Raw genomic sequence first — 110,979 nt, forward strand, 5'->3', positions numbered from 1 at the left:
TCCTTGAAGCGTGGGTCAGGGATAAGGTTATTGGCGTCGCCCATGACTGCCAGGCTTCGAGCAGTTACAGCGCCTACGGCAAGTTTCTCAGCCGTGATTGCCCCTGCGGACAACGCTGCCGTGAGGATCGATTCGGTCGCGATCAGACGGCCGTTGACGACCACACCATTCTCGACCCAGGCGGAGCCGGTCCAGCGCTTCTCCATGACGAAAGTGCCGCCACTGATCGTCACTACATCACCGATGACCTTGGTGGTCGGCACCGTGATATTTGCCAGGGCGTCGGTCCAGGCCGTGCCCGAGCCGTAGTAGTGGCCGGCGCCGCGCGCGCCAGGTGTGCCGCTACCGGACGCACCGTCGCGCAGCACTGGGATGATCAGCGCGCGCTGGAACTCGTCGCCGTTGCTCACCACCTTCGCTGTGACGATGGCGGTTTGGCCGTCATAGGTGACGTCGACGCTGCGGCCGACGGCGTTTGACAGCGTGCCGCCGACGGCAGTGAAGGACACCGTATCGTCCAGGCCAACCAGATCCGCCGTGACGGTCACCTTGGCCAGGTCGACCTGACCTGCTGCATTCAGGTGGAATCCTGGAGCGCTGGCCGTCAGGTTGATCCAGGCGTTCTTCGGATTGACGATGCGCACTGTCGCGGCCTGCAGGATGGCGTCACGGTCGTTCAGTACTGTGCTCATACGAGGAAGCCCACTTTGATGCGCCCAGTGTTCCAGTCGGGCGCCAATGAAATAACGATGCCGGAGACACCGGCGGCCATGCCGAAGCGCGAGCTGAAGACGGTCACCGCCTGGCCCAGCTCGAGCTGCAGCAGTTCGGGCACGCCGTCGAACTCGTAGGTCGTGCGCGGCACCTTCCACAGGTCAAGGCGGCGCTGCGCTTCGACATCGGCGTCAGCCCGGGTCAGCAGCATCGTGTCGACCTGGACCGGCTCCGCGTTCAGGCGGTAGGTGGCCAGCGTCGCGGCGTCGGTCTTGGTCGTAGTCAGCCACTCTTCGGTAAAGAGTCCCTTGTGCACCTCGGGCAGGTTGGCCAGCGTGCCGGCGTCCTGCACGGTCCAGTTCTTGGCGAAACCCAGCTTTACGGCGCCGACGGGATCGGTACGGACGGTAGGCTGCAGCGTGCTGGCACCCTGCGTCTCAAGCATGTGCTCCGGCCTGATCACGAACGGCGTGCCGGTACCGGGAAGCGCGACCTGGATCAAGCGCATCAGGCCCAGGCGCGACATCACCAGCTGCGCGCCGATACTGCCGAGCAGCATCTGGCACGCGACCAGCACGTTGAGCCGGTCGGTGGAGTACAGCCCCATCGGCTGCGGGTGCGCCACGTCAAACGCAGCGAGGTTTGCCAGGTCGAGATCCGCATCGGTGAAGCGGTCGGGGACCTTCCCATAGCCGGTTGCCAGGCGCCTGCACATCGTGGCCGCGGTGTCGCAGTAGCCCGCGGCGTTGTCGCCCTTGATGGACAACGTTACGGCGCCGGCGGGCGTGGACTCCAGCGTCACGGTACCGGCGGCCGGATTAGATGTCATCGCCACCGGGGCGCCGTTGTCGCGCGCCTCGTTGGCGATCACGCCCTCTGCCGACGCGCAGTGGTAGCCATAGGTCAGCGTCGCCGGGTTGATCGGCAGCGGCGTGATGTTCGACACCTGCCCGATCGCGAACGGCAGCAGCGAATCCTTCTGCTCGGTCTCGCCGCCCAGCTTCACCTCGGTGATCGCCGTGTTCAGGCGCTGCAGCTTGTCGCGCAGCTTCAGGGCCAGCTTGTTACGGCCGCGTGGGGCGATGTCCGCCACGATGCCGTTGAAGATCATCCGGAAGTCGGCGCGTGGCCAGCGAAGGTCGCCGATGTACGCCTTGATCTCCCGGTTCGTCCACACGTATCCGGCGCCGGCCCAGGCGTCGCGCACGCCGGCGGTGTTGTCGATCTCCAGGTCGCCGGCGGAGAGCGCACCATCGCCTTCGAGCGACAGGCGCTCGGTGAACAGTGTGCCGACGGTTGCAATCGGGAGGTATTGCGTGTTGGCCGGACTGTCGGCCGGCGACGTGGTGTAAGACCTGGTAGCCATGTAGACCGTGGTCTCGACGCCGTTCACCTGGGCTATCGCCTCAATCAGGACACAGCGATACGCGGCCGAGCTCGTCAGCCAGGCCAGGAATTGAGCATCGGTCATTGCGGGGCCACCCTGTCTTCGAACCTGCTGATTGAAGTAATCGCCGACGCTGCGATTCGCCCCATGGCTTCGGCCGAGTCGCGCGACGCCAAGGCTCCGCCGCGGATGATGTCGCCAGTCTGGCGATTCGCATCCGCGCGCAAGCCCGACACCTCCGTGCGCAGCGCCTTCACCTCGGCCACCAGTGCTTCGGTGTTGGATGTGCCGTAGGAGCTATACGGAATCGGCGTATTAACAGGCGGCGCTACTCCAACTAGTGGCGCGATGTTCTTGGCCATTGCCGCATTCAGCTGCTGGATCGCGTCACGAACCGACAGCACGGACTTATTCACCTCGATCAGCCCCGAGACGGAAGCCTTGAGCGATTCAAGTTGGGCCTGGCCAACGTCTACTTGGGCCTCTGCCCACGTCGCTGCCTCTTCTGTTGCCGCCTGGGCGTACTCGAAGTCTTGAGTGAAACCGATGCCGCTGGCGTACATGACGCGCGACGCCTCTAAGAATGCGGTGTATGCATCCTGGTATCGCCCCTGCGCCGCTTCATCACCTCCGCGTGCAGCGGCGAGCACCGCCTCGTATTGCGTTTTTGCTTCCGCATACTTTTGCGATGGTGAAAGGGGCGACAAGCTGCCAAGCAGCGCGCTGTCCTTCAGGTTGCGCAAGCTGCTTGCGAACGACCCCATCTTAGTGATCGTGGCCTGCAAGGCCTGGGTCTCAGCGTTATAGGCGTCAGCGAGCGCTGATCGCTGTTCGGCAAGATCGACAGTAGCCGGGTGAACAGCCGCGAAAGCGTCTGCCAATTTCATCAGCGCAGCATACTGCTGAGCGCCTGCTACGGTGCTGACATCCAGACCATCAATTACCTGTTTGAACTGGGTTCTCGTCACAACAGCCGATAGGCCCAGCTTGCCCATCTCGACTGCCAGTGCATCTGCCACAGGCTTCATCCGCTCAGCTTCCGTCAGGAAATTCTGCGCGTAGGATGCGGTCTGCTGTGACAGCGCATCAAGTCCGCCGAACAACTCCACCAACCGCTCACGCGCGGCTACCGACTGAAGCCCGACTTGGTTGAACTGTTTTCCGATTGACGACAGGGCCGCATCGACGCCCGCGTAGTTCGTCGCGATGCGTTGCAGAGTTACAGCTGCGGTCTCCCCCGCTTTGCCCAAGGATGCGATTGAAGGAATCAGCCGCAAAGCCAGCTCGTCGCCCACCTCGCCGAACATTTTGGCAATCAGCTCCTGATTCTTCGCTTCGTCATCGGTAAGCTGCAGCTTGATCGCCTTGCTGTAACCGTTGATGGCGGAACTCTCAAGGCCCATGGCAGCGCCGAAACCTTTAACGGCCAGGATCATCGCTTGGATGGTCGTGTCCAGACCGGCGTCTTGACCAGCAGTCAGATCAGCATTAATCGTGTCCCATTTATCACTACGGAACACACCACCCTTAGCAAGCGTATATGCATATTTGCGGCCCGAGAATCCCGATTCATTGATCGTGCCTTCGAGGCCATGCTCTTTGATAACAGGCGCCTTTCGCCCGAACAAGGCTGCGAACGTCGCCTGGCCCGAGAAGATGTTGGCAGCCGTGTTGCTGAGGCCGATTCCGCGCAATACGTTATCGAATATTCGAATGCCTCCGCCGAGCTGAAGCGGGTCTTTAAGCGTGCCGTTGTGCGTGTCCCAGCCCTGCTTATACAGAGAGTTCGAGAGGGCCATGCCTGCTGCGATCCAGCCGGCAATCGGAACGGCGTACGCACCAGCGCTCGCACCGGCGCCTGCGCTCGCACCAGCCGCAGCACCGTTCGTCGCACCTGCGACGCCGCTCGACAGTTCGCCAATGACTGCGGCCGCGCCAGGCGTGCTCATACCGGTACCGAAGGCCGTCGCAGCTGTCGAGCCGAACATGCTACCGAACTGCGTGATGTATCCGCCAAGGCTTCCAGCCAAGCCAGTTGAAAATCCAGAGTAGATAGTCTTGCCGATATTAAGCAGGTTGGTGATATTGCCAAGCGCTCCACCGCTCTGCCCGCCGAGCGCACTTGCGACACCTGCAACTCCCACCTGCCCGTTAGTCTGACCGGTGATATTGATGATCCACTTCTTGACCGTCATCTGGTACAGCAGCTCATACAGCCCATTTTTCAAGGTGTCCTTCAAGCGATCGAACGCAGATTTGCCGCTGTCGAAGATGCTGATAAAGGTGTCGTGCGCAGTACGCTCGATCGACTCCCACATCTGCCGCTGCCCAGTCATCTCATCCATTTTTCGCATAGCGGCCACTGAACGCTTCTTCGCAGCAATAAGTTTTTCGAGGGTCTCGATTTCATCAAGCGTCAACCCAAGCGAACTACTCTGCGCCAGCTGCTCCTCGAGGCGCGCCAGCTCCAAGTTCTCGATCTCCGTTCGGGTCAGGCCAAACGTACGCTGCAGGTTTTCCTGCTGCTCGGCCTCCTCCTTGGCCACGGTGACCTGCAGATCCAGCAGGTCCATCACTTTGGAACGCGCGACCAAATAGCGCTCCTCGAATTCTGCCGCTTCTTTGCGGGCTTTGGCCTCAGCCTCGACGGCGGCCTTTACGCCAGGTTGCTTGCTGATCAGTTCAGTGACAAGCTCGACATATCGCTCTTCGGTAACCAGCCCTTTCTGACGCATCCCATCGAGACGCGAAAGGTCTTCCATATAAGTTGCGGTCACCCCTGACAGCTCGGCCAGGATCTTTGCCTGTGCCGCCTGCTCCTTGTTTGCAGCAGCGGCCTGCTTGGCCACCTCGGCCGCACTGGCGCCGACAGTCGTCGAGGCGCGTTTGATCCCGGCCACGGTTTCGACCATCTTGTTGCCGCCGTCGGTCCACACGTTGACAACGTTGTCCCAGGCCCCGGTCCAGCCTTTTCCAATGTCGGTGCCGACGTCGATTACCATGGCCGAGGTCGAGGCCGAGGTCCGCTTGATGGTGTCCCACGCCCCCGTGAAGTCGCCACCGGCGACTTTCTTAAGCACGTCGATCGTGCCAGTGAGATTGGTCATGGCCATCGCTGCGAACCCACCGATCACTTTACCGATCGTCGAGAACATTTCGACCACGGGCACGCCTAAGGTGTAGATGGTCTTGAACACTGCGGCGATTGACTGGCCGACGATCTTGAGGCGATCACCCTCGGTCATCGCCGTGAGGAAGGAGCCGGCCAGGCTGCTAAGCGTAGGCAGCAACTCGGCCGCGATACCGCGCGCCACGCCCTGGCCGCCAAGGATCAGCAAATCGAGCGTGTCATTGAACTTACCCGCATTCTCAACAGCCTCTTCGTCCAACGTAAGGCCAAGCTTCTTGGCCATGTCGTCGAGCTCGCGCAATCCCTCCGACCCGCCATTGAGCATGGGGATCATGTCCTTCCCGGATTTGCCAAAGATCGACATGGCCAAGGCCGTTTTTTGCACACCGTCTTCCATGCCGGCGAAGCGGTCGGCCAGCTCGTACATCACCTGCTTGTTGCTCTTGAACGAGCCGTCCAGGTTCTTGGAATTGATATGCAGTTTCTCCAGCCCTTCGTTACCATTGACGATGGCCAGGGAAAGCTTGGCTTGGCTGCCGGCCAAGGCGTCTGCCTCCATGCCGCCCATCTGGTACGCGAGCTCCAGACCAGCAAGATCCTTAATGGCGATGCCTGTCTGTTGCGAGAGGTCGCTGGCGGCGTCTGTTGCATCGATCGCACCCTTGATCCATGAACCAAAGGCGACAACCCCAGCAAGCACAGCAAGTGCCCCGACGGACTTCGCGAGAGCGCCAATCTTAGCGCCCATGCCACTCATCGAGTCGCCCACACTTTCGATATCCCGGCGCGCTTCACGCGTTCCGTTCACATCGATAATCACTTCAGCACGCGATCCGCCTACCAATGACATTTGCTTTCCTGTTCTAAGAATTCCGCCGCTGCGCCCACTCGTCGAGTGCCGCCCGTTCCATGGCCTGCATCAGCTTGAATATGCGATTCCTGTCTCGCGGCTGGATATCGCCACGTCGAAGACAAACGTCGACCCCTGCATAGTTCAGCCCCACGGGGCCTGCATTACCGACTGTCCACTGTGTCTGCACTTCGAGCCAGAACAGAAACGCATCTTCGTTCTCAGGCCAAAGCCAAACCTCGTCAGCCTCAAGGTCCAGAGTGCCTTCAATGTATAAGCCCAATAAAGCGAGCCCGTTCTCGACTTCGGATTTGGGTTCGTCCGGGGATAGACCCAGGAACTCTTTAAGGCACAGGTCGCCGCGCGCGTAGAAGCGCGCGGCCTCGATTAGTTTTTTGCGACGGCGCCGATATTGCTGAGGTATGCCTTGGAGCAAACGGCAGCCAGCCCGGGCTGTTCGAGAACGTCAGCGAGGTTCTCGGCGGTGAAGTCGATTGGGTTGCCCTGGTCGTCCAGGACACCTTCCCAGCCAGTCGAAACGCGTTGCACAAACGCCGTCACGGACTCTTCCTTGTCCTCCAGGACAGCTTGCACTTGCGCTTGACTGAGGCGAATGCAGTGCAAGGTGAAGTCGAATGGAACCGGCCGGCCATCCTCGCCCTTGATATGACCCTTGACTTGGACCGGGAGTTTTTCGCGTTTTACGAGTTTGAATGCCATGAGAGAGGTAGCTTTCTTTTTTATGGGTAGATTACAGGGTGACGATCTTCCACTCGTCGTTGCCGGCGGCCGTAGGCACGTAGCGCACGTCGAAGCCAATCAGGCGCTTGCCGTTGCGGTCGACCTTCTTCGGGTTCACCAGCTGTACGTTCGGGGCGAAGACAATTGCTTTGTTGCCCGCCGCGGTACCGATGACGATCCCCAAGCTGCGCGTGACATTGGCCACGACGTCGGCCATCAGCGCGACCTCCTGGGTGGCATCGAGTTCGAGCTCGATGGAACCGGACGAGTCGCGGTCGGTGATGTCAACGGTCTCGCTGCTCAGCATGGCGTCGAAGTTCACCGCGTTGCCGAAGTTCAGCTCCAGGCCGGTGCTCGAGTACTGCGTACCGCCAGACAGCACGCCGGCGTTGTAGGTGCAGCCCAGGGCGATATCGATGACGTTGGCCTTGGTCATCGGTACTGGCTTTTTCCACGGGGCATAAGTGACGCCGGATGGGCTGCCGGTGACGATGCCGCCGTTCACACCCGTCCATTCGAACGCGAGCGTCGGGATCTCGCCGACCTTTGCCGACAGGGTGCAGTTGCCCATGCAGTCGAGCAGCTTATGCAGGACGCCGTCGTCGTAGTAATACTGGGTCAGCGCCTTCAGACCGATCGACACCGGGCTGTATTCGACGCGCGCTGGCGTGGTGAGGGCACCTTCACCAGCTGCGCACCCCTGGAGCAGAACGCCCCAGGCTGGCGGCGTAGCAGCGGTACCGGAGCCGGCCAGCTCGACCGAGTAGCTCAGCTTCACGCTGGCCGGGCCGACGAGCTGCTCGCTGCCGCCGAACGAGCCGCGGATTACGTCGCGCGAAATGTTCTGGGCGTCGAGCGCGGTAATCGAAACGTCCTTGATCAGGATCGCATTGGCCGCGCCAGTCGGGGCGGCATCGACGCCTGGGGTGGTCTGGACCTTGGCCGTGACGACCGAGTTTTTGATTTTGCGTGGCATCGTTACTCCTGCGGTTCGGATGGGGTTTCAGCAGCCTGCTCGGCAGGCGCCACGTCGTTTGAGATCCAGTCCCAGGTGGCGTCGTCGAAGCGCCAGGAACCGCCGCCGGGCAGCGGTGGGATCGGCCGGCTTTCCGGCTTGGTGATGTCGGTCATGTCAATCCAGGGTTGAGTTGTTGGTGCGATGGTCGGCCACGTACGTGATCCGCACCCATCCGGTTTTCTTTCCTTCGAGCGCGTTCTGGGCCTCGACCCCGACAACGGTCAGGTCGCCGATCAGGCCGCCCAGCGTCGGGTCTTGCGCCAGGCGCTCGAACACTGCGAACAGCAGCGGGTCGACCGCCAGGTCGCCGCTTTCGGTCAAGCTGCGCGCAAAGCATTCGACGCTGATGGTCGAGCTCCAGTCAGTTGGAGCACCGGCGATGGTGGCCAGCTGCGGAAGCGCGCGGTTGAACTCGACGTTGATCGCCCGGTCTACCTGGTCGGGGACCACGCTGCTGGATGACCGATAGATCTTGTCGCACACCGCCGGCGCCGCCGACAGCTGGGCGATGACGGCGCTGACGATGGTGGCGAACGCGGTCCTCATTGCGTGCGCCCTACGGTCAGTACGGTCATGCCGGTACCGTCCGGGCTTGCCGTGATCACGACGTACGGCACGCCGTTGATGGTGATCTCCTGCTCGACCGGATCAGCAGGAAGCTCCGAGCTGGCAACCTTCACGGTTGGGCTTACGTCCGCCGCCCCCATGCCGAGATCCACAACACTGGACGGGCAATCGAAAATGCCTGGCACGGTCGCACCGGCGACGCCAACCTGAGCATTGGCCAGGTGGCGCAGCACGGCGACGTTCGCGGCGGCTTCGAGAGCGGCGAAGTTCATGGCAGCTGGTTAACGCACCACGCCGTCCAGCAGCACGCGAGCGGTGCTGGCGGACGCGGTCTTGTCTGCGGTGAAGCAGCCGACCAGGGTGTTATTGGTCGCCGTGGTGGTGATGCGCTTGGCGGTGTTATCCCAATACGCTTTCGCGCCCTGGGCAGCGGTGTCGGCGCCGTTGGCCACGAGATCGAACACACCTTCGCGGGCGATCTCGACCGACGTGCCCTGCAGCGCATCGCCGGCCGCGACGCCGAACAGCGCGCCGACCAACACGCCCTGGCCGCTGAGGACCAGAGCAGGAGCGATAACGCTGACGACGTTACCGGATTGGACTTTGTTACGCATGTGCTTTCCTTGATGAGGTGGTTGAGGAACAGGCGCTTACGCGCCCGCGCCCTTCTGCAGGCCGCGGAAGTCGATGGCCGCAGCAGCGAAATCGAGGCGGCACTTCCAGGTGACGCCATCGATTTCGAAGCCAGCCTGGCTTTCGATGACGGGGCCTTCGGCACCGTCCAGGTAGCAGTACTCGACGGTGTCGACCTGGCTGTTGTTGCTGGCCAGGTACCAGGCGGTTTCGCTCGCGCTGTCCAGGATCGGCTCGACGATCGGCTCGACCGCGGTACGGCCGCCGGCACGGAACTCGTTCACGTCCGATTGCTTGGCCGGGACGTAGTTCGCACTGGTCAGCTGGTAGGCTTCCTGCTCGAGCGAGGCGGGCACGATCAAGAAGTTCGGCGCCAGGTTCAGCTCTTCGTCCGCCAGACCTTTCTGCCGGCGCATCGCCGTGCGCGCGGTTTTCAGGGACGACAGCTGCAAAGCGGAGCTGCCACCGGTAGCCAGATTCTTATGGTCAGCATGGAACAGTTCCTTGCTGTCACCCATCAGCGGATTGCCAGTCAGTTGGCTGTAGACCAGGCGATTTTCCAGCCGGCTGGAGCTTGCGCCGAAGGCGCTCACCAGGCGCTCGAACGCGCGCAGGTCGTCGTTGATGATGGCCTGGCGGGTCAGCGAGATCATGCGGCCGTAGGTCACCAGCGCGTAGTTCATTGCGGCGTCCTTCATCGTGCCGTACTTGAACTCGCCGTGTTCGTTGGTGCGCAGCAGCTCAGGTGCGCCCGACAGCTGGACGATGTTGATGTTCTTGAAGTCCGGTGCATTCGGCGCGCGGCGTGCCCACTGGGTGTAGGTACCCTGGTTTTCTTCGTAGGCGCCGCGCATGCGCTTGTTCGCCACGTTGGCAAAGATCGCGGCGAAGTCGCTGGTGCCATGCATGCCCGAGCGGTAGTGCAGGATCTCGGTCGCCAGGCGCATCTTGTCCATGCCGCGAGTCTGGACGCCACGCGCTTCCAGGAAGTCGCGGCCGATCTCGATCAGGCTCATGCCACGGTACTGGCGGCCGTTGTCGGTCAGGTTCGTGCCGACGTGGATGCGATGCATCATCGCTTCCTCGATGCCGGCCATGCGCACCTGGTGCTCGTCGGTGATGGTCTGGATGCGGGTGTTCTGGTGGCCACCGGCAGCGGCATCGTTACGGGCCAGTTCTTCCAGCACGGCAGCACGGGCCTGGTCGACCGAACCACCGCTGCGGATCAGGCCGGCGGCCAGGTGGCCGACAGCGTGACGGGTGCACAACTCGGTGATGTCGGCAGCGCGGGTTGCTGCTTCTGTTGCTGCGCGGGTCGCGGCATCGTCGCCAGCTGGCGGATTCGATGGTGCAGCCCCCGTCGGCGCCGGTGCTGGGGCAGCTGGAGCGGCGGTACGGGTTGCATCGGTAGGCGCTGGGTTCGGTGCGCCCGACTGGGGAGTGGTCATAGGGTTTTCCTGTGATGGTGGAACAGACGAAAGGGCGGGCGCCCGGGTGGTGAATTCGCAAGGTGCGCCGTTGGTAGGGGCGCTGCGCGTACTGGCTTCAGCGTCGAATGGAATGCCGACAAAGCTGAGCTCATGCGGTTGCCACGACACGGCACGGTACAGTGGCAAGGTGCCGCCGTCCGTGCGATCAATAGCGCGCGTGATCTCGTATTTATTGACGACGTAGCCAACCGAGATCGAGCGAATGATCCCGGCCTTAATGTCGTTGACGATGTCAGCGATGTCCGCACGTTTGGACAAACGGAGGGTGGCCGTGCCCACACCGTTTTCGATGGCTCCGCGGATTGCCACACCGAGGATCGCGCCGACGCCGCCGTAGGTGCGATGGCTGTCGAAGACCTGGATCGTGCCAGCCTCGAAGCGCGTCATATCGACCGCTTCCGGCGTAACAGCCAGCTCCTCCTCATACTGCGTCTCGGTCCACCAGTCGTAGCGGCGGCCGCGAGCGCCGGTAGTCCAGACCACTTCAACGGTATTGTCTTGCTCGTTGAAAGTACTGGGGACCAACTCGGCCGAGCGGGTGAGCATCGGCATGTTTCGCGGATCAGTGGCGGACCGGGTAGCGTTCTGCGGGTGGGTGGTTGGCGTCGTCATGCCCACCATTCTGCGGATTGCACTGTCTCAATTCTCGGAAAACTGAGACAACTTTTCCAGCCGTCAACCAGGGCGCGCTTTGAAGTAGATCTTCCTGAAATCGCGGCTCTTGCCGTCGGCGCATTCGAATGCGAACGTCACCGAGTTCTCGGCACCCGCTTGCGTGTCCAGCCCGTCCACCCAAGCGCACACGCAGGTTCCATCGATGAAGGCCTCGCCGTCGATCGTCACGCCGCGGGCCTCGCCGGTTACCGCCTCCAGGCTCGTGCCGGCCCGAGTGAGCCAGGCCGCCAGGTCAATCCCGTACAGGAGGCGAGCGCCTGGCGTCTTGTAGATGGTGAGCTGGCCGTCAATGACAAAGTAGGTTTCAGTACGCATGTGGTGTTCGTTCTTTCAATGAAGGGTCAGGATGCGCTGCTCACCGGCGGCAGTCCAAATGCGGCACTCGCCTACGGCAGCATAGATACGCAGCTCACCAGGATCGGTATAGATGATTGCCAGGCCGATCCGTACCAGCGCGCCGACCGTGCCCGTGTTGTGCTGGGCTCCATCGGCGCCGGCCAGCACAGCCGACTGCGTAATCGCGCAGGTGTCACCGACGTTCGCCTGCTGCCCTTCTGCGCCTTCCAGCGACTCAGGCGGAGCAATCGTGATCGCGCCCACGCTGCCGTCATTGAACTGGTCGCCGTGATTAGCGATCAGGTTCTGCACTTGGCCGACAGCGCCCGCAGCACCAGCGTTATGCTGCCCTCCATCTGCGCCCGCAAGTACCTGCACCTGCCCGATCGCGCCGACGCTACCGGAATTCAGCTGGTTGCCCTCTACGCCTACGAGCAGACCCGGTGCTTCACTTGTAATCTCGCCACTTCCTGCAGCGTTCTGCTGTACGCCGTCGGCACCAGCGAGGGTCAGCACTTGGCCGATCTGGCCAACGTCGGTGACGTTCAGTTGCGTAGCGTCTGCACCGCCAAGGTTCTGCACCTGGCCAAGCATGCCGACGCTGCCGGCATTCTGCTGCGCGCCGCCAGCGCCTGCGGTTTCTTGTGTTTGGGTTATCGAACCGGCGGAGCCTACATTGGCCTGGCTACCATCCCGCCCGGCAAGCTGGAGCGGGACGGCGGCAGGCGCTGCGCCAACCAGACGCCGTGGCGCTCGCAACATCTGCCATGGCGCAGTGCGCTGAGCCTCCATCTCTACAGGGTCGAGCAGGCGCTCCCACGTGTTGAAGAGGGAAATACTGCCGTCCCAACACCGCGCGTTATCGGAGCCCCGGTTGCCTATGACCAGCGGGGCTGATGAGTCGCGTAGTACGCCTGGGTAAACAGCCCGGTCCAGCACGAGCGCCCCGTCTGCCCAAGCGCTGATGTAACTGTTTTCGCCGTCGTAAGCGTGCTGGACCCATAGCTCGACGTCGCGGCCGGTAGCCGCCGAGACGTTTGTTGCAGGGATGTTGACATTACGTTCAGCACCTGTCCCAGCGTAGAAGCCGTACATCATCCGGTTCGTGCTGGCGTACCAGCATAGGAACTGGCCGGTGGAGCTGGTCGTCTTATCGAACACGCGGCCTAGACCACCACCTCCGGAGCCGTTTCTCCGTAGGACGACTTGGTAGGTGCGGCCACTTAATCCGATCGGGCTGGAGAAGCCGGTCGTGATTTTGTCGCTGTTGGAGACGCCAGTGGCGGCGCCGAAGCTTGCTGCGAGCCCGCCGGCAATCGCCGCGACCTTGGTGCCGGTCACCGTTGGGTGCTGCTGCGCTACAAGGTCGAACGCCCGGTGCAGGCCAGGCACCACGGACATGGCCAGCGCTCGCGTGATCGGGTTGCTCCAGTCGACCGGCAGGACATGCTGGGGCTGCTGCGTGAGGCGAGCCGGCTGGATCATTGCACCCATCGATTACGGCGCCAGCTTCTCAGTGCGCGGCGTTATCTTGAGCGTCCAGCCAGCGGCCAAACTCTGGCCGGTGCCGCTGTTGTAAACATAATAGTCAGCCTTGCGAGGCAGGCCGTAGGCGGTCAGCAGCATGGCCTGCTCGGTGGTCGCGTTGTTGACGACGAATGAACCGACGAACAACGTCGGGCGCGAGGCTTCGGGGACTTCGGTATCCTTGGTCCCGTCGATATCGAGCGGGCGGGCATAAAGCAGCAGCGCGGCGCTCTCCACCGGTGCAACGCCGAACGTCCCGACCAAAGCGAAATCCGCGTCGGGATAGCCTTGCCCATCGAGCTCGACGGAGTACGTCGCTGCGCTCGCCTGCACGACGGCCGCGTTCGCGATCATGGCGCCGCTGGATTCGAGCACCTTGACCGTTCCCCACGCTGCGATGCGTTCGCCACTCATAGGGTCACCCGCCCTTCCGCTCTATTCAAGGCAGCGCTCACCTCACTGAAGTGCACCGGCGCCGCGGCATAGCCGAGCGCCTTGATGCGATCGAGCTCTACCTTGTATTCCGGCATAGCGGCGATCAGCTTGTCGAGATACATCTGTGCGTCCGGTAAGCCCGGGTCGAAGGCGCCGCGGCGGATCGGGTCCATTCCCCAGTAGAGCTCGCGGTCCTCGTCGCCATGCGCTTCGACTGCATCCAGGAAGTGGCCACCTCGCGGCGACATCACGGCCAGGATCGTGCCAGTGCCTACGCGCTCGGTCACGCGTTGTAACACCTGGCGCCCGACCGAAAGATGCGCGGCGATCGCCACATCGTTACGGATGGCCACCATGGCGTCCAGCTGGGCCAGGTCCTCAGCCGTCAGATCGCGTCCAGCCAGTTCGGCCAGCGCTTCGCGTTGGGGTTGCGAGAGCATCGGCTTAGACTGGCTGGTTGCTGGTGTAGCTGAGCGGCGGGAAGTTGATCCCGTTGCCGGAAGTGACCGGCATGTCGCTGCTTTCGTCCGTGACGTACAGCACGCGCTGGGTGGCTGTATCAACCCATGCGAAGCCGAGGTCAGCGCCGACGATCGTCGCGGTGGCCGTGCTGCTCTTGGCCGCGCTGGTCACGCGGCGGTTGCCGTCGCCAACGGTCGACAGGGCGAAGTCCGCCGGCGCCATGACGGCCTCGGCCAACTTGTTGCCCATGACGGTCGCATAGCTGTCGCCCTTCGCATAGGCCGAGATCAGGACGATGCGGTTGACGTTTGCCTTCAGGGAGGCCGGGCCGCCGTCGAGGGTATCTTGGTGCGCCCATTTTTGAATGGTCATGCGTTATTCCTTTGTAGCGTTGGTATTTTGTTCTGCGGTGGGGGTGGGCATGTTGCCGCGCTGCAGGAAGAGCATCGTGTCGAGGATGCCTCGCTCCTTCAGCTTCTTGAGGTCGGATGCCCATTCGTCGAACACGACGTCGGGGTCATAGCCGCGCTGGCGGAGCTTTTCGCTCAGGGTCGATAGGCCGGCCGCGATCTCGGCCTGGTCCGCCTTCACGTCCTGCTCGGGGTTCACGTAGTCCCATTTCGGCGGACTGAAGTCGACCGCCATATCACGCCCGCGGATCTTGCCGGCCAGGTAGGCGGCTTCGATGAACGCTTCGTGGATCGGGCGCGCCAGTTTCGGGATCAGGACCAGCCACTGTATCTGCTGTACTTCGCGCCGGAAGTCGAGACCACGCACGCGTGCGCTGCTGAAGTTCACTCCGCTCATGTCGCCGGTCACCATCTCATATGGGACGCCCAGGCCCGTGGCGATGATGTGCACCTGGTACTTCACATACTCGACATGACCCGGCACTGCCTTCGGCTCGACAACGGTGAAGTTCATCCCGGCAGGCATACCCACGATGCCTCCGCCGCCCAGCTCGCCCAGGTCGCGCACGCCACCGCCCTGCTCCGGCGCCGCTCCGCCAAGCGATGCAGGATTTTCCATGCCGGACATGTCGCCGCTGGCCAGCACGCTCAGACGTGTCTCCAAGTTCTTGCGTGCCAGCTCGGCGTCCTCGTACAGCTGCAGGTCCCGCACGCGCGCGATCACCGGCGCAAAGCGCGTGAAGCCGCGGCCCTGTCCGGGGCGCTCAGGGTTGTACAGGTGAATGATGAACTGGGCCGAGACGCGGGTGCTTTGCATCTTGCGACCGCGAATCGTGTTCGCATCGCCTGGGTGCTGGTCCCACAGGTAGTAGGCAGCGACCGCCCCCAGCGCGTCGTACTCGATGCCGTTGATGATCTGGTTGTTCCCGTTCGTGCCAGTACGGGTATCGTCCAGCCAGTCGATCTCGAGTAGTTGCAGCTGCAGCGGCACCGGCAGGCCATCGGTCGGTCGGCGCGGGCGCAGCCGCACCAGCACCTCGCCGTCCTGCTCCATCGCGGCATACGCCGCCTTCACCATTCCGAAGTAATCGTAGCGACCGTCCGCATCGCAGACCTTGCTCCATTCGGCGAACAGCTTGTTGATCGTGTCCTTTTCCTGGCCGGTTGCGCGCGGCACGATGCCGGTACCGACGGTGGCCGTGGCCAGGCCTTTCAGTGCCGCACAGCAGTAGGGAACGTTCTGCACCAAAGCGCGTGCTTTGACGCGCAAGGTCTTCGCATCGGCCTGGTGGTCCGCGTTTGCGCTCGCGCCGGCGCGGCGTGGGCGCCAGGTGTCGCGTGGGCTTGCAGCCTCGTACGCCCGCTCCAGCTGCTTGCGAGCGAAATGCCGTGCGATGCCGGCGTGGGGGTTGACCCAGCCGATAACCCGGTCGATCAGGTTCGGCATCAGTCGCCCCTCGAGGTGGTGAAGCCGAAGCGGAAGACGCTCGGGCCGCGGTTGCGACCGGTGGCGTTCACGACCGTGGCGACGTGATTGCGCGCCTCGATCAGCGAGGCGGTGGATTGGTAGGTAACTTTGCGCCCGCCGAACTCCACCGACAGCGTGCCGGAAGCGATTGCGGTGTCGAGCGCGTCGAGGTCAGATTGAGTGAGGGCCATGCCGCCAAGGGTAGCGGCCGGGCTGTCTCACTTCTCGGAAAACTGAGATTATTTCTTTTCGCCATCTTGCTTAATGATGCGGTACACCGTAGCGCGGCCGATCCCCAGGCGCCGTGCGACCTCGGCGGCATTGCGCCCGTTGAACGCACTCAGTACCTCCCGCGCCAGCTGCTCGCGTGCGGCTTGAGAGCGCTGGGGAATGTAGATTTCGATCCCGCTGAATTCGCGCCGCACCTCCGCCTTCAGCTCAGCAGCCCGTCCTGCGAAGTCCGGGAACTCAGCCTGGATGAACGCGAAGATCGCATCGACCAGGTCGGGGTTACCGAGAATCTCATCCGCTACCATTGTCTGCCTACCAGCCGGCGCGGCATGCTCTGGGTCGACGTGGGTTTGGTGGGTGGCGTCCATGGTTCGGGTCTCGTTTGCTCTACTGGGGTGAGTGCTGCTGATAAGGTCGGCGCCGGCGCCGGGATGGGTTCGCCGCTGGACACTGGCGGCTGTTCAAACAGGTCAGGGGTATCGGGATCGACGAAGTCTCGCAACGCCTTCCACTGTGCTGGCGTCTTCTTGTGCAGCCCGAGGTACTGGGCGCACGCCAGGCCGTACACCATCAAGTCGCCAGCCTCGTTGCGGTCTGCCTTCTTCTTCTCCCAGATGCGCACCTTGCGCCCGCGCTTGAACGCGGTGACGCAGTATTCGGCGGTCAGCTGTTGGTAGTACTCGGCTGGCAAGTCGCTCGGGAAGTGGACGGCGCCAGGGCCTGCGGTCAGGTGGTAGCGCGCGGCCAGGTAGTCCTTCGCCGTGTCGGTACCGATCAGCCACAGCTTGACGCCGTGGGGCATGACCTTGCCCTGCCAGTTCACATCGACCAGCGAGGGCTTCGTACCGAGGATCGGTTTGTTCGGCGTCGAGTGGCCCTTGATGGCGTAGATGTGCCGGTGCTGACGGGTGCGCGTGAAGTTGTAGACGTCATGCGTATTGGCACCACCCGAGTCGATGAACGTTGCGGCGATCGACAGCATGCGGCCGCCGACGTGACGGTACCGGCCGAGCAGCGCCTGGTCGAGTTTGTCCTGGGTGGCCTGCTCGGATGGCGAGCCCTCGATCACCTGGTAATCGACCACCCACTTTTCCATTCCCTCGCCCCAGGCCAGCACCTTCAGCTCGAAGCGGTCCGGCTGCGTGTCGACGCTGCCAGTTAGCACCAAGCCGCCCTTCGGCACCGTCCCCATCTTGTAGGCCTCGGCGCGGGCCTGCAGTTCGCCTGCCTTGGTCTGTTCTTTCTTGCGTTCCCAGCAACGCGCCAGGCGCGTGTTGTAGAACGTGATCATCAGCTCCTCGCTGCCCTCATCCAGCTTGGCCCGGGCGGCGCGGTACTCTCGCAGCAGCGCGATCCAGGGAAGCCAGCCGTACGGCGCAAACATCGCGTTGATCGTGAAGCTGACGGTCTCGCCATCACCGGGCACGCCGTCCGACCAGAGGCCGTTCGCGAACATGCGGTTCTTGTCGGTTTCGACCATGAAGGCGCCGCAGTCGATGCAGGGGTAGATGGCATGGCCGTCGTCGTCCTGCTGCAAGCGCTCGAACACCAGGGGCTGGGCGTGGCCGCAATGCACACACTCGGCCAGTGCCTCCTGCTGCGTCCCCTGCAGGTACAGCGACTCGATAATGGACTGGCCAGTGATCGTCGGCGAACTGGGGAAGTAGCTCTTGCGGTTGCGCTCGAACGTGGTCTGGCGGGCCTTGGCCAACGCGACCGGATCGCCCTCGCCGTTGACGTTGGCCTCGGCGCGATCGACCTCGTCGAACAGCACCCGCCGTGCAGGGATCTCTGAAAGGTTGGCGGCGGCGCCGGCGGTGACGATGTGCAGCGAACCGCCGATGTATTCCTTCGTGTCGAGCGTGTTGACCGAGTCACGCGACCGTGGCGCCGCCACGCGCTCACGCACCTCGGGTACCGCAGCGATGGTCTTGCTCACGCGCGCGCTGGTACGCTTGGCCAGCTTGCCGGTCGGCAGGATCCAGAGGAAGTTGGCCGGCGACTGGTGCACCGTCGAGCAGAACCAGTTCAGGCCGACCTGGGTCTTGAGCATCTGCGACGCACCCATCAGCGCGACCGTCTTGCACGGGTGCGTGTCCGACAGGGCCACCATCACCTCGCGCGCGTGTGGCGTGCGGCTGGTGCGGTACTTGCCCGCCTCATTCGCGCCGGACTCTTTCGGGATGATCATGTAGCGGTCGGCCCAGGCGTCGACCATCATGTTCGGATCAGGCATCAGGCCGCGCGCGAACGCCGACCTGACGGTGCCAGCTGCAGGGGCGAGACCTATCATTTGATTGCGTCCTCGACCTGAACCGTCAGCTTCTCTTCGAACATATGAACCAGGCTTTCGAGCAGCGCCCGGTGCTCGCGATCGATGATGGCCTCGCATGCATCGGCACTGGCCAGCGGCGCCACGTCGGCGGCAATACGCCGAGCGCAGTTCATCAGGCCGTCGCGCAGCGCACGCGCCGCCTCGAACACGGCCGAGTCGACATCGCTCTTGACCAGGTACAGGCCGGCCAGCTCGGCCAGCTTGATCTCGGCGGTTGCCGCCTCCGCCGCCTCCCGCCGCGCACGGCTCGTATCGTAGCCCGGTGTCTTCGCTGGCGGTTCCGCACCTCCTGCACCTCCCGCACCCGCCGGGGTCTTGGGCTGCGCCCCATTTGCCAAGGGGTCAGGGCGGTTGCCGTTCGCACGCTGGCGGGTGTTGCGGCGGTAGAGGTGGGTCGCGTATTCCTCGTCGACCTTGCCATCGGTGACCGGAATCTCGCAACGCTTCACGGCGTCGTACGCAGACTGGCGGGATATCCCCACGGTCGTGGCCCACTCGGCAATGGTTGTCAGGTTCGGCATGTGTTTCGGTACGTTGTCAGGATGTTTGTCAGGAAATGTTTTCGGGTTCCGCTAGTGCGTCGACGGGGCCTGAATTACCCTTGATGCTTGCATCTGGGAAAGAACCTCGACCCCGGGGGGGGGTACCCCTAGCGCAGGCCCACCTCCGCTTGCACCTGGGCCAACCCTTCCGCGAAGTGCACTGGGAAACGCCGGGTGACCGTGTTCGTCGTCACCTCGAAGAACTCCAACAGCTTCTGGTACTGGACCTGGTCGACGAACACCAGCACCGGGCGGACGGCCGTGCCGTGGCCGAAGCGGCGCTTGAGGTAGATGCCCGGCGGCAGGCCGCGGTTACCCTCAGGCAGCGCGAAGTAGGTCACGCCCTGACGCGCGATGGTGCGGTTCGACCTGGTGCTGCCGCTCGCGCGCGACTCGTGGCCGGCGCCGCGCTGTACCTTCAGCTGCGAAAGCATCTGGCGGATCTGCCCGCGCTTCATGTTGCCGTTGCCGTCCAGCTGGGCGCCGGCGGCGGGCACCGCATACCAGCCTTGCGGCATCATCCCTGCACCCTGGAGCATCCGCTCCATACCCTTGTGGCCACGGCCACCGCCGAACACGTGCGGCAGCAGGAAGCGATCCGCCGGCGTGCCTTTGCCGAACGGGTTGTCCTTGACCCACAGGCGTCCCTCCAAGTTGTTCTTGTTCGCGCCTTTGACGAACGTCCCGTTGAGCGCGTACGACGTCGGCCGGTCGAGCTTGGTCTCCATCTCGCCCTTGAACGCGCCCTGGCCATCTTTCAACGAGAGCGTCAGCGCTCTGGCAGCAACGTACGGCCCCTGACGGCCTAGCTCAGTGATACGGGCCCCGACATCTGCGAAGTTGGAACGGATGCTCATTCTCATTACCATTTCTTTTCCTTTACATGGGTTATCAGGCAAAGCCTCAGCCCTTGTTATGTCGAAACCGGCATGGATACTGGCTCTTAACAGGGTTAACAGGGTTAACGTGGTATTGACTACACACACAAGAATCAATGAATCCTTGGCGCTTTTGAATTGAATTCGATACGTGCGCGCGCTCGACCCCTGTTAACCCTGTTAACCCTGTAGAACCCCCATGGATACTGGCTTTCAGCGTTACAGACGAGGCCGCTTGTACGTTAGCCCCTGTTACCGAACGGGCGAGCTTCATGCGGCACCCTTGATGTCGGCCAGCTTGTAGAAGCGTTCGCACTGCTGGCTCAGGGTCTCGGGCGGCTTCTCGGAGTCCTCGGCCTGGGGAATATGGAAGACGGTCAGCAGCCGCTTGGTGGCGCCGCCGATCGTCACCCACTGCCGGTCCTTCTTTACACGTTGGGCGATCAGCTCGGCGAACTTCGTGATGGTGAGCGCGCGGAACCCGAACTTGTTGCAGTAGCGGCCGTAGATCGTGTACAGGTGCTCAGATAGGCAGGAGCAGTACGGCACGCTTAAGTCGCCGGCCTGCCAGGCCAGGTAGAACGCCTCCCAGTCCGGCCGCCCGAAGTTGATCATGCGTTCCTTCGACGACGTCATGATCGGCTTGGTGTGTGGTGTGAAACCATCGAGTGGATAGTCGAGCAGGAAGGCATAGAACGCCTCGCTGAGCCCATCCGTGAGCGCGACCTGAATCTGTGCCAACAACGAGGGGTCGAGGGGATTGCGTGCCTCGACCACCTGGAAGCGCCGATCCTCGGGCTCGATTGGCACGGCCTGGAACTCGTTCGACAGCATCACCACGTTCATATGGTTCGCCTCGGTGCGGTCGTCCTTGAACTTTTGGCTAATGGGCATATCGCGGCCGGTGATCATGTGCTTGATCAGGCCGAAGTGGCTGTACTTGTCCTGGCGCGACAGGATCTCCTCGAACAGCACGAACAGCTTCTGCGACCGCCAGTGCGTGTACTGGGCTTCCAGCTGATGCTGGCCACCGGTAGCGCCGTGCGCACCATATATCGGCTTGACGATGCCCTCGAAGAACAGGCTCTTGCCGGTGCCCTGCTTCTCGCCGAAGAACAGCAACGCCGTTTGCATTTTGGCGCCCGGGTTCTGGAGTGGGTACGCCAGCCAGCACAGCACCCAGTGCAGGATGTCGTCGCAGTTCGCCTCGCTGCTGCACAGGCTCTCCAGCAAGGCCACGGCCAGACCGGCCTTCGCCGCGTCCTTCTTCGGCTTGATCGGGAAGCCCTCGAACATGTTGATGTGCGTGTCGAGGTCGACGCGCTGCGTCGGGTCGAATACCAGCTTGTCCAAGTCGATCTCGCGGTGCATCGGGTGGCCGATCCAGCGGGACGCCAGGTCCGAGCCGCGGGCCAGGGCCATGGCATCGTACGCGATGACGGTGCGCTTCTCGGCGTCCCAAACCGTCTTGGTCCCATACAGCAGCGTGTACCGGTCGAGCATCATCACGATGTTGTCGGCGCCGGCGCCCGTATCGTCGACTGCGACGCCCCGGATAGTCTTCGGCAGGTTGCGCGGGCTGATAGTGCGGCGATCAGCATGCGAAGACCAGGCCGCAGCGCCTTCCTTGCCGACCATATCGACAAAGGCGGCGCGCTTCATGCGCAGCTTATTGAGCGAATCCCAGACGTCAGTCGAGCCCTGAACCAGGGCGCAGTGAGCCAATGCCCACTCAAGCTTGAAGATGCCCGTCATTACTGGCGCCTCGGGCAGCGAGGGGGCCGGGGGAGAGCCGAGCACAGCAGCTGGTGGCGGCAAGGCTGCTGGGGCCTGGTCCGGCTCATTTGCTGGTGCTGCGTCATCGAAATAGCTTGGCACCTCGTCGTCGCCTACTGCCGCCGGCGCCTCGACCATGAGGGCGCGGGAGCGCGCAGCCAGCACCTGGTCGCGCACGACGGTCAGCGATTCGGCCAGGTACAGGTCGTTGAAGTCCGACCACTTGTCGTCGGCGCGCTCGACGAATACAGGCGACACCACCGATGCATTACCGACCACGCGCGCAGCGGCGCGAGAGCGCGAGAGACCGGCATTCTCGAACTTGCGAATCGATATCTGACGACCGGCGCGAATATCGGCCTCGATGTAATCGGTACCCGTGCTGTCCTTGCGCCAGGTGGCGCGCACGCGCACGATGTCGCCGCCCTTCGATTCTATCTCGTGGTCGGCGCCGTCGATGACGGGCACCCACTCCGCGTCGAAGTCTGCCAGCAACGCCTCGGCCAGGCGCGGTACAAGACGCATGTCATCGTCGGCCAGGAACAGCAGATGCGCGGCCGGGAAATCGCTGCGCAGCTGCTGCGCTACCGCCAGCAGGTTGCCGGCATTGAAGGCGACCATCGTTGGCGTGTCGAACTCGGTGGCCATGCGCACGGTTTCGCACGTGGCATAGCCCTCGCCGATTTCGATGAGGGGCGTGAGATCGTTGGCGGTACCGAGCAGGCAGCAGGCACCGACCATATCGGCACCCATGCTAAAGCGCTTCGACCCGTCGGGCTCGATTCGTTGCAGTGCTGCCAGCGTGGCGCCGGCGCGGGTGTACTTCCGTGCCGGCACCAGCAGCTGGCCGCTGGCCATGACGCGCGTGCCCTCTGTGCCAACGCGCTTGCGTTCGAGGTAGCCGTGCGCGGCCTCGGCGGCGGAGCGCCAGTCGATGCGCGCGCGGCTCGCGGCCAGCTCGGCAGCACGTGCCTTTCGCTCGTCCGAAAGGCGCTGCTGCTCGGCCTGCTTGCGCTCGGCCTCGGCACGCTCAGCAGGTGTGACGCCTTCCCAATCGATCGTAACCGGCACCGCATTCTGGTCCTGGCCCTGCCAGACCCCGTAAGCGCCGGTGACGACCTGGCGCCCGCTGTTGAGCCGGAGCTCGCGCAGCACGTACCATGCTTTTTTGCCGCGGCCGAAGCGGTGGATCTTCCCGTCAAGCAGAGGATGGCCGACCGGCAGCGATGGCAGGCCCGAGCCGGTCATCTGGTCGATGACTTGTTCAAGCGTTGCCATTGCCTACCTTTTCGTTCAGCAGTTCGATCAGCAGGCCTTGGTAATGAGCCACGGCGCGAAGGCGCTCCAGCTCAGTATTGATGGGCGCGCGGTCGCGATGACGACGATCAAGCGATTTCCTGATCGTATCGTGTGGACGGTCGACTTCGGTTGAAATAATCTGTAGCGGGGCGTTATTTGGCATGTTGCTCTGGACCGGCGGTTGCTGGGGCTGGGTGCTTTGTGCCGACATCAGTTGTCTGCCATTCCTTCGAAGCGTGCGACGATGCCTTCCAGGGCGCGTTCTGCTCGCTTTACTGCATTACGTACGCGGATTACTTCGGCACGGTCGACTTTTCCATCGGCGAGCGCCTGGTTGATCTCGGCGCCCACCTCGCCGTTCGTTTGCCATACCTTGGCCACCATTTCCAACAGGGCCATGTCGCTCGCCTCGGCGCCGTCCTCGATACGCACGCAGACGTAGCCATGGTTCTGCGCAAAGGCATGCACCATGCGGTGGTCGCCGGTGATGCCGCAGATACGGTCCGCTTCCTCGAACGTAGGTTTATTCGTCGTGCTGTGCACATTCGCTTTGTTGCGCAGGACCTGGGCGGACATCCCCAAGCGAACAGCAAGGGCCTCGCAACCGCCCACAGCGCCATGCACGGTCTGGTAAAAAGCGTCGAGGAGGTTCATGTGAAAAGCCCTTCAAAAAATGGTTCAAAAATTAACTTTTGGACATAGACTTCTGGAAACAAAACAGAGGCCACTATCCATGCGTACCCGAATGACTAATCTCGAAAACGCTCACCGCGCGCTTGCCGCTCAGCACACTGCTCTGCTGGAGGTGTGCCGCGTGCTGCTACCGCTGATCCCGACTCCGCCCGAGTTGGTCGGTCAAGCCCTGGACAATGCCCGCGACCACTGCAATGCGCATATGGACGAGTGCCAGATGGACGACGAATACCAAGCCAGGCTGCGAAAGTGGCTAGACATCCTGTCGAGCGAGGTGCTGGCGGGATGTAAGTCTCGGTGAAGCCTGGCGGAGTGCGCTCAGTCATGGGCAACCTGACTAGGGCCGCTTTGCTCGACAAGCGGATCGTCACGACGGCGCTTATAAGGCTGCTCCACAAGCTCCGGCCAAATTCGTTGCCAGTCGTCAGGACGCAGCGCCTCCCTCGTAACAACGCCACCGGTCTCTCGCCAAATATCAACACAGCGCTCTGGAGAAATAGGCGACTTACCGTTGGCCATCTGCGAGAGATACGAAGGAGAGACGCCGAGGCGGCCCGCTAGGGCCACAGCCCGTCCACGTTCGGTGGCAATGTAAGTTTTGAGGTCCATTCGTTCAGTTTAGTGAATACTAAACCGAACGTCAAGTGAATACTAATTTAGAAAACGCTAAACTTGACCCATGGATATAGTTGAAACGAGACGCGAGAATCTCCGCCGCTGGGTGGCAGCGAACGGCACGCCTGCAAAGGAAAGAAGTTTCTTTTCGCAGCTACAAAAAGATGCGTCGTTTGGCGAGCGAGTCGCTCGCCGTCTTGAACAGCAGTACAAGATGGGAGTCGGCTACCTCGACACACCTATAGGCGTTGGCCTACCCCCAAAGGCCCCTTTTGATGAGAACGTGGTACCGGCGCAGCTGGGACTGCGCCCGATTCCGGTCATCTCATCCGTGCAGGCGGGGGCCTTACGCGATATGGAAACACCTTACCCCACTGGTGCCGGGTATGCCTACGAGTACACTGACCAAGACCTATCGCCGTGGGCCTTCGCTCTCGATGTCGAAGGGCTGTCGATGAGCCCGGAATTTAAGCCAGGTGATCGAATTATCGTCGACCCCGAAATATCGCCGAATCCCGGTGATTTTGTTGTTGCCAGGAATGGGAGTGAACAAGCTACTTTCAAGAAATACCGCCCTAGGGGAATTGATGGGGCGGGTAATATGGTCTTCGAGTTGGTCCCTTTAAACGATGACTACCCTACGCTGCGCAGCGATACCGAACACTTATCGATTATTGGTGTAGTAACTGAGCACCGTAAAAAACTGCGCCGGTCATAATGGTGCCGGAAAGTGAGTTACAACAAGTACGCGTTGCGCGTATTCCAAGGGTCACGCTTCAACTTCGTGCCGGGACATCGAACTATGAGACCGTTCCTGATCTGACTTTTTTGGAGCCACTCTTGGTGTTACAGCACGAGCTCGACACCCTTCGGCTCAATGCAAGGCAACTATTAGCAATGCGCGTGCGCGACCGTGGTATGGAGCCATTGCTGTTCGAAGACGATTGGGTTGTTATCGATACCAGCGACAAGGCTCGACGCAATGGGGACGTCTACGCATTGAATTGGAACGGCGAGGCTTGTGTCCAGCAACTGGTGGAGCGTGGCGGCCAGTGGTACCTCGGTAGTGTGAACCCTGACGTTAAACCGATCAACGTACGCAGCGGGCAGATCAGCATAGTGGGCCGCGTTGTCTACCAGCCAGGCCGGCCGCTGAGCGGAAGACTTTAAGGCGCAGCGGCACGCCCAGATGCCGACGAGAGAAAGAGACCATGAAGAGGTTACTATTCAGTATAGCCCTTGCGGCCTTGGTAAGCCCAGCAGTTTCCGGACCAGCAAAATCTGTGAAGCAACCTACAGTTACCCAGCAGTTTGACCCGGTTAAATCCTTTCAGCAGTTGGTGGCAGCGGCATCGGCGACTAAGACATGGAGCCGATCTTTTCAGCTCCCTACCACGCAAAAATGGGTCAGACAGAACGCAGTTGCAGGGGATGTCCGATATGACGTAAAAAAAACTGACTCACTCGTAAATCCTCTAATTGGCATTGTTTCCTTTCCAGTGGTCATCTCCGTTTCGCCTGTTGCTGACACGGAACAGGAGGCATTAGAGTCTACCGCTCCGCCTCAACGAAACAGCACTTACGACGTGGATATCACCTATCAAATTGTGAGCGATCGATGGGTTATGCATGAGATCAAGTATAAAGGAACCGATCGAGAAAACCCTTTGCGAGGAACCGTCTTCACTATGGACGCTGAAAAATTTGCCAAGGACAAGAATTCAACCCTAGCCTTGGCACTTAAACCTTGGGTAGCAGATTTGTAATTTACTTCATTCAGTCGCTCAAGCCCGCCTAGTGCGGGCTTTTTCACGCCCCGCGTAACTGCAATCGCACAGCAGCCCAGCGAGGTCGATGTGGCGGCCAGTTCGCGAAACCGTCTAACTGTTTAGTATTCACTTGACCAACGGTTTAGTATTCGCTAAAGTACTCTCAACGAGCTCGGCATCCGCAGAGCGAAATTGGAGAGCACATGCGCACCTTCCACGTCACCGTCCGCACTGGCGGCGATCCCACCGAATACACTGCCATCGCGCGCTCCAGCACGGAGGCGTTTGACCATGCGGCCGAGCTGTTCGCCGACCAGCCTTGCGGCATTACCGTGATCGCCGGGAGCCGCTGATGGACGGCCAGATCCGCCTCCGTCAGTTGCAGGAGATGCGCGCGCTGCCAGCCCGCCCGGCCCGCACAACACTGACCCTGCCCCAGCAACCCAGCAAGACCGGCATCGACTCGCTGCGCAAGGCGATCCTCGACTGCGCCCTCCAGGCAACCCGCGCCGAGCCGCACGACTCCGACCGCCGCCTGCACAGCTTCATCGCGAAGCTGTCCGGGACGATGGAAGGCCTGGGCGAGCGGGAACTGGACGCTGTGCTTTGGAACCTGATGGCTACCCAGCCATTGCCGCAAGCGGCAGCTACATCGCTGGCACGTCAACCCACAGCTGACGAGCAGATGGGCATGGACTGGTGGAACGGCCTGACGGAACAGCATCGCGCGTACTGGCTGGCCGAAGCCAATTCGGCCGAGCCTGCTGCCGCTTGGCATGCGTCCCAAAACGCTGTGAAGTTCTGGGCCGCCGGCGGCGCCGGCAAGCCTGCCACGGAAGGCTGACATGGGCTTCCGCTCCCTCTACCGCTATTACCGCTTCATCGGCATGCCGCGCCTGGAGGCGCTGGCCCGGGCCTACCGTAACCGGATGCGCTGACGTGCCTCGCATTTCGCCCGATCGCGCCGCGCTCGAAATAGCGCACACCAGGTTGCGCAGCAGCTGGCCGCTGGACGAGATGCTCAAGAACCCCAGCCTCAAGATCATCCTCGAGGTGGTCGCCCGCCGGCATATGCAGCGCCGAGCGTGCGTCGATGTGAAGAAGCTGCAAGCCAACGACCAAGACTAGAAAGGATTTCCAACCCATGAGCAAGAAGGCATTCGCCGTCTTTCTGCAGGAGCTGTGCGACGGCCGCACCCACGCGGAACTCAGCGACCAGCTGGCCACCCTCCTCGAAAAGGTGAAAGAAACCGGCAAGGGCGGCGAGCTGATCCTGAAGCTGAAGGTGAAGCCCGCCGGCCGCGGCGCCGACGTCGACAAGATCGTGATCGGCGAGAGCGTCACCCTCAAATTGCCGAACCCCGAGCGCGGCGAGGACTTCTTCTGGCTTACCGAAGACCACGACCTGTCCCGCAACCATCCGCGCCAGGGCAACCTGGAGCTGCGTGAAGCAACCCCACCTCAACCCATCACCCTGAAGGAAGCAGCGAAGTGAACGACAACAATAACGGCCTGGCAAAGGCCATCGAAGAGATCGGCGCCATGGCACTGGCAGCAGCAGCCCCGCATGAGGTCGAGAACACCTTCCACGTCGTGGTGCCCGATGGCCACAAGCTCATCGACCTGACGACGGCCATCGAAAAGGCCGGCTACGCGCCGCACCGCAAGACCGGCACCGTGCACCTGAGCGAGATCGCCAGCTTCAACGTGTTCGTCGCAGATCAGGGCAAAGCCGGCAAGGTCTACATCTACGCAGACCCGGATGCGCGCACCCTGACCGCCGTGCTGAACGACCATGTGCACGGCAGCGAAGAAGCCGGCTGGCGCGACCACCGCGCCATCTTCCAGGCCGAGCTGAGCCGCGAGTTCAACACCTGGATGCGCTACAACAAAGTGCCGATGGAACAGGAAGCGTTTGCCATCTTCCTCGAAGACAACATCGCCGACGTGGTTGCGCCATCCGGCGAAACCCTGCTGCAGGTTGCGCTGACGCTGCAGGCCAAGACCGAAGTCAACTTCAGCAGCCAACGCCGCCTGGACAACGGCCAGGTCCAGCTCGCCTACAGCGAGACCATCGACGCGCGCGCTGCCGCCGGCACTATCGAAATCCCGCGCGAGTTCGCCATCGGCGCCCGCCTCTTCAAGAACGGCGAAGGCTACAAGGTGCGTGCCCGCCTGAAGTACCGCCTGGGCGCCGGCAAGGTCAAGTTCTGGTACGAGCTCGACCGCCCTGAAACCGTCATCGAGGACGCCTTCCAGGCCTACATCGACTCGGCCCGCGAGAACGGCTTCACCGTCCTCCTCGGCAAACCATAAAAGAAAGATCCTGCCATGCACAAACGAGCATTCCAACAGGGCGCGCGCATCCCCATGACGACCGAGACCTACCAGCGTTTGGCGCTCCAGCTGCGCATGGCAGGCGAAGCACTGATCACGTACCCGACGCCGGACACCTATAACCAGCTGTCCAAGCTCTTCGCCACGCTGGGCCGCGCCGGCCTGGCCGGCGATGAGCTCGACCTGGGCAACGATGCACTGTCCGACATCTGCGACCGCTTCGAGGAAGAGGGCCGCATCCGCATCACCGACGTCGAGGCCGAGCACATCCGCACCGCAATCGCCAACATGGACCGGCGCCTGCCGGCCGTGGCCGTGAACCACCTGCGTCAGGCCCAGTGCGAAGTCGAAGTCTACTGCGCCAGTGTCGGCGCCTGAAAGGACCACCGTGAGCACCACTACCCTCACCGCTTCCTACCTGCACAGCCTGCGCGACCTGATCGCCGACGACGGCCGGGCCGCTGCCTACCAGTCGCTGGCCCAGTACCGCACCGCCCTGCTGACGCACATCTGCGAGCAGCTGGTCGCGCTCGACGAAGTGGTCGACCAAGACCTGATCCCGCTGGAGCCGGCAGGCTGGCGCGCCTTCATGACCGAGGTGGCGTCGTTCGCCAGCTGCCTGGTGCACGGCGATACGCTGGCCGCGAAGGCGCGAGCGCTGCTGCGGCGCCGGGCTGCATTCCGGTCGACGCCGCCGGCCGTTGACGTGCCGAAGATACAGGAGGCAGCGTGATCCGCATCGTTTGCCAGTTCTCCTGTGGTGCAGCCTCGGCGGTGGCCACTAAGCTTGCACTAGCCCAGTACGGCGCCACGTACGACGTGCAGATCATCAACGCATTCGTCAGAGAGGAACACGAGGACAACCGCCGCTTCCTGTCCGACTGCGAGCGCTGGTTCGGGCGCGAGATTACGGTGCTGAGCGATGAAAAATACAACGCATCGACCATCGAGATATTCCGCCGCAAGCAATTCATCAAGAGTCGGTACGGCGCGGCCTGCACTACAGAGTTGAAACGCAGGCTACTCGACAAGTGGAAGCAGCCTGGGGACGTAATGGTGTTCGGGTACACAGCGGAAGAAGTCGAGCGCCTTGACGACTTCCGCGAGCGCAACCCAGACCGGCGTGTAGTTGCACCATTAATCGACGCAGGCCTGGGCAAAGAGGATTGCAAGGCCATGATCCAGCGTGCTGGGATCGAGCTACCGCTGATGTATCGAATGGGCTACGAGAACGCTAATTGCATCGGTTGCGTCAAGGGTGGCGAAGGCTATTTTCGTGCGATTCAGCAGGATTTCCCCGAGCAATTTAACGAGCTTGCCGACTTGCAGGAAGCGATCGGGCCAAACGCCTACCTGTTCCGTAACCGCGAAACAGGGAAACGCTATTCGCTACGGGACATACCGCCAGGACCGGCACGGCGTAACGAAAAATTGCCATCCTGCTCGTTCTTCTGCGAGCTGGCAGAACAGGAATACACAGCATGACCCGCCTCGGCATAACGCTGTGGCTGCTGGCGATCTGCGCCCTGATTGGCTTCGCTACCCACGCCCAGCGTCAGTCCCTGCAGCCTCGCAAGTGCCCACCCGAGTGCGCCGACTGCGGCCACTCCTGGGGACCGAGCAATAAGCCGTGGTGCAAATTGAAGAAGACGCAACAGGAGAGTTGAATTGAGCCATGACGTAACTGAACAAGATCTCCGAGCACCAGAATTCCGAGACGGAAGCCCAGCGGACTACGAGCGCCGTGGTGATGGAAAGATCGTCCGAAAAGACCGCTTCAAGCGCGGAATGCAAGACATCGCTGCCATCGTCTTTGGCGCCAGCTACGACTACGAGATTCGTGATGTTGTCGCTGGAGTGCATAAGCTCAAGGGCATCGTGCTCCGCGACGCAATCGCCAACGCCCGGGACGTTTATGAGGGCGACGCTAAAGCCCAGGAAGTACTGGATTACGTGCAGGCTGTTCTCGACAATCCAAGGGAGGCCGTGTGAGCCGCCGCATCAGCAGCTGGGACCATCGTCGCCTCGCAGCCGCCTGCCTCAACCCGGGAGCGACGATGGGCCGGCACGCTGGCATCCAACGCGAGAGCTCAGTAGGCGCCTACTCGCCGATGCGTAACTGCCAAGGACCATGCCGAAAGCGCCGATCCCACATGCAGTTCACCGGTGCGAACACGATGTGCAACCAGTGCGTGCGTAGGACTCCGAGTGCGCAGGGTGCCATCACCTCGCAAGAGGGGCAAGGAATTTCCGTGAATGTTCACGACAATTCCTAGAGGAAGAAACGCTTATGGACTCCATCGCGCAAGAAGGCAACCAGCCTAAACCGCCAGCGAAGCGGGGGCGGCCCTCGTCCGGGAAGGCCCTGACTGCAGCAGAGCGGCAAAAGCGCCGCCTGGCAAAGCTCGAGGCCGAGGGCAAAGCCTTGCTCCCGCAAGTGGTCGTGTCGCAGGCTGTGCAGAAAGCCTTGGTCAAGTTCATCCAGTTCAAGGACGGCATGACGCTTGGCGATGCCCTCGACCGCATCGTTCATGACAGGCTGCTGAGAAAGCGTTCAGGGAAGCGCAAGCCCAAGTCGAAACAGTCAACAACGAATTAATTGGAATATCGTGAAACCTCTTTACCTTGAACTTGAAGCTGTCGCAACAGTGGTCGCTCTTGCCGCCACTACCGTCCAGCGCTTGGTGCGCGACGGGGAGTTCCCGCCTCCCCGCCAGCTATCTGGCCGCCGCGTTGCATGGCTTGTCCGTGAGGTCGAGGAGTGGGCGGAGGCCCGTCCTGTTTCCGATTTAGCCCCACCTTCCAATACATCCCGCCGACAGCACTAAACCGATTTGATGCCTAGCCTCTAAGTGCCGAGGTACTCGCAAAGTGGGCCCGCAACTCGGGAACGAGATTAGTGGTTCCATTATTGGCTTTATAATGATCCCAGCACCGATCGATGATAAATTGGAAATGCTTGATTATGTCTTCCATGCTAGCGCAGTCAACTTCGATCTGCAGACGCAGTTCGGAAGCTAAAGTACAGGCACGAAGTGCATACCATGCAATCCGCTGCTCTTCCAACTCAAACGCCTCATCGATCCCAGCCCATAGGTCAAACTGTGCGCGGATCCACCCATCACATTGGTCAGATTGAATCACAAACGTTTTCATTCTGTCGACGAACGATATCGGTAGTACAGTCCAGTCTGGGTCCGGCTCAAACTTAAAGCGCTCAGTGCGGACCCGATCAAACGCCTTATCATCCCGCAGACCACGATAGCGGTCCATAGCAACGCTGATGTCGTAAAGCTGTCCGTTAGCTTTGTACGCATAGGTTTCGAGATGAAGGATGACTGCATGATATACATGAGCAACCTTTAATTCCTCCTTTTTAGCTTCCCGCTGTCGGTCGAGCCATTTCGATAGAGCGTTCCAGGCTACGTTTACTAAAGCCGCGACGAAGGCACTTGAAGTGATGATTGTGATCAGGTCAATATCTGCAGATTCCGTAGCCATAGTGCCCTCTCTTTAAATGGCGTTATTGACTTTTGCCAGGTTCTCATAGTGGTCGCTTAGTCGCCTCAACCATTCGCGTCGTTCCGCATCGTAGCGGTGCAGATTGTAGATACCGACTATACCCGCTGGCATGTGTCCCAAGACTGCTTCGGCAATCTCGTCGCGACAGCCCATTGCTGCAAGCTGCGTCCGTCCGGTACGCCGCAAGTCATGAACCGACCAATGCGAAACAGGAAGCCGAGCACGTGTATATTCAGGGCGTGTCTTTGAATAAGGTTGATGCATCCAAACCATCGCACTCACGGTCTTTTGCTCGACATGTCCGCTCTTCCCATTGGATGGAAATAGGAAGCCGGACTTCACCAACTCCATACGCCTGCGGACGACTGCCTCCGCTCGACCGACTAACGGCACACGAAGATCGCCCGCGTGGTCACGCCAACTATTCTTCGTTTTGTCCTTTGGCACCGTCCACCACAGGCCATCGCTTTCGTGAGTTATCTCATTGACTTCCATACTGAGGATCTCACTGCCCCGGGTGCAGGTCCACATGTAAAGAGTCACAACGTCGTCAACCAGGCGTGAGAAGTTTGGCAGCCATCGGATCAGCGTACCGACCTCTTCGGCGCTGAGGACGCGCTTAGCAGGACCGATTGACTCGCCTTCACGCACTCGTCCCTTGCTGCGCAGCTTGCCACGCATGATGAGACGCCACCAGTTCGGAATGTTTGAGTCCAGCCGGCCGGCATCGAGGCCGTAGTCCCAAGCTGCCCCCAGCTCCGCGCGGAGCCTAGCCGCTTGAACAGGCGTATCGATATAGGCCGCGATAAGGTCGAATGCCTGAGCGCGCGTGACAGCAGCTGGATCGAGGTCGCCGAAGTCACCGAGCATCTTCTCGAACGTTCGGCGTGTCTCGGCTGCACTCTTTGGCTTGCGGTTCCGCACCACCTGGCCTTCCAGATAGAGATCGCATAGCTTGCGCACGGTAAGGCGCCGGCTTGCAGCAGCGCGCGCGGCATCATCAGCTTCACGCTCACTCTTACGGGTCGCTCGCCGCTCTTCAGCCGGATCGCGTCCAGCGGATCGGATCTCGCGTAACTTTTCCCACTCGACCATCGCGGCCACCAGCGACATCTTTGGCCAGGTGCCAATCTTCACCTGCCGCATGCGGTCGTCAATAGGACTCTTGAACCGGTAGACCCATGACCGCGTCGACGCCGAGGCCTCCAATCGCAGCCCTGGGCAGTCGGAAATGGTAAAGTGTTGGCCAGGCTCGAGGAGCTTGGCAGCCTTCGCATCGAATTGCATTTTCCCTCTCGGCGTAATCACAGCGTAGCTTTTTGCAGAACAGCTTCGCGAGGCGTCAATTGTAGCGTAAGGCGCTGCTGAGTTATCGCTAAATCCTACGCCAAAATGTGGAGTGTTGAGAGGTGTAGTGATGTGTCGTGACTAAAGCGAGAAATTGCGCACCCCGCCGAATCATCATATAGATCATGGACTTACCCAAAGATATGCCGCTAGATCAACGACTTACCGACAACGGCAAAAGCAAGATTACCCCGATGATGCAGCAGTACCTGCGCATCAAGAACGACTACCCCACCATGCTGGTCTTCTACCGCATGGGCGACTTCTACGAACTCTTCTTCGAGGACGCGGAAAAGGCCGCGCGCATCCTCGGCATCACGCTGACCGCGCGCGGCTCGATGGGCGGCAATCCGATCAAGATGGCGGGCGTGCCCTTTCACTCGCTCGATCCCTACCTGGCCAAGCTGGTCAAGTTGGGCGAATCCTGCGCCATCTGCGAACAGATCGGCGATCCGGCGCTTTCCAAAGGTCCGGTCGAGCGCAAGGTCGTGCGCGTGGTCACGCCCGGCACCCTCACCGACTCCGACCTGCTGCCCGAAAAGGCCGAGCGCCCGCTGCTGGCCCTGTATTCGGTCACGAATCGCAAGCAGGTCACCACCGGCCTGGCCTGGATGTCGCTGGCCAGCGGCGCGCTGCGCCTGATGGAATTCACGGGCGACGCGCGCGCCAACGAAATCCGCCTGGCCCAGGAACTGGAACGCATCGCGCCGGCCGAGATCCTGCGCGCCGACGACGGCGATTTGTTCGAGGACAGCCCGGTCGCCCACACCCAGCGCGTGCCCGAGTGGCACTTCGACGTGGTCAAGGGTCACAAGGCGCTGGTCGACCAGCTGGCCGTGTCGACCCTCACCGGCTTCGGCGCCGATGGCCTGGGCGCGGCGTTCGGCGCGGCCGGCGCGCTGCTGCGCTATGCCCACGCGACCCAGGGCCGCGGCCTGCAGCACGTGAACAGCCTGACGGTGGAGGCCGAAAACGAATTCATCGGCCTGGACGCCGCCACCCGCCGCAACCTGGAACTGACCGAAACCATCCGCGGCCAGGAATCGCCGACCCTGTTCTCGCTGCTCGACGGCTGCCGCACCGCGATGGGGTCGCGCCTGCTGCGCCACTGGCTGCACCATGCGCGCCGCGACCAGTCGGTCGCGCGCTCGCGCCACGAAGCGATCGCCGCCCTGGCCCAGGGCGATGCGGCCGACGGCTTGTCGGGCATCCTGGCCCAGGTGCCGGACATCGAGCGCATCACCACGCGCATCGCCCTGCTGTCGGCGCGCCCGCGCGACCTGGCCAGCCTGCGCGACGGTTTGAAGCAGTTGCCGGCCCTGCGCCAGGGCGTGGCGCGCTGCTTCATCCCGGGCGACTCCTGCCTGCTGCGCGAAATCCACGATGCCTTGCTGCCGCCCGCCGACTGCCTGGATTTGCTGACCCGCGCCGTGATGGAAGAACCGGCGGCCATGGTGCGCGATGGCGGCGTGTTCGCACGCGGCTACGACGCCGACCTGGACGAACTGCGCGCGCTGTCGGAGAACGCCGGCCAGTTCCTTGTCGACCTCGAGACGCGCGAGCGCGCCCGCACCGGCATCACCAACCTGCGCGTCGAATACAACCGCGTGCACGGTTTCTACATCGAGGTCACCAACGGCCAGGCCGACAAGGTGCCCGACGACTACCGCCGCCGCCAGACCCTGAAAAACTGCGAACGCTACATCACGCCCGAACTGAAAGCCTTCGAGGACAAGGCGCTGTCGGCCCAGGACCGCGCGCTGGCGCGCGAAAAGCAGCTCTACGACGAGCTGCTGGCTTGCCTGGCGCCGCACATCGGCCAGCTGCAGACCGTCGCCCAGGGCCTGGCCCAGATCGATACCCTGGTGGCGCTGACCAGGCACGCGCTGGTGAATAACTGGTGCGCGCCGCAGCTGGTGGACGCGCCCTGCCTCACCATCGTCGAAGGCCGGCATCCGGTGGTGGAAAAACAGATCGAACGCTTCATCGCCAACGACTGCAAGCTGTCGAACGAACGGCGCCTGCTCCTGATCACCGGCCCGAACATGGGCGGTAAATCGACCTTCATGCGCCAGACCGCGCTGATCGTGCTGCTGGCCTATATCGGCAGCTATGTGCCGGCGACAAGCGCCACCATCGGCCCGATCGACCGCGTCTTCACGCGTATCGGCGCCAACGACGACCTGGCCGGCGGCCGCTCGACCTTCATGGTCGAGATGACCGAATCGGCGGCGATCCTGAACGGCGCCACCGAGCACTCGCTGGTGCTGATGGACGAAGTCGGACGCGGTACCTCGACCTTCGACGGCCTGGCCCTGGCCTGGGCGATTGCGCGCCACCTGATCGACAACAGCCGCAGCTTCACCCTGTTCGCGACCCACTACTTCGAGCTGACCCAGCTGCCCGAGACCCACGCCAGCGCCGCCAACGTGCACCTGTCGGCGGTCGAGCACAAGGACAGCATCGTGTTCCTGCACGCGGTGCAGGATGGCCCGGCCTCGCAGAGCTATGGTTTGCAGGTGGCGCAACTGGCGGGCGTGCCGCCGGCCGTGATCAAGGCCGCGCGCAAGCACCTGGCGCGGCTGGAATCGCAGGCGCTCGACGCCACGCCGCAGCGCGATTTGTTCGCCCAGGTGTGCGAGGAGCCGGCCGGGGAAGAAGCCGCAGCGCCCGTGCCGGACGCGCCGGCCGCGTCGGACGAACTGCTCGATGCCCTGGCCGGCATCGACCCGGATGCGCTGACGCCGCGCGAAGCGCTGGCGCGCCTCTACGAACTGAAGCGCCTCGCTGCCTGATGCGCCGCCCGTCCGCTTCCGTCCTGCTGGCAGCCGCCCTGTGCGCGGCCCTGAGCCTGCCGGCTGTGGCGGGTGGACGGGACGACGACACCCACCACTTCGGCGTCATCGGCCACAGCTTCGACGCCAGGAGCGACAAGCGCTTCCGCAAGGCGCTGGAGGATACGTCGGACAAGACGAATGCCTTCGTGGTCGTCACCGGCATCAAGCATGGGCAGGAGTCCTGCGGCGACCGCGTGTTTGAGGCGCGGCGCGACCTGGTCGAGCGCGTCAGGCGCCCGGTGATCGTGCTGCCGGCCGGCAGCGACTGGACCGCCTGCCGCAATTCGGCCGGGCGCACGAATGCGGTCGAACGCCTGAACCGGCTGCGCGAACTGTTCCATGGCGAGCCGAATTCGCTCGGCGTGAAGAAGCTGTCGCTGACGCGCTTGTCGATGAGTCCGCGTTTTCGCGCGTATGCCGAGAATGCCCACTGGACCGTGGGCAAGGTGCTGTATGCGAGCGTGAACCTGCCGGCGAATAACAACCATTACCTGGCGGCGGCGGGCAGGAACAGCGAGTACGAAGACCGGCAAGTGGCCACGCGCTTCTGGCTGAACCGCCTGTTCACGCTGGCGCGCGGCGACAAGCTCGATGCGATCGTGCTGTTTTCCGAAGGGGACCTGAAGCCGCTGACCCAGCCCGAGGCGCCCAGCCTGTTGCGGCGCGGCTCGCCCGCCTTTGATGGCTTTGCGGCGACGCGCAAGCAGGTGCAGGCGCTGGCGAAGAAATTCGATGGCAAGGTGCTGCTGGTCGATAGCGCGGGGCTGGGCAAGGGAAAGCGGCCGGAGATCGAATGGCGCGGGAACCTGGGGCACCTGTCGGTGGATGACGAGGCGGTCGAGGTGGAAGTGAAGCCGGGGTCTACATCCTTGTTTGTCGTGAAGGACGCGGCGGATTAGCGTTGGCGGGTGATCACCGGGTTACGGTGGTGGTGTTCGTTGGCAGCGTGAACGGGATGGCGCCAACCATGCGGCGCGTTCCGCGTGGGCACATTCGGTTTCAAGGCCCCGGCCTTGAAACCCCCACCGTACGGTCGAGGTTCGAGTGCTGCCAGCGCCGGCAATGATCTGCGGCTTAAACCGTACGGTGGGCACTCCGTGCCCACGCGAACATCTGCATCATGTTGGCCTCATTCGACCCGCCACCATCATCCCGTCGAAACGCCTGACCGGGACAAACCCGCAGCGCAAAAAAAAACCGGGACACGCAGTCCCGGTTCTCATCCAGCAATCAGTGCAGCGGCTGGCTGCGGAACTGGTCGCCCGCTTCGCCTTCGTCGTCGCCTTCGTCTTCACCGTGGTGATGACCGTGGGCGCCGTGCACGTGGCCGTGGGCGATTTCCTCGTCGGTGGCGGCGCGCACGTCGACGACCGACAGCTCGAAGCGCAGGGCCATGCCGGCCAGCGGGTGGTTACCGTCGAGCACGACCTTGTCGTCGGCGATCTCGGTGACGGTGAAGATGACCGGCTCGTCGTCCGGCGCGCCATCGGCCATGCCTTCGAACTGCATGCCGACTTCGATCGGCTCCGGCAGGCGTGCACGCTCCTCGACCTTCACCAGCTCGGCGTCGTAGTCGCCAAACGCGTCTTCCGGCTCGATCTGCAGGGTCGAGTTGAAGCCGACTTCCTTGCCGTCCAGGTGTTCCTCGATTTTCGGCAGGGTGTTTTCGTAGCCGCCGTGCAGGTAGACCATCGGCTGGGCGCCTTCCTCGATGAGGTTGTTTTGCGCATCCGACAGTTTGTAGTTGACCGACACGACCGTATTCTTGGCAATCTTCATCGCACATCCTTTCGTTGTAAGGCTCGGATTATACCCTCGGGCCGGTGCCGCCTGTTGCCCGGCTGGTTATAATGACGCATGAAAAAATTACCGCTCCTCGGGAACATCACTCCCGCCCTGTTCCTCAAAGAATACTGGCACAAGAAGCCGCTGCTGATCCGCGGCGCCATCCCCGGTTTCAAGCCTCTGCTCAAGTTCGAGCGGCTGGCCGACCTCGCCACCAAGAACTTCGTCGAATCGCGCCTCGTCACCCAGGTCGACGGCCTGTGGGACATGCAGCACGGCCCCCTCACCGAACTCCCATCGCGCGACCAGAAGAACTGGACCATGCTGGTGCAGGGCGTGAACCTGTACGACGAAAAGGCCGATGACCTGCTGCGCCAGTTCCGCTTCCTGCCGGATGCGCGCCTCGACGACCTGATGATCAGCTACGCCACCGACGGCGCCGGCGTCGGCCCGCACTTCGACTCGTATGACGTGTTCCTGCTGCAGGCCCACGGCAAGCGCCGCTGGAAGATCAGCGCGCAACAGGACCTGTCGCTGGTCGACGGCCTGCCGCTGAAGATCCTGTCGAACTTTACCCCGGAAGAAGAATTCGTGCTGGAACCGGGCGACATGCTCTACCTGCCGCCGCACTACGCGCACGACGGCATCGCCGAAGGCGAATGCATGACCTACTCGATCGGTTTCCGCTCGCCCTCGTTCCAGGAACTCGGCGAAGCCTTCTTGCAGTTCATGGCCGACTCGATCGACCTGCCGGGCCGCTACGCCGACCCGGGCCAGCAGCCGGCCAGGAACCCGGCCGAGATCCCGCGCGAGATGCTCGCCAGCATCACCGAAGAGCTGAACAAGGTGCGCTGGGACGAGGAAGACGTGACCATCTTCTTCGGCGAATACATGTCCGAGCCGAAGCACAATGTGTTCTTCACCGGCCCGGCCAAGCCGCTGGTCGTGGGACGCTTCATGGAAGCGGCCGCGAAGAAGGGCCTGAAGCTCTCAAGCAAGACCCTGATGCTGTACCGCGGCAAGCACGTCTTCATCAACGGCGAGTCGTTCGCCGTCAACCGCGCCGACAAGATCGTGCTGGATGTGCTGGCCAACGAACGCCGCCTCGACGGCGAGACCCTGGCTGAGGCTTCCGACGACGTGCTGGAAGCGCTCTACACCTGGTACCAGGACGGCTGGATCGAACTGGGGTAAATCACCGAGGAGATTGGGATGAACGAGCCGCTGCTGATCCGTTTCGATACCCGCCGCGACTGCGAAACGCAGTGGCGCGCGGTCATGGCGCGGGCAACAAGACGGCTCGACATGTTCGACCCCGACTTCGCGGTCTTTCCGCTGGGCGCAAGCGAGGTCGACGCCCAGCTGCGCACCTTCCTGATGGGCGGCGGCAGCCTGCGCCTGGCATGCCACGACCCCGCCCACATCGAACGCAACGCGCCGCGCTTCCTGCGCCTGCTGCGCGACTACAGCCACTTGGTCGAATGCCGGCAAACGCCGCGCGCACTGCGCCAGCTGACCGACTCCTTCTGCATCGCCGACAACCTGCACGTGCTGCGCCGTTTCCACAGCGACTGGATGCGCGGCGAGGCCGCTTTCGACGCGCCGGAGGCCGTGGATGTGCCCGCGCACCGCTTCGCCGCGCTCTGGGAAGAATCGCGTCCGGCACTCGCGGCGAGCGTCACCGGGCTGTAGCATTTATGCAAGATTTCCAACCCTTAAGAAACGTCTTATCGGCTGTTGCATCTTGTAACAAAATGAAGCTTAACAAGTCACATAATACTTACATTTTGGCATGACTTTTCTATTGCGAATGAGTAAATTTGGCTATAATATCGGGTTAGGAAGGTTCCGTTGTATGTGTATCATTGTTGCAATATTTGCAAAGTACACGAGAATTCCAGCGAGCGATAATTACCGGTAATTATTCATCGTAAAAACAAGAAGTACTTCACTTTTAATTAAAAGGAAAATCATGAAAAAATCCCTGCTGATCGTCTCCCTGATGGCTGTTGCCCTGGCTGCTTGCTCGAAGAAAGAAGAAGCTCCAGCAACCCCAGCTGCTGTCGAAGCACCTGCTGCTGACGCAACCACCACCACCACCACCGAAGTTGCTCCAGCTGCAACCACCGACGCTGCTGCGACCACCCCAGCCGCTGACGCTGCTGCTGCTGCCGCTACCGCTTCGGCTGCTGCTTCGGAAGCCGCTTCGGCCGCTTCGACCGCTGCTGACGCTGCTGCTTCGGCTGCCGCTACCAAGTAATCAGATTTTTTCTGGTTCGAAAGACCGGCCTGCGGGCCGGTTTTTTTTCGTCCCTACTGTTCGTGACCTGAACGCTTGTGCGGCTTTGCTGGCGCCCTACCGCGTGGACACAGGTGTCCACCTACGAAACTGTTTGTGGTCGGAAGAATTTTTTACCATGGACCCGCCGTGCCGGTGGGTACGAGTACCCACCCTACCGTAGGGTGGGTTCTCGAACCCACCATCACGCGAAGCATCCATAAAAAAAAACCGGCCACGCGGGCCGGCTTTCTCAACGCTGACGACGATTACTTCAACTCGTCATTCAACAGCGACAGGATCTTGCCCGCCGTCGGCGACGTATCCGCCTTGCCTTCGTTGTCCTGTACGGTAACCGTGCTGGCGCTGCCGGCTTCGTTGGCCTTGACCAGCACGCGGTAGCGCTGGGCTTCCTTGGCCTTGTCGTCGCTGCCAAAGCTGAACAGTTTCGAGAAGAAGCCGTCCTTGCCGGTCGCTTCCGGATCGACGTAACGCACGAAGTAGACGCCCTGCACGCGGTCGCGGTCTTCGACGGTAAAGCCGACGCGGTCGAGCGCCAGGCCGACACGGCGCCAGGCGCGGTCGAAGCCTTCGTCGACTTCGACGGCATTGCCGGCCAGCTTGGCGCGCTGCGGCGCCGGGGCGGCGTTGTCGACCTTGGCTTGCGCGGCCTGCACCTGCTCCGGCGCGGTGGCGCCGGTCAGGCGCGCCACCAGGCGGCCCAGGAATTGCGCTTCCAGGGTCGGGTCGTTCGGACGCACGGTCCAGACCGTGGTTTCCTTCTGGGCGCCGGTCAGCACCTCTTCGGCGCCGCGGTGGCTGATGTAGATCTCGGTCGAGCCGTCCGGCAGGCGCTCGAGGCGGGTGCGGAACTTGTCGCGCTCGCCGGTCGAGTAGGCCTTGTCGAAGACCTTGCCGATGGTGTTGCGCAGGAAGTCCTGCGGGATCTTCGAGCGGTTCTCGACCCACTCGGTTTCCATCACGCCGGTTGCCTGCGATTCGGTTTCCACCGGCAGGCCGGCGTCGTTCCAGAACTCGCGCAGCTTCGGCCACAGTTGTTCAGGCGTCTGCTTGACCACCAGCCAGCGCTGGTCGCCGGCGCGCTCGACACGCACGGCATCGGTCGAGACCGGGCCGATGGTCGCCACGCCAGCAGGAACGCCGGCAGCCGGCGCCGCCTGGGTACCCGCCGCGGCCTGCATGCCGGACGCGGTGGCCACGCCGCTGCCATCCGGCACGGCGTAACGGTTGTCTTTCTGGAGCTGGGTCAGGTCCGGCGGCACGTCCAGCGGCGCTGCTTTTTTCGAGCCTTTGTAGTCCACCTTGTCCGACTCGAACACGGTGGTGCACGCGGCCAGGCTCAGCGCCAGTGCGGACAATGCCAGCACGCGCGCGGCGGTTGGCGCGGAAACACGGGTCGCGAAGGTCTTTTTGTTGCGAGTAGTCATATCGTTACGATTTCAGATCTGTAAACCAACACCCTTGCGGGACTCAGGATTGCGGCAGGAGGCCCGCCTGGCGCAGCGCGGTGCGCACGGTGTCGTGGAACGGCGCGGACAACGGCGCCAGCGGCAGGCGCAGGCCTGCCGGCATCTTGCCCATTTCCGTCAGCGCCCATTTGACCGGCACCGGATTCGGCTCGACGAACAGTTTCGCGTGCAAGTCCAGCACGCGGTTGTTGATCTCGACGGCTTTCGCGATGTCGCCGGCCATGGCGGCGGCGCACAGGTCGTGCATCGCGCGCGGGGCGACGTTGGCGGTGACCGAGATATTGCCCGCGCCGCCGCAGAACATCAGCGCCATAGCGGTCGGATCGTCGCCCGAATACACGGCGAAGGATTTGTCGACCATGCGCAGCAGTTCGATGCCGCGGCCGATATTCCCCGTCGCATCCTTCACGCCGACGATGTTGTCGACCGGCGCCAGGCGCGCGATGGTCTCGTTGCTCATGTCGGCCACGGTGCGGCCCGGCACGTTGTACAGGATGACCGGCAGGTCGACCGCTTCGGCGATCGCCTTGAAGTGGCGGTACATGCCTTCCTGGGTCGGACGGTTGTAGTACGGCACCACCTGCAGCGAGGCGTCGGCGCCGACTTCCTTGGCGTGGCGCGTCAGGGCGATGGCTTCGGCGGTGGAGTTGCCGCCCGAACCGGCGATGACCGGAATGCGGCCGGCCACGTGGTCCACGGTCAGCTTGATCAGCTCGCAGTGCTCTTCCGGGCTGACGGTGGCCGATTCGCCGGTGGTGCCGACGATCACGACGCCGTCGGTACCTTCGGCCACGTGCCAGTCGAGCAGTTTGCGCAGGCTGTCCTTGTCGAGACTGCCATCCTCAAACATCGGCGTGACGATTGCTACTATGCTGCCCTTGATCATAATTTCTGGTACGTGTTGGAAAATAAAAATCCGATTGTAGCGGATAGCCCGGCGCTGTGGTTCATTCGGCACCAGATAAATGGTCGAGCTTTACCTCGGTTTGCACCGCGCCCTGCCCCGCAGCGCACAGGCGCTGCACCCGCGCCGGCTTCGGCCGGGCGATGACGCCGTCCTCGAAAGCCAGGACCTGCAGCCCGCCGCCGGCCGCATGGTCCAGCAATTCGCCGGGACGCAGGAGGAAGGCCGGATTCGACGGCTTGCCAAAAAGTTCATTCCCGAGCGCGAAGGTTTCGTAGAGCAGTACGCCGTTCGGCGCTAGGCTGGCCATCAGTTGCGCCATCAGCGGCCGGTGCAGGTAATTCGTGACGACGATGCCGGCAAAGCGGCCCGCCGCGAAGGGCCAGGCGGCGCCGTCGACTTCCAGGTCGTGTTCGAGGGTGACGATGCCGGGGCCGGCGGCCGATGCCAGCGCCTGCGGGTCGCGGTCGACCGCCAGCACCGGATGGCCGAGGCCGGCGAACAGGCGCGCGTGGCGGCCGCTGCCGCAGGCCAGGTCCAGCACTTCGCCCTGCGGCACCAGGTGGGCGAAGCGCCGCACCCAGGACGAGGCGGCGAGGCTTGGCGCAGGGGTCGGCGAATGCATCATGACAGCAGCCAGGCCAGCGGCGTGGTGATCAGCTCGACCGCCTGCGCGCCCAGCCACATCACCGGCTGCACCCAGAAGGCGAGCAGGTTGAAGTACAGCAGCGCCAGCAGGATGAAGAAGCCGTAGGGCTCGATGCGGGCGAACTTGAAGGCGATCCGGTTCGGCAACATGCTGGTCAGCACGCGTCCGCCGTCCAGCGGCGGCAGCGGGAACAGGTTGAAGGCGAAGATCAGCAGGTTCGTCACCAGCCCGGCGCGCGCCATCTTGTTCGGGAATTCCTCGTCGATGCCGAAGGCCACCAGCAGCATGCCGAATACCACCCACAGGAAAGCCATCAGCAGGTTGGCGGCCGGTCCGGCCAGCGCCACCCAGGCCATGTCGCGCTTCGGATTGCGCAGGTTGCCGAACTGGACCGGCACCGGCTTCGCATACCCGAACACGAAGCCGCTCGTCAGGTACAGCACGATCGGGATGATGATGGTGCCGAACAGGTCGATGTGGACCAGCGGGTTCAGGGTCATGCGGCCCTGGGCATAGGCGGTGTTGTCGCCGAGGCGGCGGGCGGCATAGGCGTGGGCCGCTTCGTGCAGGGTGATCGCGAACAGCACGGGCAGCGCGAAGACCAGGATGTTTCTGAAATTTTCAACCATGGGGAGGGATTCTAGCAGAGCCGGGCAAGGGAACCCGGCAGGCGGCCCGGCGCGCAGGATGCGCGGCCGGGCCGGCCGGAGTGGCAGTGGCGCAGGGAACTTACAGGCCGAAGGCGGCGGGGTCGCCCCTGCCCTCGCGCAGCAGCACGGGCTCGGGGCCGGTGAGGTCGACGATGGTGGTTGCTTCCAGGGTGCCGGCGCCGCCGTCGATCACCAGGTCGATCTGCTTTTCGAGGCGCTCGCGCACCTCGTCCGGGTCGGACAGCATGTGGTCGTCGCCCGGCAGTTGCAGCGTGGTGCCGATCAGCGGCTCGCCCAGTTCTTCCAGCAGCGCCAGCGTGATCAGGTTTTCCGGCACGCGCAGGCCGATGGTCTTGCGCGACGGGTGCGACAGGCGGCGCGGTACTTCTTTCGTCGCTTCCAGGATCACCGTGTACGGGCCCGGCGTGGTGGCCTTCAGCAGCCGGTACTGGCTGTTGTCGATGCGCGCGTACTGGGCGATTTCCGACAAATCGCGGCACAGCAGGGTCAGGTGGTGCTTGTCGTCGATGCCGCGCACGCGGCGCAGTTTCTCGACCGCGCCTTTGTCGTCGAGCTGGCACACCAGCGCATAGGCCGAGTCGGTCGGCAGCGCCGCCACGCCGCCCGCGCGGATGATCTGCGCGGCCTGCTTGATCAGGCGCGCTTGCGGGTTTTCTGGATGGATCTGGAAAAATTGGCTCATCGGTTTCCTGTCTGATTAACGGATGGCCTGGAGCGCGGCGATGCGCTCTTCCATCGGCGGGTGGGTCGAGAACAGCGCGCCCCAGCCGCCACCGCCGCCCGAAATGCCCGAGGCGTTCAGCGACGACGGCAAGGCACCCGGCTGCAGGCCGCCTAGGCGCGCCAGCGCATGCTGCATCGGCACCGTGCTGCCCAGGAGTTTAGCCGAGCCCGCGTCGGCGCGGAATTCGCGCTGGCGCGAGAACCAGGCGACGATGATCGAAGCCACCAGGCCGAACACGATTTCGCACACGAACACAGTGACCATGTAGCCGATGCCGGGGCCGCGGTCGTCGTTCCCGCGCAGCAGGACCTTGTCGACAAAGAAGCCGACCACGCGCGCCAGGAACACGACGAAGGTGTTGACCACGCCCTGGATCAGGGTCAGCGTGACCATGTCGCCGTTCGCGATGTGGGCGACTTCGTGGCCGAGCACGGCCTCGACTTCGTCCTGGGTCATGCCTTGCAGCAGGCCGGTGGAGACGGCGACCAGGGCGGAATTTTTAAAGGCGCCGGTGGCAAAGGCGTTCGGTTCGCCGTCGTAGACCGCCACTTCCGGCATGCCGATGCCGGCGCGCTCGGACAGCTTGCGCACGGTGTTCACCAGCCACTGCTCGGTGGCGTTTTGCGGCTGGTCGATGACGCGCGCGCCGGTCGACCACTTGGCCATCGGTTTGCTCAGCAGCAGGGAAATGATCGAGCCGGTGAAACCGACCACCAGCGAGAAGACAGCCAGGGCGCCGACATTGATGCCCTCGGCGGTCACCGCGCGTCCGACACCCAGCAGGTTCAGGACAACGGTAAGCACCAGCACAACCGCGAGGTTGGTGGCGAGGAACAAGACGATGCGCTTCATGGGTACAGCCTCCGGCGGAAATGACATTAACAGGCTGCCAAGATAGGGCTGAGTGCCGGGAAATTCAAGGGCGGGGGCTTATGGGGGGCTTAAGGCATATGCCGCGGGGCATGGAGACTGACAGCGTGGGCACGGGGCGCCCACCCTACTTCGTTAAGGCCAACAAAGTGTGCGATCGTAGGGTGGGCGCTCCTGTGCCCACGCGTTCAACCAGCGCATGCATCGCTGTAAGGAATTCTAGCTGGTCATGGCTTCAGAACCAGTCGTGCCAGACCGGGGTGACATTGGCCGGCAGCGGCGGCAAGGCGTCGAATTCGACGCGCGCTTCGCCGGGGGCATGGAAGTCGGTGCCGCGCGAGGCGAGGAAGCCGTAGCGGCGCGCCACCTCGGCGTACACGGCGTACTGGTCGGGCGTGTGGCTGCCGGTGACGACTTCGATGGCGTTGCCGCCGAGCTGGCGGAACTCGTCGAACAGCACGCCTTCGGCCGTGCTGTCGAACCTGTAGCGGCCCGGGTGGGCGATCACGGGAATGCCGCCGGCGCCCTTGATCCAGCCCATGGCCTGGTCGAGCGCGGCCCAGCGGTGCGGCACGTAGCCCGGCTTGCCTTCGCTGAGGAACTTGCGGAAGACCTCGGGCGTGCTGCTGCAGCGCCCGGTCTCGACGATGTAGCGCGCGAAATGGGTGCGCGACAGCAGGTCGGGGTTGCCGACGTATTTCAGGGCGCCTTCGTAGGCATCGGGAATGCCGGCCTGCTCCAGCTGGGCGGCGATCTCGCGTCCGCGCGCGTCGCGGCCCTGGCGCGTGGCGGCCAGGCCGGCCAGCAGATCGGGATTGTCTTCGTCGACGTGCAGGCCGACCAGGTGCACGGTCTGGTTGGCCCAGGTGACCGAGATTTCGACGCCGGGTACGAAGCGCATGCCGAGTTCGTCCGCCTTGGCGCGCGCTGCCTTGATGCCGCCGACTTCGTCGTGGTCGGTCAGCGCCCAGGCATCGACCCCGCCCTTGCGCGCATAGGCGGCCACGGCGGCCGGCGCGAGGACGCCGTCGGAAACGTTGGAATGGCAGTGCAGGTCGACTTTCAGCATGGATGCGGTGCGTGTGCGGATACTGGACGGAGCGGACATTGTACGCCGCAATGCGCCAGCTGTGCGGGGCGGCTGGGCGGTGCTAGAGTTGTTGTTTTCTTCTTGAACTTGGGCGGCGGGGATGAAGACGTATCGGGGGAGTTGTCATTGCGGGGCGGTGCGGTATGAGGCGGACTTCGACCTGGCTGCGACGGGGACGGTGAAGTGTAATTGTTCGATTTGTACAAAGATGCGGTTCTGGGCGGTGCAGGTGGGGGCGTCAGCGTTTCGATTGGTGCAGGGGAAGGAAGCGCTGGGGGAGTACCGGTTTGGGGCGCACAGGGATGGGCATTGCTTTTGCCGGGTGTGTGGGGTGAATGTGTTTTCGACGGGAGAGTCGGTGTTGCGCGGGCCGTTTGTTGCGGTGACGGTGGCCAGTTTGGATGATTTCGAGGTGGAGGAACTGGTTTCGGCGCCGGTCAGGTATATCGATGGGGCCAATGATAATTGGGGGACGGCGCCGGTGGAGACGCGGCATTTGTGACATGCGGGTGGACGTGGGGGAATGCATGCGGACGTGGGGCTGTTGCCTGCTCTGTTATTGGTACGTTGAATCCGCGTGGGCACGGAGTGCCCACCGTACGGGACACGTTGCGTATCCGCGTTTCGAATGATCTCGCTGTTGGCGGTGATGGTTTTTGTGTGAGCTCGCTGTTGGCGGTGACGGTTTTGTGTGAGCTCGCTGTTGGCGGCGATGGTTTTTGTGTGAGCTCGCTGTTGGCGGTGATAGTTTTTGTGTGAGCTCGCTGTTGGCGGTGATGGTTTGTATGAACTCGCCGATGTCGGTGACCGTACGGTGGGCACCCTGTGCCCACGCGGATCATGCACACCGATAACGGCACAGGCAACAGCCCCACGTCCCCGCGCACACCACCCGTTCAACGCCCCAGAAACGCCTCGATCAGGCGCGCCAGGACCCGCGGCTGGTCGTGGTGCACCATGTGCCCCGCCTCCGGCACGATATGCGCCTCCACCGATGCCATGTGCGCGAGGCGGCTGTCCACCTCGGCGCGCATCCCGTCCTGCGGACCCATCCAGCGCCACATGTCCGTTTCGGCCGCCTCGATCCACAGCACCGGCGCGCTGATCTTCTTCCAGATCGCAACCATCTCGTCCAGGTGGTACAAGAGCGGCCCGCTCATCTTGTGCGCCGGGTCGCCCAGGATCTCGTACTCCCCCGCCTCGTTGCGCGCCGACCAGTGCTCGGCCAGGAAAGCGGCGCGGTCCTCGGGCAGGCGCGGGTTGGTTTTCTTCAGCCGCGCCGCCACCTCCTCCAGGCTGGCATAGCCGCGCATGACCGGCGGCGTCTTGAGTTCGTCGAGCCAGCGCGCCATGCGCTTCGGCGCCTGCTCGGGCACGCTGCCCTGCAAGCCGATGCCTTCCAGGTTGATCAGCTTCGCCACCCGCTGCGGTCGCACGCCCGCATACAGGCTGACCGCGTTGCCGCCCATGCTGTGGCCAAGCAGGTTCACCGGTTCGTTTGGCGCGTAATGGTCGAGCAGGAAGTCGAGGTCGGCCACGTAGTCGGGGAACCAGTAGGTGTCGGTCCCGGTCCGCTCGGTCAGGCCGAAACCGCGCCAGTCGTGGGCGATGACGTGCCAGTCGCCTTCCAGGCAATCGACGATGAACTGGAACGAGGCAGACATGTCCATCCAGCCATGTGCCATGAAGATCTTCGGCGCGCCTTCGCGGCCCCAGTGGCGCACGTGGGTGCGCAGGCCGCGCACAGTGAGGAATTCGGAACGGGATGGTGTCATGAGGTCGGCTCGCCAGTCAAAAATAGTACGGTCGTTCGGATCAATCGTCCGATTATACGCATGCAGTTGAATTCCTGTCTGCCATCCCCATTTGGTGGGCTGATCGAAAGATTGGACTGATCGGACGATGGCGGGCGCGAGGGCGTAAAATAGCGCTACTACAACCCTTCCGCGAGCAATCCATGGCGATTTACCAGCTGGGCGAGCATGCGCCCGAGATCGACCCGTCGGCGTTTGTTGCCGACACGGCCAACCTGATCGGCAAAGTCACGCTCGAGGCGAATACCTCGGTGTGGTACGGCGTGACGATCCGCGGCGACAACGAGCGGATCACGATCGGCGAAAACAGCAACGTGCAGGAAGGCACGGTGATGCACACCGACATGGGCTACCCGCTCACGCTCGGCAAGGGCGTGACCGTCGGCCACCAGGCCATGCTGCATGGCTGCACGGTCGGCGACGGCTCGCTGATCGGCATCCAGGCCGTGATCCTGAACGGCGCCAGGATCGGCAAGGGATGCCTCGTCGGTGCCGGCGCGCTGGTTACCGAGGGCAAGGAATTTCCCGACAACTCGCTCATCATCGGTGCGCCTGCGAAGGCGGTACGCACCCTCACGGAAGAAGACCTGCTGCGCCTGCAGGCCAATGCCGCCAGTTACGTGGCGCGCGGCCAATTGTTCAAGGCGCAGCTCAAGCAAATCGGATAGACAATGACGACAACGGATACCAAAGACACCCTGCAGAAATTCATCTTCGACAACGCCGCCGTGCGCGGCGAGCTGGTCGAGATTTCCGACACCTGGCGCGAGATCCAGGCCCGCCACGGCTACCCGAAAGCCGTGCGTTCCCTGCTGGGCGAAATGGTAGCCGCAGCCGCCCTGCTCTCGGCCAACCTGAAGTTCAACGGCTCGATCGTGATGCAGATCCACGGCGACGGCCCGGTGCGCCTGCTGGTGGTCGAGTGCGACGCCGAGCTGCGCATCCGCGCCACGGCGAAACTGGCGCCGGACGCCGACGTGGCGGACGACGCCACCCTGCGCCAGCTGCTCAACGCCAACGGCCAGGGCCGCTTCGTGATCACCCTCGATCCGCTCGACAAGGTGCCGGGCCAGCAGCCTTACCAGGGCATCGTGCCGCTCGACGGCGAAAGCATGGCGACCGTCATCGAAAACTACATGTTGCGTTCCGAGCAGATGGACACGCGCCTGTGGCTGGCGGCCGACGACAAGGTCTCGCGCGGCCTGCTGCTGCAAAAGCTGCCGCGCCACACCGGCAAGGACGACCAGGTGAAACAGGCCAGCGAAGAGGAAGACCTGGAAACCTGGAACCGCGCCGTCATGCTGGCCAGCACCCTGAAGGGGGAAGAACTGCTGAGCACCGGCATCGAAACCCTGCTGAACCGCCTGTTCTGGGAAGAAACGATCCGCGTGTTCGACCCGCAGCACCCGCAGTTCCACTGCTCCTGCACCCGCGAAAAGGTGGGCAACATGCTGAAGATGCTGGGCAAGCCGGAAGTCGACGCGGCGCTGGCCGACCTGGGCGAACTGGGCATCAACTGCGATTTCTGCGGCAAGCACTATGCCTTCGACAAGGTCGACTGCGCGCAATTGTTCGCTACACCAATCACGGCCGACGCCACCGCGCCTGCCGACGAAACGAAGCACTGATCAAGGACCCTGGACGATGCGCGACACGCCCCGCTCTGCCTTTCCCCACATCGTCGCCCTGCCGACGCGCTGGATGGACAACGACAGCTACGGGCATGTCAACAACGTCAACTACTACAGCTTCTTCGACACCGCGGTCAATCGCTACCTGATCGACCGCGGCGTGCTCGACATCCACAAGGACGAGGTCGTCGGCTTCGTCGTCGAGACCGGTTGTTCCTACTTCAGTTCCATTTCCTTCCCCGACCTCATCCACGTCGGCGTGCGCGTGAGCAAACTGGGGAATGCCAGCGTGCGCTACGAGATCGCGCTGTACCGCAACGACGAGCCGCTGCCGGCTGCTGCCGGACATTTCGTGCATGTGTACGTGCACCGGCCGAGCGGCAAGTCGGTGCCGATTCCGGAACGGACGCGCGCAGTGCTGCAGGCATTGCTGAACGGCTGAGCGGATTTCCGTTCAGTCGTGCGGCTCAGTCGTGCGGCTCAGTCCTCCTGCTCAGTCCTGCTGATAGTCATCCGCCAGTACATCGTCCGCGCGCCGCAAGCCACGGCCGCGCCGCTCGAATTTTGGCTCGATAAATTGCTGCGCACCCTTGACGATGGCTTGCGCGGTTTCCAGCGTTTGCGCCATGGCAGCCGCCACTTCGCGCATGGCGCCCACAGGTGATTCGGGAGGCGGCTTGCCAGCCTCCAGTTCGCGCCGCAGGACAGACGCCAGCTTCCAGCGCGCATCGCTGGGCCGGCGTACCCATAGTTCACGCCAGGCATTGCGCGGTTCGCCCATCACCGCCAGCACGAACTGGCGCGGCGACACCTGCCTGGCGCCATACATCAGCACATCCTGGCTGACCTCGGCGTAGTGATAGCGTCCTTCGTGATAAACGCGCAGTTCGCTGCCATGCCCCAGAAACAGGCATTTCCACTGGTAGCCGCCTGGCCTGCGATGGGAGGCGCCGGGATCGCGGGCGACCTCTCCCGCTTCGCGCGCGGCAATCCATTCGCGCACAGCAGACGCCAAGGCTTCGTCCGGCGATAAACTACTTCCAGAGCGCTCTAGATAAACGGCAAGCTCGCGCAGAGCAGCGGTGGCCCGTACCTCCGGCCCTCTTTCAACGTGTCTCATCTGGCGTTCTCATTTGTTCTCATCGGTTCTCGTTTGACCTCTGCCATTTTGACAAGTTCAGATAGAGAATGAATGAGACAAAATGAGAACGCTGAATGAGACGCTTTGGGAGAGGGCCTGTCTAGAGCCTCCCCCACCTCGTCTCTGTTGAAAGAAGAACTGGCTCCGCTGCAATTTGCTCCGCCGGATTTGCTCCGCTGCACTGCTTCACTGCCAGACCTTGGCTGGACGCAAGCAAGCGATGCAACGCGGGTGGGGCGATTCAACGCAGGTGCGCAATCTCCACCGACCCGTCCTCGTCGAAGATCGGCGACGTCTTCGCCAGGCGTACGGCATCGTTGAAATCGTTCGCGCCGATCACGCAATAGCCCGACATGGCGCTGCTGCTGATCTTCGGGCCGAGCAGCCGGGTCGGCACCTCGACGCTGCCCTGGCTCAGGGCCCCGCGGTCCAGCAGCGCCCTGCCCAGCGAATCGAACCAGGACTCCCACTGCAATGGATCGTGCTGCCGGCCTTCGGCTTCCCCGACGGTCGATCCCCGAAAAACGATCAGAAACTTGTCCATGCCGGCCCCTCACAGGTTGACGTGACCTGAACTGTAGCACCGGCCCGGCAGCGGCGACGCACCGCACCGGAAAGGCAAGCCTTATCGTGCCGCAGGATTTTCCGGCCGGTGCTAAGCTGTGCATTGTTAATAGTGCTACAACTTTTAACAAGCACTATCACCTCACTACAGGAGAACCGCAATGCACATGGATACCGGCATCAGCACCGAAGACCGCGCCAAAATGGTCGAATCGCTCTCGAAGGTACTGGCAGACGCCTACATGCTCTACCTGAAGACCCACAACTTCCACTGGAACGTGACCGGCCCGCTGTTCTCGAGCCTGCACGTGATGTTCGAAGAGCAGTACACCGAGCAATGGAACGCACTCGACGAGATCGCCGAGCGCATCCGCGCCCTGGGCCACTTCGCCCCGGCCACCTACAAGCGCTACGCCGAGCTGTCGAGCATCACCGAAGAGCCGGAAGTGCTCTCGTCCAAGGAAATGATCCGCCAGCTGGTGGACGGCAACGAAATCCTGATCCGCACCCTGCGCGCAGGCGTGAAGGTCGCTGACGAACTCGACGATTACCCGACCGCCGACATGCTGACCACCCGCATGGAAGTGCATGAGAAAAACGCCTGGATGCTGCGCTCCTTCCTGGAGCAAGGCGCCGGCGCGCAACAAGGCGACGCGTCGTCGGATTAAACATTCGAAACAAGCAAGCCAATGCATGGCGCATCGATCCTGGTCGATGCGCCTTGCCTCCTTACCCTCCCCGCATCAGCCCCTCCCCGCAGTTCACCTTCCGTGGCTGGAAATCGTTGTATAAAAGCGAATGGCATGCCGCCGATAAAGGTTAAAGTTATACTTTGGCATCAATCGCAAGGCGCAGCCCGGCCTGACGATCAAGCGTTTTCCCAGCCGCGAACAAGTTGAAGAACAGAGCGACATGCTCCATGTGCCTTGCCACATGCGGGCATGACCAGGTTGTCGTGCAATGCCTCACAAAGGATGAGCGATGCGCCTCAAGTTCACCTACATCGAAGCTGCGCCGGTGTCCTCACCGTACGGCGGCTTACAGGAAGATGTCCGCCAATTCTTCCAGAGCGTCAAGAACCGAGCGAAAACTACCGCCGAAGAGGGCGACGCCTTGCTGGAACGGGCACTGCCTCATCTTGCAAGCTACAGCCATCTCGATCCGCTGAACGCCGAGGACCTGCGAAAATTCCAGGGCGCGCGCGACCCGCATGGACAGCCCGTTTCGGCTGGCCAGGCGATCCACAATACCTTGCACGAGTACGAGCAGCGCTACATGAACAGTGGGCTCGGCGGCAAGCCGGGCGGCAAATCGGCGCTCCAGATCCTGCTGACCGAATTCGAAGCGCGCTTCGGTTACCGCAAGATCCGGATCGCTCCCCTTGGCGGCGAGGTCTACGGCATCTCCTGCGAAACGAGCGCGGGGCCATTGCTATCGTTCGGCACCTTGTATGTTGCCGACAGCCGCTTCGTGGATGCGGGCGTCCGGGATACCGGTCTGCGGGCAGGGGTCTACGTCGACCGCGACGCTCCCGAGGGCCGGCACTATATCAAGCTGCCCGACGGCAGTTTCGTGAAGCGTTTCGTCATGCGCGGCCTGAGCGCCTACGACGCCATGCGTTTGTGGGCGTATCAATCCCTGACCCCGACCTACAACGATCCGGGCATCGTCGACCAGGTGGAAAAACGCGCCGACCGCCATGGCACGGCCGTCCGCGATCTCGACCTGGGCGAACAGGTGCTGTCCCATACGCGCGGCTGGAAAAAACGCTTCATTTCCACCGGCACCAGCGAGCGCAGCGTGTATTCCACGCGCGGCACGCAGTTCAAGAGCCTGTACGGAGCTGCCGTCATCGACTTGGCCAAACTGGTCAACCAGCACAGCATCGTCGATGTGCATCAGCCCGCGGTGGCGGCCAGGCATCTGGGGAATCCGGAAGACCTTCTCACCCACGGTACCGAACGCACGGACACGGGCCTGACCGATATCGAAAAACAGCAATACATGGGCCTGCGCGACGTCGTACGCACGCGCGAACTGCTGATCCATGGCGATATCGATCATGCCGCGGTACGCGCCTGGCGTGGCTCTGCGAACCTGATCGGCCTGAGTGCGGATACGGGGAGTAACAAGGTAAAGATGCGCACCTGGTTCGATACCAATCTTTCCTGTCTGAGTCCGGCAATCACGTCGCACGAAATCCACGACTTTCGCGACATGGCGACCAACAGATTCTGGATTTTCATGGCGTTCCAGCATGACGCCGCGGCCGAGGTCTTCTCCAAGACAAGGCAACCTGCCCATCCCGCCGGAGGCAAGCTGCCGGATTTCGTGCAGGTAAAGCGCTTCGGCGGGTTCAGCCCGCGCGAACCCGAACGCGGCGGCTAGTACCACATAGACAAGAGGACATGCGCGTGTATTCGATCATGATCTGGAACGCCCAACACTTCGACCACCAGGAAAGCGCGCTGTCGAGTGCCTACAAGGACAAAAAGCAGTTTCTCGACTATTACATTGCACAAAGAAAACCCGGAATCCTTGCCCTGTTTGAAGCAGGCAAAACCGGCACGATCAACGAGAGCCTGGTCAGCGACCTGGCGTCCACCTATTCGTTGATCGCATGCCTGGAACAGGAAGGCGGAAAGAAAAAACACACGACGCTCGGCTCCCTGGTATTGGTCCGAAAAGACATTGCCGACCAGTTCGACAACGTCACGGATCGCTACATACTATCCGACAGCGAGCAACGTGCACCACTCATCATCCGGCATACGGAGAGCACTTTCGGCTTTGCCTTTTACCACGCCAACTCTTCCTACAAAGCCAGCGCGAATATCGTCGACACCATCGGTTTTATTAACGAGAACGCCGACAATCTCGGCATCAAGAGCTTGCTGTTCTTTGGCGGCGACATGAATGTGGAAGGCCAGGCCGGGGCATCCACCATCCACGGCATGAACAAGTTGCTGCCGAGCGGCGGCGGTTATACGCACAGTAGCAGCTACAACGTCACGCTCGAGCACGCCGGCAATGAATTGAGGGACTTGCAGGAGCGCGGTAACTATCTGCTATATACACCACAGCAGTACCTCAGGGAAGAATACATGCTCGCCCAAGGGATCGAACAATGCGAGATAGCGCCAGTCCTGCGCCTGCTCGACTATGCCTACGTGCGCCACCATGAGCACTGGAGAGCCGGATGCGAAGGCGGCGTGATCCTGGACAACAACTGGTATGGCAAGACCATCGGAATGCGCCGGGTATGCCTGGGTCAGCCGATCCGCAGCGACCACTTTCCTGTTTTGTTCACCTTGAATGCCACGCTTGGCTAAGCGTGAAACAAGCCTGTCAGAGATCCGGCAGCTCGTAATCGAACTCGTAGAAATGCTGGCGCTCCTCGATCCGGATGCGCATCGTGCCGGCAATCCCCGCCAGCTCGCCCGTCCCCGAATCCGGCACCACGCTGATCGCCAGCGCCTGCTGGCCGCGCGCCATGGTGCCGCTGTGCTGGACCACGAAGCTGCCCGTGCGCCCCTGCAGGGTGCCGCTCACGCGCTCGATGGCCACGTAGCCGGCCGAGCCTTCGGTGGTCGTCATCGCCGACAGCATCTCGCCCACGCCGCTGCCTTCCAGCGCGCCGTGGTAACGCTTGTCGATGGCCATGCGCCCGGTCGTGACATCGTCGCGCACCTCGGGCTGGCCTTGCGGAGAAACGGTGACGTCGAACGGTCCTGCGGCATGTTGCTGGCTCATGATGCCCTCACCTTTCCAAAGAAGAGATAAGGAACATTCTAGGCCAAAAAAGCTCAACCGGGCGAATGCAGATCGATGACTTTCATGACCGCGAGCGTGGTCTCGAGGTCGAGTTCGCCGGATGCGAACGCGGCGCGCAATGCGGCTTGCGGCACACCGGCAGCGGCGGCCAGGTGGGCGGTACCGTCGGCGCGCGCGGCCAACGCCAGCGCGTCGAGCAGCAAGGCGGCGTCGCCGCTCTCGAACGCCGCGGCCAGGTAAGCCGACAGGCCTTCGAGCGACGCCAGGTCGGCGGGAAGCGGTTGCGTATGCATGTTAGTGGGTCACCGGCGGCGTGGCGTGCCCGCCCTTGACCTTCGGTGGCGGCGGTGGCGGCGGCACGGTCATCGATTCGACCGGCTTTTCGTTATGGCGCAGCACCTGCACGAAGATCTCGTTCTGCTTGATCATGCCCAGCTCCAGGCGCGCGCGTTCTTCCACGGCGCCCAGGCCTTCGCGCAGGTCGCGCACTTCGGAATCGAGCTTGGCATTGCGGGCCTTGCGCCCGTCGAGCTGAGCCTGGGCCACGGCCACCTGGTCGCGCAGGTCGGACACGGCCAGCATGCCGCCCTTCCCCAGCCACAGCGGGTACTGGATCAGCAACAGCAAGGCGGCAAGGGCAAGCGAAATCAGGCGCATGATGGGAATATAAAACGCCAGCCGGTCGCGATGACCGGCCGGCGGAGTCGCTACAGAATTACTTCAGGTTGTAGAAGGCATCGCGGCCAGGATAGCTGGCAACGTCGCCCAGGTCTTCCTCGATGCGCAGCAGCTGGTTGTACTTGGCCATGCGGTCCGAACGCGACATCGAGCCGGTCTTGATCTGCAGGGCGTTCAAACCAACGGCGATGTCGGCGATGGTCGAATCCTCGGTCTCGCCCGAACGGTGCGAGATCACGGCGGTGTAGCCGGCGCGCTTGGCCATCTCGATGGCGGCGAAGGTCTCGGTCAGGGTGCCGATCTGGTTGATCTTGATGAGGATCGAATTGGCGATGCCCTTCGAGATGCCCTCTTTCAGGATCTTGGTGTTGGTGACGAACAAATCGTCGCCGACCAGCTGCACCTTCTTGCCCAGGGCTTGCGTCAGGATCCCCCAGCCTTCCCAGTCGCCTTCGTGCATCGCGTCCTCGATCGAGATGATCGGGTACTTGTCGACCCAGGTCGCGAGCATGTTGGTGAAGTCGGTCGACGACAGGGTCAGGCCCTCGCCTTCCAGATGGTACTTGCCATCCTTGTAGAACTCGCTGGCCGCGCAATCGAGGCCGATGGCGATGTCGGTGCCGGCCTGGTAGCCAGCCTGCTCGATCGCTTCCATGATCAGCTTGATCGCTTCTTCGTGGCTCGCCACGTTCGGCGCGAAGCCGCCTTCGTCACCGACGGAAGTGGCCAGGCCTTTCGCGTGCAGGATTTTCTTCAGGGTGTGGAACACCTCGGCGCCGTAGCGGATGGCTTCCTTGAAGCTTGGTGCGCCGACCGGGATGATCATGAATTCCTGGATGTCCAGGTTGTTGTCGGCGTGGGCGCCGCCGTTGATGACGTTCATCATCGGCACCGGCATCTGCATTGCGCCCGAACCGCCGAAGTAGCGGTACAGCGGCAGGCCCGCTTCTTCGGCGGCGGCTTTCGCCACGGCCATCGACACGGCCAGCATCGCGTTCGCGCCCAGGCGGCTCTTGTTCTCGGTGCCGTCCAGGTCGATCAGGGTGCGGTCCAGGAAAGCCTGTTCGTTGGCGTCCAGGCCCATGATGGCTTCGCTGATCTCGGTATTGATGTTCTCGCAGGCTTGCAGCACGCCCTTGCCGAAGTAACGCTTCGGATCGCCGTCGCGCAGTTCGATCGCTTCGCGCGAACCGGTCGATGCGCCCGACGGCACGGCGGCACGGCCCATCACGCCCGATTCGAGCAGCACGTCGCATTCGACGGTCGGATTGCCGCGCGAGTCGATGATCTCGCGGCCGATAATATCAACGATAGCACTCATGTTTCAGTCTCCGGAAAGTAAGAAAATCGTCTCGCAGATGCAAGTCGAGGCGCCTCAGGGGCGCCTCGACTGCAAGCATCTTTCACTAAATACTAATCACTCAGGCTCAAGCCTTGAAGCTGTTCTCGAGGAAGCCGGTACGCTTCACCACGCGGTCGATCTCGACCAGGGTGGTCAGCAGTTCCTTCATGCGGCCCAGCGGCACGGCGTTCGGACCGTCGGACAAGGCATTCGCCGGGTCCGGGTGGGTTTCCATGAACAGGCCGGCCACGCCGGCGGCAACCGCCGCGCGCGACAGGACCGGCACGTGCTCGCGCTGGCCGCCCGACGAGGTGCCCTGGCCGCCCGGCAGCTGCACCGAGTGGGTGGCGTCGAACACGATCGGGCAGTTCGATTCGCGCATGATGGCGAGCGAACGCATGTCGGATACCAGGTTGTTGTAGCCGAACGAGGCGCCGCGTTCGCAGGCCATGAAGTTATCTTCCGGCAGGCCGGCTTCGCGTGCGGCCGCGCGCGCCTTGTCGATCACGTTCTTCATGTCGCCCGGGGCCAGGAACTGGCCCTTCTTGATGTTCACCGGCTTGCCGGAACGGGCGCAGGCGTTGATGAAGTCGGTCTGGCGGCACAGGAAGGCCGGGGTCTGCAGCACGTCGACGATGCTCGCCACTTCGGGGATCATCTCTTCGTCGTGCACGTCGGTGAGCACCGGCACGCCGAGCGTCTTGCGCACGTCGGCCAGGATCTCCAGGCCCTTTTCGCGGCCCGGGCCGCGGAAGGATTTGCCCGACGAGCGGTTCGCCTTGTCGAACGACGATTTATAGATGAAAGGGATGCCGAGGGCTTCGGTCATTTCCTTCAGGGCGCCGGCGGTGTCCATCGCCATCTGGCGCGATTCGATCACGCAGGTACCGGCGATCAGGAAGATCGGATGTTCCTGGCCTACTTCGAAACCGCAAAGTTTCATGCTGCATCTCCTTGCAATGCTGGCGTGTTCGCCGCGACCTTCTCGTTGCCGGCCTGGTGCGCCAGGGCCGCCTGGATGAAGGAGGTGAACAGCGGATGGCCGCTGCGCGGGGTCGACTTGAATTCAGGGTGGAACTGTACGCCCATGTACCACGGGTGCGAATTGTCACCTTCGCGCGGCAGTTCCATGATCTCGCACAGGTCTTCGTTCGGGGTACGCGCCGCCACCACGAGGCCGGCCGCTTCCACCTTCGGCAGGTAGTGGTTGTTGGCTTCGTAGCGGTGACGGTGACGCTCGGTGACGACGCTGCCGTAGATTTCGGCGGCCAGCGTGCCCGGCTTCACCGCGCAGGTCTGGGCGCCCAGGCGCATGGTACCACCGAGGTCCGAGTTCTCGTCGCGCTGCTCGACCTTGCCGTCGTGGTTCTGCCATTCGTTGATCAGGGCGACGACCGGCTGGTCGGTTTCCAGGTCGAACTCGGTGGAGTTCGCGTTCGGCAGGTTGGCCATGTGGCGCGCGTATTCGATCAGGGCCACCTGCATGCCCAGGCAGATGCCGAGGTAAGGGATCTTCTGTTCGCGGGCATAGCGCGCGGCCATGATCTTGCCTTCCACGCCGCGCTTGCCGAAGCCGCCCGGCACCAGGATGGCGTCGTACTTGGCCAGGCCGTCGCAGCCTTTGGTTTCGATTTCTTCCGAATCCAGGTACTCGATGTTGACGCGGCTTTCGGTGTGGATGCCGGCGTGGCGCAGTGCTTCGGTCAGCGACTTGTACGATTCGGTCAGGTCGACGTACTTGCCGACCATGCCGATCGTGACTTCGTGCTTCGGGTTTTCCAGCGTGTGGATCAGCTTGGTCCACATCGACAGGTCGGCCTTCGGCGCTTCCAGGCCCAGGGCTTCCAGGATGATGTCGTCCAGGCCCTGGTCGTTCAGCACCTGCGGCACCTTGTAGATGGTGTCCACGTCCCACACGGAGATGACGGCCTGCTCTTCGACGTTGGCGAACAGCGAGATCTTGGCGCGCTCGTCGTCCGGGATGCGGCGGTCGGCACGGCACAGCAGCGCGTTCGGCGAAATGCCGATCTCGCGCAGCTTCTGCACGCTGTGCTGGGTCGGCTTGGTTTTCAGTTCGCCGGCCGAGGCGATGTAAGGAACGAGCGTCAGGTGCACGAAGGCGGCGCCCTTGCGGCCCGAGCGCAGCGACAGCTGGCGCGCCGCTTCCAGGAAGGGCAGCGATTCGATGTCGCCGACGGTGCCGCCGATTTCGACCAGCGCCACATCGACGCCTTCGGCGCCGCGGCGGATATAGTCCTGGATTTCGTTGGTGATGTGCGGGATCACCTGCACGGTCTTGCCGAGGTACTCGCCGCGGCGTTCCTTGCGGATCACCGATTCGTAGATCTGGCCGGTGGTGAAGTTGTTCACCTTTTTCATGCGGGTGCTGATGAAGCGCTCGTAGTGACCGAGGTCGAGGTCGGTCTCGGCGCCGTCGTCGGTGACGAAGACTTCACCGTGCTGCATCGGGCTCATCGTGCCCGGATCCACGTTGATGTAGGGATCGAGCTTGAGCATGGTGACTTTGAGGCCGCGCGATTCGAGGATCGCGGCAAGGGAAGCGGCCGCGATCCCTTTACCCAGGGAGGACACGACGCCGCCAGTGACGAATACAAATTTGGTCATTGTGCTGAAGGTGCCGAACGGCACGCGCGGGAAATTGAAATTATACCTTAAACACGCAAATACTTCTTCATATCAAGCTGGCAAGGACCACGGCCGTCCTGTTTGCGGGGCTGCTGTTGGCAGTTACACAAACACTTGTTATGTATTGACAACAAGTGTCTGGAAAGCGACATGTTGGTGCAGCTTAAACGCGAAAGAAACAAACATTTCCATAAATCAAGCTACGATATTCCGATCCTTCACTTGTATAGGCAAGAATGTCATGGGCTTCCTGAAACACCTGAATATCGGCAAACGCCTGGCCATCGGCTTTGCCCTGACCCTGGCGATGGCGGTCCTGATCGCCTCGGCCGGCGTCTGGCGCCTGCAGCGCGTGGCCGCCGACACGCAAACCATTCTGGCGCAGCCGCTGGCAAAGGAGCGCATGATTACCGAGTGGTACACGCAGATCTTCTCGGCCGTGCGCCGCACCGCCGCCATCGTCAAGAGCAGCGACCCGGCCCTCGGCCCCTACTTCAAGGAAGACGCGGCGCTCAGCGCCAAGGTGTCGGCCGAACTGGTCGCCCAGATCGAACCGCTGATCGCCGGCCGCGAGGAAACCGCCCTGTTCGCGAAGATCGGCGAGCAGCGCAAGCTGTACAGCAAGGCGCGCGACAGCGCGGTCAAGGCCAAGGCCGAGGGCGACCAGGAACTGGCAACGAAGATCCTCGACGAATCGTTCACGCCCACCGCCAGGGCCTACCAGGAATCGGTGCAGCAACTGGTCGCCATGCAGCAGGCCCACATCACCCGCATGGCTCAGGAAATCGACGCCACCGCCCGCTTCGGCACCACCCTGATCGCGGCGCTGACGGCGTGCTCGGTGCTGCTCGGCGCGCTGGCGTCCTGGCTGCTGGCGCGCGGCATCGTGGGGCCGATCCGCCAGGCCGTGGAACTGGCCGAAACCGTGGCCGGCGGCGACCTGACGCGCCGCATCGAATCCGACGCGCGCGACGAAACCGGCGCCCTGCTGCGCGCCCTGCGCCACATGAACGACAGCCTGGTGACCATCGTCAGCCAGGTGCGCAGCGGCACCGAGACGATTTCCGGCGCCTCGGGCGAAATCGCCGCCGGCAACCTGGATCTCTCGGCCCGTACCGAGCAGCAGGCGTCGGCCCTGGAGCAGACCGCCGCCTCGATGGAAGAACTGACCGGCACCGTGCGCCAGAACGCGGACAATGCGCGCCAGGCCAACCAGCTGGCGATCACCGCCTCGAACGTGGCCGTGGACGGCGGCGCCGTGGTGAGCCAGGTGATCACCACCATGGGCTCGATCAACGCCTCCTCGCGCAAGATCGTCGACATCATCGGCGTGATCGACGGGATTGCCTTCCAGACGAACATCCTGGCCCTGAATGCGGCCGTGGAAGCGGCGCGTGCCGGCGAACAGGGGCGCGGCTTCGCGGTCGTGGCGTCGGAAGTTCGCACGCTGGCCCAGCGCTCGGCGGCGGCGGCCAAGGAGATCAAGGCCCTGATCGGCGACTCGGTCGCGAAGGTCGACGCCGGCGCCAAACTGGTCGACCAGGCCGGCGCGACCATGGAGCAGGTGGTGGACTCGATCCGCCGCGTGACCGACATCATGGCCGAGATCACCCATGCGAGCGCGGAACAGACCGGCGGCATCGAGCAGGTGAACGCGGCCATCGGCCAGATGGACGAGGCGACCCAGCAGAACGCGGCCCTGGTCGAGGAATCGGCCGCGGCGGCGGGGGCGATGCAGGAGCAGGCGGCGAAGCTGGCGGAGGCGGTGGGTGTGTTCAGGGTGGAGGGGCGTGCGGTGGCTGCAGCGCCGGCGCCGGCACGTGCGCTGGTGCCCGCAAAGCCCGTCGCGCGCGCGGCACAGCCGAAAGCGGCAACGCCTGTCGTGAAACCTGCGCGTACCGCTACCGCCACCGAAGAGTGGGAAGAGTTCTAAGGTAGGGTGGACGGGTTCCCCGTCCACGCGTCGATCGTTAGCGCCTCTCGTTCCGGCTCGACGATCTTGCCACCATCATCAATGAGGTAGGGTGGGCGCCCCTGTGCCCACGCGGTAAACGCACGCGTCATCGGGGCTGTTGCCTGCCCCGCTATCGGTCCGCATGATCCGCGTGGGCACGGAGTGCCCACCGTACGGGAAGCGATCCGGACCCGCGGCACGGAAGCCCGGAAACGATCTGGACTCGCGGCACGGAAACCCGGAGACGATCCGGACTTACGGTGACAAACGCCGTTCGACAACCGTGCACGTCTTGACGCTCCCTACCCGCTCGGGCAGAGTTGCGCCAACGTACGCTTCCCCTGCATCCCATGCCCATCGATTTCCAGCCGCCCCCACCCGCCACCGAACACCTCCAGCCCGCCGCCAACGCCTCCTTCGACGAGCAGTACGAGCAGGCCCGCGCCCTGGCCAACAGCGGCCAGCCGGCCCTGGCGGTCGCCGCCTACAACGCCCTGCTCACCCGCTCGCCCGGCAACGTCGACGTCCTGCTCGGCCGCGGCATCGCCTACACGCGCCTGGACCGCTGGGCCGAGGCCCAGGCCGACCTGGAAGCGGCAGCGAAAGCCTCGCCCGACTACGCCGACGTCTGGCTTGCACTCGGCAACCTGCACCAGTGGCACGACCAGCCCGAACCGGCGATTGCCGCCTACAGCCGCCTGATCGACCTGCGTCCGAACGACCCGGCAAGCTGGCTGGCCCGCGCCCGCGCCTACCGCGCCGCCGGCAAGCTGGCCGAAGCCCGCGCCGACCTGGCGCAGGCACGCACAGCCGGCGGCAACGCAGCCGAGATCGACGCCTTCGACGCCGCGCTCACCCCTGCCCTCGCCGCCGCCGTCACGCCCCAGCCGCGCGCCGGCAACCCGGAAGCGGCGCTGGCCGCCGGCTATACCTGGGCCGCCAGCCTGTCCGGCAGCTGGACCGATGTGGGAAGCGGCCCGCGCTGGAACGACCAGACCGCGAGCGTGCGCCACTACATGCAACGCGGCTCGATCGGCTTCGAGACCCTGCGCGCGCACCGCTTCGACCAGACCGGCTATGCCTGGGCGCTCGATGCCTACACCGACTTGTGGCGCGGCGCCTACGCCAACCTGCGCTACCAGCGCGCCCCGTCCGGCCGCCTGTTCCCGGAAAATGCGGGCCGCATCGAGATCTGGCAGTCGCTCGGCAGCGGCTGGGAAGCCTCGCTCAGCGACGACGTGCTCGGCTTCGATTCGCGCGTGAACATCTACGGCGTCAGCCTCGCCAAGTACGTCGGCAACTGGTACGTCCAGCTGCGCCACCAGAACATCGTCTCCGACGGTTCGCACAGCAGCGGCGACCGCCTGCTGGCGCGTTATTACTATGCCGGCGACGCCGACAGCTACGTCGAAGCCACGGCGAACCGCGGCCGCAGCGACGACCCGCTGTCGCTGGCCGGCGGCCGCGCGCGTTCCGGCGGCGGCAGCCTGACCTGGATCCGCTACTGGTCGCGCGACTGGGGCAGCAAGGTCGGCGTGAATGTTTCGCGCGACGGGAATGACGCGCGCGAACGCGGCCTCTCCTTCGGGCTGTACCGCCGGTGGTAAGCCTGCGTCCTTCCGTGTTCGAGCGCCTGGGGCGGGCACTCGCCTTTCCGCTGGCGGCAATGCCGGCACTGGTGGCGGCCTGGTTCTGCCTGCGCATCGCCGAAGCCGTCCACGCCAGCGGCGCCGGCGTCGCGCAATCGAGCCTGTTCGGCGCGGGCCTGGGCAACGACCTGCTGTCGCTCGGTCGCTTCGCCTTCGTGTTCCTGGTGGGCGCGCTGCCGCTGGCCTTCATTCCTTCACAGCGCTGGCGCACGGCGGCGCTCGGCCTGCTGTGGAGCGTGCTGCTGCTGGCGCATGCGGCGCTGCTGCAATACCACTGGGTATCGGGCGTGCCGCTCGGGGCCGACCTGTTTGCCTATTCGGCGAGCGAAGTCGGGGCCACCGTCGCCGGCGGCTGGACCCTGAGTCCGATGCTGGGCGTGGCCGTGATGGCGGCGCTGGCCAGCCTGTGGGCGCTGCTGTCGATGAGCGTGCGCGACTGGTGGTTCCGTCCCGGCGCCCGTGCCGGCTACGCCGCCCTCGCCGTGAGCCTGTGCGCCTTTGCCCTGCTGCCGCAGCGCTTCGCGCCGGCCGTGGCGCGCACCGATGCCGACGTCGACTACCTGCTGAACAAGACCGCCTTCTTCGTCGACAGCAACCTGGCGCGCCTGCATGGCGCCGGCGCCGCCGCGCCGCGCACGGAGGCGCAGACACCCTGGTCCGGCCAGGACCCGCGCTACCCCTTCGTCCACGTCGACCGCACGCCCGATACCCTCGGCCCCTTGATGAACACGCGTCCCGGCGCGCCGCCGCCCAAACTCGTCTTCATCATCGTCGAAGGCCTGGGCCGCAGCTTCTCCGGACCGAACGCGCGCCTGGGCAGCTTCACGCCCTTCCTCGACGAGCTGGCCGGCCGCAGCCTGTACTTCGAGAACTTCGTGGCCGGCCAGGGCCGCACCTTCGGCGTGCTGACCACGGTCTTCGGTTCGCTTCCCTTCGGCGAGAACGGCCTGGCGGCGCTGGGCGACAAGCTGCCGCGCCACGCCTCGCTGCTGTCGATCCTGAAGAGCCAGGACTACCGGCTGCGCTTTTATTCCGGCTCGAACCTCGAGTTCGACAACGAAGGCATCTTCCTGCGCCGCCAGGGCGTCGACAGCCTGGTCAGCGAAAAGGACTTCGGCCCGCCCTACGCGCGCAGCAACGACTGGGGCTATGCCGACCGCGACCTGATGGAAGTGGCATCCGAGCGCGAAGCCAGGGCCCCGGCCGGCCCGGCGGTGACCATCGTCCAGACCACCAGCATGCACAGCCCCTTCACCTTCCCCGGCAAGGAGGCCTGGCTGCGCCGCGTCGACGAGCGCATGGCCGGGCTGAAGCTGCCCGATTCCCCGGTCTACCGGAACGGCCGCGACATCTTCGCCAGCATCCTGTACACCGACGACGCCTTGCGCCTGTTCTTCGAGCGCGCCGCCAAGCTGCCGGACTACGGGAACACCATCTTCATCATCACCGGCGACCACCGCCTGCCCGAGCTGCCGATGGACACGCGCATCGAGCGCTACCACGTGCCGCTGATCGTGTATTCGCCGATGCTGAAGGCGCCGCTGTCGGTGAAGGCGATCTCCTCGCAGTTCGACATCGCGCCCTCGCTGCTGGCCTACCTGGCCAACAACCACGGCCTGAAGACGCCGAAAGAGGTGACCTGGATCGGCACCGGCCTCGATACCGAGCCGTCGTTCCGCAACCTGCACGTGATTCCGCTGAAGCAGACCAAGACCGAGATGAGCGACTTCGTCTCCGGCACCGCCTACCTGGCGCAGGGCCGGCTCTACACGGTCGGCGACGGCATGCAGCTCGATCCGAATACCGACGCCGGCGCCCTGGCGCGCGCCCAGGCCCAGTTCCGCGACTTCCTGGAAGCGAACGGCACCGCCGGACGCAGCACGGCATTGCTGCCGCAGGGCGATGCACGCCTGGCCGGCTACGGCGGCGAACGCACCCTGCGCGGCACCGCGCTGGCGGCCAACGCCGGCGACCTCGGCGTGGGCAAGCTGCGGCGCATCGCCGACACGAAGGAGGTGGCATTCGAAGCCACCTTCACCAATCACGGCGTCGACACCTCGCCCGCGTTCGTGCCGCTCTTGGTCGTCGCCAACGAACACGGGCTGGAACTGAACGAAACCGCCGCGCCGGTACGCACGCTGGCGCCGGGCGAGACCGTGACGATCGTCCTGCGTCCGGATGTGCGCAAGGTGGCGCCGGGCAGCTATTTCGTGTCGGTCCTGCCCTCGCATCCGGACACCGGCCGTCCGCTCGGCGTCGGCCAATACCACGTGGAGACCCGCCTGTGACACGCTCGTTTGCAAGCCGTTGGTTTGCCGCCCTGCTGCTGGGCCTTGCCGCGCTGGGGGCGCACGCCGCCGAGCGCATCGGCCCGCGAGCCATCTGGACCTGGGAAGAAGATTCGTACGCGATGCTGGACGACCCGGCCGCCGCCGGCCGCGCCATCGACTTCCTGAAGTCGAAGTCGATCGACACCGTGTTCCTGTATGCCGACGCGTTTGACGGACGCAACCTGATCGTGAGCCAGCCCCAGGCGTACCGGCGTTTGATCCGGCGCCTGCACGCCTCCGGCATGAAGGCCTACGCCCTGCTCGGCTCGGGCTACCTGCACACCGAACGCTACGTGCTGCCCCGGCACCGCCAGGAAGCCCTGGCCATGCTGCAGCGCGTCCTCGACTACAACAAGGCCGCCGCACCCGAGGAACGTTTCGACGGCATCAACGTCGACATCGAACCGCACATCCTCGACGAATGGTCGACCCGCAAGATGGCGCTGCTGGGCGAATTCATCGCGCTGTCGGACGCGCTGATGGCGGCCAAGCGCGCATCCGGCCAGACCCTGCCGCTGGGGCCGGCAATTCCCTTCTGGCTCGACGGCATGCGCCTCGAGTACAAGGGGCAAACGAAACCGGTGAGCCAGCACGTGCAGGACATCTACGACTACGTGGCGCTGATGGACTACCGCGACCATGCGGATGGCGGCGACGGCATCGTCAGCCACGCGCTGGACGAGCTGCGGTACGCCGAACGCATCGACCGCCGCGTGCTGATCGGCGTGGAGACGCTGCCGAACGCGATCAGGAAGGTCTCCTTCCACCACCTGAAGGAAGCCGACATGGAGCGCGAGCTGAACGCGACGGCGCAAAGCGTGGGCGCGATGCAGCCTTTCGGCGGCTTCGTGATCCACCATTACGGGTCGTATCGGAGGTGGCTGGGGCTGGACTGAAGAGCGCACCGGGCGCCATGATGAATCGATTGTTTTATTTTAGGAAACTGCTAGACTTGTCATTTTCTTAACTCATCCTGCGCCGCCATGCCACTTGCCAGCCAGCTTGCCCGCTCCGTTCCCGTTGCCGTCCTGCTCGCTACGCTGGCGGGCTGCGCCTCGGTCTCCGTCGCCACCGATCCCCTGAAACTGCCGGCCGGCGCCAACCAGAGCCCGGTAGTGGTGAGCATCACCGCCAACACCGGCCAGGTCCAGGGCTTTACCGACATGTCGGTTCACCTGGTGCCGCCCAAGGGCCGCGACAACGAGACCCCGCAGTACTTCGTCCTGCAACGCAAGGCGCCCGACATGGCGCGCGACACCTCGCTGTTCGTCGGTGCGCTGCCGCCCGGCGAATACGAGATCAACGCGCTCCGCGATGCCACCAGCAACAAGATCCTGCGCCTGGACAATGGCAGCAAGAAGCTCGACAGCTTCGTGGTGGAAGCGGGCAAGCCGGTCGACCTGGGCCGCATGATCGTCACGCCGATCAACAACCACATCCTGTTCAGGCGCAGCGAGCGGGTCGGCTCGAACACGCTGCTGCTCGAACGCGCTTCGCCGCAGCACGCGGCGCTGTTCGCGCGCGCGCCGGCGAGCGGCTGGGGCCACCCGCGCCTGCCGGCAGACCGGGCCGAGGAATACGCGGCCTCGCGTCCGCTGGGCGCCAACTGCCCGACCGAACTGCCCGATGGCGCGGTGGTGGCCGCCAGCCGCCTCGGCGTGGTGCTGCGGCGCGCGCCGGATGGCCGCTGGAGCGCACTGCGCGGCCCCGGCATCGACTCGCTGCTGTGCGTGACGGCGGCCGACCTGCCCGACGCCGAACTGCTGGCCGTCGGCGAATTCAGCACCCTGCTGCGCAAGCCGCCGCAGGAAGACAAGCTGCTGCCGGTAGCCACCGGCAACCTGCCCGCCGGGAACATCGTCGGCATCACCGGCAGCCGCAAGGCCGGCTGGACCGTCGGCGTGCACAGCGGGAGTACCGTGACCGTCCTGCATACGCCGGCGCTGCATTCCGGGAACTGGAAACCGGTGGCATCGCTCGATGTCGGCTTCAGCTTCTGGACCGGCGCCCACAACTTCTGGATGTGGGGCGATGCTCAGCGCATGGGCTACACGGTGACTACCGGGCCGATCCACGAGCTCGACTACGCCAGCGGCACATGGACCACGCTCGACACCCCGAACAAGGCCCCGTTGCGCGAGGTGGCCTTCGAACCCTCGGGCGCCGTCGGCGTGCTGACCTCGGCGGCCGGTGGCGCGGGCGGCATCTTTGCCGGCGTCTTCGTCTCGAACGACCGTGCGCGCAGCTGGAAGCCGGTGGAGGTGCCGTACAACGTGAAGGTCGCCCCGATCCGGCACGATTACGCCGGCACCATGTACATGGCCGGCGGCGCGCTGAGCGAGCCGGAACTGCAGGTCAGCAAGGACGGCGGCAAGACCTGGACCCACGCGGCCAAGCGCAGCCTGGGACGCCAGCTGCTGCCGCTGCGCTCGGGCGAACTGCTCGATTTCGGCGGCGCCGAGCATGGCATCTTCTCGATCGGCCACTCCACCGATGGCGGACGCACCTGGGAGGTCGAATACAGCAATTTCGACCGCAGGGCTTACGAGATGAGTCGGAAATAAGGGCGGCAAGCAGGCGGCCCGCCGCCTTGCGTCAGATGGCGATCACACGGTTCAGCCGGATCGTGTGCTGCTGCTCCTTGCCCTCGGCGGTCCAGCGCTGGTGGGCTTCCAGGGTGGATTCGTCGACGCGGCGCCACTCGAAGCGGCTGGGCGCGTTGACCGGCTCGAAGACCGCGCTGTCGCGGCCGATGCTCGACGCGCGCCAGGTGAAGTCGCCCCATTGCGAGGTGACTTCGCCATCCTTGAAGGAGATGGTGCTGCCGTCGGTGCGTTCGACGAAGCTTTCGTCGGCGTAGCGGTGCGACTGGAATACGTTCGGCTCGGGATGATCGTACTCTTCGTAGTAGACCTTGCCGTCGGCGCTTTCGCCGCGCCAGCGGCCAACCAGGAACTGCAGTTGCGCGAACTCGTCGATGCTGAACATGGGAACTCCCTTTCGCAGGATGGTCCGGGAACTCTACACCGATCGCCGATGTCGCGTCACGCGCAAGCATGCGCGCACGGCCCTGGCACAGGCGTGTAAGATTGCTTGTCTTTTAACCCACACCATTCGCCATGACCGCCAACCCATCCGCCACCCTGCGCCACGTTGTCCTGTTCGCCTTCAAGGAAACCGCCACGCCCGAGCAGATCGACGCCGTGGTGGCCGACTTCGCCACCCTGCCAACCGCCATTCCGGGCATCGTGTCCTACGAATGGGGCACCAACGTCAGCCCGGAAGGCCTGAACGACGGCTTTACCCACTGCTTCACGCTGACGTTTGCCAGCGCCGAGGCGCGCGACGGCTACCTGGTGCATGCGGCACACCAGCGCTTCGTCGACACCCTGGGCGCGAGCCTGGCGCGCTCGCTGGTGCTGGATTACTGGGCGCAGTAAAGGAACTGAAATGAAACTGTATCGCTGGACGAGTTACTCCATACCTATCCCCGGTGGCAATCGTGCCGCCGGGGTCACTGGAGTAAGCCATGAAAAATATGTTGCGCGCCATTCGGCGCCACCACGCTGCTCGACTGAAACACGCACGTCGCTTGTATAGCGGCCGCCACGATCCCGCCGATCCGCGCCTGGCCGGATTGGTCTTGCATACGCCGAAATCCTGCAGCTGCTGGATGTGCGGCCACGTTCGGCGCCACCAGGGCCGTACCTTGGCCGAATTGCGCCATCTTGCCGCGCTGGCCGAGCAAAGCTGATCGCCGATTTAAGGACGCGTGCATGTTTGCGCACGCGTTCGTGGTCGATCCGATCCGGTTCGCCAGGGTCAGTCGCTGACCACGTGCCAGACATCCATCACCTTGTCGCCCTTGCGCTCGCCCGCCTTGGCATCCTTGGCGTACAGGTAGAGCGGCTTGCCCTTGTAGGCCAGCTGCTTCGCGCCATCGTCGCGCGTGACCACCGAGTACGGCGATGTCACGCTGTCGCCCGTGACCGGTACCGGCGGCCACATTTTGGCGCAGCCGTCGTTGCAGGCGCTCTTGCCCGAGCCGGCGGTGTCCTTGTCGAAGGTATAGACCGTCATGCCCGAGGCGTCGGCCAGCACGCCGTCGATTTTCTTGAGGGACTGGGCGGATGCGGCGGCGCTCGACAAGGCAAGCGCGGCGGCAAGGGCCGCAGATATGGGATACATCGCTTTCATGACTGGCTCCCGATGAAGACTGGTGGAGGTCCAGTATAGGACGGGTAAACAAGCATGACGTCCGCTGCGTCGGTAAAAAGCAACGCCCTCAAGAGACAACCATCGTCAGGTCCTGCGATTTTGCAGCGGCGCATGTGCCGCCATCAACTCCTCCATCCAGTCGATGAACACGCGCAGTTTCTTGCTCGGGTGGCGATTCGGCGGATACGCCACGTACAGCGGCATCGGGTCGATGCCCCAGTCCTCGAACAAGGGGACCAGCCTGCCCGCCTCGGCATGGCCGCGCGCCATGTAGTCGGGCAGCCACAACACACCGAGCCCGGCCAGGCCCGCGGCCAGATACGCATTGCCGTCGTCGATCGACAGGATATGGCGCCCGCCGATCTGCACGCTCTCGCCGCCCTTGTGCATCGCATACGGAAAGCCGCCATTGCGCGACCAGCGAAAGCGCACGATGCTGTGCCGTGCGGCCAGCAATTCATCGGGGTGATCAGGCACGCCCGCCTGCGCCAGGTAGGCCGGCGCCGCGTACACGCCCAGGCGCAAATCGCCGATGTGGCGGGCGACGAGCGAGCCATCGGTCACGGCGCCGCCGCGCACCACGCAATCGATGTTCTCACCCACCAGGTCGACCTTGCGGTCGCTGGCGCCGAGATCGAAGCGGATCTCGGGATAGCGCGCATGAAACCGCGGCAGTGCCGGAATCAGGAGCATGGTGGCAAACGGACTCGGCACGTCGACGCGCAGCACGCCGGCCGGCGCGGCCAGCGCATTCGGCAGGCTGGTCTCGACATCCTCGAGCTCGGCCAGCAGGCGCACGATGCGTTCGTAATAGGCCGCGCCGTCGGCCGTGACCCCCACCTTGCGCGTGGTCCGGTGCAGCAGCTTCAGGCGCAAGCGCGCTTCCAGCCCCTGCACCAGCTGCGTGACCGTCGTGCGGTTCATGTGCAGCGTCTGCGCCGCTTTCGTAAAACTGCCCGTCTCGACCACCCTGGCAAAGACCCGCATCGCGTCGAACCTGTCCACGCCACCTCCTCTTGATTGTTTGGATTATACAAACAGTCTAGATCGGAACTGCCTGTTTATCCGCGATCCCTGGGCAGCTACAGTGTTTGTCATGCGCCGGCAAGTGGCCGGCATGATGAAGGAGAACAGCAATGACAGTACGCGACGTGGTCTTCCCGGCAGGACGCCAGGCTTTATATGAAAAGAACCGTTATTCGCCGGCAGTGCGCTCGGGCGGCTTCCTGTTCGTCTCGGGCCAGGTCGGCAGCCGCGAGGACGGTTCGCCCGAGCCGGAACTGGACGCGCAAGTCCGGCGCGCCTTCCGGAACCTGAACGCGGTGCTGGATGCGGCGGGATGCGGCTTCGACGACGTGGTCGACGTCACCATCTTCATCGTCGATCCGGAAACGCGCTTCGAACGGATCTGGAGCGTGGCCCAGGAATTCTGGGGCGGTCCGCCCCATCCCACCGTTACCGCGGTGGGCGTGACCTGGCTGTATGGTTTCCAGTTCGAGATCAAGGTGGTGGCGCGCTTGCCTGAAGAAACGCAGGGAGCGAACCAGGACTAAGCGCCCATGCCACACTCAATTGGTCGATAATCACGATGAAGAATTTCTTGGCAATGAAGTGACGCGATCAACGATGGAGTACAAAATGAGAATCATCGACTTTTCCGATGCGGATGGCGATCTTTGCTCAGTCATCGACCAAGTGATTGACGATGCCGATGTCACGGTTATCTCGCGCGACGATGCGCCAGCTGCAGTCATCATGTCTTTGACGCACTACAGCAGTCTGATCGAGACTGTCCATTTGTTGAGTTCCCCTGCTAACGCGGCGCACTTGGCAAAATCAATCGCTCAGGCGCGTGCCGCCCGAACCTGAGTCAGTGCGTGTAGCGAGACGCAGGTCCGGCAAGCCGGATACAAGCTCTGCTTGACTTTGGCACGGTCGAGAAAAGCTGGCATCGCATCCAAGCCGTGTCAGAATCACAGGCCCCGAATCACAGATCTGTTCCTGGCTGTTTGCTTCAACAAAAATCCCGGCTGCTCGTCGCCAGCCTGCCCAGCAGATGCGACATGTCCACCAGCCGCTTGGCCACCAGGTGCTTCACCTGCCCTTCGCTCTGCCACACCCCGTACACGCCAAGCAGATGCGCGCCCAGCACCTCGCGCCGCTGCTGCTCCACCAGGTCCGGCCAGACGATCACGTTCACGTTCCCGGTCTCGTCTTCGAGCGTCACGAACAGGACACCCTTGGCCGTGCCGGGCCGCTGGCGCACGGTGACGATGCCGCAGCCGCGCGCCAACTGGCCGTTGGCGTATTCGTTCAGCACGGATGCCGGCATGAAGCGCTGCTTCAGCAACTGCTTGCGCAACAGCGCCAGCGGATGGCGTCCCAGCGTCAGCCCTTGCGCGCGGTAGTCGCCGACGATCTCCTCGCCCTCGCTCGGCGCCGCCAGGGTCGGCATCTCCTCGTCCACCGTGGTCGGACGCAGCAGGTCGCGGTCGGGCACCGCGCCCACCGCCTGCCACATGGCTTCGCGCCGGTGCCCGGCCAGCGAGCGCAGGGCATTCGCACCGGCCAGCACCTGCAAATCGTTGCGGTCCAGCCCTGCCCTGCGCGCCAGGTCGGCCACGCTCTCGAACGGTTTGATCGCGCGCGCTTCCTCGATGCGCGCGACGGTCTCCTGGCGCATGCCGCGCTGTAGCGACAGGCCAAGGCGCACGGCCGGCTGGCGCGTGCGGTCGTGCAGTTCTTCCAGCGTCGAATCCCAGCCGCTGATGTTCACGTCGGTCGGCCGCACCTCGATGCCGTGGCGCTGCGCATCCTGCACCAGTTGCGAAGGACTGTAGAAACCCATCGGCTGGCTGTTCAGCAGCGCACACAAAAAGGCGGCCGGCTCGTGGCACTTGACCCAGGAACTGGCATACGCGAGCAAGGCGAAGCTGGCCGCGTGCGACTCGGGAAAGCCGTATTCGCCGAAGCCCTGGATCTGGCTGAAGATCTGCTCGGCGAACGAGAGTTCATAGCCGCGCTCCAGCATGCCGCGCACGATGCGGTCGTAATAATGTTCGAGTCCGCCCTTGCGCTTCCAGGCCGCCATCGCGCGGCGCAGCTGGTCGGCTTCGCCCGGCGTGAAGCCGGCGCCGAGGATCGCCACCTGCATCACCTGCTCCTGGAAGATCGGCACGCCGAGCGTGCGCTCTAACGCCACCTTCATATCGTCGCTCGGATACACCACGGGTTCCAGCCCCTGGCGCCGCCGCAGGTAAGGATGCACCATGCCGCCCTGGATCGGTCCGGGGCGCACCACCGCCACCTCGATCACCAGGTCGTAGAAGACGCGCGGTTTCATCCGCGGCAGCATGCTCATTTGCGCGCGCGACTCGATCTGGAACACGCCCACGGTGTCGGCGGCGCAGATCATGTCGTAGGTCGCCTGATCGTCGGACGGGATGTCCTGCATCTCGAAGACGATGTCGTGGCGCAGGCTCACCAGCGCCAGCGCGCGCCGCAGCATCGACAGCATGCCCAGCGCCAGCACGTCGACCTTCATCAGGCCGAGTTCCTCGAGGTCGTTCTTGTCCCACTGGATGACGCTGCGGTCGACCATGGTCGCGTTCTCGATCGGCACCAGGCGCGAGAGTTTGCCGCGCGCGATGACGAAGCCGCCCGGGTGCTGCGACAGGTGGCGCGGCAAGTTCAGCAGTTGCTGCGCCAGCGTCGCCCATTGCAGCGACAGCGGCGTATCCGGGTCGAGGCCGCACTCGCCGAGGCGCATCAACAGATTCTCCTTGCTGTCGAACCAGTGGTGGTTCTTGCAGACCTTTTCGATGATGGCAAGGTCGATGCCGAGCGCGCGGCCGCTGTCGCGCAGCGCGCTCTTCGGCCGGTAGCTGATCACCACCGCCGCCAGCGCCGCGCGCATGCGGCCGTACTTGGCGTAGATGTACTGGATGACCTCTTCGCGGCGCTGGTGCTCGAAGTCGACGTCGATGTCCGGCGGCTCGTTGCGCTCTTTCGAGATGAAACGTTCGAACAGCAGGTTCGCCCGCGCCGGATCGACCTCGGTGATGCCGAGGCAGTAGCACACCGCCGAATTCGCGGCCGAGCCGCGGCCCTGGCACAGGATGTCCTGCGAGCGGGCGAAGCGCACGATGTCGTACACGGTGAGGAAGTAGTGTTCATATTCCATCTCGGCGATCAGCCCCAGTTCGTGCTCGATCTGGGCCTGCACCTTGGCCGGAATACCCTCGCGGAAGCGCCGGTGCGCGCCGATGTAGGTTTCGCTGCGGAGAAAAGCGCTCGCGGTCTGCCCCGGCGGCACGACTTCGGTCGGGTATTCGTAGCGCAGCTCGTCGAGCGAGAAGGTGCAGGCGGAAGCGATACGCAGTGTCTCGTTCAGCGCCTCCTTCGAATAGATGTTCGCCAGGCGCAGGCGCGCACGCAGGTGCTGCTCGGCGTTCTGCGCCAGGCCGTAGCCGCATTCGGCCACCGGCTTGTTCAGGCGGGTGGCGGTGAGGGTGTCCTGCAGCGGCTTGCGCGAGCGCACATGCATCGTCACGTGCCCGAGCGCGACGATCGGCAGGCCGTGCTGCCAGCCCACCTCTTCCACCGTGACGCGGTGCGCCTCGTCGAGCGCGCGGTGCAGCAGGACCTGGCCGAGCCAGGCGCGGTTCGGGAACTGCTCGGCGATCCACTGCGCCTGGGCGTGCAGGCGGTCGACGCCGGCCTGGTCGTGGCCGGGGTACTGGGGCAGCAGGATCGCCAGGCAGTCGGGCATGCCCTTCAGGTGGGCCAGCTCGCCCTGCGGATTGGCGATGTCGTCCGGGGTCAAGAGATACGTCCCCTTCTCGCTGCGCGTGCGCCCGAGCGTGATGAACTCGGACAGGTTGCCGTAGCCGTTGCGGTTCTGCGCCAGCAGGATCAGCGACAGCGCCGGGCTGCCGTCGGGCTGCCGCAAATGAAAATGGGCGCCAACGATGAAGGGCAGCGCCGCCTTCTTTGCTTCGGCATGGGCGCGCACCACGCCGGCCAGCGAACACTCGTCGGTCAGCGCCAGCCCCGCATACCCCAGCCGCACCGCCCGCGCCACCAGCTCCTCGGCGTGCGAAGCGCCTTCCAGGAAGGAAAAATTCGAGAGGCAGAACAGCTCGACATAGTCGGGCAGGCCCTGCATCGACGGATCGGGCGGTAAGGACATCGTTGGCAGGATTGATAAAAACGGGGTGACAAAAAATTAAACGTGCAAACAGCACCAAAGTACTGTATAAAAACACAGTATAACTGACGAGGTTAATTTGGCAAGGATCAGCAATGCGTGTTCATGAGTTCGATTGTTTTGGAGTACAAGCTGGCGAGGGCAATCCGGCCCTCGTCATTGAAGAGGGGAACAGCAATCCCGGATGGCGCCGGGCGTTTGCGCGCGAGCGTGGTGTAACCTGTGTGTTCGTCGATCCTGTGGATGCGCAGGGCGAGGCGTCGTCTGCGGTTGCCGTACTCGACTACGTTTATCCGCACGCGCGCAGTCCGCTGTGCGTGCACGCCACCCTGGCGGCGGCGCAGCTGCTGTTCGAGCGGCACGGGTCGGGCGCGCCGCTGGCGGTGACGACGGCGATGCACGGGCAGCCGCTGGTTTTGTCGCGCGATGGCGAACACGTGTTCGTGCGCCTGGAGCGCCAGGACGCGCCCGCGCTCGAGCTGGACACGGCCCTGCCCCTGCGCCTGCTGTCGGCGCCCGACCTGGTGCTGGCCAGCCCGCCGCGCGTGCTGTCGGTGGGCAGCCCGAAGCTGCTGCTCGAAGTGGAAGATATGGAAACGCTGTATGCGCTGCAGCCGGACCTGGCCCTGATCCACGTGTGGGGCAAGAACGCCGGCGTGAACGGCTGCTACGTCTGGTGCCGCACCGCGGAGGGCGAAGTCGAGGGCCGCAACTTCAACCACATTGAACCGGCGCTGGAAGACAGCGCCACCGGCGTGGCGGCGGGCGCGCTCACGCTGTTACTCGGCCAGGCATTGACCGTGCGCCAGGGCCGCGCGACCGGCCACGCCTGCTCCATCCGTACCGCACTGGAGGTCGATGCCGTGCTGGTTGGCGGGCTGGTGAGCCGGGGCGTATCGCCCGGCTGACAAAGCAGGTGCCCACGGCTGCGGGCGTCACGGCAACGCCCGTTTGCCCTACGGCCTCGAAAGCAGGTACCCACGGCTGCAGGCGTCACGGCAACGCCCGTTTGCACTACGGCCTAGACCGTAAGGTGGGCACCCCGTGCCCACGCGTTACGTGTTCATCCGACGTCTGCTGCCGTAACGAATCGCTCCGCGGCCTCAGCTTTCCACGCGGCGCCAACAACGCCGCTATCGGATGGGCCTGCTCCGATTACAGCAAGGTAATCCCCGGCAACGCCAGCAAGGACGTCTCCCGCATTACCTGCACGAAGTCCACCAGGCAGGCATTGCCGGCCAGCCGCTTCGGCGTCACCGCGTACAGCCGCCCCGTCAGCCCCTCCGGCCCGATGCGCGAGCGCGCCACGTAGCCGCGCTCCAGGTAACCGCTCACCGCCCACAGCGGCAGCGCCGCCAGCCCGCGCCCGCTGGCCACCAACTGCAGCATCCCCACCGTCAACTCCGTCGTACGCCGCGGCGGCTCCACGCCGGCCGGACGCAGCACTTGTCGCACCAGGTCCAGCATGTCGTCCGGCACCGGATAGGTGATCAAGGCCTGGCCCGCGAAATCCTGGGCCACCAGATACGGCTTGGCCAGCAGCGGATGATTCAGCGGCAGGATCGCCACCATCTCGAATTCGAACAGCGGATGGAAGTCCACGTCCGTCTCGCTCTCGTCCAGCTCCGACACGATCGCCACCTCGGCGCGGTCCTGGTGCAGCAGGCCGATCGGATCGGCCTGGAAGCCCGACACGATGTCCTGCTCGACTTCCGGCCAGCGCGCACGCAGCGCGTCCATCGACGGCATCAGCCAGTCGAAGCAGGTGTGGCACTCGACCGCGATGCGCAGCTTGCCGGTGGCGTTACTGGTCAGGCGCGCAAGATCGCGTTCGGCCGCGCCGATGTGCGGCAAGACCTGCTCGGCCAGCGCCAGCAAGCGCTGGCCGGCGGCCGTGAACGCCACCGGCGACGACTTGCGTTCGAACAGCCCGGTCTCGTATTGCCGCTCCAGCGCCAGCACCTGGTGCGACAGGGCCGACTGCGTCACGTTCAGCAATTGCGCGGCGCGCGAGATGGTGCCGGCCTCTTTCAGCGCCAGCAGGGTGCGCAGGTGGCGCAGTTCAAGGATGGAAGTAGCCATGAATGATTTTCACGTTTGATCGAAATTTTTTCGTTTGAATTATGCATGAGTTCTGACGACAATCGTTAGCATCATTCATACGAACTGGATTTATCATGATCAAGATTCATACACCGGGCTATCCACGCATCGGCCTGCAACGTGAGCTGAAGTTCGCCCTCGAACGCCACTGGCGCGGTGAAGCGAGCGAAGCGCAACTGGAAGAGACCGCTGCCGGACTGCGTGCCCGTCACTGGCAGCAGCAGGCAAACGCCGGGCTGGACTACGTCACCGTCGGCGACTTCGCCTTCTACGACCATGTGGCGAACCACATCCAGCTGTTCGGCTGCGAACCGGCGCGCTTCGGTTTCGACGGCAGCGAATCGGCGCTGGCGCGTTACTTCACCCTCGCACGCGGGGTGGCAAACGAGGCGGCAAATGAGGACGCACACGCGCACGGCGAAGCATGTTGCGGCGCCCACCACGGCGGCAAGCCAGCACTGGAAATGACCAAGTGGTTCGACACCAACTACCACTACCTGGTCCCCGAGTTCGACGCCGCCACCAGCTTCGCGCTGGCGCCCGAACGCCTGCTGGCCGAAGTGGCGCAAGCCCGGGGGCTGGGCCACAAGGTCAAGGTGGCGCTGGTCGGACCGCTGACCTTCCTCTGGCTCGGCAAAGCCAGGCAGGACGGCTTCGACAAGCTCGACCTGCTCGACACCCTTCTGCCCGCCTGGGTGCAGTTGCTGGTGCAATTGAAGGCGGCCGGCGCAGAGTGGGTGCAGGTCGACGAGCCGATCCTCGGCCTGGACTTGCCGGGCGCCTGGCTGCTGGCCTTCGAGCGCGCCTACCACACGCTGGCCACGGCCGGCCTGCCGCTGCTGCTGGCCACCTACTTCTCGCCGCTCGAAGGCCAGCTGAGCATCGCCTGCAAGCTGCCGGTGGCCGGCCTGCACGTCGACGGCGTGCGCGCCGCCCACGAGCTGCAATCGGTGGCCGACTGGCTGCCCGATAACAAGGTGCTCTCGGTCGGCATCGTCGACGGCCGCAACATCTGGCGCACCGACCTGGACCGCGCCCTCGCCTGCCTCAAGCCCCTGGCCGAACGCCGCCGCGGCGAACTCTGGATCGCGCCATCGTGCTCGCTGCTGCACGTGCCGCTGTCGCTGCGCGAAGACGCCGCCATCGACGTCGAATTGCGCAGCTGGCTCGCCGGCGCCACGGAGAAGCTGGACGAACTGCGCATCCTGCGCAGCGCCCTGGTCGAAGGCGAAGGCAGCGTGTACCTGGAACTGTGCGCCTCGCGTGCGGCGGTGGAGGCGCGCGCCAGCAGCCCGCGCGTGCGCAAGCGCGCCGTGCAGGAGCGCGTTACCACCCTGGCAGCGGACGCCGACCGCCGATCGAGCCCCTTCGCCGTGCGCCAGGCCGCGCAGGAGGCACGCTTCAAGCTGCCGCTGTATCCGACCACCACGATCGGCTCCTTCCCGCAAACGGCCGCCATCCGCGCCGCCCGCGCCGCCTTCAAGCGCGGCGAGCTGGCGCAAGAAAGCTACGAAGCGGCGATGCGGCGCGAAATCGAACAGGCCGTGCGCGAACAGGAGCTGTTGGACATCGACGTGCTGGTGCATGGCGAGGCCGAACGCAACGACATGGTCGAGTACTTCGGCGAGCAGCTCGACGGCTTTGCCTTCACGGCCAACGGCTGGGTGCAATCGTATGGCTCACGCTGCGTCAAGCCGCCGGTGCTGTTCGGCGACGTGTCCCGTCCCGCCGCGATGACGGTGGCCTGGACCGCCTACGCCCAGAGCCTCAGCGCGCGTCCGGTGAAAGGCATGCTCACCGGCCCGGTCACCATCCTGCAATGGTCGTTCGTGCGCGACGACCAGCCGCGTTCGACCACCGCCCTGCAGATCGCGCTGGCCATCCGCGACGAGGTACAAGACCTGGAAGCGGCCGGCATCGGCATCATCCAGATCGACGAACCGGCGATCCGCGAAGGCCTGCCGCTGCGCCGTGCGCTCTGGCGCGACTACCTCGGATGGGCCGCACGCGCCTTCCGCATCTCGGCCTCCGGCATCGCCGATACGACCCAGCTGCACACCCACATGTGCTATGCCGAGTTCAACGACATCTTGCCCGGGATCGCGGCGCTGGATGCCGACGTCATCACCATCGAGACCAGCCGCTCGGACATGGAACTGCTGCGCGGCTTCGGCGACTTTGCCTACCCGAACGGGATCGGGCCGGGCGTGTACGACATCCACTCGCCAAGGGTGCCATCGACGGACGACATCGCGCGCCTGATGCGCAAGGCGGCCGAGGTGATCCCGGCGGGGAACCTGTGGGTGAATCCGGATTGCGGGCTGAAGACGCGCGCCTGGCCGGAAACGCGGGCGGCGCTGCGCAACATGGTGAAGGCGGCGAAGATATTGCGCAGCGAGGCCTTGCAAGGCAAAGCCGCGTAATCGCGTAGGGTGGGTTCTCGAACCCCCCATTCACCGCATGCATGTCGAATGATCGTCCGTTGTAGTGGTGGGTTCGAGAACCCACCCTACGCACCCAATTCATGCACCCGGCATCATCACCCAGGCCATTTCGGTGCATCCGTTGTGTTTCAGACACACCCAGTAGTTGAGTTCGTTAATATTGTTTAGCATGCATTTTTTCATATTGGAGATGTGCGTGTTCAAACCGACTCAATTGCGCCGTGCCGTGTTGCTTGGTCTGTATGGCAGCAGCGCCCTGGCCGCCTTCGTTCCGCCTGCGTTTGCCCAGACCGCCACGCCTGAAGCCGCGGACGCCAACGCGATCCAGAGCGTGCACGTGGTCGGCACGCGCCGCACCGGCGCCGCATCCAGCACCGACACGCCGGTCCCGGTCGACATCATCCCGATGACGCGCCTGGCCGAACAGGGCAGCCAGTTCGACCTGTCGCAAACGCTCACCAACATCTCCCCCTCCTTCAACTCGACCCGCCAGAGCGGCGCCGACGGCGCCGACCTGGTCGACTCCGCCGCCCTGCGCGGCCTCGGTTCCGACCAGACCCTGGTGCTGGTGAACGGCAAGCGCCGCCACACCACCGCCCTGGTCAATCTGTTCGGCGCGCGCAACCGCGGCAACACCGGCACCGACCTGAACGCGATTCCCGTGATGGCCATCCGTAACGTGCAGGTGCTGCGCGACGGCGCCGCCGCCCAGTACGGCTCGGACGCCATCGCCGGCGTGATGAACATCGAACTCAAGAAAAACCTGGGCTGCGAAGCGGTGGCCGGCTTCGGCCAGTACAAGGAAGGCGACGGCGACAACTGGCTGGCCTCGGCCTACTGCGGCATCCCGGTCGCCGGCGGCAGCTTCGGCATCACCACCGAATACCTGTACCGCGGCCGCTCGAACCGCGCCGAGGAAGGCAATCCGCGCATCATCGGCGACAGCAAGACCGAAAACCAGACGGTGTATATCAACGGCGACGTCGCCCTGGGCAGCGGCAAGCTGTACCTGACCGGCGGCGTGCAGCGCCGCGACGCGTCGAGCGCCGCCTTCGCGCGCGGCGGCCTCGGCACCGAGGACATCCCGACCCGCAACTCGGCCGCCATGTATCCGGACGGTTTCGTCCCCTTCATCAATGGCGATTTGAAGGACCGCTACGCCACCGCCGGCTACCGCACCAAACTCGGCGAGTGGAGCGGCGACTTCTCCCAGACCTACGGCTACAACCGTCTCGACTACACCATCGCGAACACGCTGAACGCCTCGATCGCGAACCTCGACCTGACCAACGGCGGCGCCGGCATCAGCCCGAGCTCGTTTTCCGCCGGCGGCTTCGACTTCCGCCAGCTGACCACCAACGCCGACTTCAGCCGCTACTACGGCAACGTCCTGAACGGCCTGAACGCCGCCTTCGGCTTCGAATACCGCAACGAGCAGTACCGCATCTTCTCCGGCGAACAGGGCTCCTGGATCGACGCCGACGGCGTGGGCGTGGGCGGGGCCGGCGGCAGCCAGGGATTCCCGGGCTTCCAGCCGGGCGACGCCACCAAACGCAGCCGCCACAGCACGGCCGCCTACCTCGACCTCGAAGCCGACGTCACCGAGCGCCTGAAAGTGCAGGCCGCGCTGCGCCACGAGCGCTTCTCCGACTTCGGCTCGACCACCGACGGCAAGCTGGCCGCCGCCTTCAAGCTCGGCGGCGACGTGATGCTGCGCGCCTCGGCCAGCACCGGCTTCCGCGCGCCGTCGCTGCAGCAGGTCTACTTCTCGTCGACCTTCACCGACTTCGTCAGCGGCGAACCGCTCGACGTGGTGCTGGCGCCGAACGGCGGCGCCGTCGCGAATGCGGCCGGCATCCCGAAGCTGAAGGAAGAAACGTCGAAGAGCTTCACCGTCGGCGCCACCTGGACGCCGTCGCAGACGACGTCGGTCACGGCCGACCTGTACCGCATCGACATCGACGACCGCATCGTGCTGTCGGGCCGCTTCAATGCCGACAACTACCCGGCACTGGGCGCCACCCTGGCCTCGCTCGGCGTCGGCGAAGCCCAGTTCTTCGTCAACTCGGTCGACACCGAGACCAAGGGCCTGGACATTACCGCCGCGCACCGCATGCCGCTCGGCAGCGGCCGCCTGAACACCTTCCTGGCGCTGAACTTCAGCAAGACCGAGGTGACCGGCGTGCATGCGCCAAGCACCCTGGCCGGCTTCGAGGACGTGCTGCTGTCGGAGCGCGAGCGCCTGTTCATCGAACAGGGCGGCCCGCGCCGCAAGGCCACCCTCGGCTTCGAGTACAGCCTCGGCAAGTTCGGTTCGGACTTCCGCATCATCCACTTCGGCCCGCAGACCCTGGGCACCTTCTCGGGCCCGCCGGTGCCGAACGCCTACTACAAGCCGAAGACCTCGGCCGACCTCTCGTTCAGCTGGTCGTATAGCGACAACACCAGGCTGACCCTGGGTGCGACCAACATCTTCAACGTCAAGCCGACCACGCAGGATGCCAACGAAACCGACAACGGCTTCAAGTACGAAAGCGTGCAGTTCGGCCTGAACGGCGCGGCTTATTTCGCGCGTCTCTGGCACAAGTTCTGACGCAGGGCGGGCGTTATCGGGGCTGTTGCCTGCACTGCTAACGGTGTGTTGAATCCGCGTGGGCTCAAGAGCCCACCCTACGGAAAAGGCCGCGGACTTCCGGCAGCAAAAAACAAGGCCCGATACGTCACGGGATTTCGTCACCGCGAGCCGGCGGCGTGTCCCGTAGGGTGGGCTCTCGAGCCCACGCGGATCATGCATACCCATCACGGCACAGGCAACAGCCCCTACTCCACCCGCATACCGGTTTTTCACGCGGCCAGCAGCATCCGACCCGTACAACCGCCCCCCGCATTGGCCTCTATAATCGTCCTTTCATCGACCACGCCGAAGGGACCTCCATGCACGCCCCCAGCTCCCCGCAGCAGCTCGCGTACGAGGCCGTCGCCATCCTGGAAAGCATCTCGGACGGCTTCTTCTCGCTCAACCAGGACTGGGAATTCACCTACGTGAACGTGCAGGCCGAAGGCCTGCTCGGCGTGACGCACGACAGCCTGCTCGGACGCTCGCTGTGGGACGCCTACCCCGGCCTGCACGGCACAGCCTTCGAAGCCTTCTACCGGAATGCCATGCGCGAGCGCGCCGCCGACGAGATCACGGCCTGGTATCCGGAACACCAGAAGTGGTACGCCGTGCGCGTGGCGCCGCTGGCCGCCGGCCTCTCCTTCTACTTCCGCGACGTCAGCGCGCAGGTGGCGACCGAAGCCGCGCTGCGCGAGAGCGAACGCAGTTTCCGCCAGCTGGCCGATTCGATTCCGCAGATCGTCTGGATCGTCGACGCGTCGGGACGCAACGTCTATTTCAACCGCCAGTGGGACGCCTACACCGGCGTGCCGATCGATTCCAGCTCGCCCGCCGATATCGCCGGCGAATTCGTCCATCCCGACGACCGCGCCGCCACCATGCAGGCGTGGAACGCGGCCTACGAACAGCGGCGCGACTACCAGGTCGAGCACCGCATCCGCTCGGCCGCAGGCGACTACCGCTGGTTCCTGGTGCGCGCCGAACCCTATGTCAACGCCGACGGCGCGATCGAGCGCTGGTTCGGCACCTCGACCGACATCCACGACGAAAAGCTGGCCAAGATCGCCCTGGCCGAAGGCGAAGCGCGCTACCGCCAGCTGTTCGAGGCGCTGGAGACGGCGGGCCGGCGCCACGCCTTCCAGCTGGCCCTGGCCGACCGCATCCGCCCGCTCACCGATCCCGAAGAAGTCACGGCCGCCGCCAGCGAACTGCTGGGCAAGGAGGTCGGCGGCAAGCGCGTCGTGTACGGCGAAACCGACGCCGGCGGCGCCTGGATCCACATGCACCCCGACTGGACCGACGGCGGCATGGCCTCGATGCGCGGCGTGCGCCTGCGCCTCGACGACTTCGGCGTGGCCGCCGTCGACCTGCTGCGCGCCGGCCGGAACCTGGTGCTGGACGACGTCACGCGCGACGCCGCCACCGCGCCGCATGCCGCCGCTTATCAAGCCGCCGGCATGGGCGCGGCCCTCGGCATCCCGCTGATGAAGGATGGCCGCCTGCAGGCCGTCCTGAGCGTGCACGACGACGTCGCCCACCACTGGACGCCCGAGCAGGTGGCCCTGGCCGAGGACATGGTCGACCGCACCTGGTTTGCCCTCGACAGCCTGCGCGCCCAGGCCGCGCTGCGCGCCGAGCGCGACCAGAGCCGCCAGATCTTCGACAACATGGCCGAGGGCTTCGCCCTGCTCGACGCCGACTGGACCATCCTGCAGGTCAACGAGACCGGCACCCGGCTGATCCGGCGCACGCATGCCGAGCTGCTCGGCCGCAAGCTGTGGGACGCAATGCCGCACCTGGCCGGCGGCCCGGTGGAAGCGCTGTACCGGCGCGTGCAGGCCGGCGGCCAGCCGGAGTACCTCGAGCACCGGCAAATCCTGCCGGACGGCGCCGGCGCCTGGATCGAGAGCCGCGCCTACCCGCTGCCCGAGCAGCGGCTGGCGGTCTTTTTCCGCGACATCGGCAAGCGCAAGGAGGCCGAGGACAAGCTGCGCGAGGCCGACCGCCGCAAGGACGAGTTCCTGGCCATGCTGGCGCACGAGCTGCGCAACCCGCTGGCGCCGATCGGCGCCGCCGCCCACCTGCTGCGCCTGGGCCGGCTCGACGAGGAACGGGTGCGCCACACCAGCCAGATCCTCGGGCGCCAGGTCGACCACATGACCCACCTGATCGACGATTTGCTGGATGTGTCGCGCGTCACGCGCGGCCTGGTCGAACTCGACATGGCGCCGGTCGACATCCGCCACGTGGTGGCCGACGCCATCGAGCAGGTGGCGCCGCTGATGCAGAAGCGCCGCCACCACCTGCACTCGCATATCCCGCCGGATACCACCGTGGTTCTGGGCGACCGCCAGCGCCTGGTGCAGGTACTCGCGAATATCCTGAACAACGCCGCCAAGTACACCGACGAAGGCGGCAGCATCAGCCTAACCTCGGAAGTGCGCGCCGACCACGTGGTCATCGAAGTGAGCGACAACGGCATCGGCATGACGCCCGAGCTGGCGGCGCGTGCCTTCGATTTGTTCGCCCAGGCCGAACGGACCTCGGACCGCGCGGCCGGCGGCCTGGGGCTGGGCCTGGCGCTGGTGAAAAGCCTGGTCGAACTGCATGGCGGCAGCGTCACCGCCGCCAGCGCGGGCCTGGGCCAGGGCAGCCGCTTCAGCGTCTGCCTGCCGCGCATGGCGGCGGCCCCGGCATCGGAAGCGGCCGGCGCCGGCGACGGCGCGGCCGCACCCGCCAAAGCCGCCCTGCGCGTGCTGGTGGTCGACGACAATGCCGACGCGGCGGCGATGCTGGCCATGGTGCTGCAAGCCTATGGCCACCAAGTCGCCGTCGAACACGGCTCGCTGGCCGCGCTGGCGCGGGCGCGCAGCGAGCGGCCCGACGTTTGCATCCTCGACATCGGCCTGCCCGACATCGACGGCAACGAACTGGCGCGGCGCCTGCGCGCCCTCCCCGAGACGGCGCATGCGGTGCTGATCGCCGTCACCGGCTACGGCCACGACAGCGACCGCCGCAAGTCGCTCGCCGCCGGCTTCGACCACCACCTGGTGAAGCCGGCCGACGCCGCGCAACTGGCCGCAATCCTGGCCGGCATCGGCAAGGCCTGAGCGCCGAAACGACAACGGCAGCCGAAGCCGCCGTCGTTAGCGCCCCGAGCCGGCCGCATCGATGGGCCGGCCCGGTGGTTCACTCAGTCACTCGGCTGGTCAAGTCCACATCCTTCGCGCTGCTACGCTTGCTGTCGGCAACGCGCTGTTCCCAGTAATGCGCATTCACGATCCCCAGCGCCAGCGGATCGAACTGCGGGTCCTTGCCCAGCTTCTTCTGCGCCTCGTAGTCGCGCAGGCACTTAAAGGCGACGTTCCGCAGCAGGATGATGGCCACCAGGTTCAGCCAGGCCATCAGGCCGACGCCGATGTCGCCCAGGGCCCAGGCCAGGTCGGCGGTCTTGACGGTGCCGTAGACGGTGGCGGCGATGATCGCCACCTTCAGCGCGAACTTCAGCCACGGATGGCGCGCATGGCGGTCGATGTAGGCGATGTTGGTTTCGGCGATGTAGTAGTAGGCGACGATGGTGGTAAAGGCGAAGAACAGCAGCGCCACCGCCACGAAGATCGCGCCGAAGCCCGGCATCACGTGTTCCAGCGCGACCTGCACATAGCCCGGGCCGCCCGCCACGCCCTGCACCCCGGTGTACATCGCCGCGCCGTTCGGGCCTTCGACGTTGTACTGGCCGGTAATCAGGAGCATGAAGGCCGTGGCCGAGCACACGAACAGGGTGTCGACGTACACCGAGAAGCCCTGCACCAGGCCCTGCTTGGCCGGGTGGCTCACTTCCGCCGCCGACGAGGCGTGCGGGCCGGTGCCCTGGCCGGCCTCGTTCGAGTACACGCCGCGCTTCACGCCCCACTGGATCGCCATGCCGACGATGGCGCCGAAGCCTGCGTCCAGGCCGAAGGCCGAGCTGAAGATCAGCTTCATCACGCCGGGCAGCTGCTCGATGTGCAGGAAGATGATGACGCAGGCGACGATGATGTAGCCGAGCGCCATGAAGGGCACGATGACTTCGGCAAAGGTGGCGATGCGCTTGACGCCGCCGAAGATGATGAAGCCGAGCGCGATCGCCAGCAGCGCGGCGGTGACGTTGCGGTCGATGCCGATCGCGGTCTGCAGGCCTTCGGCGATGGAATTGGCCTGCACGCCCGGCAGCAGCAGGCCGGTGGCGAGGATGGTGGCAAAGGCGAAGGTGAGCGCGTACCACTTCATGCCCAGGCCCTTCTCGATGTAGAAGGCGGGGCCGCCGCGGTATTCCCTGGCGATCTGCTCCTTGTAGACCTGGCCCAGGGTCGACTCGACAAAGGCGGAGCTGGCGCCGAGGAAGGCCACGGCCCACATCCAGAACACGGCGCCGGGGCCGCCGAAGGTGATGGCGGTGGCGACGCCGGCGATGTTGCCGGTGCCGACGCGGCCGGCCAGGGTCATGGTCAGCGCCTGGAACGAGGAGACGCCCTGCTCCGAGCTTTTACCTTCGAACATCAGGCGCGTCATCTCGCGCACGTGGCGCACCTGCAGGAAGCGCGAGCGCAGCGAAAAATACAGGCCCACGCCCAGGCACAGCACGATCAGGGCCGGGCTCCAGATTATTCCATTGATAGTGCTGACCAACTCGTTCATCTACATCGTCCTCTTCGGTTTTGATATGCGGCGGTTGTCGTTGACGATCGAAAATGTTGCCCGATCTTCAAGTGGATGAAGATACCGTATGGCCGGGCAAACGCCAACGCTTTTTGCACGCTGCCCGTCCCTTGTTCGCCCCGCCGCCCTGAAGCCGGTATCATCCGCATTCGCTAAAGAGAATTGATTGGAGTTTCCATGGTCATCGTGACCCACAACGGCAAGTTCCACGCGGATGACGCGTGGGCTTGCGCCGTCCTGCAGATCCTGTTTCCCGACGCCGAGCTGGTACGCACGCGCGACAGCGCCGCCATCGAGGCCGCCGACTTCGCCGTCGACGTCGGCGGCATCTGGGACCCGGCCACCGGCCGCTTCGACCACCACCAGAAAGGCTTCGACGGCGCCCGCCCGACTGGCGTGCCCTACGCCAGCGCCGGCCTGGTCTGGCGCGAATACGGCGCGCGCTGCGTCGCCGCCCTGGCCCTGCGCTACGTCGGCCGCGAACTGCGGGACAGCACGGCCCAGGAGATGGCCTATGCCATCGACGCCGACATCGTGCAATACCTGGACTTGTCGGACGTGGGCGCGGCCAAGAACGCGCCCGGCGGCTACGGCCTGTCGGCCATCGTCTCCGGCTTCAACCCGAACTGGCTGGACGAAGAGCGCATCGGCTACGGCGCGCCGACCGAGGCCTTCCGTTTGCAGGAATTCCGGCGCGCGATGGCGCTGCTGACCGACATCATGGTCAATTCGGTGAAGTACCGCGTCGGCGCCCTGATGGCCGTCGAGCAGGTGCGCGACGCCGACACCCTCGAAGACGGGCGCCTGCTCTACCTGAGCAACAGCGCCCTGCCCTGGTCCAGCATCGTGCGCAAGGAAATGCCGAAGGTGCTGTTCGTGATCAGCCACAGCATCGGGGAGCAGCGCTACATGCTGCACACGGTCTCGGTCAGCACGGAGAGCTTCGAGGCACGCGCCGACCTGCCCGCGCCCTGGGCCGGCCTGCGCGACGCCGACCTGGCGGCGGTCACCGGCGTGCCCGACGCCACCTTCTGCCACAACGGCCGCTTCATCGCCGCAGCCAAGTCCTACGAGGGCGCGCTGGCGATGGCGAAACAGGCCTTGCAGGCGGTGGACGCCGGCAACTGAACAGCCGGGGTCAGGTCTGACATTCAGACACGAACCCAGCTGTATGTCCGGATTCCCGGCGCCGGTACGCGGGGCCGGCATCGGCTACGCGGCAGTCAAGGCTGAGGCCGTGTCCGAATGTCAGACCTGACCCCGGCTATTAAAACCACGCTAAGTCTTGGCTAAGTGTCGGGTCCTAGTATGGCCGAGCTCGCAGCTTTGCGCTGCTTCGTCCCGACTACCGACCACTTGCACGGCGATCCCGTATCGCCCAGGCCAGCATGCGACTTTCCGCCTTCCGCACCCTCCTCCTGCTTTGCCTCACCATCTTCACCTTCCCCGCGCAGGCGCACAAGGACCAGCTGCCGCACGCCGCCCGGCTGGCCGCGCTCAGGTCGAGCGCGGTGATGATCGTCGACCTGCAATCGCAGGCGGTCCTGCACGAGAAGAATGCGCACGCGGTCATGCCGATCGCCTCGCTCACCAAGCTGATGACGGCACTGGTGGTGCTGGAGGCGAAGCAGGACATGCGGCAAATGCTGACCATCACCCGGGCCGACATCGACCGCCTGAAGCATTCCTCGTCGCGCCTGCAGGTCGGAACGACACTGACGCGGCGCGACATGCTGCACCTGGCCCTGATGAGCTCCGAAAACCGCGCGGCTTCGGCCCTGGGACGCGCCTACCCCGGCGGCACGCGCCGCTTCGTGAAGGCGATGAACGCCAGGGCGCGCGCGCTCGGCATGAAGGACACGCGCTACGTCGAGCCGACCGGCCTGTCGAGCGCGAATGTCTCGACGCCGAGCGACCTCGCCAAGCTGGTGGTCGCGGCCGAGAAGAACCCGACCATCCGGCGCTACTCGACCGACCGCCGCTTCAGCATCCGCCAAGGCAAGGCCACCACCGTCTACAGCAACACCAACCGCCTGACCGCGAACGCGAATTGGGGCATCCGCCTGCAAAAGACCGGCTACATCTCCGAGGCGGGCCGCTGCATGGTGCTGTATGCGGTAGTCAGGAAGCGCCCGACCGTGATGGTTTTCCTCGACGCCCAGGGCAAGTTCTCGCATGCCGCCGATGCCAACCGGGTGCGCGCATGGCTGGCCCGGCTGGGCGCCTCGGCGCTCAAGCAACTGGCGGGGCGCTGACGCTTACGGCAGCGGGAAACGCACGCGCACGCGCAATCCCTGGCCGGGCGCCGCCGCATCTTCCAGCATGACCGTGGCGCCGGCCCCGTCCGCCACCGCCTTGACGATGGCCAGTCCCAGCCCCGAACCGGTCTGTTCGCCGTTCCCCAGTACCCGGTAAAAGGCGTCGAACACCCGTTCGCGCTCGTGCTCGGGAATGCCGGGGCCGGTATCCTCGACGATCAATTCCGCGCTGCCCTCCCCGCCCAGCACCGACACGTCGACCCGGCCGCCGGGCGGCGCATAGCGGATCGCGTTCTCGACCAGGTTCTTGACCAGCATGTGCAGGTCCACCGGCGCGGCCTGTACCAGCGCGTCGCCGGGATGGACCAGGCCCAGGTCGATCCCGCGCTCGTCGGCCAGCGGCACCACGTCTTCGATCACGGTGTGCACCGTGCGTCCCAGCGAAGCCTGCGCGCCGGCGTCCCGGCCACCCTGCTGGGAACGCGCGAGCGCGAGCAGCCCGTCGAGCATCAGGCGCGTGCGCTTCAGGCCATCGGCCAGCGCCAGCGTGCGCTCGCGCGCTTCGGCCGGCATCGAGGCCGCCGCCAGGCGCTCGCCCTGCAAGCTCATGGCGGCCAGCGGCGTGCGCAGTTCATGGGCGGCGTCGGCGATGAAGCGGCGCTGCCGCTGCATGGCCAGGCCCACGCGCATCAGCAAGCGGTTGATCTCCGCCACGAAAGGCTGGACTTCGCGCGGCAGGCCGGCGGCGGCGAGTGCGCTCGCATCGTCGTGGCTGCGCTGCCCGACCTGCACGGCCAACGCGCGCAGCGGCGCGAACAACTTGCGGATCAAGAGGGCCACCAGCACCAGCAGCACCGGCGCCAGGAAGGCGAAGGGAATCAGCGAGCGCAAGGCGCTGCGCTGCGCCGCCGCGTTGCGCACGCTGGTCTGCTGGGCCACTGCGACCCGCACGCCGTGCGCATCGGTGCGCACGAACACGCGCCAGGATTCGTTTTCGCTGGTCACGGTCTGCAGGCCGTCGGGCATGCGCGGCGAAAAATACGGCGCCTGGCGCCCGGCCTGGGCATCCTCGGCGCCCAGGAAGCGCACGACGATGCGCTCTTCCAGGCTGATGCCGCGCAGCTTCGGACGCGCCGCCAGCGCGCCGGGTTCGGCCTGGAGCCGGCTGATGATGCCGGCGGTCTGGCGCAGCTGCTTGTCCTGGGCGATGTTGGCATCGTTCAGGGACGCGACGAAGGTAAAGGCGGCGGCGCTCCCGGCCACCGCGACCACGGCCAGCGAAATGCTGGCCGAAAGCCGGTATTGCAGCGACGCCGTCATGCCTTCCTGCTCACCATCCAGCCCACGCCGCGCACGTTCTTGATGGCCTGGCTGCCCAGCTTCTTCCTCAGCGAATGGATCAGGAACTCGACGGCATTGCTCTCGACTTCCTCGTTCCAGCCATAGATGCGGCTTTCGAGTTCGCTGCGCGACAGGATGGCGCCGGGCCGGACCAGCAAGGCGTGCAACAAGGCGAATTCGCGTGCGGTCAGGCGCACTTGCGTGCCGTTCGCTCCCGCTTCATGCGTCGCCGGGTCGAGGGTCAGCACGCCGTTGCCCAGCACCGGCGCTGCGGCCGGCCCCTGGCGCCTGGCCACCGCGCGCATGCGCGCCAGCAGCTCGTCGGTCTGGAAAGGCTTGACCAGGTAATCGTCGGCGCCGCCATCGAGGCCGGCGACGCGGTCCTCCAGCGCGTCGCGCGCCGTCAGCAGGATCACGGGCACGCCCTGGCCGCGGGCGCGTAGCGCCTGCAGCACCGCCATGCCGTCGAGCTTCGGCAAGCCCAGGTCGAGCAGGATGGTGTCATAGCTGAAGCACAGCAGCGAATCGAGCGCGGCGCTGCCGTCGACGACCCAGTCGACCGCATAGCCCGCTTCGCGCAGCGTCTGCTGCACGGCCTTGCCGATCATGTGGTCGTCTTCGACTAGCAGTACGCGCATTTACCCTGGATTCGTTTTCTCGTCGAGCATGCCGCCGTGCCGGCGACAACTGTGCATCGGGACAGGCCCGCACCGGCCATCATACGCGCCGGGGCTGCCGCCCTGCAAACGCCTGCTCATGCGTTCGTTCCCCGCAGCCGCCGCGCCGCCTGCGCTTGCGGCGTATCGCCCAGCGGCAGCAGCACCGCGATGCGCGCCAGCGTGCGTACCAGCGCCGCTTCGCCGAAGCGCAGGCCGCGCCCCTGCAGCTGCGGCAGCGAACGCACCGGCTCCGGCACGATCTCGACGGCGGCGCGCACCAGCAGGCGCTGCAGCGGACGCAGCGGCGCCGGCACGATCGGCGCGCCGGTCATGATGTCCAGGAAATCGGCGAGGATGGCGGAACCTTCCAGGCTGGGCGCGGTCGCGGCGAGCAGCGCTTCCCACGCGGACCATGACAGCGGGATGCCGGTCGCGCCATACAGCTGGGCCGAGGGCGCGGATTCGAGGAAGGCGGCATCCTTTTCCGGCGCCGACAGGGGGCGCACATAGCGGTTATAGGCCTCGGCAAAGCCGAACACGGCCGTGGCCTGTACCCAGTCGAGCAGGCGCGGATCGTTGGCGTGGTAGGCAAGCCCATCGGGCGTGGTGCCGACGACGCGGCCATGCATGCGCACCACGCGTGCGATCAATTGTTCCGCTGCCGAGCGCGGGCCATACACCGTCATCATCGCGGCAAAGCCGGTACGGCGCAGGCGCATGCCGGGGTCGCGCGCAAAACCGCCGTGGTCCCAGACACCGGAACGTACCGATGGCTCGGCCAGTTCGAGCAGCACCGCCGTCACCCCGCCGATGAAGAGCGAGACCGGATTGTCGAAGATGCGCCAGGTGACGCCATCCTGCGGCGCCAGCGCCGGCTCGCCCGCCGGCTGGCTGAAATCGTATTCCAGGCCAGGCGGCGGACGCATCAATTCCCGGATTGCATGCAACATGCGCTACTTGTTATTCAAGAAAAGTGCGTCAAGAGAAATGCGGATCGGCGCCGCACGTTGCCGTGGAGGCGCCAAAAGACACTGCCCCGGCATGACCGAGGCGAGAGAAGCGATTTCCAGCGAAGCGCCTGCTTCGCCAGTGCGATTACTTCGATGCGTCCTGAATCTTTTCGCCAGCGCGCTCGACCGCACGGCCGGTGGCGGCGGTGGCATCGCTTGCGCCTTCCTTGATGTTCTGGCCGGCTTCGCGCGATTCCTGACGCACTTCGGCGCCGGCTTCACGCATCTTTTCGCCGGCACGGTCGGTGGCAGCGTCGATTTTCTCGCCGGCACGCTCGGTGGCGTTCTCGATGTTGGCGGCGGCGCGGTCGGTGGCAGCGTCGACGCGCTCGGCGCCTTCACGGGCGGCGGCAGCGGTGTTGGCGCCAGCGTTATCGATGGCGGCGCCGGCTTCTTGCGCAGGGCCCATGTTCGGATTGTCGTCGGCTTTCTTGCAACCGGTGGCGACCATGGCAACGGCCAGCATCAAGGCGGGGATGGTGATTTTTTTCATAATGAGCTCCAAATCAAAAGTTGTAATTTAGATTACATCTTTCTGCGGAAGCACGTCACACGATTGATGTAAGGAGTGTAACGAAACGTAATGACAACTGTGACGGCCGGGAGCCGGTTCGTGCTCTGCCGTATGCACAAGGACTTCGGTACGCATGCTAGGATAGGCCATGGACCGCCGCACCGACTACAAGACCGCCCTGCTCATCCACACCATCGTCAACACGCCGGCCGACGATGACCAGCCCTCGCCTGCGCGCGAGCTGGCGAAAATGGGCGTGCCGTTCGATGTGGCGCGGCGCGTGCTCACGCGGCCGGCCGAGCGGCGTCATCAGTTTCCGTCGCGCGACCTGCCGATGAACCTGCGCTCGTAATTCAAGCCTTCCCCAGCGGGAAGCGCACGACGGCCGCCAGCCCGCCCAGCCGTTCCGACTTGTCCAGCTTCAGCGTCGCCCCATGGCGCTCGGCGATCGCCTTGATGATCGCCAATCCGAGCCCGCTGCCGGCCGCCTCGCTGCCGGCCACGCGGTAGAAGCGGTCGAACACGCGCTCGCGTTCCTCGGGCGGAATGCCCGGTCCGCTGTCCTCGACGCTGACCACGGCCGCATCCTTTTCCAGCCGCAGCGCGATGTCGACGGTGCCGCCGCCCGGCGTGTACTTCACCGCGTTCTCGACCAGGTTGCGCAGCAGGATGTGCAGGGCGTCGGGCTGGCCGGCGATGCTGGCCTCGTCCGCATGCTGCAGGCCGAGGTCGATGTTCTTGGCCTGGGCCAGGCCGGCCAGGTCGCCCACGGTACGGCGCGCCAGCTCGGCCAGGTCGACGGATTGTGACGCCGCGCCGTTTGCCGCCGAGGCTTCCTGGCGCGCCAGCACCAGCAACTGCTCGACCAGGCGCGTGGCGCGGTCGATGCCGGCGGTCAGGCGCGCCACCGCCGTCTTGCGCGCCTCCGGATCGGCGGCGCGGTCCAGGCTTTGCGCCTGCAGGCGCAGGGCGGCGAGCGGCGTGCGCAGTTCGTGGGCGGCGTCGGCGACGAAATGCTGCTGGGCGTCGAAGGCGGTTTTCACACGCCCGAACAGCAGGTTCAGTTCGTGCACCAGCGGGCGTACCTCGTCGGGCAGGCCGGCTTCCGACACCGGAGACAGATCGTCGGCCTGGCGCGCCGCCACCTGCTTGCGCACGCGCGCCACCGGTTTGAGCGAACCGCTTACCACCCACCACACCACCACCATCAGGATCGGCATCATGACGGCCGTCGGCCCGAGCGTGCGCAGGGCCAGGTTGCCGGCCATGTTGCGGCGCACGGCCAGGTCCTGCGCCACCTGCACGGTCTGGCCCGAGGTCTGGATCGAGAACACGCGGTAAGTGGTGCCGTTGGCCTTGACGTTCGAGAAGCCGAGCACCGCGCGCTGCGGCAGGCGCGCGCGCGAGACGCTGTGGAAGACCTGTACGCCGTCCGGCGACCACATCTGCACCACCAGGTCGTCGTTGCCGGGCGCCTCGTCGACGCGCTCGCGCGCCTCGGTGTTCGACAGCGGCGTGCCCGAACGCAGTGACAGCGCCATCTGCTGCATGTGGTAGTCGAAGATCTGGTCGGCGTCGGACAGCGCCGTGTTGTAGGCGATCGAGGCTTGCGCCAGCGCCGCCAGCGTGATGGCCGCCAGCAGGAACCACAACAGGCGCCCGCGCAGCGAGTGGGTCATTCTCATGCCTTGGGCACCATGTAGCCGACGCCGCGCACGTTCTGGATCAAGTCGCTGCCGAGTTTCTTGCGCAGCCCGTGGATGTACACCTCGACCGCGTTGCTGCTGACTTCATCGCGCCAGCTGTAGAGCTTTTCCTCGAGCTGGGCGCGCGAGAGCACGGCGCCGGGGCGCGCCACCAGGGCTTCCAGTACCGCCCATTCGCGCGCCGACAGCGAGACCGGCTCGCCGTCGACCAGGGTTTCGCGGGTGGCGGGGTTGATCGAGATGTTCTTGTATTCGAAGACCGGTTCGGCGCGGCCGGCGGCACGGCGCAGCAAGGCGCGGATGCGGGCCAGCAGTTCGTCGAGGTCGTAGGGTTTCAATACATAGTCGTCGGCCCCGGCATCGAGCCCGGCAATGCGCTGGGCGACGGAGTCGCGCGCGGTGGCGACCAGCACGGGCGTGCGGTCCTTGCGGGTGCGCATCGCGCGCAGGACATCGAGGCCGTCCTTGCGCGGCAGGCCCAGGTCGAGCAGGACCAGGTCGTAGTTCTGGTTCTGCACCAGGGCCGTATCGGCCATTTCGCCGTCCTTGACCCAATCGACGGCGTAGTGCTCGGCCCGCAGCAGGTCGAGCACCACTTCACCGATCATCGTATCGTCTTCTACCAATAACAGCCGCATCGTGTTACCTCTTGTGTGTGATCCGGCTGTGCCAAGACGATTTCTTAGCCAATCCGCACCGGAATGAAGATTCTTTCATTTCCGCGCTGGATCAGCAAGGCTACCGACTTGCTGGACTTGCCGACCATGTCGCGTACCTGGTCGACACTGCTGACCGGCTTGCCGTTCACCGACAGCAGCACGTCGCCCGGCGCGATGCCGGCAATCGCCGCGGCGCCGCGCGCGTCTTCGATCACCAGGCCGGACGCGATGCCGCTCTGACGCCGTTCGACCGGCTCCAGCGGCCGCAGGACCAGGCCCAGCTTGGCGCCCTTGTCGGCGGCGGCGATGTCCTCGCGCTCGTCCGGCGCTGGCTTGTCGTCGGCATTCGCCAGCGTCGCGTTCAGGCGCACGATCTTTCCTTCGCGCCAGACGTCGAGCGCGACCTTGTCACCCGGCTTGGCCACCGCCAGCATGCCCGGCAAATCGCTGGACGCGACGATGGTCTGGCCATTCGCCTTGCGCACCACGTCGCCCGCCTTCAGGCCGGCCTTCTCGGCGGCGCTGCCGCGTTCGACGTTGGCCACCAGCGCGCCTTCGGGCGACGCCAGGTTGAAGGAATCGGCAAAGCCCTGGCCCACGTCCTGGATCGACACGCCCAGCTTGGCATGCTGCACCTTGCCGGTGGCGACGATCTGGTCCTTGATGCGCGCCGCGACGTCGATCGGGATCGCGAACGACAGGCCCTGGTAACCGCCGGTCTGGCTGTAGATCTGCGAGTTGATGCCGACGACCTCGCCGCGGGTATTGAGCAGCGGGCCGCCCGAGTTGCCGGGGTTGACGGCGACGTCGGTCTGGATGAACTGCACCTGGCTGTCGTTGCCCAGGCTGCGGCCGGTGGCGCTGACCACGCCGGCGGTGACGGTCGATTCGAGGCCGAACGGCGAACCGATGGCCAGCACCCATTCGCCAGTCTGCAGCGAACGCGCATTGCCCAGCGGGACGGTCGGCAAGCCCTTGGCGTCGATCTTCAGCACGGCGACGTCGGTGCGCGGGTCGGAACCCAGCACCTTGGCGCGGAACTCGCGGCGGTCGGCCAGCTTGACCGTGACTTCGTCGGCGCCCTGCACCACGTGGGCATTTGTCAGGATGACGCCGTCCGGGCTTACGATAAAGCCCGATCCGGCGCCGAAAACGGGAGCGTCACGTTGGGAACCGCCGCGCGGGTCCTGGAACTGACGGAAGAATTCATAGAACGGGTCGCCAGGGCTCATTTGCGGCATGCTGCGCGAGCTGGTCTTGGTGCTGCCCATGACGCGGATGTTCACGACCGCCTTGCCGTTCTGCTTGGCGATGGTGGTGAAATCCGGCAGGCTGACGGTGGACGCGGGCGCACCGGCCACGGCCGGCGGCGCCTGGACCGGAGCGGGGGCCGCTGCGACGGTTGCGGGAGCCTGGGCGGTGGCGTTGTTGTGATTGACTGCAATCGCACCGACCGCCCCGCCAATAACGCCCGCCGCGCAGAGCGCCAGCGTGAGACGTTTTGCGGTGATGGCAGTGACTGCACCTTCGTTTTGCATGGACGTACTCCTGGATGTAAGGGTTGCCGATAACGGGTTATCGCATGGTGATTAGTTTCGCCGATCTGTCTTAGAACATGCTTAAAACTCAGCGTTACGGGTGGCTGTTGCGCGGACGTTGGGATGCCTGTGCATCCGACTGTGGACACGCACGTCAATACGTAGGGTGGGCGCTCCTGTGCCCACGCGTGACGTCTGCATGGTGCTAATGCGTGAAGCGGGCCAACAATGTTCACAGTTTACGCGTGAGCACGGGGCGCCCACCCTACCCACGCTGCAGGCCTGACGGACAAATCTGTCCGCTTGCAGACGTAAAAAAGGGCGCCCATCGGGCACCCTTTTTCGCTACTGCGCTACGCCCTTAGGCTGCTTGACGCTGTTCGATTTGCTGAACATTGTCGATGGTGCCGTTCGCGTCGCCAATGGCGATCTTGCGTGGCTTGAGCGCCTCGGGCACTTCGCGCACCAGTTCGATGGTGAGCATGCCGTTGTCGAACGAAGCGGTGGTGACCTTCACGTGGTTCGCCAGCTGGAAGCGCTGTTCGAAGTCGCGGGCGGCGATGCCACGGTGCAGGAAGGTACGCTGGGTCTCGTCCTTCTGCTTGCGGCCGGTCACGTGCAGCGAATCGCGCTCGGTGACGATTTCCACTTCGTTACGGTTGAAACCAGCCAGGGCCATCACGATACGGTACTGGTCTTCCGAGACCAGTTCGATGTTGTACGGCGGGTAGCTCGGCTGCGACTCGGCGCGTTGCTCGAGCAGGCTGGCCAGGCGGTCGAAACCAATGGCGGAACGGTACAGGGGAGTCAGGTCGAAAGTACGCATGGTAAATATCCTCGTTAAGTTAAGCGATAAGTTGACGGACCTCATCGTGAGCATCCGTTGGGACCAATCTAATGCCACCCCCAATGCTTTTCAAGGCATACGAAATATGGATTTTTGACGATAATTTCCAATATTATTTGCATTGATGTTTCAAAGTATTTCCCCACATTCCTCTGTTTTACGCGTGCTACACTCGTCCGGTTTTGTCACCCGAACCGCTTCCAAGATGACTGCTCACGCCACGTTCTCCTTCGCCGCCAAATCCGTTTCCAGCATCGCCCTGGTCCTCGCGCTGGCCTTTCCCGCACACGCCGCCGTCCCTGCGCCGGTCGACCAGCCCTACCCCGGCACCATCGTCCTGAAGGTCGATGCCACCAACCTGTCGCAGCAGATTTTCCGCATGCGCATGACGGTGCCGGTGAAGCCCGGTCCGATGACCTTCCTGTACCCGCAGTGGCTGCCCGCGAACCACGGCCCGAGCGGCCCGCTGACCCAGCTGGCCGGCCTGAAGTTCAGCGCCAACGGCAAACCGGTCGAATGGACGCGCGACCCGGTCGAGGTCTTCGCTTTCCACGTCACCGTGCCCGAAGGCGCGGCGACCCTGGACGTCGAATACCAGTTCCTGTCGCCGCTCGACCCTGGCCAGGGCCGCATCGTCATGACCGACGACATCATCGGCCTGCAGTGGCCGTCGGTGACGCTGTACCCGGCCGGGTATGTCGCGCGCCGCATCACCGTGCAGCCGTCGCTGACCCTGCCCGCCGGCTGGCAGTACGGCACCGCGCTGGAAACCGCGACGCGCCAGGGCGACGAGATCCAGTTCCAGCCGCACGACCTGGAAACCCTGATCGATTCGCCGCTGTTCGCCGGCCGCCACTTCAAGCAGTTCGACCTCGACCCGGGCGCCAAGGTGCGCGTGTCGCTGAACGTGGTTGCCGACAACGCCGAGAGCCTGGAAGCCAAGCCGGAGCAGATCGCCGCGCACCGTGCGATGGTGCAGCAGGCACTCAAGTTGTTCGGCTCGCACCACTACGGGCACTACGACTTCCTGCTGGCCCTGTCGGACGAATTCGGCGGCGTCGGCCGCGAGCACCACCAGTCGAGCGAGAACGGCGTCAAGCCGGGCTACTTCACCGACTGGGCGCGCAGCGAAGCCGGTCGCGACCTGCTGCCGCATGAGTACACCCACTCGTGGAACGGCAAGTTCCGCCGCCCGGCCGGCCAGGACGTCCCGAACTTCAACACGCCGCTGCAGAACAGCCTGCTGTGGGTGTACGAGGGCCAGACCCAGTACTGGGGCGGCATCCTCGCCGCGCGTTCGGGCCTGGTATCGAAGGACAGCGCCCGCGACGCGCTGGCCGCCACCGCCGCGCGCTACGACAACACGCAGGGCCGCGCCTGGCGCGCCATGCAGGACACGGTGAACGACCCGATCATCGCCGGCCGCCGCGCCCTGGCCTGGAGCAACTGGCAGCGCAGCGAGGACTATTACTCGGAAGGTGCGCTGATCTGGCTCGACGTCGACACCAAGATCCGCGAACTGTCGGGCGACAAGCGCTCGCTCGACGATTTCGCGCGCGCCTTCTACGGCATCGACAACGGCAGCATGCTGCCGGCCTTCTACACCTTCGAGGACGTGGTCGCCGCGCTCGACAAGGTGCAGAAATTCGACTGGGCGCCCTTCCTGCGTTCGCGCGTCGAAGGCCACGGCCCGGGCGCTCCGCTCGACGGCTTGAAACGCGCCGGCTGGAAGCTGGTCTATACCGACACGCCGACCGACACCATCAAGGCGGCGGAAGAGCGCAGCAAGTCGGCCGACTTCAGCTACTCGCTGGGCTTCTCGGTGCGCGCCGATGGCGGCGTGAGCAACATGGTGTGGGATGGCGTGGGCTTCCGCGCTGGCCTGGCCGGCAACACGACGGTCGTGGCGGTGAACAATCGCGCCTACAAGGCGGAGGTGCTGAAGGCGGCGGTGAAGGCGGCCAAGGGTACGAAAACGCCGATCGAACTGCTGGTCCGCAAAGGCAACAACCTGCGCACCATCTCGCTCGACTACCACGACGGCCTGCGCTACCCGCGCCTGGAACGCATCCCGGGCACGCCGGACCGGCTGGACGCGATCTACAAGGCGCTGAAGTAAATCCGGGGTCGGTGGTATGCTCTGGCCATGACTACCGATTCCTCTGATATTGAGTTGTCCGGGCCTTTCCAGGCCGCGGACAGCACCGGCCGTACCCACGACGTCAAGGCGATCCGCATTTTCGACGAGGGTTACGGGATCATCGACGTGTACGTGGACTTTGCCAAACCGCTCGACGGCGGCTTGTACAAGGACAGTGTGCTGGTCAAGAACATCATCGACCGTTTGCGTGCGCTCGGCTACAAGGGGCCGGATTTCGGACACAGCGATCCGGGCCTGCAGGAACGCAAGCTGATCGTGCTCGAGGCACCGGAGGAATTCGCGCCGTTTGCCAAGGCGCGCGGCTGGAAGAACCTCGCCGAAGACTTTGACGAGTAAGCAGTAACCGTTAGCGTCAACCGTACGGTGGGCACGCCGTGCCCACGCGGACGTCCGCGTCATGCTGGCTGTGTTATCGCGGCTCCGTCATCATGTCGCGGTGCCTCCCGGGATGACGCCGCGGCCATTCATTCGTCACCGTTCAAATAGCGTTCGCACAGCGCCAGCTTCCGCGTGGGCACGTCCTTGATGCCACTGGCATCAAGGACCCCACCGTACCACCAACGGTGCGACCGATCACACGCTAGCGGCCAGCGCCGCCCGCAGCCGCAGCCGCAGCCGCCAGATCCTCCTGCCGCACCAGCTTCCCGCGCCTGACCGCAATCGTCATGCGCGCCTCCTGATTCCCCGTCCTCACCTTCAGCCACGCGTCGATGCGCTTGAGCTCATCGGCCTTCGGCATGCGCCGGCAGTCGGCGCTCAGGAAAGGCACCGGCACCGTCTGCCCCGCGCCCGGCGGCAGCGCCCGTCCCACCAGCACGTTGCCGCATTGCGGATACTGGGCCTCGAACTCGCGCGTCACGGCCGCGGCCTGCTCGATCCAGCCCTGCTGGGTGCTGAGCTGCGCGCGCAAGCCGGCGATGGTCGCGTCGCGGTCGTGCAGGGCCTGCTGGTTGTTGCGCACGATGTCGGCCAGGATGTCGGCCTTCAGGCTGCCGACGTCGATCTTTTCCGTGTCTTCCGCCTGCGCCTGGTGCACCGACAGGCGCGCGCGCTGCAGGCCGGCGCCGGGCAGGCGCGCCTCGATGGCGGCGATGGCGGAAACCGGCAGGCGCGCGCCGATCAGGGTGACTTCGATCTCGCGCCTGGCCGGGTCCACGCTCGATTCCAGCACGTGCACCTTGGCCGCCTGGAATTCCTGGCGCACGAAGTCGCGCGCGCGGCTCTTGAACACCTCGTTGTCGACCAGGCGCACCGCCAGGTAAATGCTGGGCAGGCCGGTCACCACCACGATGAACAGCAGCGCCCCCTTTACGCGGCGGCCGCGGCGCGGGTCGACGAACTTGCGGTGCGGCAGGCGCAGGAACTCGATCACCACCACCGAGGCAAAGGCGATGAAGACGCAGTTGATCGAGAACAGGTAGAAGGCGCCGCCGAACACCGACCAGTCGCCGTTGGCCAGGCCGTAGCCGGCCGTGCACAGCGGCGGCATCAGGGCGGTGGCGATGGCCACGCCGGGAATCACGTTCGATTTCTCGCGCCGGGTCTGGCCGATGATGCCGGCCAGGCCGCCCGCCAGCGCGATCAACACGTCCCACAGCGAGGGCGTGGTGCGCGCCAGCAGTTCCGACTGGGCTTCGTCCAGCGGCGTCAGCATGAAGTACAGGGTCGAGGTCAGCAGGCTGATGCCGGCGGCGATGCCCAGGTTCACCAGCGAGCGGCGCACCAGGGCGAAGTCGAAGATGCCCAGGCCGTAGCCCAGGCCGACGATCGGCCCCATCAGCGGCGAGACCAGCATGGCGCCGATGATCACGGCGTTCGAGTTCGTGTTCAGCCCGACCGAGGCGATCACGATCGCGAACATCAAAATCCAGGGCGTGGCGCCGCGCAGCTCGACGCCGGCGCGCAGGCTGCGGTCGATCTCGGCGTCGTCGGCCTTGTCGTCGAGCAGGCTGAAGCGGTGGGCGATGGCCTCGCGCAGCGAAGGGGATGGCGGGGATGGTGGGGTGTCGGGTGCGTTCATCTGTTGCGAAAATCCTGAAAATTCCCTAAAGGAAAGGGCATCAGCCGCGATTTTCGCTGCGAATCCGCATCTGCACAAACGTTTCTTGCATCCACGGCGGCGCCGGCGCCGGTCTGTCGCCGCTGCCCGACAAATGTCCGCCCGCCGCAGGCGCTAGCGCTTCTTCTTTTCCCCGCGCGCGAATTCCTCGATTTTTTTGGTCGGCCCCGACACGATCAGCAAATCGGCCGGCAAGACCCGCGTCTCCGGCTGGGCATGCTGGAAGTCCTCGTGGGCGCGCTTGACGCCGACCACGGTGACGCCAAAGCGCGAGCGCACCTGCGATTCGGCCAGCGACTGGTTGTGGGTGTACAGCGGCGCGTGGATCTTGGCGATGCCGAAGCCGTCGTCGAACTCGATGAAGTCCATCATGCGCCCGGTGATCAGGTGGGCCACGCGCTCGCCCATGTCGGCTTCGGGATAGATGATGTGGTGGGCGCCGATGCGCGTGGCGATCTGGCCGTGCTCCGGACTCATGGCTTTCACCCAGATGTCCTTGATGCCGAGTTCGGTCAGCACCATCAGGGTCATCAGGCTGGCCGCCAGGTCGGAGCCGATGGCGACGATGGCGTGCGAGAAATCGGCCACGCCCAGCTGCAGCATGACGTTCTCGTTGGTCGAATCGGCCTGCACGGCGTGCGTCAGGCGGTCGCCCCACACCTGCACCAGGTCTTCCTTGCGGTCGATGCCCATCACGTCGTGGCCGAGCCGCACCAGCGACTGCGACACGGCGCCGCCAAAGCGGCCGAGACCGATGACGACCACGCTGTCGCTCGCCGAAAAAGCGAACTGCTCTGTAAAAATCCTACCCAACAATTGGATGCTCCTCGGGATAACGGTAAGGCATGCGGCGTTCCCCCAGCACCAGCGAAGTCGCCAGCGTGATGGTCCCTACCCTGCCAAAAAACATCAGCACCAGCAGCACGGCCTGGCCGGATACCGGCAGCTGCGCCGTGATCCCGGTCGACAGGCCGGCCGTGCTGAAGGCGGCGATGACTTCGAAAATGACCTGGTCGGTCGGAAAATCCGTCAGGCGCAGCAGGAACACGGTGCCGGACACCACCAGCATGCTGCCCAGCACCAGCACCGTGATCGCCTGGCGCTGGGCCGAGGCGCCGACGCGGCGGCCGTAGGCCTCGGTATCGGTGTGCCCGCGCGCCTCGGCCAGCACCAGCAGGAACAGCACCACCACGGTGGCCACCTTCACGCCGCCGGCCGTGCTGGCGCTGCCGCCGCCGATGAACATCAAAAAATAATGCAGGGCCCAGGTCTCGTGGTGCAGCGCGGCGATGTCGACCGTGTTGAAGCCGGAAGTGCGCGCCGCCGCCGAGATGAACAGGCTGTTGAGCATCTTGTCGGCCATGCCCAGCGGCCCCAGGGTGCGGGCATTGTCCCACTCGAAGAACAGCACGGCAAGAAAGCCCCCGGACAGCAGCACCGCGCTGCCGGCCAGGGTGAGCTTGGTATGCAGCGACCAGTGGCGCGGGTCGCGCAGGCGCTGGCGCAGATCGTGCAGCACCGGGAAGCCGATGCCGCCGACGATAAAACCCAGCATGATCGGCAGCAGCACCAGGGCGTCGCCGGCGTAGCGCACCAAGCCGTCGGCATGGATCGAGAAGCCGGCATTGTTAAAGGCGGATACCGCATGGAACAGGCCCGACCACAGCGCTGCGCGCCAGTCCAGGCCGTAGCCATAATGCATCCTCAGCGTCAGCACGATGCAAACGAGCATTTCGCACAACAGGGCCACCACCAGCACGACCCGCGCGATCGCGGACACATCGCCCAAGGCCAGCGTGCGGGTTTCCGTTTGCGTTATCATGCGCGCGCGCAGGCGCGGCGAGCGGTTGACCATCAGGCCGAGCAGGGTCGCGGCCGTCATCATGCCGAAACCGCCCATCTGGAACAGCAGCATGATGGTCGCCTGGCCGAAGGTCGACCAGTAGGTGCCGGTGTCGACCGTGACCATGCCCGTCACGCACACCGCCGACACCGAGGTGAAGAAGGCGGTGAACAGGGGCGCGGGCGTGCCGCCGGCGCGCGCCACGGGCAGCGCCAGCAGCACGGTGCCGAAAAAAATCGCCAGCAGGAAGGCCAGGGCGACTGCCCTGGCCGGGTGGAGAATCGTCTTCATGCCGCGTTTGCCGCCTCCTTCAGCGCGCCGGTTCGCTCTCGAAGTCCATGGTATCCGGATCGAGGTCGGACGGCAGCGGCGCACCCATGAATTTCAGCCACGCGAAGCCCGCCACGCCGGCGCCGAACGAGGCCAGCAGGATCGCCATCTTCGAGGCGTTGATCGCCTCGGCCTGGCCGGCAAAGGCCAGGTTGGTGATGAAGATCGACATCGTGAAGCCGATCCCGCCGAGCAGGCCGGCGCCCAGGATGTGGCGCCAGGCCAGGTCGAGCGGCAAACGGCACACGCCGACCGCCACCGCGACGAAGGTGACCAGCACGATGCCCACCGGCTTGCCGACGCCCAGGCCGAGCAGGATGCCGAGGCTGTTGGCCGACAAGAGTTCCTGGGCCCAGCCGGCGCCGATCACGATGCCAGTGTTGGCAAGTGCAAAGATCGGCAGGATCAGGTAGGCGACCGGCTTGTGCAGCACGTGCTCGAGGCGGTGCGAAGGCGACTCGGCGTCGTCCTCGATGGCCGAATACGGAATCGCAAAGGCCAGCAGCACGCCGGCGATGGTGGCGTGCACGCCGGACTGCAGCATGCAGTACCACATCAGCGCGCCGCCCAGCAGGTAGGGCAGCAGCGCCATCACGCGCAGCATGCGCTTCATCAGGAACAGGGCCGCGAACACGCCCAGCGCCGCGAACAGCCAGGCAAAGGACAGCTGGGTCGTGTAGAACACGGCGATGACGATGATGGCCCCGAGGTCGTCCATGACGGCGAGCGCGGCCAGGAACACCTTGAGCGAGGCCGGCACCCGGTTGCCGAGCAGGCTCAGCACGCCGAGGGCAAAGGCGATGTCGGTGGCCATCGGGATGCCGATGCCGGCCTGGGTAGGTGTGCCGCCGTTGAACAGGAAGTGGATCAGCGCCGGCACGGCGATGCCGCCGACCGCGCCCAGGATGGGCAGCATGGCGTTGCGCAGGTCGGACAATTCGCCGTTGTACAGCTCGCGCTTGAGCTCGAGGCCGATCAGCAGGAAGAAGATGGCCATCAGGGCGTCGTTGACCCAATGCTCGATGCTCAGGCCGGCCACGTAGCCGTGCCAGAAGCCGAGGTAGGCGGGTCCCAGCGCAGAATTGGCCAGCAGCAGCGAGACCAGGGTGCAGAGGATCAGGAGGATGCCGCCGGCTTTGCCGGACCGCATGAATTCTTTGAATGTGTTCGAGAGCTTTTTTTCGATGCGCATGGTGGTGTGGCGTCCTGGTATGGCGGCTCGGGGCGCCGGTCGTCATGGATGGCGGAAGGCTTGCGCCTGCGGATGGGTGCCGTGTGCGGCAGCGGCTGGCGCGGACTCAGGAACTGTCGATGGAACACGGCGCGCGGGCGCGGGCTGCGCGCGGCCTGGATCGAGCGGGGAAGTTGTCGTTACCGGATGGCGGGTGGCGGGTGGCGGGATGGCAAGACTGGAACATGGGCAAGGGACGCAAGTAGTCTGCGCGGCGGCCCGACCAACGCACGTCCTGTCATGCCTGGACGGCATGATCACCCTGCCCGCATTATACCCGGATTCGTTATCACCCGGACAAGCACCGCCCGCCTTGCGTGCCGCCCATGGCGGAAGACCCCGGGCCACGCTCAGCTTGCAATATGGCGTGCGCTCCAGGCGGCGATCAGCGCAGCCACCTGGGCGGCGTCTTCCCTGCCCGTCACCAGATGGTCCATACCGTCGAGCGAGACGAAGCTTTTCGGGTAGCGGGCCAGTTCGAAGATGCGCCCGGCGTTGGCGATATCGACCGTATCGTCTTGCGGCGCATGCATCACCATCAGCGCGCGGCCCAGATCCGCAATCCTGTCCGCCAGTTGATGCCGCGTCGCATCCTCCACGAACTGCTGGCGGATCTGGAAATCGCGCCCCGCCAATTTGACCCGCGCCTCGCCCAGCCGGGCCAGCGTTTCCAGGTGCTCGGAGAGCAGCTTGTCGACCACGTAGTGCGGATCGCTCGGCGAGGCAATCGTCACCACCGCCCTGGACTCGGGAACGCGGTGCGCCGCCGCCAGCACCGCCGTGCCGCCCATGCTGTGCCCGACCAGCAGGCGCGGCGCCTCGAAGTGCGCGCGCAGGAAGTCGGCGGCTGCCACCAGGTCGCCCACGTTCGAAGAAAAATTGGTGTCGGCAAAGTCGCCGGCGCTGGCGCCCAGGCCGGCGAAGTCGAAACGCAGCATGGCCACGCCGCGCTCGGCCAGGCCATGGCAGATGCGGTTTGCCGCCAGCACGTCCTTGCTGCAGGTGAAGCAATGGGCAAAGACGCCGTAGGCGCGCGGGGCGCCGTCGGGCATGTCGAGCTTGGCCGAGAGTTTGCCGTGCGGCCCCTGGAAATCGACGCGTTCGGTGAGCATGGTGTCCTTCCGTTGCAATGGAGGCGCTACTCTGCACGCGATCGGCGAGGCGTGCAAGGCAGGCTCCAGTTTGCATTGCACAACATTTCGACTATACTAGAAATATGGAATCGACAAAGGGAACCGACATGGACAATACGGACGCCGTCGCGGCGCTGGCCGCCCTGGCGCAGGAATCGCGCCTGGCCGCCTTCCGCCTGCTGGTGCAGGCCGGGCCGGCCGGCCTGGCTGCGAGCAAGATCGCCCAGGCGCTGCAGATGCCCGCCTCCTCGCTTTCCTTCCACCTGAAGGAACTGACCCACGCCGGGCTGGTCGCGCCGCGCCAGGAAGGCCGCTTCGTCATCTATGCCGCGCGCTTCGACACGATGAACACCCTGCTCGGCTTCCTCACTGAAAACTGCTGCGGCGGCGATCCCTGCGCGCCGAGCGGCACGCCCGCCTGCGCACCAGGCGCCACCTCCTGCGGTAATTGAACCGTCTTTTGCGAAAGCCCACATGAACGTCCTGTTTCTCTGCACCGGCAATTCCTGCCGCTCGCTGATCGGCGAAGCCGTCTTCAACCACCTCGCCCCGGCCGGCTGGCGCGCCATCAGCGCCGGCAGCCAGCCCACCGGCAAGCTGAACGAACGGGCGCTGGCCCTGCTCGCCAGCAAGGGCATCGCCACCGATGGCTACTACAGCAAATCCTGGGACGCGCTGCCGGCCACGCCCGACATCGTGGTCACCGTCTGCGCCGGCGCGGCGGGCGAAGCCTGCCCGGCCTACCTCGGCCCGGTCCTGCGCACGCACTGGGGCGTGGATGACCCGAGCCATGTCGTCGGCAGCGAGGAGGACATCGCTGCCGCCTTCGAGCAGGCCTACGCCATCCTGCGCGCGCGCATCGAGGCCTTCCTGGCCCTGCCGCTGGACGAGTTGGCGCAGGACCGCGCCAGGTTCAAGGCCGCGCTCGACCGCATCGGCAGCGTCGCGCCTGCCCCGCACGCTTGAGGGCCTGCCGTGCTGATTGCCTCCCTCATTTTCCTGGTCACGCTCATCCTCGTCATCTGGCAGCCGCGCGGGCTGGGCATCGGCTGGAGCGCCAGCGCCGGCGCCCTGGCCGCCCTGCTCAGCGGCGTCGTCCAGGTCGCGGACATTCCCGTCGTGTGGAATATCGTCTGGAACGCGACCGGCGCCTTTGTCGCCGTGATCGTCATCAGCCTGCTGCTCGACAAGGCCGGCTTCTTCGAGTGGGCCGCGCTGCACGTGGCGCGCTGGGGCGGCGGCAACGGTAAACGCCTGTTCACGATGCTGGTGCTGCTCGGCGCCGCGGTCGCCGCGCTGTTCGCCAACGACGGCGCGGCGCTGATCCTCACGCCCATCGTCATCGCCATGCTGGCCGCGCTGCGCTTCACGCCGCGCGCGACGCTCGCCTTCGTGATGGCCGCCGGCTTCATCGCCGACACCGCCAGCCTGCCGCTGGTCGTGTCGAACCTGGTGAACATCGTCTCGGCCGACTACTTCGGCATCGGCTTCGCGCGCTATGCCGCGGTAATGGCGCCGGTGAACCTGGTGTCGGTGGCCGCGACCCTGGCGGCGCTGCTCTGGTTCTTCGGCAAGGACATCCCGGCCGACTACGACCTGGCCCAGCTGAAACGCCCCGAACAGGCCATCCACGACCGCGCCACCTTCGTCGCCGGCTGGTGGGTGCTGGCGCTGCTGCTGGTCGGTTTTTTCTGGCTCGACGACGCCGGCGTCCCGATCAGCGCCGTGGCGGCGGCCGGCGCCGTGGTCCTGCTGGCGGTGGCGGCGCGCGGCCACCAAATCTCGACCCGGGCAGTGCTGCGCGGCGCGCCCTGGCAGGTGGTGGTGTTCTCGCTGGGCATGTACCTGGTGGTGTATGGCCTGCGCAACGCCGGGCTGACCACCGGGCTCACCGCCCTGTTCGAACGCTGCGCCGAACATGGCGTGTGGGGCGCGGCGCTTGGCACCGGCTTCGTCGTGGCCATCCTGTCCTCGGTCATGAACAACATGCCGACCGTGCTGGTGGGCGCGCTGGCGATCGACGCCACCTCGGCCCAGGGCGTGGTGCGCGAAGCCATGGTCTACGCCAATGTCATCGGCGCCGACCTGGGCCCGAAGCTGACCCCGATCGGCAGCCTGGCCACCCTGCTCTGGCTGCACGTACTGGCCAGCAAGGACATTCGTATCTCCTGGGGCTATTACTTCCGCGTCGGCATCGTGCTGACGCTGCCGATCCTCCTCCTGACCCTGGCCGCGCTGGCGCTGCGCCTGGGCTGAACGAAAGGAACACATGGACAAGCTTGCCGACCTCCCGAACATCCGGCCCGAGTTGCTGGACCTGCCGACGCTGGACAAGCTGGCGCCCGCCTCCGGCATGGATCATCCGCCGCGCATCCTGCTGCTGTACGGCTCGCTGCGCGAGCGCTCGTTCAGCCGCTTCCTGACCGAGGAGGCGGCGCGCATCCTGGCGCACTTCGGCGCCGAGGTAAGGATCTTCGACCCGATGGAATTGCCGATGGCCGGCAGCGTGCCGGAAACGCACCCGAAAGTCGTCGAGCTTCGCGAACTGTGCCTGTGGTCCGAAGGCCAGGTCTGGTGCAGCCCGGAGCGTCATGGCGCAGTGACGGCGGTCCTGAAGAACCAGATCGACTGGATTCCGCTGGAGATGGGCGCGATCCGCCCGAGCCAGGGACGCACGCTGGCCGTGATGCAGGTCTGCGGCGGCTCGCAGTCGTTCAACGTGGTCAACACCCTGCGCCTGCTGGGTCGCTGGATGCGCATGTTCACGATCCCGAACCAGTCCTCGGTGCCGATGGCCTACAAGGAATTCGACGAGGCCGGGCGCATGCGGCCTTCGGCCTATTACGACCGCGTGGTCGACGTGATGGAAGAGCTGTTCAAGATGACGCTCCTGCTGCGCGGGCGTACGGATTACCTGACGGACCGCTACAGCGAGCGCAACGAACGGGCGCAGAAGGCGATCGACCGGCAGATCGGGAAGATTTGATGCGCGCACGGCCCTGCCTGCCGGCATGGCCGCATCGAGGTCCGCCGGTAGGAGCGGACCTGCGGCGTCTCGCCTTTCGTTTTAGCCAAACAAGCCATGCAAGTACCACCTTGGCGCTTCATCCTCGCCTGACCCGACAATCCGCTCCCGGTACACCCAGTACAGCGTGTGATCCTGTCCCTCGGCGATGAAGTAATCCCGCGTCTGCGTCTGGCTCCACCACCCCGCCTCGATCCGCTCCGCCTCCGACGCCATCTTCAAGGGCGAGCCATAGAAGGGCCGATGATTGCGCATCAGCAGCGCAATCGGCTTGGCCAGAATCCAGGTCGGCCGCGCCAGGCTTTCCACGTCGGGCGGCATCTGCGAAGCGCGCACCGTTTCGCGCACCTTTTCCTGCACCGGCACCCAGTTGTTGGCCACCTCGGGCCGGTAATCGGCCTGCGGCAAGGCCTGCAGCACATTGTCCGGCCCCAGGCGCGCGATCAGGAGTTCGAACATGCGCAGGCGGTCTTCCTCGCTGCCGCCCGGCTCGGGAAACAGCGATTCGTTCGGCGGCGCCATCGGCTGCACCTGGTTGGCGTCGAGCGCCAGCGCGATCACCGGCGCCTCCAGGGTCAGCTTGGCCAGGCGCTCGCGCAGCAGGCGCACCAGGTGCGCGTCGTGCCAGGTGGGTTCGGCCAGCGCGATGTCGACCGGCGTGGGCGGCCGCGCTACCCTGCCCCGCTCGTGCTCCAGCAGCAGCGTGATGCGCTCGACGGCCAGCTGGTGCGCGCACAGCCAGCCGGTCAGTTGCTGCACCAGGCGTTCGGCGCCCATCAAGCACTCCTCGGCATTTTCCAGGCGGTCGAAGAGTTCGATACGGGCGTGGAAACTGGTGGGCGCCTCGACCCACTCGAACAGCTCGGGCGCCATGCCGTAGGCGGCGTCTAGCATGTCGAGCAGTGCGCGGCCGCAACGCCGCTGCAAACCCGGACGTGGCAAACGGCGCATGGCGCCCAGGCTGAAGCAGCCGATGCCCTCGAACCAGGTGGCATAGGCGCGCGCCGGCGGCGGCAGGCTGGCGGGCAGGCTGTCGAGCCGGCGCGTGAGCGATTCGATGCGCATGGCGCGGCCGGCGCGGCGCCGGGCCAGCATCCAGGCGCCGCGTGCGGTGGGTGCGCAGCTGAGCACGCCCGAGTAGCCGAGCGCGCGCAAACTGGCGCGCACGCGCCGGCACAGCGCGCGGATGCCGCCGAACAGGCGCAGGCTGGCGCCGATGTCGATCAACAGGGTCGATTCCTCGGCCACCGCCACCAGCGGCGTGTACTGCAGCAGCGCCAGCGCCGCCGTGTTCAGGGCCTCGGCCTCGCGCTCGGGCGAACGCACGTGCAGGCGCACGTCGGGCATCAGCACCAGGACCCCGCCGCG

General features: G+C 64.7%; 113 protein-coding genes (1 of these 113 only partly in view). 48 read left to right on the forward strand and 65 right to left on the reverse strand.

Going from position 1 to position 110,979, the window contains the following annotated elements:
* The 25 genes from QPK31_RS02665 to QPK31_RS02785 form a co-directional block, all read right to left on the reverse strand.
* A partial coding sequence (locus QPK31_RS02665) for a hypothetical protein (protein ID WP_290421396.1) occupies positions 1 to 692 on the reverse strand: 692 nt, incomplete at its 3' end.
* Entirely contained in the window at positions 689 to 2,185 is a 1,497-nt protein-coding gene (locus QPK31_RS02670; RefSeq protein WP_290421397.1) for a hypothetical protein, read from the reverse strand. The genes QPK31_RS02670 and QPK31_RS02665, both read right to left, overlap by 4 nt.
* Entirely contained in the window at positions 2,182 to 6,081 is a 3,900-nt protein-coding gene (locus QPK31_RS02675; RefSeq protein ID WP_290421398.1) for a hypothetical protein, read from the reverse strand. The genes QPK31_RS02670 and QPK31_RS02675 overlap by 4 nt, the downstream gene beginning before the upstream one ends.
* Before the next feature lie 13 nt (positions 6,082 to 6,094).
* Positions 6,095 to 6,517: a DUF1799 domain-containing protein gene (locus QPK31_RS02680; protein WP_290421399.1), complete on the reverse strand. Its 423-nt coding sequence runs from the start codon at positions 6,515 to 6,517 to the stop codon at positions 6,095 to 6,097.
* The gene (locus tag QPK31_RS02685; RefSeq protein WP_290421400.1) at positions 6,469 to 6,801 is read right to left on the reverse strand and encodes a hypothetical protein; all 333 of its coding nucleotides are present in this window, start codon (positions 6,799 to 6,801) and stop codon (positions 6,469 to 6,471) included. The genes QPK31_RS02680 and QPK31_RS02685 overlap by 49 nt, the downstream gene beginning before the upstream one ends.
* Before the next feature lie 31 nt (positions 6,802 to 6,832).
* A complete protein-coding gene (locus QPK31_RS02690) occupies positions 6,833 to 7,798 on the reverse strand; it encodes a phage tail tube protein (protein ID WP_290421401.1) in 966 nt (321 codons plus the stop codon).
* A gap of 2 nt (positions 7,799 to 7,800) precedes the next feature.
* A complete protein-coding gene (locus QPK31_RS02695; protein WP_290421402.1) occupies positions 7,801 to 7,953 on the reverse strand; it encodes a hypothetical protein in 153 nt (50 codons plus the stop codon).
* 1 nt (position 7,954) lies between these two features.
* Complete coding sequence (locus tag QPK31_RS02700; protein ID WP_290421403.1) at positions 7,955 to 8,386, reverse strand: hypothetical protein; 432 nt, start codon at positions 8,384 to 8,386, stop codon at positions 7,955 to 7,957.
* Entirely contained in the window at positions 8,383 to 8,679 is a 297-nt protein-coding gene (locus QPK31_RS02705) for a hypothetical protein (RefSeq protein ID WP_290421404.1), read from the reverse strand. Before QPK31_RS02705 ends, QPK31_RS02700 begins: the two co-directional genes overlap by 4 nt.
* A gap of 9 nt (positions 8,680 to 8,688) precedes the next feature.
* The gene (locus QPK31_RS02710) at positions 8,689 to 9,021 is read right to left on the reverse strand and encodes a DUF2190 family protein (protein ID WP_290421405.1); all 333 of its coding nucleotides are present in this window, start codon (positions 9,019 to 9,021) and stop codon (positions 8,689 to 8,691) included.
* Between the two features lie 36 nt (positions 9,022 to 9,057).
* Positions 9,058 to 11,142 (reverse strand): prohead protease/major capsid protein fusion protein, encoded by a 2,085-nt coding sequence (locus tag QPK31_RS02715; RefSeq protein WP_290421856.1) that lies wholly within the window; start codon positions 11,140 to 11,142, stop codon positions 9,058 to 9,060.
* 63 nt (positions 11,143 to 11,205) lie between these two features.
* Entirely contained in the window at positions 11,206 to 11,520 is a 315-nt protein-coding gene (locus QPK31_RS02720; protein WP_290421406.1) for a hypothetical protein, read from the reverse strand.
* Positions 11,521 to 11,535: 15 nt separating this feature from the next.
* Positions 11,536 to 13,035, reverse strand: coding sequence for a LamG-like jellyroll fold domain-containing protein (locus tag QPK31_RS02725; RefSeq protein ID WP_290421407.1), 1,500 nt, complete (start codon positions 13,033 to 13,035; stop codon positions 11,536 to 11,538).
* Between the two features lie 3 nt (positions 13,036 to 13,038).
* Positions 13,039 to 13,482 (reverse strand): hypothetical protein, encoded by a 444-nt coding sequence (locus tag QPK31_RS02730; protein WP_290421408.1) that lies wholly within the window; start codon positions 13,480 to 13,482, stop codon positions 13,039 to 13,041.
* Positions 13,479 to 13,943: a hypothetical protein gene (locus QPK31_RS02735; RefSeq protein WP_290421409.1), complete on the reverse strand. Its 465-nt coding sequence runs from the start codon at positions 13,941 to 13,943 to the stop codon at positions 13,479 to 13,481. Before QPK31_RS02735 ends, QPK31_RS02730 begins: the two co-directional genes overlap by 4 nt.
* A gap of 4 nt (positions 13,944 to 13,947) precedes the next feature.
* Positions 13,948 to 14,337 (reverse strand): hypothetical protein, encoded by a 390-nt coding sequence (locus QPK31_RS02740; protein WP_290421410.1) that lies wholly within the window; start codon positions 14,335 to 14,337, stop codon positions 13,948 to 13,950.
* A gap of 3 nt (positions 14,338 to 14,340) precedes the next feature.
* Positions 14,341 to 15,822 carry a phage portal protein gene (locus tag QPK31_RS02745; protein ID WP_290421411.1) on the reverse strand — a complete coding sequence of 494 codons (1,482 nt, stop codon included), beginning with the start codon at positions 15,820 to 15,822 and terminating at the stop codon, positions 14,341 to 14,343.
* Complete coding sequence (locus tag QPK31_RS02750; protein ID WP_290421412.1) at positions 15,822 to 16,034, reverse strand: phage head-tail joining protein; 213 nt, start codon at positions 16,032 to 16,034, stop codon at positions 15,822 to 15,824. Before QPK31_RS02750 ends, QPK31_RS02745 begins: the two co-directional genes overlap by 1 nt.
* A 48-nt stretch (positions 16,035 to 16,082) precedes the next feature.
* A complete protein-coding gene (locus QPK31_RS02755; RefSeq protein WP_290421413.1) occupies positions 16,083 to 16,379 on the reverse strand; it encodes a Mor transcription activator family protein in 297 nt (98 codons plus the stop codon).
* The gene (locus tag QPK31_RS02760) at positions 16,373 to 18,367 is read right to left on the reverse strand and encodes a phage terminase large subunit family protein (RefSeq protein ID WP_290421414.1); all 1,995 of its coding nucleotides are present in this window, start codon (positions 18,365 to 18,367) and stop codon (positions 16,373 to 16,375) included. The genes QPK31_RS02755 and QPK31_RS02760 overlap by 7 nt, the downstream gene beginning before the upstream one ends.
* On the reverse strand, positions 18,364 to 18,930 hold the full coding sequence (locus tag QPK31_RS02765; protein WP_290421415.1) for a hypothetical protein: 567 nt from the start codon (positions 18,928 to 18,930) through the stop codon (positions 18,364 to 18,366). The genes QPK31_RS02760 and QPK31_RS02765 overlap by 4 nt, the downstream gene beginning before the upstream one ends.
* Before the next feature lie 128 nt (positions 18,931 to 19,058).
* The gene (locus QPK31_RS02770) at positions 19,059 to 19,808 is read right to left on the reverse strand and encodes a hypothetical protein (RefSeq protein WP_290421416.1); all 750 of its coding nucleotides are present in this window, start codon (positions 19,806 to 19,808) and stop codon (positions 19,059 to 19,061) included.
* 291 nt (positions 19,809 to 20,099) lie between these two features.
* Positions 20,100 to 22,883 carry a DUF5906 domain-containing protein gene (locus QPK31_RS02775; protein ID WP_290421417.1) on the reverse strand — a complete coding sequence of 928 codons (2,784 nt, stop codon included), beginning with the start codon at positions 22,881 to 22,883 and terminating at the stop codon, positions 20,100 to 20,102.
* A complete protein-coding gene (locus QPK31_RS02780; RefSeq protein WP_290421418.1) occupies positions 22,870 to 23,115 on the reverse strand; it encodes a hypothetical protein in 246 nt (81 codons plus the stop codon). The genes QPK31_RS02775 and QPK31_RS02780 overlap by 14 nt, the downstream gene beginning before the upstream one ends.
* Positions 23,115 to 23,558, reverse strand: a complete 444-nt coding sequence (locus QPK31_RS02785) for a phage regulatory CII family protein (RefSeq protein ID WP_290421419.1) — start codon at positions 23,556 to 23,558, stop codon at positions 23,115 to 23,117. The genes QPK31_RS02780 and QPK31_RS02785 overlap by 1 nt, the downstream gene beginning before the upstream one ends.
* A gap of 91 nt (positions 23,559 to 23,649) precedes the next feature.
* Here QPK31_RS02785 and QPK31_RS02790 point away from each other — a divergent pair, with 91 nt between their 5' ends.
* A complete protein-coding gene (locus tag QPK31_RS02790) occupies positions 23,650 to 23,898 on the forward strand; it encodes a hypothetical protein (protein ID WP_290421420.1) in 249 nt (82 codons plus the stop codon).
* A gap of 17 nt (positions 23,899 to 23,915) precedes the next feature.
* On the opposite strand, the gene QPK31_RS02795 is transcribed toward QPK31_RS02790, so the two are convergent.
* Positions 23,916 to 24,206: a YdaS family helix-turn-helix protein gene (locus tag QPK31_RS02795; RefSeq protein ID WP_290421421.1), complete on the reverse strand. Its 291-nt coding sequence runs from the start codon at positions 24,204 to 24,206 to the stop codon at positions 23,916 to 23,918.
* A gap of 70 nt (positions 24,207 to 24,276) precedes the next feature.
* Here QPK31_RS02795 and QPK31_RS02800 point away from each other — a divergent pair, with 70 nt between their 5' ends.
* From QPK31_RS02800 to QPK31_RS02865, 14 genes are all read left to right on the forward strand, one after another.
* Complete coding sequence (locus tag QPK31_RS02800; protein WP_290421422.1) at positions 24,277 to 24,930, forward strand: LexA family transcriptional regulator; 654 nt, start codon at positions 24,277 to 24,279, stop codon at positions 24,928 to 24,930.
* Positions 24,930 to 25,382, forward strand: coding sequence for a S24 family peptidase (locus QPK31_RS02805; protein WP_290421423.1), 453 nt, complete (start codon positions 24,930 to 24,932; stop codon positions 25,380 to 25,382). Before QPK31_RS02800 ends, QPK31_RS02805 begins: the two co-directional genes overlap by 1 nt.
* Before the next feature lie 41 nt (positions 25,383 to 25,423).
* The gene (locus QPK31_RS02810; RefSeq protein ID WP_290421424.1) at positions 25,424 to 25,978 is read left to right on the forward strand and encodes a hypothetical protein; all 555 of its coding nucleotides are present in this window, start codon (positions 25,424 to 25,426) and stop codon (positions 25,976 to 25,978) included.
* 206 nt (positions 25,979 to 26,184) lie between these two features.
* Positions 26,185 to 26,334, forward strand: coding sequence for a hypothetical protein (locus tag QPK31_RS02815; RefSeq protein WP_290421425.1), 150 nt, complete (start codon positions 26,185 to 26,187; stop codon positions 26,332 to 26,334).
* Positions 26,334 to 26,825 carry a hypothetical protein gene (locus QPK31_RS02820; RefSeq protein ID WP_290421426.1) on the forward strand — a complete coding sequence of 164 codons (492 nt, stop codon included), beginning with the start codon at positions 26,334 to 26,336 and terminating at the stop codon, positions 26,823 to 26,825. The genes QPK31_RS02815 and QPK31_RS02820 overlap by 1 nt, the downstream gene beginning before the upstream one ends.
* A gap of 95 nt (positions 26,826 to 26,920) precedes the next feature.
* Positions 26,921 to 27,109, forward strand: a complete 189-nt coding sequence (locus QPK31_RS02825; protein ID WP_290421427.1) for a hypothetical protein — start codon at positions 26,921 to 26,923, stop codon at positions 27,107 to 27,109.
* Between the two features lie 16 nt (positions 27,110 to 27,125).
* Positions 27,126 to 27,476 carry a hypothetical protein gene (locus tag QPK31_RS02830; RefSeq protein WP_290421428.1) on the forward strand — a complete coding sequence of 117 codons (351 nt, stop codon included), beginning with the start codon at positions 27,126 to 27,128 and terminating at the stop codon, positions 27,474 to 27,476.
* Positions 27,473 to 28,297 (forward strand): DUF2303 family protein, encoded by an 825-nt coding sequence (locus QPK31_RS02835; protein ID WP_290421429.1) that lies wholly within the window; start codon positions 27,473 to 27,475, stop codon positions 28,295 to 28,297. The genes QPK31_RS02830 and QPK31_RS02835 overlap by 4 nt, the downstream gene beginning before the upstream one ends.
* A gap of 54 nt (positions 28,298 to 28,351) precedes the next feature.
* The gene (locus QPK31_RS02840) at positions 28,352 to 28,696 is read left to right on the forward strand and encodes a hypothetical protein (protein WP_290421430.1); all 345 of its coding nucleotides are present in this window, start codon (positions 28,352 to 28,354) and stop codon (positions 28,694 to 28,696) included.
* A 10-nt stretch (positions 28,697 to 28,706) separates the two neighbouring features.
* A complete protein-coding gene (locus QPK31_RS02845; RefSeq protein ID WP_290421431.1) occupies positions 28,707 to 29,051 on the forward strand; it encodes a hypothetical protein in 345 nt (114 codons plus the stop codon).
* Positions 29,048 to 29,803: a hypothetical protein gene (locus QPK31_RS02850; RefSeq protein ID WP_290421432.1), complete on the forward strand. Its 756-nt coding sequence runs from the start codon at positions 29,048 to 29,050 to the stop codon at positions 29,801 to 29,803. The genes QPK31_RS02845 and QPK31_RS02850 overlap by 4 nt, the downstream gene beginning before the upstream one ends.
* 183 nt (positions 29,804 to 29,986) lie before the next feature.
* A complete protein-coding gene (locus QPK31_RS02855; RefSeq protein ID WP_290421433.1) occupies positions 29,987 to 30,310 on the forward strand; it encodes a hypothetical protein in 324 nt (107 codons plus the stop codon).
* 298 nt (positions 30,311 to 30,608) lie between these two features.
* On the forward strand, positions 30,609 to 30,917 hold the full coding sequence (locus tag QPK31_RS02860; RefSeq protein ID WP_290421434.1) for a hypothetical protein: 309 nt from the start codon (positions 30,609 to 30,611) through the stop codon (positions 30,915 to 30,917).
* A 10-nt stretch (positions 30,918 to 30,927) separates the two neighbouring features.
* Complete coding sequence (locus QPK31_RS02865) at positions 30,928 to 31,146, forward strand: AlpA family phage regulatory protein (RefSeq protein WP_290421435.1); 219 nt, start codon at positions 30,928 to 30,930, stop codon at positions 31,144 to 31,146.
* Between the two features lie 13 nt (positions 31,147 to 31,159).
* On the opposite strand, the gene QPK31_RS02870 is transcribed toward QPK31_RS02865, so the two are convergent.
* Together QPK31_RS02870 and QPK31_RS02875 are read right to left on the reverse strand one after the other, a co-directional pair.
* The gene (locus QPK31_RS02870; RefSeq protein ID WP_290421436.1) at positions 31,160 to 31,819 is read right to left on the reverse strand and encodes a hypothetical protein; all 660 of its coding nucleotides are present in this window, start codon (positions 31,817 to 31,819) and stop codon (positions 31,160 to 31,162) included.
* A gap of 12 nt (positions 31,820 to 31,831) precedes the next feature.
* Positions 31,832 to 33,127: an integrase family protein gene (locus tag QPK31_RS02875; protein ID WP_290421437.1), complete on the reverse strand. Its 1,296-nt coding sequence runs from the start codon at positions 33,125 to 33,127 to the stop codon at positions 31,832 to 31,834.
* 203 nt (positions 33,128 to 33,330) lie between these two features.
* Between QPK31_RS02875 and mutS the strand changes: the two genes are divergently transcribed.
* Positions 33,331 to 35,982, forward strand: a complete 2,652-nt coding sequence (mutS, locus tag QPK31_RS02880) for a DNA mismatch repair protein MutS (protein WP_290421438.1) — start codon at positions 33,331 to 33,333, stop codon at positions 35,980 to 35,982.
* Positions 35,982 to 36,923 (forward strand): hypothetical protein, encoded by a 942-nt coding sequence (locus QPK31_RS02885; protein ID WP_290421439.1) that lies wholly within the window; start codon positions 35,982 to 35,984, stop codon positions 36,921 to 36,923. Before mutS ends, QPK31_RS02885 begins: the two co-directional genes overlap by 1 nt.
* Before the next feature lie 331 nt (positions 36,924 to 37,254).
* On the opposite strand, the gene QPK31_RS02890 is transcribed toward QPK31_RS02885, so the two are convergent.
* A complete protein-coding gene (locus QPK31_RS02890; RefSeq protein WP_290421440.1) occupies positions 37,255 to 37,803 on the reverse strand; it encodes a peptidylprolyl isomerase in 549 nt (182 codons plus the stop codon).
* A gap of 78 nt (positions 37,804 to 37,881) precedes the next feature.
* Here QPK31_RS02890 and QPK31_RS02895 point away from each other — a divergent pair, with 78 nt between their 5' ends.
* The 3 genes from QPK31_RS02895 to QPK31_RS02905 all read left to right on the forward strand — a co-directional run bounded on the left by QPK31_RS02895 (position 37,882) and on the right by QPK31_RS02905 (position 40,069).
* On the forward strand, positions 37,882 to 39,003 hold the full coding sequence (locus tag QPK31_RS02895; protein ID WP_290421441.1) for a cupin domain-containing protein: 1,122 nt from the start codon (positions 37,882 to 37,884) through the stop codon (positions 39,001 to 39,003).
* An 18-nt stretch (positions 39,004 to 39,021) separates the two neighbouring features.
* Positions 39,022 to 39,501 (forward strand): hypothetical protein, encoded by a 480-nt coding sequence (locus QPK31_RS02900; protein WP_290421442.1) that lies wholly within the window; start codon positions 39,022 to 39,024, stop codon positions 39,499 to 39,501.
* A gap of 280 nt (positions 39,502 to 39,781) precedes the next feature.
* The gene (locus QPK31_RS02905) at positions 39,782 to 40,069 is read left to right on the forward strand and encodes a hypothetical protein (protein WP_290421443.1); all 288 of its coding nucleotides are present in this window, start codon (positions 39,782 to 39,784) and stop codon (positions 40,067 to 40,069) included.
* 287 nt (positions 40,070 to 40,356) lie between these two features.
* Here the strand turns inward: QPK31_RS02905 and bamC are convergent, their stop codons facing one another.
* The 7 genes from bamC to QPK31_RS02940 form a co-directional block, all read right to left on the reverse strand.
* The gene (gene bamC, locus QPK31_RS02910) at positions 40,357 to 41,535 is read right to left on the reverse strand and encodes an outer membrane protein assembly factor BamC (RefSeq protein WP_290421444.1); all 1,179 of its coding nucleotides are present in this window, start codon (positions 41,533 to 41,535) and stop codon (positions 40,357 to 40,359) included.
* Between the two features lie 43 nt (positions 41,536 to 41,578).
* Positions 41,579 to 42,463: a 4-hydroxy-tetrahydrodipicolinate synthase gene (gene dapA, locus QPK31_RS02915; protein WP_290421445.1), complete on the reverse strand. Its 885-nt coding sequence runs from the start codon at positions 42,461 to 42,463 to the stop codon at positions 41,579 to 41,581.
* Between the two features lie 61 nt (positions 42,464 to 42,524).
* The gene (locus QPK31_RS02920; RefSeq protein ID WP_290421446.1) at positions 42,525 to 43,109 is read right to left on the reverse strand and encodes a bifunctional 2-polyprenyl-6-hydroxyphenol methylase/3-demethylubiquinol 3-O-methyltransferase UbiG; all 585 of its coding nucleotides are present in this window, start codon (positions 43,107 to 43,109) and stop codon (positions 42,525 to 42,527) included.
* Positions 43,106 to 43,759, reverse strand: a complete 654-nt coding sequence (locus tag QPK31_RS02925; protein WP_290421447.1) for a site-2 protease family protein — start codon at positions 43,757 to 43,759, stop codon at positions 43,106 to 43,108. The genes QPK31_RS02920 and QPK31_RS02925 overlap by 4 nt, the downstream gene beginning before the upstream one ends.
* Positions 43,760 to 43,859: 100 nt before the next feature.
* Positions 43,860 to 44,483: an L-threonylcarbamoyladenylate synthase gene (locus QPK31_RS02930; RefSeq protein ID WP_290421448.1), complete on the reverse strand. Its 624-nt coding sequence runs from the start codon at positions 44,481 to 44,483 to the stop codon at positions 43,860 to 43,862.
* A 15-nt stretch (positions 44,484 to 44,498) separates the two neighbouring features.
* Positions 44,499 to 45,377: a protease HtpX gene (gene htpX, locus QPK31_RS02935; RefSeq protein WP_290421449.1), complete on the reverse strand. Its 879-nt coding sequence runs from the start codon at positions 45,375 to 45,377 to the stop codon at positions 44,499 to 44,501.
* 253 nt (positions 45,378 to 45,630) lie between these two features.
* Positions 45,631 to 46,464 (reverse strand): 3',5'-nucleoside bisphosphate phosphatase, encoded by an 834-nt coding sequence (locus tag QPK31_RS02940; RefSeq protein ID WP_290421450.1) that lies wholly within the window; start codon positions 46,462 to 46,464, stop codon positions 45,631 to 45,633.
* A gap of 121 nt (positions 46,465 to 46,585) precedes the next feature.
* Here QPK31_RS02940 and QPK31_RS02945 point away from each other — a divergent pair, with 121 nt between their 5' ends.
* The gene (locus QPK31_RS02945; protein ID WP_290421451.1) at positions 46,586 to 46,987 is read left to right on the forward strand and encodes a GFA family protein; all 402 of its coding nucleotides are present in this window, start codon (positions 46,586 to 46,588) and stop codon (positions 46,985 to 46,987) included.
* Between the two features lie 394 nt (positions 46,988 to 47,381).
* On the opposite strand, the gene QPK31_RS02950 is transcribed toward QPK31_RS02945, so the two are convergent.
* Complete coding sequence (locus QPK31_RS02950; RefSeq protein WP_290421452.1) at positions 47,382 to 48,260, reverse strand: alpha/beta fold hydrolase; 879 nt, start codon at positions 48,258 to 48,260, stop codon at positions 47,382 to 47,384.
* A 182-nt stretch (positions 48,261 to 48,442) separates the two neighbouring features.
* Here QPK31_RS02950 and QPK31_RS02955 point away from each other — a divergent pair, with 182 nt between their 5' ends.
* Genes QPK31_RS02955 through QPK31_RS02965 form a run of 3 tightly spaced genes read left to right on the forward strand, consistent with a single transcriptional unit; the run spans position 48,443 to position 50,372 of the window.
* Positions 48,443 to 48,967, forward strand: a complete 525-nt coding sequence (locus QPK31_RS02955) for a gamma carbonic anhydrase family protein (protein WP_290421453.1) — start codon at positions 48,443 to 48,445, stop codon at positions 48,965 to 48,967.
* 3 nt (positions 48,968 to 48,970) lie between these two features.
* Positions 48,971 to 49,927: an Hsp33 family molecular chaperone HslO gene (gene hslO / locus QPK31_RS02960; RefSeq protein ID WP_290421454.1), complete on the forward strand. Its 957-nt coding sequence runs from the start codon at positions 48,971 to 48,973 to the stop codon at positions 49,925 to 49,927.
* 16 nt (positions 49,928 to 49,943) lie between these two features.
* Positions 49,944 to 50,372 carry a thioesterase family protein gene (locus tag QPK31_RS02965; RefSeq protein ID WP_290421455.1) on the forward strand — a complete coding sequence of 143 codons (429 nt, stop codon included), beginning with the start codon at positions 49,944 to 49,946 and terminating at the stop codon, positions 50,370 to 50,372.
* Positions 50,373 to 50,423: 51 nt separating this feature from the next.
* Here QPK31_RS02965 and QPK31_RS02970 read toward each other — a convergent pair whose 3' ends face one another.
* Both QPK31_RS02970 and QPK31_RS02975 read right to left on the reverse strand, forming a co-directional pair.
* Positions 50,424 to 51,050: a hypothetical protein gene (locus tag QPK31_RS02970; protein ID WP_290421456.1), complete on the reverse strand. Its 627-nt coding sequence runs from the start codon at positions 51,048 to 51,050 to the stop codon at positions 50,424 to 50,426.
* 262 nt (positions 51,051 to 51,312) lie between these two features.
* Positions 51,313 to 51,615 carry a hypothetical protein gene (locus QPK31_RS02975; protein ID WP_290421457.1) on the reverse strand — a complete coding sequence of 101 codons (303 nt, stop codon included), beginning with the start codon at positions 51,613 to 51,615 and terminating at the stop codon, positions 51,313 to 51,315.
* 181 nt (positions 51,616 to 51,796) lie between these two features.
* Between QPK31_RS02975 and QPK31_RS02980 the strand changes: the two genes are divergently transcribed.
* The 3 genes from QPK31_RS02980 (at position 51,797) to QPK31_RS02990 (ending at position 54,967) form a co-directional block, all read left to right on the forward strand.
* On the forward strand, positions 51,797 to 52,303 hold the full coding sequence (locus tag QPK31_RS02980; protein WP_290421458.1) for a Dps family protein: 507 nt from the start codon (positions 51,797 to 51,799) through the stop codon (positions 52,301 to 52,303).
* Positions 52,304 to 52,616: 313 nt separating this feature from the next.
* Positions 52,617 to 54,023, forward strand: a complete 1,407-nt coding sequence (locus QPK31_RS02985; protein WP_290421459.1) for a hypothetical protein — start codon at positions 52,617 to 52,619, stop codon at positions 54,021 to 54,023.
* Positions 54,024 to 54,049: 26 nt separating this feature from the next.
* Positions 54,050 to 54,967, forward strand: coding sequence for a hypothetical protein (locus QPK31_RS02990; RefSeq protein WP_290421460.1), 918 nt, complete (start codon positions 54,050 to 54,052; stop codon positions 54,965 to 54,967).
* 16 nt (positions 54,968 to 54,983) lie between these two features.
* Here the strand turns inward: QPK31_RS02990 and QPK31_RS02995 are convergent, their stop codons facing one another.
* From QPK31_RS02995 to QPK31_RS03020, 6 genes are all read right to left on the reverse strand, one after another.
* A complete protein-coding gene (locus QPK31_RS02995) occupies positions 54,984 to 55,388 on the reverse strand; it encodes a DUF3224 domain-containing protein (protein ID WP_290421461.1) in 405 nt (134 codons plus the stop codon).
* 53 nt (positions 55,389 to 55,441) lie between these two features.
* Positions 55,442 to 55,702, reverse strand: coding sequence for a hypothetical protein (locus tag QPK31_RS03000; RefSeq protein ID WP_290421462.1), 261 nt, complete (start codon positions 55,700 to 55,702; stop codon positions 55,442 to 55,444).
* 1 nt (position 55,703) lies between these two features.
* Positions 55,704 to 56,066 (reverse strand): cell division protein FtsB, encoded by a 363-nt coding sequence (ftsB, locus tag QPK31_RS03005; RefSeq protein ID WP_290421463.1) that lies wholly within the window; start codon positions 56,064 to 56,066, stop codon positions 55,704 to 55,706.
* 58 nt (positions 56,067 to 56,124) lie between these two features.
* The gene (gene eno / locus QPK31_RS03010) at positions 56,125 to 57,408 is read right to left on the reverse strand and encodes a phosphopyruvate hydratase (protein ID WP_290421464.1); all 1,284 of its coding nucleotides are present in this window, start codon (positions 57,406 to 57,408) and stop codon (positions 56,125 to 56,127) included.
* A gap of 106 nt (positions 57,409 to 57,514) precedes the next feature.
* Positions 57,515 to 58,372 carry a 3-deoxy-8-phosphooctulonate synthase gene (gene kdsA / locus QPK31_RS03015; RefSeq protein WP_290421465.1) on the reverse strand — a complete coding sequence of 286 codons (858 nt, stop codon included), beginning with the start codon at positions 58,370 to 58,372 and terminating at the stop codon, positions 57,515 to 57,517.
* Complete coding sequence (locus QPK31_RS03020) at positions 58,369 to 60,054, reverse strand: CTP synthase (RefSeq protein WP_290421466.1); 1,686 nt, start codon at positions 60,052 to 60,054, stop codon at positions 58,369 to 58,371. The genes kdsA and QPK31_RS03020 overlap by 4 nt, the downstream gene beginning before the upstream one ends.
* Before the next feature lie 262 nt (positions 60,055 to 60,316).
* Between QPK31_RS03020 and QPK31_RS03025 the strand changes: the two genes are divergently transcribed.
* From QPK31_RS03025 to QPK31_RS03045, 5 genes are all read left to right on the forward strand, one after another.
* Positions 60,317 to 62,008: a methyl-accepting chemotaxis protein gene (locus QPK31_RS03025; protein WP_290421467.1), complete on the forward strand. Its 1,692-nt coding sequence runs from the start codon at positions 60,317 to 60,319 to the stop codon at positions 62,006 to 62,008.
* Between the two features lie 371 nt (positions 62,009 to 62,379).
* Positions 62,380 to 63,636, forward strand: coding sequence for a YaiO family outer membrane beta-barrel protein (locus QPK31_RS03030; protein ID WP_290421468.1), 1,257 nt, complete (start codon positions 62,380 to 62,382; stop codon positions 63,634 to 63,636).
* Positions 63,630 to 65,966 carry an LTA synthase family protein gene (locus QPK31_RS03035; protein ID WP_290421469.1) on the forward strand — a complete coding sequence of 779 codons (2,337 nt, stop codon included), beginning with the start codon at positions 63,630 to 63,632 and terminating at the stop codon, positions 65,964 to 65,966. The genes QPK31_RS03030 and QPK31_RS03035 overlap by 7 nt, the downstream gene beginning before the upstream one ends.
* Complete coding sequence (locus QPK31_RS03040; RefSeq protein WP_290421470.1) at positions 65,963 to 66,904, forward strand: hypothetical protein; 942 nt, start codon at positions 65,963 to 65,965, stop codon at positions 66,902 to 66,904. The genes QPK31_RS03035 and QPK31_RS03040 overlap by 4 nt, the downstream gene beginning before the upstream one ends.
* Positions 66,905 to 66,991: 87 nt before the next feature.
* Positions 66,992 to 68,572 carry a hypothetical protein gene (locus QPK31_RS03045; protein WP_290421471.1) on the forward strand — a complete coding sequence of 527 codons (1,581 nt, stop codon included), beginning with the start codon at positions 66,992 to 66,994 and terminating at the stop codon, positions 68,570 to 68,572.
* A 31-nt stretch (positions 68,573 to 68,603) separates the two neighbouring features.
* On the opposite strand, the gene QPK31_RS03050 is transcribed toward QPK31_RS03045, so the two are convergent.
* Positions 68,604 to 68,996, reverse strand: a complete 393-nt coding sequence (locus QPK31_RS03050) for a hypothetical protein (RefSeq protein WP_290421472.1) — start codon at positions 68,994 to 68,996, stop codon at positions 68,604 to 68,606.
* A 131-nt stretch (positions 68,997 to 69,127) separates the two neighbouring features.
* On the opposite strand from QPK31_RS03050, the gene QPK31_RS03055 reads away from it, so the two are divergent.
* Positions 69,128 to 69,448, forward strand: a complete 321-nt coding sequence (locus tag QPK31_RS03055; RefSeq protein ID WP_290421473.1) for a Dabb family protein — start codon at positions 69,128 to 69,130, stop codon at positions 69,446 to 69,448.
* 382 nt (positions 69,449 to 69,830) lie between these two features.
* Here the strand turns inward: QPK31_RS03055 and QPK31_RS03060 are convergent, their stop codons facing one another.
* Together QPK31_RS03060 and QPK31_RS03065 are read right to left on the reverse strand one after the other, a co-directional pair.
* On the reverse strand, positions 69,831 to 70,205 hold the full coding sequence (locus QPK31_RS03060) for a hypothetical protein (protein WP_290421474.1): 375 nt from the start codon (positions 70,203 to 70,205) through the stop codon (positions 69,831 to 69,833).
* A 105-nt stretch (positions 70,206 to 70,310) separates the two neighbouring features.
* Positions 70,311 to 71,231 (reverse strand): LysR family transcriptional regulator, encoded by a 921-nt coding sequence (locus tag QPK31_RS03065; RefSeq protein WP_290421475.1) that lies wholly within the window; start codon positions 71,229 to 71,231, stop codon positions 70,311 to 70,313.
* Positions 71,232 to 71,362: 131 nt separating this feature from the next.
* Here QPK31_RS03065 and QPK31_RS03070 point away from each other — a divergent pair, with 131 nt between their 5' ends.
* Both QPK31_RS03070 and QPK31_RS03075 read left to right on the forward strand, forming a co-directional pair.
* A complete protein-coding gene (locus QPK31_RS03070; protein ID WP_290421476.1) occupies positions 71,363 to 71,779 on the forward strand; it encodes a RidA family protein in 417 nt (138 codons plus the stop codon).
* 85 nt (positions 71,780 to 71,864) lie between these two features.
* A complete protein-coding gene (locus tag QPK31_RS03075) occupies positions 71,865 to 72,095 on the forward strand; it encodes a type II toxin-antitoxin system Phd/YefM family antitoxin (protein ID WP_290421477.1) in 231 nt (76 codons plus the stop codon).
* A gap of 145 nt (positions 72,096 to 72,240) precedes the next feature.
* Here the strand turns inward: QPK31_RS03075 and QPK31_RS03080 are convergent, their stop codons facing one another.
* Positions 72,241 to 75,417, reverse strand: coding sequence for an error-prone DNA polymerase (locus QPK31_RS03080; RefSeq protein WP_290421478.1), 3,177 nt, complete (start codon positions 75,415 to 75,417; stop codon positions 72,241 to 72,243).
* 113 nt (positions 75,418 to 75,530) lie between these two features.
* Here QPK31_RS03080 and QPK31_RS03085 point away from each other — a divergent pair, with 113 nt between their 5' ends.
* On the forward strand, positions 75,531 to 76,343 hold the full coding sequence (locus tag QPK31_RS03085) for a PhzF family phenazine biosynthesis protein (protein ID WP_290421479.1): 813 nt from the start codon (positions 75,531 to 75,533) through the stop codon (positions 76,341 to 76,343).
* A gap of 247 nt (positions 76,344 to 76,590) precedes the next feature.
* Here the strand turns inward: QPK31_RS03085 and QPK31_RS03090 are convergent, their stop codons facing one another.
* Positions 76,591 to 77,517, reverse strand: a complete 927-nt coding sequence (locus QPK31_RS03090; RefSeq protein WP_290421480.1) for a LysR family transcriptional regulator — start codon at positions 77,515 to 77,517, stop codon at positions 76,591 to 76,593.
* Between the two features lie 95 nt (positions 77,518 to 77,612).
* Here QPK31_RS03090 and metE point away from each other — a divergent pair, with 95 nt between their 5' ends.
* From metE to QPK31_RS03105, 3 genes are all read left to right on the forward strand, one after another.
* A complete protein-coding gene (gene metE / locus QPK31_RS03095; RefSeq protein WP_290421481.1) occupies positions 77,613 to 79,961 on the forward strand; it encodes a 5-methyltetrahydropteroyltriglutamate--homocysteine S-methyltransferase in 2,349 nt (782 codons plus the stop codon).
* Between the two features lie 211 nt (positions 79,962 to 80,172).
* A complete protein-coding gene (locus tag QPK31_RS03100) occupies positions 80,173 to 82,575 on the forward strand; it encodes a TonB-dependent siderophore receptor (protein ID WP_290421482.1) in 2,403 nt (800 codons plus the stop codon).
* 341 nt (positions 82,576 to 82,916) lie between these two features.
* Complete coding sequence (locus QPK31_RS03105; RefSeq protein ID WP_290421483.1) at positions 82,917 to 85,709, forward strand: PAS domain-containing protein; 2,793 nt, start codon at positions 82,917 to 82,919, stop codon at positions 85,707 to 85,709.
* A gap of 79 nt (positions 85,710 to 85,788) precedes the next feature.
* Here the strand turns inward: QPK31_RS03105 and QPK31_RS03110 are convergent, their stop codons facing one another.
* The gene (locus tag QPK31_RS03110) at positions 85,789 to 87,276 is read right to left on the reverse strand and encodes a sodium:alanine symporter family protein (protein WP_290421484.1); all 1,488 of its coding nucleotides are present in this window, start codon (positions 87,274 to 87,276) and stop codon (positions 85,789 to 85,791) included.
* A gap of 198 nt (positions 87,277 to 87,474) precedes the next feature.
* Between QPK31_RS03110 and QPK31_RS03115 the strand changes: the two genes are divergently transcribed.
* Positions 87,475 to 88,425: an MYG1 family protein gene (locus QPK31_RS03115; protein ID WP_290421485.1), complete on the forward strand. Its 951-nt coding sequence runs from the start codon at positions 87,475 to 87,477 to the stop codon at positions 88,423 to 88,425.
* A gap of 260 nt (positions 88,426 to 88,685) precedes the next feature.
* Positions 88,686 to 89,552, forward strand: a complete 867-nt coding sequence (gene pbpG / locus QPK31_RS03120) for a D-alanyl-D-alanine endopeptidase (RefSeq protein WP_290421486.1) — start codon at positions 88,686 to 88,688, stop codon at positions 89,550 to 89,552.
* 3 nt (positions 89,553 to 89,555) lie between these two features.
* Here the strand turns inward: pbpG and QPK31_RS03125 are convergent, their stop codons facing one another.
* From QPK31_RS03125 to QPK31_RS03140, 4 genes are all read right to left on the reverse strand, one after another.
* Complete coding sequence (locus tag QPK31_RS03125) at positions 89,556 to 90,875, reverse strand: HAMP domain-containing sensor histidine kinase (protein ID WP_290421487.1); 1,320 nt, start codon at positions 90,873 to 90,875, stop codon at positions 89,556 to 89,558.
* Positions 90,872 to 91,534, reverse strand: a complete 663-nt coding sequence (locus QPK31_RS03130; protein ID WP_290421488.1) for a response regulator transcription factor — start codon at positions 91,532 to 91,534, stop codon at positions 90,872 to 90,874. Before QPK31_RS03130 ends, QPK31_RS03125 begins: the two co-directional genes overlap by 4 nt.
* A 116-nt stretch (positions 91,535 to 91,650) precedes the next feature.
* The gene (locus tag QPK31_RS03135) at positions 91,651 to 92,505 is read right to left on the reverse strand and encodes an oxygenase MpaB family protein (RefSeq protein WP_290421489.1); all 855 of its coding nucleotides are present in this window, start codon (positions 92,503 to 92,505) and stop codon (positions 91,651 to 91,653) included.
* Positions 92,506 to 92,650: 145 nt separating this feature from the next.
* Positions 92,651 to 93,058 (reverse strand): hypothetical protein, encoded by a 408-nt coding sequence (locus QPK31_RS03140; RefSeq protein ID WP_290421490.1) that lies wholly within the window; start codon positions 93,056 to 93,058, stop codon positions 92,651 to 92,653.
* A 169-nt stretch (positions 93,059 to 93,227) separates the two neighbouring features.
* Here QPK31_RS03140 and QPK31_RS03145 point away from each other — a divergent pair, with 169 nt between their 5' ends.
* Entirely contained in the window at positions 93,228 to 93,431 is a 204-nt protein-coding gene (locus QPK31_RS03145; RefSeq protein WP_290421491.1) for a hypothetical protein, read from the forward strand.
* Position 93,432: 1 nt separating this feature from the next.
* Here QPK31_RS03145 and QPK31_RS03150 read toward each other — a convergent pair whose 3' ends face one another.
* The 4 genes from QPK31_RS03150 to QPK31_RS03165 form a co-directional block, all read right to left on the reverse strand.
* Positions 93,433 to 94,764: an ATP-binding protein gene (locus tag QPK31_RS03150; protein WP_290421492.1), complete on the reverse strand. Its 1,332-nt coding sequence runs from the start codon at positions 94,762 to 94,764 to the stop codon at positions 93,433 to 93,435.
* Complete coding sequence (locus tag QPK31_RS03155) at positions 94,761 to 95,423, reverse strand: response regulator transcription factor (RefSeq protein WP_290421493.1); 663 nt, start codon at positions 95,421 to 95,423, stop codon at positions 94,761 to 94,763. The genes QPK31_RS03150 and QPK31_RS03155 overlap by 4 nt, the downstream gene beginning before the upstream one ends.
* Before the next feature lie 44 nt (positions 95,424 to 95,467).
* Complete coding sequence (locus QPK31_RS03160) at positions 95,468 to 96,982, reverse strand: Do family serine endopeptidase (protein WP_290421494.1); 1,515 nt, start codon at positions 96,980 to 96,982, stop codon at positions 95,468 to 95,470.
* Between the two features lie 361 nt (positions 96,983 to 97,343).
* Positions 97,344 to 97,808, reverse strand: a complete 465-nt coding sequence (locus QPK31_RS03165; RefSeq protein ID WP_290421495.1) for an Hsp20 family protein — start codon at positions 97,806 to 97,808, stop codon at positions 97,344 to 97,346.
* A gap of 226 nt (positions 97,809 to 98,034) precedes the next feature.
* Here QPK31_RS03165 and QPK31_RS03170 point away from each other — a divergent pair, with 226 nt between their 5' ends.
* Both QPK31_RS03170 and QPK31_RS03175 read left to right on the forward strand, forming a co-directional pair.
* Positions 98,035 to 99,948, forward strand: a complete 1,914-nt coding sequence (locus QPK31_RS03170) for a M61 family metallopeptidase (protein WP_290421496.1) — start codon at positions 98,035 to 98,037, stop codon at positions 99,946 to 99,948.
* Between the two features lie 27 nt (positions 99,949 to 99,975).
* The gene (locus tag QPK31_RS03175; protein ID WP_290421497.1) at positions 99,976 to 100,326 is read left to right on the forward strand and encodes a hypothetical protein; all 351 of its coding nucleotides are present in this window, start codon (positions 99,976 to 99,978) and stop codon (positions 100,324 to 100,326) included.
* A 244-nt stretch (positions 100,327 to 100,570) separates the two neighbouring features.
* Here QPK31_RS03175 and QPK31_RS03180 read toward each other — a convergent pair whose 3' ends face one another.
* The 5 genes from QPK31_RS03180 to QPK31_RS03200 form a co-directional block, all read right to left on the reverse strand.
* Positions 100,571 to 102,010, reverse strand: coding sequence for a DUF389 domain-containing protein (locus tag QPK31_RS03180; RefSeq protein ID WP_290421498.1), 1,440 nt, complete (start codon positions 102,008 to 102,010; stop codon positions 100,571 to 100,573).
* A gap of 153 nt (positions 102,011 to 102,163) precedes the next feature.
* Entirely contained in the window at positions 102,164 to 102,814 is a 651-nt protein-coding gene (locus QPK31_RS03185; RefSeq protein WP_290421499.1) for a TrkA family potassium uptake protein, read from the reverse strand.
* A gap of 40 nt (positions 102,815 to 102,854) precedes the next feature.
* Complete coding sequence (locus tag QPK31_RS03190) at positions 102,855 to 104,183, reverse strand: TrkH family potassium uptake protein (protein ID WP_290421500.1); 1,329 nt, start codon at positions 104,181 to 104,183, stop codon at positions 102,855 to 102,857.
* 19 nt (positions 104,184 to 104,202) lie between these two features.
* Positions 104,203 to 105,414, reverse strand: a complete 1,212-nt coding sequence (nhaA, locus tag QPK31_RS03195; protein WP_290421501.1) for a Na+/H+ antiporter NhaA — start codon at positions 105,412 to 105,414, stop codon at positions 104,203 to 104,205.
* Positions 105,415 to 105,803: 389 nt separating this feature from the next.
* Positions 105,804 to 106,565, reverse strand: a complete 762-nt coding sequence (locus QPK31_RS03200) for a S9 family peptidase (protein WP_290421502.1) — start codon at positions 106,563 to 106,565, stop codon at positions 105,804 to 105,806.
* 128 nt (positions 106,566 to 106,693) lie between these two features.
* Between QPK31_RS03200 and QPK31_RS03205 the strand changes: the two genes are divergently transcribed.
* Genes QPK31_RS03205 through arsH form a run of 4 tightly spaced genes read left to right on the forward strand, consistent with a single transcriptional unit; the run spans position 106,694 to position 109,572 of the window.
* Positions 106,694 to 107,038 (forward strand): helix-turn-helix transcriptional regulator, encoded by a 345-nt coding sequence (locus QPK31_RS03205; RefSeq protein ID WP_290421503.1) that lies wholly within the window; start codon positions 106,694 to 106,696, stop codon positions 107,036 to 107,038.
* 22 nt (positions 107,039 to 107,060) lie between these two features.
* Complete coding sequence (locus tag QPK31_RS03210) at positions 107,061 to 107,552, forward strand: arsenate reductase ArsC (RefSeq protein ID WP_290421504.1); 492 nt, start codon at positions 107,061 to 107,063, stop codon at positions 107,550 to 107,552.
* A gap of 9 nt (positions 107,553 to 107,561) precedes the next feature.
* The gene (locus QPK31_RS03215; RefSeq protein ID WP_290421505.1) at positions 107,562 to 108,842 is read left to right on the forward strand and encodes an arsenic transporter; all 1,281 of its coding nucleotides are present in this window, start codon (positions 107,562 to 107,564) and stop codon (positions 108,840 to 108,842) included.
* Positions 108,843 to 108,855: 13 nt separating this feature from the next.
* Complete coding sequence (gene arsH / locus QPK31_RS03220) at positions 108,856 to 109,572, forward strand: arsenical resistance protein ArsH (RefSeq protein WP_290421506.1); 717 nt, start codon at positions 108,856 to 108,858, stop codon at positions 109,570 to 109,572.
* An 81-nt stretch (positions 109,573 to 109,653) separates the two neighbouring features.
* Here the strand turns inward: arsH and QPK31_RS03225 are convergent, their stop codons facing one another.
* On the reverse strand, positions 109,654 to 110,979 hold the 3' portion of the coding sequence (locus QPK31_RS03225) for a DNA polymerase Y family protein (protein ID WP_290421507.1). 156 nt of this gene lie beyond the right edge of the window; only the last 1,326 of its 1,482 coding nucleotides appear in the window; the start codon falls outside the window, past its right edge; the stop codon is at positions 109,654 to 109,656.

Origin of the sequence: Massilia sp. YIM B02769 (genome assembly GCF_030411995.1) — a bacterium.
Lineage (GTDB): Bacteria > Pseudomonadota > Gammaproteobacteria > Burkholderiales > Burkholderiaceae_D > Telluria.

Excerpts from the sequence above, each read along its gene's own strand:
- QPK31_RS03155 (WP_290421493.1), bottom strand. The coding sequence starts at position 95,423 with ATGCGGCTGTTATTGGTAGAAGACGATACGATGATCGGTGAAGTGGTG.
- QPK31_RS02975 (WP_290421457.1), bottom strand. The coding sequence starts at position 51,615 with ATGGACAAGTTTCTGATCGTTTTTCGGGGATCGACCGTCGGGGAAGCC.
- QPK31_RS03060 (WP_290421474.1), bottom strand. The coding sequence starts at position 70,205 with ATGAAAGCGATGTATCCCATATCTGCGGCCCTTGCCGCCGCGCTTGCC.
- QPK31_RS02940 (WP_290421450.1), bottom strand. The coding sequence starts at position 46,464 with ATGCTGAAAGTCGACCTGCACTGCCATTCCAACGTTTCCGACGGCGTC.
- QPK31_RS02995 (WP_290421461.1), bottom strand. The coding sequence starts at position 55,388 with ATGAGCCAGCAACATGCCGCAGGACCGTTCGACGTCACCGTTTCTCCG.
- QPK31_RS03205 (WP_290421503.1), top strand. The coding sequence starts at position 106,694 with ATGGACAATACGGACGCCGTCGCGGCGCTGGCCGCCCTGGCGCAGGAA.
- QPK31_RS02755 (WP_290421413.1), bottom strand. The coding sequence starts at position 16,379 with ATGGTAGCGGATGAGATTCTCGGTAACCCCGACCTGGTCGATGCGATC.
- QPK31_RS02770 (WP_290421416.1), bottom strand. The coding sequence starts at position 19,808 with ATGAGCATCCGTTCCAACTTCGCAGATGTCGGGGCCCGTATCACTGAG.
- QPK31_RS02790 (WP_290421420.1), top strand. The coding sequence starts at position 23,650 with ATGACTAATCTCGAAAACGCTCACCGCGCGCTTGCCGCTCAGCACACT.
- QPK31_RS03080 (WP_290421478.1), bottom strand. The coding sequence starts at position 75,417 with ATGTCCTTACCGCCCGATCCGTCGATGCAGGGCCTGCCCGACTATGTC.
- QPK31_RS02980 (WP_290421458.1), top strand. The coding sequence starts at position 51,797 with ATGCACATGGATACCGGCATCAGCACCGAAGACCGCGCCAAAATGGTC.
- QPK31_RS03030 (WP_290421468.1), top strand. The coding sequence starts at position 62,380 with ATGCCCATCGATTTCCAGCCGCCCCCACCCGCCACCGAACACCTCCAG.
- QPK31_RS03140 (WP_290421490.1), bottom strand. The coding sequence starts at position 93,058 with ATGAAAAAAATCACCATCCCCGCCTTGATGCTGGCCGTTGCCATGGTC.
- QPK31_RS02700 (WP_290421403.1), bottom strand. The coding sequence starts at position 8,386 with ATGAGGACCGCGTTCGCCACCATCGTCAGCGCCGTCATCGCCCAGCTG.
- QPK31_RS02810 (WP_290421424.1), top strand. The coding sequence starts at position 25,424 with ATGAAGAGGTTACTATTCAGTATAGCCCTTGCGGCCTTGGTAAGCCCA.
- QPK31_RS02930 (WP_290421448.1), bottom strand. The coding sequence starts at position 44,483 with ATGAGCCAATTTTTCCAGATCCATCCAGAAAACCCGCAAGCGCGCCTG.
- QPK31_RS03130 (WP_290421488.1), bottom strand. The coding sequence starts at position 91,534 with ATGCGCGTACTGCTAGTCGAAGACGACCACATGATCGGCAAGGCCGTG.
- QPK31_RS02890 (WP_290421440.1), bottom strand. The coding sequence starts at position 37,803 with ATGAAGATTGCCAAGAATACGGTCGTGTCGGTCAACTACAAACTGTCG.
- QPK31_RS03210 (WP_290421504.1), top strand. The coding sequence starts at position 107,061 with ATGAACGTCCTGTTTCTCTGCACCGGCAATTCCTGCCGCTCGCTGATC.
- nhaA (WP_290421501.1), bottom strand. The coding sequence starts at position 105,414 with ATGCGCATCGAAAAAAAGCTCTCGAACACATTCAAAGAATTCATGCGG.
- QPK31_RS02785 (WP_290421419.1), bottom strand. The coding sequence starts at position 23,558 with ATGAACCTCCTCGACGCTTTTTACCAGACCGTGCATGGCGCTGTGGGC.
- QPK31_RS02670 (WP_290421397.1), bottom strand. The coding sequence starts at position 2,185 with ATGACCGATGCTCAATTCCTGGCCTGGCTGACGAGCTCGGCCGCGTAT.
- QPK31_RS02820 (WP_290421426.1), top strand. The coding sequence starts at position 26,334 with ATGGACGGCCAGATCCGCCTCCGTCAGTTGCAGGAGATGCGCGCGCTG.
- QPK31_RS03045 (WP_290421471.1), top strand. The coding sequence starts at position 66,992 with ATGCCACTTGCCAGCCAGCTTGCCCGCTCCGTTCCCGTTGCCGTCCTG.
- QPK31_RS02715 (WP_290421856.1), bottom strand. The coding sequence starts at position 11,142 with ATGACGACGCCAACCACCCACCCGCAGAACGCTACCCGGTCCGCCACT.
- QPK31_RS03110 (WP_290421484.1), bottom strand. The coding sequence starts at position 87,276 with ATGAACGAGTTGGTCAGCACTATCAATGGAATAATCTGGAGCCCGGCC.
- QPK31_RS03160 (WP_290421494.1), bottom strand. The coding sequence starts at position 96,982 with ATGCAAAACGAAGGTGCAGTCACTGCCATCACCGCAAAACGTCTCACG.
- hslO (WP_290421454.1), top strand. The coding sequence starts at position 48,971 with ATGACGACAACGGATACCAAAGACACCCTGCAGAAATTCATCTTCGAC.
- QPK31_RS02800 (WP_290421422.1), top strand. The coding sequence starts at position 24,277 with ATGGATATAGTTGAAACGAGACGCGAGAATCTCCGCCGCTGGGTGGCA.
- metE (WP_290421481.1), top strand. The coding sequence starts at position 77,613 with ATGATCAAGATTCATACACCGGGCTATCCACGCATCGGCCTGCAACGT.
- QPK31_RS02760 (WP_290421414.1), bottom strand. The coding sequence starts at position 18,367 with ATGATAGGTCTCGCCCCTGCAGCTGGCACCGTCAGGTCGGCGTTCGCG.
- QPK31_RS03025 (WP_290421467.1), top strand. The coding sequence starts at position 60,317 with ATGGGCTTCCTGAAACACCTGAATATCGGCAAACGCCTGGCCATCGGC.
- QPK31_RS03085 (WP_290421479.1), top strand. The coding sequence starts at position 75,531 with ATGCGTGTTCATGAGTTCGATTGTTTTGGAGTACAAGCTGGCGAGGGC.
- kdsA (WP_290421465.1), bottom strand. The coding sequence starts at position 58,372 with ATGAAACTTTGCGGTTTCGAAGTAGGCCAGGAACATCCGATCTTCCTG.
- QPK31_RS02695 (WP_290421402.1), bottom strand. The coding sequence starts at position 7,953 with ATGACCGACATCACCAAGCCGGAAAGCCGGCCGATCCCACCGCTGCCC.
- QPK31_RS03170 (WP_290421496.1), top strand. The coding sequence starts at position 98,035 with ATGACTGCTCACGCCACGTTCTCCTTCGCCGCCAAATCCGTTTCCAGC.
- QPK31_RS03000 (WP_290421462.1), bottom strand. The coding sequence starts at position 55,702 with ATGCATACGCAACCGCTTCCCGCCGACCTGGCGTCGCTCGAAGGCCTG.
- QPK31_RS02815 (WP_290421425.1), top strand. The coding sequence starts at position 26,185 with ATGCGCACCTTCCACGTCACCGTCCGCACTGGCGGCGATCCCACCGAA.
- htpX (WP_290421449.1), bottom strand. The coding sequence starts at position 45,377 with ATGAAGCGCATCGTCTTGTTCCTCGCCACCAACCTCGCGGTTGTGCTG.
- pbpG (WP_290421486.1), top strand. The coding sequence starts at position 88,686 with ATGCGACTTTCCGCCTTCCGCACCCTCCTCCTGCTTTGCCTCACCATC.
- QPK31_RS02720 (WP_290421406.1), bottom strand. The coding sequence starts at position 11,520 with ATGCGTACTGAAACCTACTTTGTCATTGACGGCCAGCTCACCATCTAC.
- QPK31_RS03150 (WP_290421492.1), bottom strand. The coding sequence starts at position 94,764 with ATGAGAATGACCCACTCGCTGCGCGGGCGCCTGTTGTGGTTCCTGCTG.
- QPK31_RS02885 (WP_290421439.1), top strand. The coding sequence starts at position 35,982 with ATGCGCCGCCCGTCCGCTTCCGTCCTGCTGGCAGCCGCCCTGTGCGCG.
- QPK31_RS03105 (WP_290421483.1), top strand. The coding sequence starts at position 82,917 with ATGCACGCCCCCAGCTCCCCGCAGCAGCTCGCGTACGAGGCCGTCGCC.
- QPK31_RS02895 (WP_290421441.1), top strand. The coding sequence starts at position 37,882 with ATGAAAAAATTACCGCTCCTCGGGAACATCACTCCCGCCCTGTTCCTC.
- arsH (WP_290421506.1), top strand. The coding sequence starts at position 108,856 with ATGGACAAGCTTGCCGACCTCCCGAACATCCGGCCCGAGTTGCTGGAC.
- QPK31_RS02925 (WP_290421447.1), bottom strand. The coding sequence starts at position 43,759 with ATGGTTGAAAATTTCAGAAACATCCTGGTCTTCGCGCTGCCCGTGCTG.
- QPK31_RS03180 (WP_290421498.1), bottom strand. The coding sequence starts at position 102,010 with ATGAACGCACCCGACACCCCACCATCCCCGCCATCCCCTTCGCTGCGC.
- bamC (WP_290421444.1), bottom strand. The coding sequence starts at position 41,535 with ATGACTACTCGCAACAAAAAGACCTTCGCGACCCGTGTTTCCGCGCCA.
- QPK31_RS02675 (WP_290421398.1), bottom strand. The coding sequence starts at position 6,081 with ATGTCATTGGTAGGCGGATCGCGTGCTGAAGTGATTATCGATGTGAAC.
- QPK31_RS03055 (WP_290421473.1), top strand. The coding sequence starts at position 69,128 with ATGACCGCCAACCCATCCGCCACCCTGCGCCACGTTGTCCTGTTCGCC.
- QPK31_RS03175 (WP_290421497.1), top strand. The coding sequence starts at position 99,976 with ATGACTACCGATTCCTCTGATATTGAGTTGTCCGGGCCTTTCCAGGCC.
- QPK31_RS03165 (WP_290421495.1), bottom strand. The coding sequence starts at position 97,808 with ATGCGTACTTTCGACCTGACTCCCCTGTACCGTTCCGCCATTGGTTTC.
- QPK31_RS02725 (WP_290421407.1), bottom strand. The coding sequence starts at position 13,035 with ATGGGTGCAATGATCCAGCCGGCTCGCCTCACGCAGCAGCCCCAGCAT.
- QPK31_RS03200 (WP_290421502.1), bottom strand. The coding sequence starts at position 106,565 with ATGCTCACCGAACGCGTCGATTTCCAGGGGCCGCACGGCAAACTCTCG.
- QPK31_RS03070 (WP_290421476.1), top strand. The coding sequence starts at position 71,363 with ATGACAGTACGCGACGTGGTCTTCCCGGCAGGACGCCAGGCTTTATAT.
- QPK31_RS02920 (WP_290421446.1), bottom strand. The coding sequence starts at position 43,109 with ATGATGCATTCGCCGACCCCTGCGCCAAGCCTCGCCGCCTCGTCCTGG.
- QPK31_RS03190 (WP_290421500.1), bottom strand. The coding sequence starts at position 104,183 with ATGAAGACGATTCTCCACCCGGCCAGGGCAGTCGCCCTGGCCTTCCTG.
- QPK31_RS02860 (WP_290421434.1), top strand. The coding sequence starts at position 30,609 with ATGGACTCCATCGCGCAAGAAGGCAACCAGCCTAAACCGCCAGCGAAG.
- QPK31_RS02750 (WP_290421412.1), bottom strand. The coding sequence starts at position 16,034 with ATGGCCCTCACTCAATCTGACCTCGACGCGCTCGACACCGCAATCGCT.
- QPK31_RS02735 (WP_290421409.1), bottom strand. The coding sequence starts at position 13,943 with ATGCTCTCGCAACCCCAACGCGAAGCGCTGGCCGAACTGGCTGGACGC.
- eno (WP_290421464.1), bottom strand. The coding sequence starts at position 57,408 with ATGAGTGCTATCGTTGATATTATCGGCCGCGAGATCATCGACTCGCGC.
- QPK31_RS02945 (WP_290421451.1), top strand. The coding sequence starts at position 46,586 with ATGAAGACGTATCGGGGGAGTTGTCATTGCGGGGCGGTGCGGTATGAG.
- QPK31_RS02805 (WP_290421423.1), top strand. The coding sequence starts at position 24,930 with ATGGTGCCGGAAAGTGAGTTACAACAAGTACGCGTTGCGCGTATTCCA.
- QPK31_RS02685 (WP_290421400.1), bottom strand. The coding sequence starts at position 6,801 with ATGGCATTCAAACTCGTAAAACGCGAAAAACTCCCGGTCCAAGTCAAG.
- QPK31_RS03100 (WP_290421482.1), top strand. The coding sequence starts at position 80,173 with ATGTGCGTGTTCAAACCGACTCAATTGCGCCGTGCCGTGTTGCTTGGT.
- QPK31_RS02905 (WP_290421443.1), top strand. The coding sequence starts at position 39,782 with ATGAAAAAATCCCTGCTGATCGTCTCCCTGATGGCTGTTGCCCTGGCT.
- ftsB (WP_290421463.1), bottom strand. The coding sequence starts at position 56,066 with ATGCGCCTGATTTCGCTTGCCCTTGCCGCCTTGCTGTTGCTGATCCAG.
- QPK31_RS02705 (WP_290421404.1), bottom strand. The coding sequence starts at position 8,679 with ATGAACTTCGCCGCTCTCGAAGCCGCCGCGAACGTCGCCGTGCTGCGC.
- QPK31_RS02965 (WP_290421455.1), top strand. The coding sequence starts at position 49,944 with ATGCGCGACACGCCCCGCTCTGCCTTTCCCCACATCGTCGCCCTGCCG.
- QPK31_RS02710 (WP_290421405.1), bottom strand. The coding sequence starts at position 9,021 with ATGCGTAACAAAGTCCAATCCGGTAACGTCGTCAGCGTTATCGCTCCT.
- QPK31_RS02740 (WP_290421410.1), bottom strand. The coding sequence starts at position 14,337 with ATGACCATTCAAAAATGGGCGCACCAAGATACCCTCGACGGCGGCCCG.
- QPK31_RS02985 (WP_290421459.1), top strand. The coding sequence starts at position 52,617 with ATGCGCCTCAAGTTCACCTACATCGAAGCTGCGCCGGTGTCCTCACCG.
- QPK31_RS02765 (WP_290421415.1), bottom strand. The coding sequence starts at position 18,930 with ATGCCGAACCTGACAACCATTGCCGAGTGGGCCACGACCGTGGGGATA.
- mutS (WP_290421438.1), top strand. The coding sequence starts at position 33,331 with ATGCCGCTAGATCAACGACTTACCGACAACGGCAAAAGCAAGATTACC.
- QPK31_RS03075 (WP_290421477.1), top strand. The coding sequence starts at position 71,865 with ATGAGAATCATCGACTTTTCCGATGCGGATGGCGATCTTTGCTCAGTC.
- QPK31_RS02690 (WP_290421401.1), bottom strand. The coding sequence starts at position 7,798 with ATGCCACGCAAAATCAAAAACTCGGTCGTCACGGCCAAGGTCCAGACC.
- QPK31_RS02950 (WP_290421452.1), bottom strand. The coding sequence starts at position 48,260 with ATGACACCATCCCGTTCCGAATTCCTCACTGTGCGCGGCCTGCGCACC.
- QPK31_RS02830 (WP_290421428.1), top strand. The coding sequence starts at position 27,126 with ATGAGCAAGAAGGCATTCGCCGTCTTTCTGCAGGAGCTGTGCGACGGC.
- QPK31_RS02870 (WP_290421436.1), bottom strand. The coding sequence starts at position 31,819 with ATGGCTACGGAATCTGCAGATATTGACCTGATCACAATCATCACTTCA.
- QPK31_RS03050 (WP_290421472.1), bottom strand. The coding sequence starts at position 68,996 with ATGTTCAGCATCGACGAGTTCGCGCAACTGCAGTTCCTGGTTGGCCGC.
- QPK31_RS02730 (WP_290421408.1), bottom strand. The coding sequence starts at position 13,482 with ATGAGTGGCGAACGCATCGCAGCGTGGGGAACGGTCAAGGTGCTCGAA.
- QPK31_RS02840 (WP_290421430.1), top strand. The coding sequence starts at position 28,352 with ATGACGACCGAGACCTACCAGCGTTTGGCGCTCCAGCTGCGCATGGCA.
- QPK31_RS02780 (WP_290421418.1), bottom strand. The coding sequence starts at position 23,115 with ATGTCGGCACAAAGCACCCAGCCCCAGCAACCGCCGGTCCAGAGCAAC.
- QPK31_RS02745 (WP_290421411.1), bottom strand. The coding sequence starts at position 15,822 with ATGCCGAACCTGATCGACCGGGTTATCGGCTGGGTCAACCCCCACGCC.
- dapA (WP_290421445.1), bottom strand. The coding sequence starts at position 42,463 with ATGATCAAGGGCAGCATAGTAGCAATCGTCACGCCGATGTTTGAGGAT.
- QPK31_RS03135 (WP_290421489.1), bottom strand. The coding sequence starts at position 92,505 with ATGTTGCATGCAATCCGGGAATTGATGCGTCCGCCGCCTGGCCTGGAA.
- QPK31_RS02955 (WP_290421453.1), top strand. The coding sequence starts at position 48,443 with ATGGCGATTTACCAGCTGGGCGAGCATGCGCCCGAGATCGACCCGTCG.
- QPK31_RS03090 (WP_290421480.1), bottom strand. The coding sequence starts at position 77,517 with ATGGCTACTTCCATCCTTGAACTGCGCCACCTGCGCACCCTGCTGGCG.
- QPK31_RS03145 (WP_290421491.1), top strand. The coding sequence starts at position 93,228 with ATGGACCGCCGCACCGACTACAAGACCGCCCTGCTCATCCACACCATC.
- QPK31_RS02875 (WP_290421437.1), bottom strand. The coding sequence starts at position 33,127 with ATGCAATTCGATGCGAAGGCTGCCAAGCTCCTCGAGCCTGGCCAACAC.
- QPK31_RS02775 (WP_290421417.1), bottom strand. The coding sequence starts at position 22,883 with ATGGCAACGCTTGAACAAGTCATCGACCAGATGACCGGCTCGGGCCTG.
- QPK31_RS03020 (WP_290421466.1), bottom strand. The coding sequence starts at position 60,054 with ATGACCAAATTTGTATTCGTCACTGGCGGCGTCGTGTCCTCCCTGGGT.
- QPK31_RS02970 (WP_290421456.1), bottom strand. The coding sequence starts at position 51,050 with ATGAGACACGTTGAAAGAGGGCCGGAGGTACGGGCCACCGCTGCTCTG.
- QPK31_RS02900 (WP_290421442.1), top strand. The coding sequence starts at position 39,022 with ATGAACGAGCCGCTGCTGATCCGTTTCGATACCCGCCGCGACTGCGAA.
- QPK31_RS02795 (WP_290421421.1), bottom strand. The coding sequence starts at position 24,206 with ATGGACCTCAAAACTTACATTGCCACCGAACGTGGACGGGCTGTGGCC.
- QPK31_RS03115 (WP_290421485.1), top strand. The coding sequence starts at position 87,475 with ATGGTCATCGTGACCCACAACGGCAAGTTCCACGCGGATGACGCGTGG.
- QPK31_RS03125 (WP_290421487.1), bottom strand. The coding sequence starts at position 90,875 with ATGACGGCGTCGCTGCAATACCGGCTTTCGGCCAGCATTTCGCTGGCC.